Origin of the sequence: Caballeronia sp. EK (assembly GCF_014384845.1) — a bacterium.
GTDB classification, from domain to species: Bacteria; Pseudomonadota; Gammaproteobacteria; order Burkholderiales; family Burkholderiaceae; genus Caballeronia; species Caballeronia jiangsuensis.
This window is the reverse complement of the sequence record NZ_JACSUE010000016.1, coordinates 1-111,192: the sequence shown is the minus strand read 5'-3', so window position 1 is coordinate 111,192 and position 111,192 is coordinate 1. Positions and strand designations below refer to the sequence as shown.

111 protein-coding genes and 1 riboswitch (1 of these 112 only partly in view) are annotated in these 111,192 nt (G+C 63.7%); of the genes, 55 read left to right on the top strand and 56 right to left on the bottom strand.

Going from position 1 to position 111,192, the window contains the following annotated elements; genetic code table 11:
- The 5 genes from IAG25_RS33820 to IAG25_RS33800 form a co-directional block, all read right to left on the bottom strand.
- Positions 1–879, bottom strand: the 5' portion of a protein-coding gene (locus tag IAG25_RS33820) for a LacI family DNA-binding transcriptional regulator (RefSeq protein ID WP_035497401.1). Its footprint begins 141 nt before the window's first position; only the first 879 of its 1,020 coding nucleotides appear in the window; its start codon is at positions 877–879; its stop codon lies beyond the left edge, outside the window.
- Between the two features lie 204 nt (positions 880–1,083).
- Entirely contained in the window at positions 1,084–1,698 is a 615-nt protein-coding gene (locus IAG25_RS33815; RefSeq protein WP_187608765.1) for a class I SAM-dependent methyltransferase, read from the bottom strand.
- Positions 1,695–2,486, bottom strand: a complete 792-nt coding sequence (locus IAG25_RS33810; protein ID WP_187608764.1) for a PIG-L deacetylase family protein — start codon at positions 2,484–2,486, stop codon at positions 1,695–1,697. Before IAG25_RS33810 ends, IAG25_RS33815 begins: the two co-directional genes overlap by 4 nt.
- Positions 2,474–3,511 carry an acyl-CoA dehydrogenase gene (locus IAG25_RS33805; protein WP_187608763.1) on the bottom strand — a complete coding sequence of 346 codons (1,038 nt, stop codon included), beginning with the start codon at positions 3,509–3,511 and terminating at the stop codon, positions 2,474–2,476. The genes IAG25_RS33810 and IAG25_RS33805 overlap by 13 nt, the downstream gene beginning before the upstream one ends.
- A gap of 321 nt (positions 3,512–3,832) precedes the next feature.
- Complete coding sequence (locus IAG25_RS33800) at positions 3,833–4,852, bottom strand: bile acid:sodium symporter family protein (RefSeq protein ID WP_187608762.1); 1,020 nt, start codon at positions 4,850–4,852, stop codon at positions 3,833–3,835.
- A 513-nt stretch (positions 4,853–5,365) separates the two neighbouring features.
- Here IAG25_RS33800 and IAG25_RS33795 point away from each other — a divergent pair.
- A complete protein-coding gene (locus tag IAG25_RS33795) occupies positions 5,366–5,734 on the top strand; it encodes a hypothetical protein (protein ID WP_187608761.1) in 369 nt (122 codons plus the stop codon).
- 496 nt (positions 5,735–6,230) lie between these two features.
- Positions 6,231–7,343 carry a porin gene (locus tag IAG25_RS33790; RefSeq protein ID WP_187608760.1) on the top strand — a complete coding sequence of 371 codons (1,113 nt, stop codon included), beginning with the start codon at positions 6,231–6,233 and terminating at the stop codon, positions 7,341–7,343.
- A 70-nt stretch (positions 7,344–7,413) separates the two neighbouring features.
- Here the strand turns inward: IAG25_RS33790 and IAG25_RS33785 are convergent, their stop codons facing one another.
- Positions 7,414–8,376, bottom strand: a complete 963-nt coding sequence (locus IAG25_RS33785; RefSeq protein WP_187608759.1) for an NAD(P)H-dependent flavin oxidoreductase — start codon at positions 8,374–8,376, stop codon at positions 7,414–7,416.
- 245 nt (positions 8,377–8,621) lie between these two features.
- Between IAG25_RS33785 and IAG25_RS33780 the strand changes: the two genes are divergently transcribed.
- The gene (locus tag IAG25_RS33780) at positions 8,622–9,512 is read left to right on the top strand and encodes an alpha/beta fold hydrolase (RefSeq protein ID WP_187608758.1); all 891 of its coding nucleotides are present in this window, start codon (positions 8,622–8,624) and stop codon (positions 9,510–9,512) included.
- Positions 9,513–9,689: 177 nt separating this feature from the next.
- Here IAG25_RS33780 and IAG25_RS33775 read toward each other — a convergent pair whose 3' ends face one another.
- From IAG25_RS33775 to IAG25_RS33715, 13 genes are all read right to left on the bottom strand, one after another.
- Entirely contained in the window at positions 9,690–10,601 is a 912-nt protein-coding gene (locus tag IAG25_RS33775) for an MBL fold metallo-hydrolase (RefSeq protein ID WP_187608757.1), read from the bottom strand.
- The gene (locus tag IAG25_RS33770; protein ID WP_255504146.1) at positions 10,598–11,155 is read right to left on the bottom strand and encodes a DUF1289 domain-containing protein; all 558 of its coding nucleotides are present in this window, start codon (positions 11,153–11,155) and stop codon (positions 10,598–10,600) included. The genes IAG25_RS33775 and IAG25_RS33770 overlap by 4 nt, the downstream gene beginning before the upstream one ends.
- A 35-nt stretch (positions 11,156–11,190) precedes the next feature.
- The gene (locus IAG25_RS33765; RefSeq protein WP_187608755.1) at positions 11,191–11,688 is read right to left on the bottom strand and encodes a YbaK/EbsC family protein; all 498 of its coding nucleotides are present in this window, start codon (positions 11,686–11,688) and stop codon (positions 11,191–11,193) included.
- A gap of 12 nt (positions 11,689–11,700) precedes the next feature.
- On the bottom strand, positions 11,701–12,624 hold the full coding sequence (locus tag IAG25_RS33760; RefSeq protein ID WP_187608754.1) for a hydroxymethylglutaryl-CoA lyase: 924 nt from the start codon (positions 12,622–12,624) through the stop codon (positions 11,701–11,703).
- Positions 12,625–12,651: 27 nt separating this feature from the next.
- Positions 12,652–13,593: a 2-hydroxyacid dehydrogenase gene (locus tag IAG25_RS33755; RefSeq protein WP_187608753.1), complete on the bottom strand. Its 942-nt coding sequence runs from the start codon at positions 13,591–13,593 to the stop codon at positions 12,652–12,654.
- A complete protein-coding gene (gene bioB / locus IAG25_RS33750) occupies positions 13,590–14,639 on the bottom strand; it encodes a biotin synthase BioB (RefSeq protein ID WP_187608752.1) in 1,050 nt (349 codons plus the stop codon). The genes IAG25_RS33755 and bioB overlap by 4 nt, the downstream gene beginning before the upstream one ends.
- A 4-nt stretch (positions 14,640–14,643) precedes the next feature.
- Positions 14,644–15,345 carry a dethiobiotin synthase gene (gene bioD, locus IAG25_RS33745; RefSeq protein ID WP_187608751.1) on the bottom strand — a complete coding sequence of 234 codons (702 nt, stop codon included), beginning with the start codon at positions 15,343–15,345 and terminating at the stop codon, positions 14,644–14,646.
- The gene (gene bioF, locus IAG25_RS33740; RefSeq protein WP_187608750.1) at positions 15,342–16,532 is read right to left on the bottom strand and encodes an 8-amino-7-oxononanoate synthase; all 1,191 of its coding nucleotides are present in this window, start codon (positions 16,530–16,532) and stop codon (positions 15,342–15,344) included. Before bioF ends, bioD begins: the two co-directional genes overlap by 4 nt.
- Positions 16,529–17,836 (bottom strand): adenosylmethionine--8-amino-7-oxononanoate transaminase, encoded by a 1,308-nt coding sequence (locus IAG25_RS33735; RefSeq protein ID WP_187608749.1) that lies wholly within the window; start codon positions 17,834–17,836, stop codon positions 16,529–16,531. The genes bioF and IAG25_RS33735 overlap by 4 nt, the downstream gene beginning before the upstream one ends.
- 297 nt (positions 17,837–18,133) lie before the next feature.
- On the bottom strand, positions 18,134–19,390 hold the full coding sequence (locus IAG25_RS33730; RefSeq protein WP_187608748.1) for a dienelactone hydrolase family protein: 1,257 nt from the start codon (positions 19,388–19,390) through the stop codon (positions 18,134–18,136).
- Between the two features lie 325 nt (positions 19,391–19,715).
- Positions 19,716–20,135: a YchJ family protein gene (locus IAG25_RS33725; RefSeq protein ID WP_187608747.1), complete on the bottom strand. Its 420-nt coding sequence runs from the start codon at positions 20,133–20,135 to the stop codon at positions 19,716–19,718.
- Positions 20,132–20,740: a glutathione S-transferase family protein gene (locus IAG25_RS42160; RefSeq protein ID WP_187608746.1), complete on the bottom strand. Its 609-nt coding sequence runs from the start codon at positions 20,738–20,740 to the stop codon at positions 20,132–20,134. The genes IAG25_RS33725 and IAG25_RS42160 overlap by 4 nt, the downstream gene beginning before the upstream one ends.
- A gap of 13 nt (positions 20,741–20,753) precedes the next feature.
- Complete coding sequence (locus IAG25_RS33715) at positions 20,754–21,431, bottom strand: SDR family oxidoreductase (protein WP_187608745.1); 678 nt, start codon at positions 21,429–21,431, stop codon at positions 20,754–20,756.
- Positions 21,432–21,549: 118 nt separating this feature from the next.
- Between IAG25_RS33715 and ubiM the strand changes: the two genes are divergently transcribed.
- The 3 genes from ubiM (at position 21,550) to IAG25_RS33700 (ending at position 23,501) form a co-directional block, all read left to right on the top strand.
- On the top strand, positions 21,550–22,752 hold the full coding sequence (gene ubiM / locus IAG25_RS33710; protein WP_187608744.1) for a 5-demethoxyubiquinol-8 5-hydroxylase UbiM: 1,203 nt from the start codon (positions 21,550–21,552) through the stop codon (positions 22,750–22,752).
- Between the two features lie 103 nt (positions 22,753–22,855).
- Complete coding sequence (locus IAG25_RS33705) at positions 22,856–23,098, top strand: hypothetical protein (protein ID WP_187608743.1); 243 nt, start codon at positions 22,856–22,858, stop codon at positions 23,096–23,098.
- Positions 23,085–23,501 (top strand): type II toxin-antitoxin system VapC family toxin, encoded by a 417-nt coding sequence (locus IAG25_RS33700; protein ID WP_187608742.1) that lies wholly within the window; start codon positions 23,085–23,087, stop codon positions 23,499–23,501. Before IAG25_RS33705 ends, IAG25_RS33700 begins: the two co-directional genes overlap by 14 nt.
- 47 nt (positions 23,502–23,548) lie before the next feature.
- On the opposite strand, the gene IAG25_RS33695 is transcribed toward IAG25_RS33700, so the two are convergent.
- Genes IAG25_RS33695 through IAG25_RS33680 form a run of 4 tightly spaced genes read right to left on the bottom strand, consistent with a single transcriptional unit; the run spans position 23,549 to position 27,802 of the window.
- Positions 23,549–24,742, bottom strand: coding sequence for an acetyl-CoA C-acetyltransferase (locus tag IAG25_RS33695; RefSeq protein WP_187608741.1), 1,194 nt, complete (start codon positions 24,740–24,742; stop codon positions 23,549–23,551).
- Positions 24,735–25,517 carry a carbonate dehydratase gene (gene can / locus IAG25_RS33690; RefSeq protein WP_187608740.1) on the bottom strand — a complete coding sequence of 261 codons (783 nt, stop codon included), beginning with the start codon at positions 25,515–25,517 and terminating at the stop codon, positions 24,735–24,737. The genes IAG25_RS33695 and can overlap by 8 nt, the downstream gene beginning before the upstream one ends.
- A 27-nt stretch (positions 25,518–25,544) precedes the next feature.
- Positions 25,545–27,347, bottom strand: coding sequence for a bifunctional isocitrate dehydrogenase kinase/phosphatase (gene aceK, locus IAG25_RS33685; RefSeq protein ID WP_187608739.1), 1,803 nt, complete (start codon positions 27,345–27,347; stop codon positions 25,545–25,547).
- A 32-nt stretch (positions 27,348–27,379) separates the two neighbouring features.
- Positions 27,380–27,802, bottom strand: a complete 423-nt coding sequence (locus tag IAG25_RS33680; RefSeq protein ID WP_187608738.1) for a MerR family transcriptional regulator — start codon at positions 27,800–27,802, stop codon at positions 27,380–27,382.
- A gap of 105 nt (positions 27,803–27,907) precedes the next feature.
- Between IAG25_RS33680 and IAG25_RS33675 the strand changes: the two genes are divergently transcribed.
- Complete coding sequence (locus tag IAG25_RS33675) at positions 27,908–28,981, top strand: MBL fold metallo-hydrolase (RefSeq protein WP_187608737.1); 1,074 nt, start codon at positions 27,908–27,910, stop codon at positions 28,979–28,981.
- A 6-nt stretch (positions 28,982–28,987) separates the two neighbouring features.
- On the opposite strand, the gene IAG25_RS33670 is transcribed toward IAG25_RS33675, so the two are convergent.
- Positions 28,988–30,583, bottom strand: coding sequence for an ABC transporter substrate-binding protein (locus IAG25_RS33670; RefSeq protein ID WP_187608736.1), 1,596 nt, complete (start codon positions 30,581–30,583; stop codon positions 28,988–28,990).
- Positions 30,584–30,768: 185 nt separating this feature from the next.
- Positions 30,769–30,944, top strand: a riboswitch (yybP-ykoY riboswitch).
- A gap of 88 nt (positions 30,945–31,032) precedes the next feature.
- Here IAG25_RS33670 and IAG25_RS33665 point away from each other — a divergent pair.
- Positions 31,033–32,043: a sodium:calcium antiporter gene (locus IAG25_RS33665; protein WP_187608735.1), complete on the top strand. Its 1,011-nt coding sequence runs from the start codon at positions 31,033–31,035 to the stop codon at positions 32,041–32,043.
- Positions 32,044–32,072: 29 nt separating this feature from the next.
- Here IAG25_RS33665 and IAG25_RS33660 read toward each other — a convergent pair whose 3' ends face one another.
- Positions 32,073–32,312, bottom strand: a complete 240-nt coding sequence (locus IAG25_RS33660) for a hypothetical protein (RefSeq protein ID WP_187608734.1) — start codon at positions 32,310–32,312, stop codon at positions 32,073–32,075.
- Here IAG25_RS33660 and IAG25_RS33655 point away from each other — a divergent pair.
- On the top strand, positions 32,302–34,596 hold the full coding sequence (locus tag IAG25_RS33655) for a tetratricopeptide repeat protein (RefSeq protein WP_187608733.1): 2,295 nt from the start codon (positions 32,302–32,304) through the stop codon (positions 34,594–34,596). The genes IAG25_RS33660 and IAG25_RS33655 overlap by 11 nt on opposite strands.
- A 142-nt stretch (positions 34,597–34,738) precedes the next feature.
- Here IAG25_RS33655 and IAG25_RS33650 read toward each other — a convergent pair whose 3' ends face one another.
- The 7 genes from IAG25_RS33650 to IAG25_RS33620 all read right to left on the bottom strand — a co-directional run bounded on the left by IAG25_RS33650 (position 34,739) and on the right by IAG25_RS33620 (position 42,263).
- The gene (locus IAG25_RS33650) at positions 34,739–36,016 is read right to left on the bottom strand and encodes an ATP-grasp domain-containing protein (RefSeq protein WP_187608732.1); all 1,278 of its coding nucleotides are present in this window, start codon (positions 36,014–36,016) and stop codon (positions 34,739–34,741) included.
- A 63-nt stretch (positions 36,017–36,079) separates the two neighbouring features.
- Positions 36,080–37,063: a hypothetical protein gene (locus tag IAG25_RS33645; protein WP_187608731.1), complete on the bottom strand. Its 984-nt coding sequence runs from the start codon at positions 37,061–37,063 to the stop codon at positions 36,080–36,082.
- Entirely contained in the window at positions 37,060–37,758 is a 699-nt protein-coding gene (locus tag IAG25_RS33640; RefSeq protein ID WP_187608730.1) for a WbqC family protein, read from the bottom strand. The genes IAG25_RS33645 and IAG25_RS33640 overlap by 4 nt, the downstream gene beginning before the upstream one ends.
- A gap of 2 nt (positions 37,759–37,760) precedes the next feature.
- Positions 37,761–38,906, bottom strand: coding sequence for a dTDP-4-amino-4,6-dideoxy-D-glucose aminotransferase VioA (gene vioA / locus IAG25_RS33635; protein WP_187608729.1), 1,146 nt, complete (start codon positions 38,904–38,906; stop codon positions 37,761–37,763).
- A 207-nt stretch (positions 38,907–39,113) separates the two neighbouring features.
- Positions 39,114–39,413, bottom strand: a complete 300-nt coding sequence (locus IAG25_RS33630) for a flagellar protein FliT (protein WP_187608728.1) — start codon at positions 39,411–39,413, stop codon at positions 39,114–39,116.
- A 9-nt stretch (positions 39,414–39,422) separates the two neighbouring features.
- Complete coding sequence (gene fliD, locus IAG25_RS33625; protein WP_187608727.1) at positions 39,423–40,961, bottom strand: flagellar filament capping protein FliD; 1,539 nt, start codon at positions 40,959–40,961, stop codon at positions 39,423–39,425.
- 183 nt (positions 40,962–41,144) lie between these two features.
- Positions 41,145–42,263 carry a flagellin gene (locus IAG25_RS33620; protein ID WP_187608726.1) on the bottom strand — a complete coding sequence of 373 codons (1,119 nt, stop codon included), beginning with the start codon at positions 42,261–42,263 and terminating at the stop codon, positions 41,145–41,147.
- A gap of 243 nt (positions 42,264–42,506) precedes the next feature.
- Here IAG25_RS33620 and IAG25_RS33615 point away from each other — a divergent pair, with 243 nt between their 5' ends.
- Both IAG25_RS33615 and rpsU read left to right on the top strand, forming a co-directional pair.
- On the top strand, positions 42,507–43,457 hold the full coding sequence (locus IAG25_RS33615) for an aldo/keto reductase (protein ID WP_187608725.1): 951 nt from the start codon (positions 42,507–42,509) through the stop codon (positions 43,455–43,457).
- A gap of 347 nt (positions 43,458–43,804) precedes the next feature.
- Entirely contained in the window at positions 43,805–44,017 is a 213-nt protein-coding gene (rpsU, locus tag IAG25_RS33610; RefSeq protein ID WP_008351904.1) for a 30S ribosomal protein S21, read from the top strand.
- A 114-nt stretch (positions 44,018–44,131) separates the two neighbouring features.
- Here rpsU and IAG25_RS33605 read toward each other — a convergent pair whose 3' ends face one another.
- The 3 genes from IAG25_RS33605 to IAG25_RS33595 all read right to left on the bottom strand — a co-directional run bounded on the left by IAG25_RS33605 (position 44,132) and on the right by IAG25_RS33595 (position 45,992).
- Positions 44,132–44,509 (bottom strand): hypothetical protein, encoded by a 378-nt coding sequence (locus tag IAG25_RS33605; protein WP_238209560.1) that lies wholly within the window; start codon positions 44,507–44,509, stop codon positions 44,132–44,134.
- 16 nt (positions 44,510–44,525) lie between these two features.
- Positions 44,526–44,951, bottom strand: a complete 426-nt coding sequence (locus tag IAG25_RS33600; RefSeq protein ID WP_187608724.1) for a hypothetical protein — start codon at positions 44,949–44,951, stop codon at positions 44,526–44,528.
- A gap of 435 nt (positions 44,952–45,386) precedes the next feature.
- Complete coding sequence (locus IAG25_RS33595) at positions 45,387–45,992, bottom strand: DNA-3-methyladenine glycosylase I (protein WP_187608723.1); 606 nt, start codon at positions 45,990–45,992, stop codon at positions 45,387–45,389.
- A 114-nt stretch (positions 45,993–46,106) separates the two neighbouring features.
- Between IAG25_RS33595 and IAG25_RS33590 the strand changes: the two genes are divergently transcribed.
- Together IAG25_RS33590 and IAG25_RS33585 are read left to right on the top strand one after the other, a co-directional pair.
- Entirely contained in the window at positions 46,107–47,024 is a 918-nt protein-coding gene (locus IAG25_RS33590) for a BadF/BadG/BcrA/BcrD ATPase family protein (RefSeq protein WP_187608722.1), read from the top strand.
- Positions 47,025–47,057: 33 nt separating this feature from the next.
- Positions 47,058–47,897: a Cof-type HAD-IIB family hydrolase gene (locus IAG25_RS33585; RefSeq protein ID WP_187608721.1), complete on the top strand. Its 840-nt coding sequence runs from the start codon at positions 47,058–47,060 to the stop codon at positions 47,895–47,897.
- A gap of 47 nt (positions 47,898–47,944) precedes the next feature.
- On the opposite strand, the gene IAG25_RS33580 is transcribed toward IAG25_RS33585, so the two are convergent.
- The 3 genes from IAG25_RS33580 to IAG25_RS33570 form a co-directional block, all read right to left on the bottom strand.
- On the bottom strand, positions 47,945–48,232 hold the full coding sequence (locus IAG25_RS33580; RefSeq protein ID WP_035497450.1) for a hypothetical protein: 288 nt from the start codon (positions 48,230–48,232) through the stop codon (positions 47,945–47,947).
- Between the two features lie 328 nt (positions 48,233–48,560).
- Entirely contained in the window at positions 48,561–49,259 is a 699-nt protein-coding gene (aqpZ, locus tag IAG25_RS33575; RefSeq protein WP_035497452.1) for an aquaporin Z, read from the bottom strand.
- Positions 49,260–49,532: 273 nt separating this feature from the next.
- Entirely contained in the window at positions 49,533–50,597 is a 1,065-nt protein-coding gene (locus IAG25_RS33570; RefSeq protein WP_187608720.1) for a glycosyltransferase family 4 protein, read from the bottom strand.
- 658 nt (positions 50,598–51,255) lie between these two features.
- Between IAG25_RS33570 and flhD the strand changes: the two genes are divergently transcribed.
- The 15 genes from flhD to IAG25_RS33495 all read left to right on the top strand — a co-directional run bounded on the left by flhD (position 51,256) and on the right by IAG25_RS33495 (position 65,513).
- Complete coding sequence (flhD, locus tag IAG25_RS33565; protein WP_187608783.1) at positions 51,256–51,573, top strand: flagellar transcriptional regulator FlhD; 318 nt, start codon at positions 51,256–51,258, stop codon at positions 51,571–51,573.
- 18 nt (positions 51,574–51,591) lie between these two features.
- Positions 51,592–52,158: a flagellar transcriptional regulator FlhC gene (gene flhC / locus IAG25_RS33560; RefSeq protein ID WP_187608719.1), complete on the top strand. Its 567-nt coding sequence runs from the start codon at positions 51,592–51,594 to the stop codon at positions 52,156–52,158.
- A 140-nt stretch (positions 52,159–52,298) separates the two neighbouring features.
- Positions 52,299–53,159, top strand: a complete 861-nt coding sequence (gene motA, locus IAG25_RS33555; RefSeq protein WP_035497459.1) for a flagellar motor stator protein MotA — start codon at positions 52,299–52,301, stop codon at positions 53,157–53,159.
- 13 nt (positions 53,160–53,172) lie between these two features.
- Entirely contained in the window at positions 53,173–54,171 is a 999-nt protein-coding gene (gene motB / locus IAG25_RS33550) for a flagellar motor protein MotB (RefSeq protein ID WP_187608718.1), read from the top strand.
- Positions 54,172–54,238: 67 nt separating this feature from the next.
- Positions 54,239–54,616 (top strand): response regulator, encoded by a 378-nt coding sequence (locus IAG25_RS33545; RefSeq protein ID WP_035497461.1) that lies wholly within the window; start codon positions 54,239–54,241, stop codon positions 54,614–54,616.
- Positions 54,617–54,667: 51 nt separating this feature from the next.
- A complete protein-coding gene (gene cheA / locus IAG25_RS33540) occupies positions 54,668–56,947 on the top strand; it encodes a chemotaxis protein CheA (RefSeq protein WP_187608717.1) in 2,280 nt (759 codons plus the stop codon).
- Positions 56,948–56,964: 17 nt separating this feature from the next.
- Positions 56,965–57,483 (top strand): chemotaxis protein CheW, encoded by a 519-nt coding sequence (cheW, locus tag IAG25_RS33535; RefSeq protein ID WP_035497463.1) that lies wholly within the window; start codon positions 56,965–56,967, stop codon positions 57,481–57,483.
- 20 nt (positions 57,484–57,503) lie between these two features.
- Complete coding sequence (locus tag IAG25_RS33530) at positions 57,504–59,339, top strand: methyl-accepting chemotaxis protein (protein ID WP_187608716.1); 1,836 nt, start codon at positions 57,504–57,506, stop codon at positions 59,337–59,339.
- 158 nt (positions 59,340–59,497) lie between these two features.
- Positions 59,498–60,421 carry a CheR family methyltransferase gene (locus IAG25_RS33525; protein WP_187608715.1) on the top strand — a complete coding sequence of 308 codons (924 nt, stop codon included), beginning with the start codon at positions 59,498–59,500 and terminating at the stop codon, positions 60,419–60,421.
- Positions 60,418–61,152 (top strand): chemoreceptor glutamine deamidase CheD, encoded by a 735-nt coding sequence (gene cheD, locus IAG25_RS33520; RefSeq protein ID WP_035497467.1) that lies wholly within the window; start codon positions 60,418–60,420, stop codon positions 61,150–61,152. The genes IAG25_RS33525 and cheD overlap by 4 nt, the downstream gene beginning before the upstream one ends.
- On the top strand, positions 61,149–62,243 hold the full coding sequence (locus tag IAG25_RS33515; protein ID WP_187608714.1) for a protein-glutamate methylesterase/protein-glutamine glutaminase: 1,095 nt from the start codon (positions 61,149–61,151) through the stop codon (positions 62,241–62,243). The genes cheD and IAG25_RS33515 overlap by 4 nt, the downstream gene beginning before the upstream one ends.
- A 49-nt stretch (positions 62,244–62,292) precedes the next feature.
- Positions 62,293–62,688: a chemotaxis response regulator CheY gene (cheY, locus tag IAG25_RS33510; protein WP_187608782.1), complete on the top strand. Its 396-nt coding sequence runs from the start codon at positions 62,293–62,295 to the stop codon at positions 62,686–62,688.
- Positions 62,689–62,690: 2 nt separating this feature from the next.
- Complete coding sequence (gene cheZ / locus IAG25_RS33505) at positions 62,691–63,395, top strand: protein phosphatase CheZ (protein ID WP_187608713.1); 705 nt, start codon at positions 62,691–62,693, stop codon at positions 63,393–63,395.
- Between the two features lie 250 nt (positions 63,396–63,645).
- Positions 63,646–64,182, top strand: a complete 537-nt coding sequence (locus tag IAG25_RS33500; RefSeq protein WP_187608712.1) for a DUF2844 domain-containing protein — start codon at positions 63,646–63,648, stop codon at positions 64,180–64,182.
- 17 nt (positions 64,183–64,199) lie between these two features.
- Entirely contained in the window at positions 64,200–65,513 is a 1,314-nt protein-coding gene (locus IAG25_RS33495; protein WP_187608711.1) for a DUF3443 domain-containing protein, read from the top strand.
- A gap of 88 nt (positions 65,514–65,601) precedes the next feature.
- Here IAG25_RS33495 and IAG25_RS33490 read toward each other — a convergent pair whose 3' ends face one another.
- From IAG25_RS33490 to argS, 4 genes are all read right to left on the bottom strand, one after another.
- Positions 65,602–66,375, bottom strand: coding sequence for an SDR family oxidoreductase (locus IAG25_RS33490; protein ID WP_187608710.1), 774 nt, complete (start codon positions 66,373–66,375; stop codon positions 65,602–65,604).
- Positions 66,376–66,391: 16 nt separating this feature from the next.
- Positions 66,392–67,039 (bottom strand): thiol:disulfide interchange protein DsbA/DsbL, encoded by a 648-nt coding sequence (locus tag IAG25_RS33485; protein ID WP_187608709.1) that lies wholly within the window; start codon positions 67,037–67,039, stop codon positions 66,392–66,394.
- A 136-nt stretch (positions 67,040–67,175) separates the two neighbouring features.
- Entirely contained in the window at positions 67,176–67,925 is a 750-nt protein-coding gene (locus tag IAG25_RS33480; protein WP_035497475.1) for an SPOR domain-containing protein, read from the bottom strand.
- 136 nt (positions 67,926–68,061) lie between these two features.
- The gene (argS, locus tag IAG25_RS33475; protein WP_187608708.1) at positions 68,062–69,846 is read right to left on the bottom strand and encodes an arginine--tRNA ligase; all 1,785 of its coding nucleotides are present in this window, start codon (positions 69,844–69,846) and stop codon (positions 68,062–68,064) included.
- A 260-nt stretch (positions 69,847–70,106) separates the two neighbouring features.
- On the opposite strand from argS, the gene IAG25_RS33470 reads away from it, so the two are divergent.
- Positions 70,107–70,433, top strand: a complete 327-nt coding sequence (locus IAG25_RS33470; RefSeq protein WP_187608707.1) for a DUF1840 domain-containing protein — start codon at positions 70,107–70,109, stop codon at positions 70,431–70,433.
- Between the two features lie 105 nt (positions 70,434–70,538).
- Here IAG25_RS33470 and IAG25_RS33465 read toward each other — a convergent pair whose 3' ends face one another.
- The 7 genes from IAG25_RS33465 to IAG25_RS33435 form a co-directional block, all read right to left on the bottom strand.
- Complete coding sequence (locus IAG25_RS33465; protein ID WP_187608706.1) at positions 70,539–70,745, bottom strand: hypothetical protein; 207 nt, start codon at positions 70,743–70,745, stop codon at positions 70,539–70,541.
- 141 nt (positions 70,746–70,886) lie between these two features.
- Positions 70,887–73,628 carry a methionine synthase gene (gene metH / locus IAG25_RS33460; protein ID WP_309243995.1) on the bottom strand — a complete coding sequence of 914 codons (2,742 nt, stop codon included), beginning with the start codon at positions 73,626–73,628 and terminating at the stop codon, positions 70,887–70,889.
- 15 nt (positions 73,629–73,643) lie between these two features.
- Positions 73,644–74,705, bottom strand: a complete 1,062-nt coding sequence (locus IAG25_RS33455; RefSeq protein WP_187608704.1) for a homocysteine S-methyltransferase family protein — start codon at positions 74,703–74,705, stop codon at positions 73,644–73,646.
- Between the two features lie 221 nt (positions 74,706–74,926).
- Positions 74,927–75,184, bottom strand: coding sequence for a BTH_I0359 family protein (locus IAG25_RS33450; RefSeq protein WP_035497483.1), 258 nt, complete (start codon positions 75,182–75,184; stop codon positions 74,927–74,929).
- Between the two features lie 136 nt (positions 75,185–75,320).
- Positions 75,321–76,109 carry an alpha/beta fold hydrolase gene (locus tag IAG25_RS33445; RefSeq protein ID WP_187608703.1) on the bottom strand — a complete coding sequence of 263 codons (789 nt, stop codon included), beginning with the start codon at positions 76,107–76,109 and terminating at the stop codon, positions 75,321–75,323.
- A gap of 77 nt (positions 76,110–76,186) precedes the next feature.
- Positions 76,187–77,395 (bottom strand): DUF3108 domain-containing protein, encoded by a 1,209-nt coding sequence (locus IAG25_RS33440; protein ID WP_187608702.1) that lies wholly within the window; start codon positions 77,393–77,395, stop codon positions 76,187–76,189.
- Positions 77,396–77,489: 94 nt separating this feature from the next.
- A complete protein-coding gene (locus tag IAG25_RS33435; RefSeq protein ID WP_371880295.1) occupies positions 77,490–78,317 on the bottom strand; it encodes an IclR family transcriptional regulator in 828 nt (275 codons plus the stop codon).
- A gap of 83 nt (positions 78,318–78,400) precedes the next feature.
- Between IAG25_RS33435 and IAG25_RS33430 the strand changes: the two genes are divergently transcribed.
- From IAG25_RS33430 to rfaE2, 7 genes are all read left to right on the top strand, one after another.
- Positions 78,401–79,387, top strand: coding sequence for a fumarylacetoacetate hydrolase family protein (locus IAG25_RS33430; protein ID WP_035497487.1), 987 nt, complete (start codon positions 78,401–78,403; stop codon positions 79,385–79,387).
- A 97-nt stretch (positions 79,388–79,484) separates the two neighbouring features.
- Entirely contained in the window at positions 79,485–80,654 is a 1,170-nt protein-coding gene (locus IAG25_RS33425; RefSeq protein WP_187608700.1) for an ABC transporter substrate-binding protein, read from the top strand.
- Between the two features lie 19 nt (positions 80,655–80,673).
- A complete protein-coding gene (locus IAG25_RS33420) occupies positions 80,674–81,501 on the top strand; it encodes an enoyl-CoA hydratase/isomerase family protein (protein WP_035497923.1) in 828 nt (275 codons plus the stop codon).
- Between the two features lie 40 nt (positions 81,502–81,541).
- Positions 81,542–82,303 carry a PhaM family polyhydroxyalkanoate granule multifunctional regulatory protein gene (locus IAG25_RS33415; protein WP_187608699.1) on the top strand — a complete coding sequence of 254 codons (762 nt, stop codon included), beginning with the start codon at positions 81,542–81,544 and terminating at the stop codon, positions 82,301–82,303.
- A 246-nt stretch (positions 82,304–82,549) separates the two neighbouring features.
- The gene (locus IAG25_RS33410) at positions 82,550–83,551 is read left to right on the top strand and encodes a MerR family transcriptional regulator (RefSeq protein WP_187608698.1); all 1,002 of its coding nucleotides are present in this window, start codon (positions 82,550–82,552) and stop codon (positions 83,549–83,551) included.
- A gap of 384 nt (positions 83,552–83,935) precedes the next feature.
- Complete coding sequence (locus IAG25_RS33405) at positions 83,936–84,811, top strand: acyl-ACP desaturase (protein WP_035497492.1); 876 nt, start codon at positions 83,936–83,938, stop codon at positions 84,809–84,811.
- Positions 84,812–84,957: 146 nt separating this feature from the next.
- The gene (gene rfaE2, locus IAG25_RS33400) at positions 84,958–85,440 is read left to right on the top strand and encodes a D-glycero-beta-D-manno-heptose 1-phosphate adenylyltransferase (protein ID WP_187608697.1); all 483 of its coding nucleotides are present in this window, start codon (positions 84,958–84,960) and stop codon (positions 85,438–85,440) included.
- A gap of 15 nt (positions 85,441–85,455) precedes the next feature.
- On the opposite strand, the gene IAG25_RS33395 is transcribed toward rfaE2, so the two are convergent.
- From IAG25_RS33395 to IAG25_RS33385, 3 genes are read right to left on the bottom strand one after another with little or no spacing between them, the layout of a single operon-like run.
- The gene (locus IAG25_RS33395) at positions 85,456–85,695 is read right to left on the bottom strand and encodes a hypothetical protein (RefSeq protein ID WP_187608696.1); all 240 of its coding nucleotides are present in this window, start codon (positions 85,693–85,695) and stop codon (positions 85,456–85,458) included.
- Positions 85,696–85,724: 29 nt separating this feature from the next.
- Positions 85,725–86,537 (bottom strand): type III pantothenate kinase, encoded by an 813-nt coding sequence (locus IAG25_RS33390; protein ID WP_187608695.1) that lies wholly within the window; start codon positions 86,535–86,537, stop codon positions 85,725–85,727.
- Positions 86,534–87,421 carry a biotin--[acetyl-CoA-carboxylase] ligase gene (locus IAG25_RS33385; protein WP_035497496.1) on the bottom strand — a complete coding sequence of 296 codons (888 nt, stop codon included), beginning with the start codon at positions 87,419–87,421 and terminating at the stop codon, positions 86,534–86,536. Before IAG25_RS33385 ends, IAG25_RS33390 begins: the two co-directional genes overlap by 4 nt.
- A 171-nt stretch (positions 87,422–87,592) precedes the next feature.
- Between IAG25_RS33385 and IAG25_RS33380 the strand changes: the two genes are divergently transcribed.
- From IAG25_RS33380 to IAG25_RS33335, 10 genes are all read left to right on the top strand, one after another.
- Complete coding sequence (locus tag IAG25_RS33380; RefSeq protein ID WP_035497497.1) at positions 87,593–88,720, top strand: MlaE family ABC transporter permease; 1,128 nt, start codon at positions 87,593–87,595, stop codon at positions 88,718–88,720.
- A gap of 5 nt (positions 88,721–88,725) precedes the next feature.
- On the top strand, positions 88,726–89,604 hold the full coding sequence (locus IAG25_RS33375; RefSeq protein WP_035497499.1) for an ABC transporter ATP-binding protein: 879 nt from the start codon (positions 88,726–88,728) through the stop codon (positions 89,602–89,604).
- Positions 89,605–89,652: 48 nt separating this feature from the next.
- Entirely contained in the window at positions 89,653–90,612 is a 960-nt protein-coding gene (locus IAG25_RS33370; RefSeq protein ID WP_035497501.1) for an MlaD family protein, read from the top strand.
- Positions 90,613–90,625: 13 nt separating this feature from the next.
- Positions 90,626–91,252, top strand: a complete 627-nt coding sequence (locus IAG25_RS33365) for an ABC-type transport auxiliary lipoprotein family protein (protein ID WP_187608694.1) — start codon at positions 90,626–90,628, stop codon at positions 91,250–91,252.
- 49 nt (positions 91,253–91,301) lie between these two features.
- The gene (locus IAG25_RS33360) at positions 91,302–92,474 is read left to right on the top strand and encodes a VanZ family protein (protein WP_187608693.1); all 1,173 of its coding nucleotides are present in this window, start codon (positions 91,302–91,304) and stop codon (positions 92,472–92,474) included.
- Between the two features lie 343 nt (positions 92,475–92,817).
- Positions 92,818–93,147 (top strand): (2Fe-2S) ferredoxin domain-containing protein, encoded by a 330-nt coding sequence (locus IAG25_RS33355; RefSeq protein WP_035497506.1) that lies wholly within the window; start codon positions 92,818–92,820, stop codon positions 93,145–93,147.
- Between the two features lie 8 nt (positions 93,148–93,155).
- Positions 93,156–93,791, top strand: a complete 636-nt coding sequence (locus IAG25_RS33350; RefSeq protein WP_187608692.1) for an alpha/beta hydrolase — start codon at positions 93,156–93,158, stop codon at positions 93,789–93,791.
- Between the two features lie 413 nt (positions 93,792–94,204).
- Complete coding sequence (locus IAG25_RS33345) at positions 94,205–95,419, top strand: D-alanyl-D-alanine carboxypeptidase family protein (RefSeq protein ID WP_187608691.1); 1,215 nt, start codon at positions 94,205–94,207, stop codon at positions 95,417–95,419.
- A 47-nt stretch (positions 95,420–95,466) separates the two neighbouring features.
- Positions 95,467–96,378, top strand: coding sequence for a D-amino acid aminotransferase (locus IAG25_RS33340; RefSeq protein ID WP_187608690.1), 912 nt, complete (start codon positions 95,467–95,469; stop codon positions 96,376–96,378).
- A 23-nt stretch (positions 96,379–96,401) separates the two neighbouring features.
- On the top strand, positions 96,402–96,710 hold the full coding sequence (locus IAG25_RS33335) for a DUF493 family protein (protein WP_187608689.1): 309 nt from the start codon (positions 96,402–96,404) through the stop codon (positions 96,708–96,710).
- Here IAG25_RS33335 and IAG25_RS33330 read toward each other — a convergent pair.
- Positions 96,694–97,647: a transcriptional regulator GcvA gene (locus tag IAG25_RS33330; RefSeq protein ID WP_187608688.1), complete on the bottom strand. Its 954-nt coding sequence runs from the start codon at positions 97,645–97,647 to the stop codon at positions 96,694–96,696. The two genes, IAG25_RS33335 and IAG25_RS33330, sit on opposite strands and share 17 nt — an antisense overlap.
- Before the next feature lie 123 nt (positions 97,648–97,770).
- Between IAG25_RS33330 and IAG25_RS33325 the strand changes: the two genes are divergently transcribed.
- The 6 genes from IAG25_RS33325 to IAG25_RS33300 all read left to right on the top strand — a co-directional run bounded on the left by IAG25_RS33325 (position 97,771) and on the right by IAG25_RS33300 (position 105,053).
- Complete coding sequence (locus IAG25_RS33325) at positions 97,771–98,097, top strand: DUF2917 domain-containing protein (protein ID WP_035497927.1); 327 nt, start codon at positions 97,771–97,773, stop codon at positions 98,095–98,097.
- An 82-nt stretch (positions 98,098–98,179) separates the two neighbouring features.
- Positions 98,180–98,962, top strand: a complete 783-nt coding sequence (lipB, locus tag IAG25_RS33320) for a lipoyl(octanoyl) transferase LipB (protein ID WP_187608687.1) — start codon at positions 98,180–98,182, stop codon at positions 98,960–98,962.
- Complete coding sequence (lipA, locus tag IAG25_RS33315) at positions 98,959–99,960, top strand: lipoyl synthase (protein ID WP_187608686.1); 1,002 nt, start codon at positions 98,959–98,961, stop codon at positions 99,958–99,960. The genes lipB and lipA overlap by 4 nt, the downstream gene beginning before the upstream one ends.
- A 431-nt stretch (positions 99,961–100,391) precedes the next feature.
- Complete coding sequence (locus IAG25_RS33310; RefSeq protein WP_187608685.1) at positions 100,392–101,681, top strand: dicarboxylate/amino acid:cation symporter; 1,290 nt, start codon at positions 100,392–100,394, stop codon at positions 101,679–101,681.
- A gap of 13 nt (positions 101,682–101,694) precedes the next feature.
- Positions 101,695–103,689, top strand: a complete 1,995-nt coding sequence (locus IAG25_RS33305; RefSeq protein ID WP_222946762.1) for a sensor histidine kinase — start codon at positions 101,695–101,697, stop codon at positions 103,687–103,689.
- Positions 103,690–103,718: 29 nt separating this feature from the next.
- Complete coding sequence (locus tag IAG25_RS33300; protein ID WP_187608683.1) at positions 103,719–105,053, top strand: sigma-54-dependent transcriptional regulator; 1,335 nt, start codon at positions 103,719–103,721, stop codon at positions 105,051–105,053.
- Between the two features lie 58 nt (positions 105,054–105,111).
- Here IAG25_RS33300 and IAG25_RS33295 read toward each other — a convergent pair whose 3' ends face one another.
- On the bottom strand, positions 105,112–105,648 hold the full coding sequence (locus IAG25_RS33295; protein ID WP_187608682.1) for a peroxiredoxin family protein: 537 nt from the start codon (positions 105,646–105,648) through the stop codon (positions 105,112–105,114).
- 128 nt (positions 105,649–105,776) lie between these two features.
- Here IAG25_RS33295 and IAG25_RS33290 point away from each other — a divergent pair, with 128 nt between their 5' ends.
- Positions 105,777–106,403 carry a hypothetical protein gene (locus tag IAG25_RS33290; protein ID WP_187608781.1) on the top strand — a complete coding sequence of 209 codons (627 nt, stop codon included), beginning with the start codon at positions 105,777–105,779 and terminating at the stop codon, positions 106,401–106,403.
- Positions 106,404–106,782: 379 nt separating this feature from the next.
- Here the strand turns inward: IAG25_RS33290 and IAG25_RS33285 are convergent, their stop codons facing one another.
- Together IAG25_RS33285 and IAG25_RS33280 are read right to left on the bottom strand one after the other, a co-directional pair.
- Complete coding sequence (locus IAG25_RS33285; protein ID WP_187608681.1) at positions 106,783–108,327, bottom strand: YifB family Mg chelatase-like AAA ATPase; 1,545 nt, start codon at positions 108,325–108,327, stop codon at positions 106,783–106,785.
- An 89-nt stretch (positions 108,328–108,416) separates the two neighbouring features.
- The gene (locus IAG25_RS33280; RefSeq protein WP_187608680.1) at positions 108,417–108,683 is read right to left on the bottom strand and encodes an accessory factor UbiK family protein; all 267 of its coding nucleotides are present in this window, start codon (positions 108,681–108,683) and stop codon (positions 108,417–108,419) included.
- Positions 108,684–109,128: 445 nt separating this feature from the next.
- Here IAG25_RS33280 and IAG25_RS33275 point away from each other — a divergent pair, with 445 nt between their 5' ends.
- On the top strand, positions 109,129–109,467 hold the full coding sequence (locus tag IAG25_RS33275; protein ID WP_014190273.1) for a P-II family nitrogen regulator: 339 nt from the start codon (positions 109,129–109,131) through the stop codon (positions 109,465–109,467).
- A gap of 31 nt (positions 109,468–109,498) precedes the next feature.
- A complete protein-coding gene (locus IAG25_RS33270) occupies positions 109,499–110,974 on the top strand; it encodes an ammonium transporter (RefSeq protein ID WP_187608679.1) in 1,476 nt (491 codons plus the stop codon).
- Positions 110,975–111,192 lie beyond the last annotated feature (218 nt).

The window sequence follows — 111,192 nt, the reverse complement described above, 5'->3', positions numbered from 1 at the left end:
GTCGACGGTCACGGTCGAAAGCGGCGGTGTGCTTTGCGCGGCGGCCGGAATGTCGTCGAAACCGACGAACGCGACGTCATCCGGCACGCGCAGCCCGTGCGCAAGACAGACACGCATCGCGGCGAGGGCCGCTGCATCGTTATAGGCGAAAACCGCGTCGGGCAGGGGACTGGATTGCGCGCGGGCGTCGGCGATCAGGCGCTCCATCGCGTCGGCGGCGGCGAGATCGGCGGGCAGGCCCGGCTGAGTGACGATTTCGAGTGTCGGATCGAAAAGCTGCCCGGCATCGAAATATGCCTTGCGATAGCCGAGCGCGCGCTGCGCGATGCTGTAATGCGCGAGCGATCCTCCGATGAACGCGATACGCCGCCGTCCTTGCGCGAAAAGATGCTGCATGGCGAGCGACGCGCCTTTCACGTTGTCGATATTGACCGAGCGAAAGCCCGGCGCGCGCAAATCGATGAGCACGGTAGGCCGCGCGAGCGAATGCAGATGCGCGAGCAGTTCCGGCTCGACGAAGCCCGCGACCGCGATGGCGTCGGGCGCGTGCAGGCGCATCTGCTGCGCGAGATCCTGCGTCGGGCCAGCCGTGAGCACCGACGGCACGAGCCGCCGCTCGCGACACGCTTCCTCGAAGCCGTTCAGCACGTGCGAGAAAAAAGGGCTGACGGCGAAATTGTTGTGCTGCCGATGCAGCAGAAAGGTCACGCGACGAATGCGCGTGCGCAACTGTCCCGAGTCATAGCCGAGTTGCTGCGCGACTTCGACGACGCGCACGCGCGTCGCTTCGGACAGGCCCGGTTGATTCTTGAGCGCGCGCGACACCGTCCCGATCGAGACGCTTGCCGCACGCGCGACATCGCGAATGGTTGTGGCCATCGTGGTGTTCTCTGTCTCCGCCTGTTTTCGGCTATTCCTTCGGCCCACGCGATGTTTATTGCGCCTGACCGGTTCGCATGCTTTGGGCGATTGTATAGTAAAAAGGCTGGAAAAAACGCGCAGATCGGATTGGAGAAAACCAGTAGAGCCTTGTTGTATATGAGATTCCTTGCAATATGTTTGTTTAGTAAAAATCAGAAAACGCTATATCGATGCTTCCCGATCGTGGATCGAGCGCTTGTCGGGCGTCCACACGTCGAGGACCAGATCGTCGTCCCAGTAGTGGCAGAGCAGCGGCAGACTCATGCGGCCGCGCAACTTTGCGTGCACGTCGTCGCCGTGCTGCTCCCATCCTTCGATCGGCCGACGCCAATGACAGGCGACGACAGCGCCATCCCGCGACAGCGTCTGATGTATGTGCTCGACGATATGCCAAAGCTGCGGTTCGTCAAGGTAATAGCCGATCTCGCTGATCACGACGAGATCGAACTTGCCGCTTGGCCAGACATCGGGCAAGAGCATTTGCTGGACGGTTACGTTGGAACATTCCGCGACGCGTTGCCGCGTGAGCGCGACGGCGTCCTCGGCGATATCCGTGGCGACCAGTTCGTCGCAGCGCTGCGCCAGTAGGGCGGTCAGCTCGCCATTGCCGCAGCCGGGCTCGAATGCGCGCGCGTACCGCTCATGGGGAAGCGACGCGAGCATGAGCGCGCGCTTGCGCCGTTCATACCATCGATTTCTGATTTTCCAGGGATCGTCGTCGTGTCGATACAGGTTATCGAAGTACTGCTTAGTATTGTCGCTGGTGTTGTTGTTCATATGAGTACGACTTCGAATGGCCGAGTCAGCCGGGCCAGCACATGCTCGGGTAGCACTGGCGCCTGACCGGTCGTGGTATCGGGATCGAGTTGGCTCCGAAAAGCCTGCACGGCCCGAAGCTTCCGGGCATGCGTTGCGGTGTCGAGGACGATGCGGCGAGCACGGCTCCATGGCACGCGCGTATCGTCCGGCGACGCCCAGTGCCAGGTCCAGAGCGGCACTTCCACGCAGGGCAGATCGAGCGCTTGTGCCGCGGAATGAACGGCGCGCCCGGCCGCTTCGTGGTCGGGGTGACCATCATAGCGCCAAGTCGTGAAAACGATATCGCCGGGTTGAAGAAATTCGGATAGTGATCCTGACAAAATTTCTTCGATGCGACCCGGCGCGCCGTCCGGAAGTCCGAGCCTGACCACCTCCACTTGCCGCAGATGCAGCCGCTGAAGCGCCGTTCTCGTTTCCTGCGGACGCACGCGCGCGAGGCGTTCCGGCGGCCATTCGGTCGAATCCGGGTGACTCGCGGTGCCATCGGTGGCTGCCACGATGAGTATGCGGCGGCTGATTTCCGAGAGACGGGCGAGCAGCCCGCCGGTGCCGAGCACTTCGTCGTCGGGGTGTGGCGCAACTACGACAGCCCGTGCGCCGAGCGGCACCAGTTCGGCGGGATCGACCTCGGGCAGCGCGTTGAGACGCGCCCATCCTTGCCACGCGGCCTCGGGCGTGCCTTCGCCGGATATCGTGCGGTCGGCGGCCTGTTCGTCTGTCGGCGCTTGCGTGGTCACACTTGCCATGAAGTTAGTCCCTCCTCTATGACGCGCTCGGCGAGCGATGCTTCGTCGCGCTCGGCGTGGCTTTGTCGAATGAAAACCGGCAGATCGGCCATGAGTTGCGCGAAGTGCGCGTCGCGGCATAGCGGAGCTGCGCCCAGGGCACGGCCTGCGCGTGTCACGACGAGCGCCGCCGCGGTTTCCGCCGCGAGCCGTGCGCGCATTGTGGCCGCCATCGCGTCGGCGTGCGGCGACTGGTCGATGTACTCGGACGTCTCGCGCAGCAACGCGGCCGTGGCGCACAAGGTCGTATCGATGACGCCAAGGTGCGCGAGCTTGTGCGGACCGGCGCGATGCCTCGCGTCGCGCGCGACGAATGCGGCGATGCCGGCCGCGGCGCCAAACCAGCACGCGGCGATACCCGCGCCGCCGTGCCAGAAGCCCGGGCGCTCGACGTACGCTCGCGGAGAGCCGATACGAAGCGCGGGCACGCGTTCGAAGGACACATCGACGCTCGCGCTCGCCTGCATGCCGACCGCTTGCCAGCCAGAGTCTGTGATCCGCACGCGGTCGTGTCTCAGATCGACGGCGGCAAGCACCGGTTCGTCGCGTTCGTTCCATGCCGTCACGAGCGCATGCGTGACCGACGCCGCGCCGGAGCACCATGATTTCGTGCCCTGCAAGAGCACGGTCTGCGAATCGATGTCGCCCAGCGCCGATAGCCGCGCGTTCGGTGGCTCGGCCGCCCACACGGCCCACGCGCTGCCGTGATCCGGTTGCTCGGCACCGAGCTCGGCGAGGATCGCGAGCGCGTCTGTGTGACCTTCGTACAGCTTGACCAGCGACAGGTCGAACGCGGCTACCGCGCCGAGCGAGCGCCAGCGTTCGGACGTGTTCCCGTGACCCGGCAAGGGCAGTCGATCCAGGCCCTCGCTAATCAGCGCATGCAGCGCGTGACCGGCGTCTTTCGCGCTGCCGCGCTGGAACGGCATTTCGTCGAGGAAGGCGCGCAAGGCGGATGCCGTCGTGAGTTGTTCGACGTGATTCATCTTTCCTTCCGCCTTTGATGAGTGACGCGTGGTGTGCGCATGCTTGTCCTATGCCCGTTTCTGCACGTTGTTGAACAAGAGTGTGGCAAGGCACATGCCCGGACGCCATTCGGCCGAAAGGTGTAGGCCAAAGCGTCGGACGCCGGGCAACGCAGTTTCGAAGATCGATGCGAGAAGTCAGGCGTTTCGGCCTATGCCGTCCGGCCGAATCGACATCAACGTGCGGACGGGCTCAAATGACGCAAAGGCCGCGCAGGGCGGCCTTCGGAAAGGAGGGTAACGATGGCGAGGCAGACAACGCCGCCTGCGGTCAGGCTCGAGTCAACGGCGCGCGGGCGCAGCGACGTTCTTGTCCTTGCGCACCGGTTCGGGCGCCGTCTTGCGCGCACCCCAGCGCTGCGCGAGCACTGCGCACACCATGAGCTGGATCTGATGGAAGAGCATGAGCGGCAGCACCACCGCGCCCACCGCGTGCGACGCGAAGATCACCTTCGCCATCGGAATGCCGGAGGCGAGGCTCTTCTTCGAGCCGCAGAAGATGATCGTGATCTGGTCAGCGCGGGAAAAGCCGAGACGCTTCGCGGTGAAGGCCGTGATGAAAAGCGCGGCCGCCAGCAGCAGGATATTGACGGCAAGCAGGCCCGCGAGCGTCGAAAGCGAGATCGAATGCCAGATGCCTTCGTTCACGGCCTCGCTGAACGCCACGTACACGACGAGCAGGATAGAGCCCTGGTCGACGAACTTGAGCATCGCGCGGTGCCTGTCGATCCATTTTCCGATGGCTGGCCGCAACAATTGCCCGGCGATGAACGGCACGAGCAGTTGCAGCGTGATGTTGCCGACGGTGTGCCACGGCGAGCCGGTCGTCGCGCCGTGATTACTCACGACGAGCCCGACCAGCGCCGGCGTGATGAAAATGCCGAGCAGGCTCGACGCGGACGCGCTGCACACGGCAGCCGGCACGTTGCCTTTCGCCATCGACGTGAAGGCAATCGACGATTGCACCGTGGACGGCAGCGTGCAAAGAAAAAGGATGCCCGTGTAGAGCGCGGGCGTGACGAGCGGCATGAGCACCGGCTTGAGCACGAGGCCAAGCAGCGGGAAGAGTGCGAACGTGCTGAGCAGCACGACGAGATGCAGCCGCCAGTGCGTCGCGCCGGCGATGATCGCCTCGCGGGAAAGCTTCGCACCGTGCAGGAAGAACAACAAACCGATGGCGATATCGGTGATCCAGTTGAACGCCACCGCCGCGCTGCCGCGGCAGGGCAGGAAGCTGGCGACGATGACCGTGCCGATGAGCGCCAGCGTGAAGTTGTCGGGAAGGAGTTTGGGCCGTGCCATCAAAGGTTCTCGTGCCGGGACACCCCGGACGCGCTGCCCGGCGTATTCGTCGTCAAGTCAGTAAAAACCATGATTTTCGCTCGTGCCCGATTAAATTGGCAAATTCATTTACCAGATCGATTGATTCCCAATGCGCATGAAAGCAACAAAACCTCTGTGCGGACCGGGGTTCAGAGCGAGCAACATCCGGGCCGCGCACGCGTCGATTTCACGGCTTCCGCAACCGTCTGTCCAGCAAAAATTTCGTCACATGATTGGCGATCCGAAACAGTCGGCCAACACGAAAAAACTCTGACGTAACATGGTGTTACAACCATCGAGCAGGCCTAACACTTTTTGGCTCGACTGCCGCCACGGTGCGAAATAAATTGTTGGGTACACCGGTTGGCGGGTTTTTGCATTGCCTCGATGCAGCAACCCGGATGTTCCGACTACGGCCGGTTGTCCGCCTGAATCGGAAGCACCGCTTTCGACGCACGGACGGGAATATCGGTCGGAGCAGGCAGTTTCGACATGACGCTCACTGGCTTTCGCAAGACTACCCGGCTTTTCGCATCCGCTGCGCTCGGCGCGCTGGCGGTGGCGGGTTCGCTCGCGCTCGCGGGGCCGCGTGTCGAGTGGCTGTCGTCGGCGGTATTCAGCGATTCCGCCGCAAGCCGTCAGTCATTGCACTACACGCCGGTTTCCGCCAAAGACGGTCTCACGCCCGTGAGCGCCGAAGTGCGGCCCGGTCCGCGCGCCGATCAGGCAGTGCCCATGCGCGGCACAGGTTCCATTCGCGCCGACATCACGCGCTACAACGAAGAGCGCAGCCTGCCACGCCCGCCCGGGCGTCCGGCGGATGACGGCCGCACGCCGGCCAACGCGAACTATCGCAATTGAATCTTCGGTCCCGTCGCCAATAGCTGTCGTTCGTCAATGAACGCAAAACTATTGGCGCGTCTAGTTTCGCGACCAAGATGACGTAATCACGCCACACTCAGGCAGCGATTTTCTCCAAGACATTCCGATCTTTTTTCCGTGCACGGACAATGCGCCGTGCGCGGGGAAATGTCGTATTCCCGATATTTCGAATGGCTTTCGACGCTCCGACAGGCGCGCCGGTGCTCGCTCTGCAAAGCGTCGGGTTTTAAGAAAAATCAGCGCGCGCGTGCGATACGACGCGCTCCGCCGCATGCCCAGGCGGTCGGCATTATCCGAACCGCTATACCCGCAATAACCAGAAATATTTTTGACCGGAAAAATGGTCCGTAAAGATGGTGCCGCTCCACACGCGATGCCACTCTCGCCCACAAAACCGTCAAGCCGGTCAGACGAGGCGAGTGCAACGCTCCTCGCCCGCCAAGCTTTCAATTTTCGACAAAAGACAGGAGAGTTCATGAAGTCAACCGTCAACCGTGCGCCGAAGACTACGGTGAAAGCAACGGTCAAGGCCACCGCAGTCGCCGCAGCGATGCTCGGTCTATTCGCCGCGGGGGCGGCGCACGCGCAATCGAGCGTTTCGCTGTACGGGCAGGTCGACGAATGGGTCGGCGCTCAAAAGTTCCCGGGCGGCGATCGCGCTTGGAACGTCAGCGGCGGCGGCATGTCGACGTCGTACTGGGGCATGAAGGGTTCTGAAGATCTCGGCGGCGGCTACAAGGCCATCTTCACGTTGGAAAGCTTCTTCCGCGCCCAGAACGGCCAGTACGGACGCTTCCAGGGCGACACTTTCTTCGCGCGCAACTCGTATGTCGGCATTCAAGGTCCGATCGGCACGTTCACCGCTGGCCGCCTGACGACGCAACTCTTCGTCTCGACGATTCTGTTCAACCCGTTCGTCGATTCGTACGTCTTCTCGCCGATGGTCTACCACGTGTTCCTCGGCGCAGGCACGTTCCCGACGTATCGGACGGATCAGGGCGTGGTCGGCGATTCGGGCTGGAACAACTCGGTGCAATACACGTCGCCTGACTTCAACGGTCTGTCGGGCAGCGTGATGTACAGCTTCGGCAACACCGCCGGCGACGGCCGCTCGAAGAAGTACAGCGCGCAGTTCCTGTACTTCCACGGCCCGTTCGCGGCCACCGGCGTCTATCAGTACGTGAACTTCAACAACACGCCCGGCGACCTGACTTCGATCGACGGCTTCGCGACGCCCGGCTACAAGAGCCAGAGCGTCGGCCAGCTGGGTGCATCGTTCGACATGAAGTGGGTCAAGTTCTTCGCGCAGTACATGTACACGAAGAACGACTTCGAAGGCCCCGGCACGTTCCACGTCAACACCGGTCAGGGCGGCGTGACCGTTCCTCTCGGCCCGGGCACGGTGATGGCGTCCTACGCGTACTCGCGCAGCAACGGCGGCCTCGACCAGACGCACAAGAGCTGGGCGCTCGGCTACGACTACCCGCTGTCGAAGCGCACCGACGTCTACGCGGCGTACCTGAACGACAAGTACACGAGCCTGTCGTCGGGCGATACGTTCGGCGTCGGCATCCGCGCGAAGTTTTAAGCAGCGCACACGCCAAAACGAAAACACCGCGCTTCATGCGCGGTGTTTTTTTGCGGCTAGCGGAAAACGATCAGCCGATCGCGAGGCGCGTCTTCGCGTCGTCGTACTCGCGCTTCAGGCGCTGCACCAGCTCGGCGACGCTCGGCACGTCCTCCATCAGCCCGACGCCTTGCCCCGCGCCCCAGATCTCCTTCCATGCCTTCGCCTTGCTCGTGCCTTCGGCGAAATTCATCGCGTCCTTGTTGGACTCGGGCAGCGCGTCCGGGTCGAGCCCCGCATTGACGATGCTCTCGCGGATATAGTTGCCGTGCACGCCGGTGAAGAGATTCGTGTAGATGATGTCGGCGGCTTTCGCATCGACGATCGCGCGCTTGTACCCCTCCAGCGCGTGCGCCTCCTTCGTCGCGATGAAGCGCGTGCCCATGTAGGCGAGGTCCGCGCCCATTGCCTGCGCGGCGAGAATCGAGCCGCCGTTCGCGATCGCGCCCGAGAGCACGATCGGACCGTCGAACATGCGCCGCACTTCGCCGACAAGCGCGAACGGCGAAGTCGTGCCCGCGTGGCCGCCCGCGCCCGCGGCGACGAGAATGAGGCCGTCCACGCCGGCTTCGAGCGCTTTCTGCGCGTGTCGCAGATTGATGACGTCGTGCAGCACGATGCCGCCATACGAGTGCACCGCATCGATCATTTCTTTGACCGGCGCGCGCAGGCTCGTGATGAAAATCGGCACCTTGTGCTCGACGCACACGCGCACGTCCTGCTCCAGCCGCGCATTCGACTGATGAACGATCTGATTGACCGCGATCGGTCCGATGACCGCTTCGGGATTCGCCGCCTTGTGCTCCGCGAGCGAGGCCTGAATCTGCGTGAGCCATTCGTCGAGCAATTCGGCGGGGCGGGCGTTCAGCGCCGGAAACGAGCCGACGATCCCGGCCTTGCATTGCGCAAGCACGAGTTCCGGATAACTGACGATGAACATCGGTGAACCGACGACGGGCAATGTGAGGTGCTGCAAGACGGCGGGCAGGGCCATGGCGCGAATCTCCTGAGTGTGTCCGGGCAGCATTGAAAGCATTCTACGAACTGGCGCTCGTTTTCGGGGAAGCATGCGCACCGGACAAGCGAACGATCGTTCGATTATACGCGTGACATCGTTCGCGACATATTCGCCATTTCCCGAGGAAGTCTTCGGTTTCCGCGTTTGCGGGCCCTCCGGCGCCTCAGCAACCGTGCCCCCGCGCCTACAATGATCCGCAACGCCACGAACAAGAAAACATCATGTCTTTCAAAGACTACGAACCGTTTCGCGTCGATGCGGGGGGCGTCGAAATCGTTGGGATGAAAGGCGGTGACGGGCCGCCGCTGCTCCTCATGCACGGTCATCCGCAAACGCACGAGATCTGGCACAAGTGCGCCGGCGATCTCGCGAAGCACTTCACCCTGATCGCGACGGATTTGCGCGGCTACGGCGCGTCGGGGAAGCCGAAGAGCGACGCGCGTCACACGCCCTACTCGAAACGCGCGATGGCCGCCGATCAGGTCGCGGTGATGCGTCACTTCGGCTTCGAGCGCTTTCTCGTCTGCGCGCACGATCGGGGTGCGCGTGTCGCGCATCGCATGGCGATGGACTTTCCCGATGCCGTCGATCGTCTGATGCTGCTCGATATCGCGCCGACGCTCGCGATGTACGAAGCGACCGACCTCGCTTTCGCGACCGCGTACTTCCACTGGTTCTTCCTGATTCAGCCGTCGCCGTTGCCCGAGTTGCTCATCGGCGGCAATCCGAACGCGTATATCGATCGCGTGATGGGAAATCGCCATGCGGGACTTGCGCCGTTCGCGCCGCACGCTTTGCAGGCGTACCGCGACGCGCTCGCATCGCCCGGCGCGATCTTCGCGATGTGCGAGGACTATCGCGCATCGGCGAGCATCGATCTGGATCACGATCGCGCCGATCTCGAACGTGGATTGAAGCTCGCGTGTCCGCTGCGCGTGTTGTGGGGACAAGAAGGCGTGATCGAGCGATGCTTCGATGCGCTCGACGAATGGCGGCGCGTCGCGCGCGACGTGAGCGGCCGCGCGCTGCCGTGCGGGCACTACATTCCCGAGGAACAGCCCGACATGCTGCTCGCGGAAATGCTCGCCTTCTTCCAGGCGGATGCACCCTGAAACCCGTGCCGGTATTGGGTCTTACGCCGATTCAGGTGATCGTTAAAGTTTTGTAGGGAAAGCACCGATGCACGTGAAATAGTGGCGCGTTACGATACGTTGGACGTTGATCACGTCCATATGATTCTGCCGCTTGCCGTAGCTGACAAGCGGCTTTCTTTTGCGCGTCCGCTTTGATCAGGCCGCCGACACCATCGCGCCGTTCACATTCACCGAGCCGCCGCGTGCCAGTTCCCCGATGATCGTCTCGATGAGCCTCCGACGCTCGTTCGGCGGCGCAAGCGCATCTGCGGCGGCGCGCATCGCGCGGGCTTGCTCCGTCATCGCGAGCACGGAATCGATGGACATCGCGCGCACTTCCATCAGCTTGAAGACGATCAGCACCTTGAGCGCGTTCTTCGGATTGCGCGCGGGATCGGCTTGCAGGTAATCGAGCCGCGACGAAGCGGTATCGAGCGCGCGCGTGACATCGGTGAACGGCGCGCCGTGGCCGGGAATCACGATATCTACGTCGAGCGTCGAGATCAGTTCGAGCACCGCGCGCTCTTCCGCGAAACCGCTGTCGCCTTCGAGCTCGGGAAAGATCACGCCGAAGCCGTTTTCCCACAACGCGTCGGCGCTGATGAGCACGCGCTTCTCCGGGCAATGCAGCATGAGCGAATGCGGATCGTGGCCCGGCGCGCCGAGCACGTTCCAGTCGAGGCCGCCGAGCGCGAGCGTCGCGCCGTCTTCGATCGTGCCCGTGAAGCCGAAACGCTCGCAGCGCTGGCCGGTTGCGCGGAACGTCAGCGCTTCTTCGTCCCACGCGCGCACGGCGTGCGCCTCGCTCGCGGGAATCAGCGTGCGGCACGCGTAGGTTTCCTGAAGCAGCGCGTTGCCGCCGCAATGATCCGAATGCAGATGCGTATTGACGATCAGATCGAGCGTGCGCGCGCCGAGCTTCTGCTTCACGAGCGCGAGCGTCTGCGGCGCATGCGATGCATAGCCCGTATCGACGATCGCCGTGCCTTCGTCGCTCGTGAACAGCACATTGTTCGACGAGAGCCAGCCGCGCTCGAACACCGTCATGAATTCCGGAAGCGCCTTCACGCGCGCGGCTCCTTCGGCATCACGACGATGGTCGCCGTCGCCTTCATCACCGTCTCGCCGTGCTGATTGTGCGCGCCGCCTTCGAGCTTCACGAGATCGCCGCCGAGGCTCGCTTTCCACTTCGCTTCGGTGACGCGCCAGAACATCGTGAGCACGTCGTTCGCCTTCACCGCGCGCGTCAGCTTGATGCCGAACTCGAGGCCGAGCGGCTGCGCGTCGCGCGAGAAATGCGCGGCGAGCATCGCCATCAGATGCGCGCTCGGTTGCGTGCCGGATGCGATCAGCGAACCGAAGCGGCTCGCGCGCGCGTAGGCGTCGTCGTGATGCAGCGGATTGAGATCGTTGACGAGCGTCGCGAAGTGTTTGATCGAATCGGGCGGCAACGCGAGCGTCGCTTCGAACGATTCGCCGATCGTCACGACGCGCGCGCCCTGGCGGCGGCTTTCGACCCGCGCCAGCACGGCGCGCTTTTCGTCATCGTCGCAGGATGCCCACGCGGCTATCTCTTCGATGGTGCGCAGGCAACCATCGCAGAAGCCGGTCTCCGGATTCATGCGGCAGACATCGACGCACGGCGACGCCATGCCGGTCATGACTCGGCCGTCTCACGCAAGGCGACATCGACGGCCGGCGCGCCCGTCAGTTCGATCAGCTCCTGCGGCGACAAATTGAACACCGCGTGCGGATGTCCGGCCGCGGCCCAGAGACTGTCGAGCGCGAGCAGGTCTTCGTCGATCAGCGTGACCGGCTCGACCGCATGGCCGATCGGGCACACGCCGCCGATCGCATAGCCGGTCTTTTCGCGCACGAACTTCGCGTCCGCGCGCGCCAGTGCGCCGACGCGCGCCGCGACCTTCGCTTCGTCGACGCGATTCGCGCCGCTCGCGATCACGAGCACGGGCGCATCGTCTTCGCGGCGGCGAAAGAGGATCGACTTGGCGATCTGCGCGACCGCGCAGCCGAGACCCGCCGCGGCTTCGGCCGAGGTCTTTCCGGTTTCGGGCAGCATCACGACGTCGTGCGGATGGCCGCGTTCTTTCAACAAAAGCGCGACGCGGCGCGCGGAATCGGGTAATTGGTCGGTCATCGTGTTCCCTTTTTAGACGCAGGCAGCCGCGCCATCGCGTTTCTTCGTGAAGATTGCCTTGCCCGCGCGCGACGAACTCGGCTTGCCGATCGCGCGTGAAATGAAATCGCCGATATCGACGAGCTGATCGAGATCGACGCCCGTCTCGATACCGAGCCCGTTCATCAGATAGACGACGTCTTCCGTCGCGACATTGCCCGTCGCGCCCTTCGCATACGGACAGCCGCCGAGCCCCGCGACCGATGCGTGGAAGATTTCGATGCCTTCGAGCAGCGCCGCATAGATATTGCCGATGGCCTGGCCGTACGTGTCGTGAAAGTGCCCGGAAAGGCGCTCGCGCGGAAACACCTTCTGCGCCGCCGCGAGCACTTCGCGCGTGCGTTTCGGCGTGCCGACGCCGATGGTATCCGCGATGTCGATTTCATCGCAGCCGAGCGCCTTCATGCGCTCGACGACATCCACGACCGACTCGATGCTCACTTCGCCCTGATACGGGCAGCCGAGCGTGCACGAGATGCTGCCGCGCAGGCGCATGCCCGCGTCCTTCGCGGCTTTCGCGACCGGCTCGAAACGCGCGATGCTCTCCGCGATGCTGCAGTTGATGTTCTTCTGCGAGAACGCCTCGCTCGCTGCGCCGAAGATCACGATCTCGTCGGCCTTCGATTCGAGCGCGCCTTCGAAGCCGCGCATGTTCGGCGTCAGCACCGAGTAGATCGTGCCCGGACGGCGCTCGATGCCGGCCATCACGGCGGCGGCGTCGGCCATCTGCGGCACCCATTTGGGCGACACGAACGACGTCGATTCCACATTCACGATGCCCGCCCTCGCGAGCCGGTTCACGAGCTCGATCTTGGTTTCGGTCGGCACGAACTCCTTCTCGTTCTGCAGGCCGTCGCGCGGCCCGACTTCGACGATTTTCACTTTGGACGGAATCATGGCTGTCTCCCTTTATGTGCGATGCGTTCAGTATCCGCGCTTGAAATCGACGATGCCGCTGATCGGCTCGCCGCGCGCGAGCGCTTTGATCTTGCCGGCGATCTGCACGATGCTTTCGTCGCGCAGCGTTTCCGCCGAAATGTGCGGCGTGACCGACACGCGCGGATGCGTCCAGAACGGATGATCCTGCGGCAGCGGTTCCGTGTGGAAGACATCGAGCGTCGCGGCGGCGATCTGGCCGCTGTCGAGCGCGGCGAGCAGATCGGCATCGACGAGATGCGGCCCGCGCGCGACGTTCACGAGATACGCGCCGCGCGCGAGCCTGCCGAACGTGCGCGCGTTCAGAATGCCTTCGGTGTCCGGCGTATGCGGCAACAGGTTGATGAGCACCTTCACGCCGTCGAGGAAAGTGTCGAAGCGTTCCGGGCCCGCATGGACCTGCACGCCTTCGATCGTCTTCGGCGACCGGCTGTAGCCGCGCACCGGCACGCCGAGTTGCAGCAGTCCCTTCGCGACTTCACCGCCCAGCACGCCGAGCCCGAGCACGCCGACCGTGAACGATTCGCGCGCATGTTGCGGCAGCTTTTCCCAGCGGCCTGCGCGTTGCAGGGCGTCGTATTCATCGAAACGGCGCAGATAGCGCAGCACGCAGTAGGTCGCGTATTCGACCATCTGCTGCGCCATGCCGGTATCTTCCAGACGCACGAGCTTCGCGTTCGGCGGCAGTGTGCCGGGTTCGTTGCGTTCGACTTCGAGAATCGCGTCGACGCCCGCGCCGAGATTGAACACGGCCTGCAGATCGGGACGGTTCGCGAAGAGCTCGCGCGGCGCGCGCCAGACGATCGCGTAATCGGCGGGCGCGGTGTCGCCCGGCTCCCACACGCGCAGGTCGGCATCCGGCAACTCGCGTCTCAGGCCGCCGAGCCAGGCATCGAGATCGGCGCCCTTTTCGTAGAAGATGATTTTCATGCGTGGCCGTGTCCGCACGAGCGCTCCGCGCTTTCGACGCCGACGTTCTGCGCCGACTCCGCGCGCATGCCGAGACGCTCGATCAGCTTGCGGTCCGCTTCGGCTTGCGGGTTGCTCGTCGTCAGAAGCTGGTCGCCGTAGAAGATCGAATTCGCGCCAGCGGCGAAGCACAGCGCCTGCAGCGCTTCGTCCATCTGCTCGCGTCCGGCGGACAGACGCACCATCGCTTTGGGCATCGTGATGCGCGCGACCGCGATCGTGCGCACGAACTCGAACGGATCGAGCGCCTCGACGCCGGTGAGCGGCGTGCCCGCGACCTGCACGAGATTGTTGATCGGCACCGATTCCGGATACGGCTCCATGTTCGCGAGCTGCGAGATCAGCCCCGCGCGCTCGCGCCGCGATTCGCCCATGCCGACGATCCCGCCGCAGCACACGTTGATGCCCGCATCGCGCACGTGTTCGAGCGTGTCGAGACGATCCTGATACGTGCGCGTCGAGATGATCTGGCCGTAGAACTCGGGCGACGTATCGAGATTGTGGTTGTAGTAATCGAGACCGGCGTCGCGCAGTCCTTGCGCCTGATGCGCTTCCAGCATGCCGAGCGTTACGCAGGTTTCGAGGCCCATCGCCTTGACGCCGCGGATCATGTCCTTGATCGGCTCAAGATGACGATCCTTCGGATTGCGCCACGCCGCGCCCATGCAGAAGCGCGTCGCGCCGTTGGACTTGGCGGTTTCGGCGGCCTTCAGGACTTCGTCGACGTCCATCAGCTTTTCGGCCTTGAGGCCGGTGTCGTGATGCACCGACTGCGGACAGTACGCGCAATCTTCCTCGCAGCCGCCCGTCTTGATCGAGAGCAGCGTGGAAAGCTGCACCGCGTTCGGATCGAAATTTTCGCGATGCACGGTCTGCGCGCGGTAGAGCAGATCGTTGAACGGCAGGTCGTACAGCGCGACGACATCGGCGACGCGCCAGCGCTGCATCGGTTGCGGCGTGGTCGTGGCGGTCGTGGAAGTGGTCTCTGCGGCGGTTTGCTGTGTCATGAGGTCAATCCTTTCGATGAAGCTGGTCTGTCAGAAGGCCGATGTCGAGCGAATCGGCGGCGCGCCGTGCGTCGTTCGGCGCGAGATGCGGAATCACGCCGACGAGCGGCGCGTCGATGCGTTGCCTGAGAGTTGCGATATTTTCGTCCGGATACAGCATGTTCGGGTCGACGCGATTCGCGACCCAGCCCGCGAGCTTCAGTCCGCGCGACGCGATGGCTTCCACGGTCAAAAGCGCGTGACTGATGCAGCCGAGCCGCATGCCGACGACGAGCACTACCGGCAGATTCAGCGCGAGCGCGAGATCGGCGGTGTCGTGCGTGTCGTCCAGGGGCACGCGAAAGCCGCCGACGCCTTCCACCACGACGATATCCGCTTTCGTCATCGCATGGCGATGCGCGTCGACGATGCGTCCGATATCCAGCGCGATGCCTTCACGCGCGGCGGCGATATGCGGCGCGATCGGCTCGCGCATCATGAACGGCGTGCGGATGTCGTTCGGCAGCGCGACGTTCGCGGCGGCGTCGAGCTGGTCGGCGTCTTCGTTGTGCAGCACGCCGTCACGCTCGATGGCGCCCGACGCGATCGGCTTCATCGCGGCGGCGCGCAGGCCCGCGCGCGCGAAGCCGTGCAACAGCGCAGCGGAGACGAAGGTTTTGCCGATTTCCGTATCGGTTCCGGCGACGAATAACGATAAAGCAGTCATAGCGTGTTCAAAGCGTGATCGAGGCGCGCGAGATCGTCCTCGCTGTGCGCGGCGGAAAGCGAAATGCGCAGGCGCGACGTGCCTTGCGGAACGGTCGGCGGACGAATCGCGGGCACCCAGAGGCCGTGCTCGTCGAGCGCGGCGGCGATTTCCAGCGTTTCGTCATTGCCGCCGATCACGAGCGGCTGCACGGCGGTGTGCGAATCGACGGGCATCCAGCGCGTGCGTTTCAACATCGCGCGCGTGGTCTCGATGAGCGATGCGAGATGCGCGCGTCTTTGATCGCCTTCGTTGCCGCCGATGATCTTCACGCTCGCCGACACCGCATGCGCGACGGCCGGCGGCGACGCTGTCGTGAAGATATACGGACGCGCGCGCTGCACGAGCCATTCGACGACGGTTTCATCCGCCGCGACGAACGCGCCCGCTACGCCCGCCGCCTTGCCGAGCGTGCCGACATAGACGAGATGCGGCGAGCGCAGCGCGTAAGCGGCGAGTGCGCCGCGCCCTTGCGGACCGAGCACGCCGAAGCCGTGCGCATCGTCGACGACGAGCCACGCGCCGTACTTTTCCGCGAGTTCCACGAGACGCGCGAGCGGCGCGATATCGCCGTCCATGCTGAACACGGTGTCGGTGACGATGAGCTTCGTCGCGGCATCGTCGCGCGAGGCGTCGAGCATCGCGTCGAGCGCTTCCATGTCGGCGTGCGGATAGATCTGCGTCTCTGCGCGCGACAGCCTCACGCCGTCGATCAGCGATGCATGGTTCAGCGCATCGGAGAACACGATCGTGCCGCGCCCGGCCAGCGCGGTCACCACCGCGAGGTTCGCCATGTAGCCGGTGCTGAAGTACAGCGCGCGCGGGTTGTCGACAAAACCGCCCGAGAACGCGGCGAGATCGTCTTCGAGTTGCGCGTGCGCGCGCGAATGGCCGCCGAGCAGATGCGAGCCGCCGCTGCCCGCGCCGTACAGCGACGCGCCTTCCGCGAGCGCCGCGCGGATCGCTTCGTGCGCGGCGAGGCCGAGATAATCGTTGCTCGCGAACCCGACGATCTCGCGGCCATCGACCGTCATGTGCGCGGAGCACGCGCTGTCGATCGTCTTGCGGCGGCGTCGCAGGCCGCGCGCGTCGATATCGGCGAGACCTTGCTTCAGCGTTTCATACAGCGCTTGCGATGTGTTCGTCATGCGGCGTCTCCGCGAAGCGTGGCGTCGAGCGTGTCGCGTGTGCGTTGCGCGAGGAGCAGGAGTTCGTCGTCGGAGAGGATGTACGGCGGCATCATGTAGACCGTCGTGCCGATGGGGCGCATCAGCAGTTCGCGTTTCAACGCGTTGGCGAAGAAGCGGCGCGAGAACGTCTTGTAGTCGATATCGACATCGAACGCGAAGATCGTGCCGCGCTGGCGCAGATTGCGCACGCGCTCATGTTCGAGAAGCGGCTGCAACGCTTCGTGCAGCAACGCGGACTTGCGTCGGTTTTCCGCCAGCACGTTCGCGCGCTCGAACAGATCGAGCGTCGCCAGCGCGGCGCGGCACGCGAGCGGGTTGCCCGTGTACGAATGCGAATGCAGAAAGGCGCGGGTGATGTCGTCGTCGTAGAAGGCGGCGTAGATGTCGTCGCGCGTGAGGACGATCGAAAGCGGCAGATAGCCGCCGCTGATGCCCTTCGACAGGCAGATGAAATCCGGCCAGATGCCCGCCTGCTCGCACGCGAAAAAGGTGCCGGTGCGCCCGCAGCCGACCGCGATTTCATCGGCGATCAGATGCACGCCGAATTCGTCGCACAACGCGCGCAATTGCGTGAGATACGACGCGTCGTACATCGCCATGCCGGCCGCGCATTGCACGAGCGGCTCGACGATGACCGCCGCGAGCGTCGACGCGCGTTGCGCGAAAAGCGCGCGCATCGCAGCGATGGCTTCGTCGACGCCGACCGCCGCCGGCGACGCGATCACATGCGCGTGACGAATCAGCGGATCGTATGCGTCCTTGAAAATGGCGACGTCGGTGACGCCGAGCGCGCCGATCGTTTCGCCGTGATAGCTGTTCGCGAGGCACGCGAATTCGCGCTTCTCGCTTTTGTCCCGATTGCGCCAGAAGTGAAAACTCATCTTCAGCGCGATCTCGACCGCCGACGCGCCGTCGGACGCGAAGAACGCATGTCCGAGCGTGCGGCCGGTGAGCGCGGAAAGACGCTCGGCCAGTTCCACGGCGGGCGCGTGCGTGCAGCCCGCGAGCATCGCGTGTTCGAGCGTGTCGAGCTGATCCTTCAGCGCCTGGTTGATGTCGTCGTTCGCGTGTCCGAAGAGGTTCACCCACCACGAGCTGATTGCATCGAGATAGCGGTTGCCCTGCGGATCGTAGAGCCACGCGCCCTTGCCGCGCGCGATCGGCACGAGCGGCACGCGCTCGTGATGTTTCATCTGGGTGCACGGATGCCACACGGCGGAAAGCGAGCGGGCAACCCAGTCCTGATTGGCTTCTGTGTTCAAAAACGGCTCCCAGGCCCGCGCGCGCGGTGCGGACCGGATACGTCGGGCAAGCGCCTGGACGCTTGCGTTGCTGGGGAAACTGCGCGATTCAATTATCGCTAAAAGATAGCCAACCTTCCGTAATCGGAAGGTTTTTTGGCCATGCGCGCGCGCCCAACGGAAATGCGAAAACGCGCTATCGCGCGCAACTTCGTTCATTTCGAAGCGTTGTCGACGTTTTGGCGCGGAAGATGCGGGTTCGACAAAAGCGAACGCCGGCGCGAAGGCCGGCGTTCGAAGAAAGCGGGAAAGGCGTGTTCAGCGCGATGCGGTCTGCGTTTCAGCCGCCTGATCGTTCCAGACGACGCGATTGTTCACCGCATAGAGCCTGCACGGATCGGCGCTCTGCTTCTGGCAGCTCGCGATGGCGACGGCCATCGGATCGTCGCCGCCTTCGGCCCACGACCACGCGCCGGAATCCGACACGGCGAACGCGCGGCTCGAATACTGCGAGAGGAAGTTGCGATATCCGGCGCGACCGGTTTCATCGACGTACGGCACGGCCTGAACCGAATCGAGATCCGCGAAGTTGGTCGCCTTCGGCATGTCCGGCTCGGACACCTGATACTGCACGGCGGTCGGCATGCCGATCTGCGCGAGGAAGGCCTTCACGCGCGGCCACCAGATCTGCACGCCGTCGCGATCGCCGACGAGACGATGCGCGTCGTTCTTGTAGGTGCCGAAATCGACCATGTTCGCGCGCGCGCCGTGCGACGTGAAGGCGGTGTACATCTGCACGGAAAGGTCGCCTTGCCAGACCGAATCGTTGTCGCCGTAGAGCCACAGCGACGGCAGGCGCACGTTCTGGCCGTAATCGCCGAACGCGCTGACCAGATTCTTCTGCCAGCCCGTGCATTCGTCCTGGCGCAGGCCGCCCGAGAAGTTGATGAGGCCGCGCACGCCGGGCGCCGCGACCGCATCGCGCGCGCCGTAGGCGATGGTCGTCAGGCCGCCATGCGACGTGCCCGCGACGACGATACGCGTCTTGTCGATATACGACTGCTCGCTCATGTACGCGACGGTCGCCGCGACGTCCTGCGCCTGTGCGAAACCGTTCGCCTCGACGTCGCAGCCGTGGCCGGCGTACTCGCCGCCCGAGCCCGCGAAACCGCGGCGGTTCGGCACGACGACGACATAGCCGTGGCGCACGAATTCACGCGCGAGCGCGACCGGACGATTGCGCGGCTGCGCGTGCGAGTCGCCGGGCAGCTTGCCGTGATTGAAGACGATCATCGGGAACGGGCCGGCGCCGTCCGGCTTGAACACCGTGGTTTCGAGCGCGATGTCGGCTTCGGGAATTTCGATGACGGCTTCGTTCAGACCATTCGATACGGCGGGCAGGCCGGCGTCGAGCGAATCGGGAATGCGGGAAAGCGGCTGGCCGAATGCGGGCGCCTGGAGACCTTCGGATTGACGGACGCCGCCGATCGGTTCGGCGCGCACGGCGGACGTGACGAGTGACGTCGCGAGCGCGCACACCATGCTGCATCCGACCAACCAGGTTCTGATCGCCATCCGTGAACTCCGACTGCGCTTCCGATAAACGTTGATACGGCGTGCCCAACGCTTTTTGAAGTCACAAACCTACCGCGCTGCTCGTGATGAGCAGTATCGACTGCGGGTTCCGGGAGTCATGCCAGGAACAGGCATGACAATTGGCTTCAAAACGGGGCTTCGCTGCGAGTGCCCGGGCACGGAGATGACTGCGCCCTGACGTGAACAGAGATTAACCGTTCAAAATTGCACTGCACAATAAGTGCTACCCCGTAACTGTTTAATCTGAAAGGAAATTCTTAGGAAATTAATACCGTGCGCCACCTCATATTTCTTAAAGACATATTTACTTTTCTTTTATCTGACCATCGACGTAAATCCAGTTTCCGTCGCTGTTGCGCGTGAAGCGGCTGGCCTCGTGCAGCCGATGCGCGCGCCCGTCCACCTTGTAGCGCGCGACGAACTCCACTTCTTCGTGATCGGCGTCGATCGGCGTGTGACGTTTGATCTGCAGGCCGAGCCAGCGCGTGCCGCTGTCGGATGCGTCGAGATCGGGCGGGCAGGTGGATTCGGCCCATGTCGCACGAAGATAGGCCGTGTCGCCGCGCACGTACGCGGTGTAGCGCGAACGCATCAGTTCCATCGCGTTGGCGGGCTTTTCGCCGCCGTCGATGAATCGCCCGCAACACGCTTCGTAGCGCGGCGCGCGTGCATTCGGACGCTGGTCGGGCGCGGCGCCGCCGCAGGGACAATCCACCGGCTTCATTGATCGACGCCCGGCATTTCGACGTGCCGCGGCTGGCTGCGCACGCGTTCGAGCCACGCGCGGATCGCCGGATAGCGCGACAGGTCGACATTCGCTTCATCGGCGACGTGCGTGTAGGCATAAAGCGCGATATCTGCGACGCTGTAGCGCTCGCCAGCGAAATACGCGCGCGTGGCGAGATGCTGCTCCATCACGTCGAGCGCGCGATAGGAACCGGCGATTTTCTCGGGCAGGCGGGCATCGCCGGGATTCTTCTGAAACTGCAGGATGAAGCGCGCCACGGCGACGAACGGCTCATGGCTGTACTGCTCGAAGAACATCCATTGCAGCGCCTGCGCGCGTTCGAGGCGATCGGTCGGCATGAGCGGCGTGCCATCGGCGAGATAGCAGAGGATCGCGCCGGATTCGGAGAGCGTCGTGTTTTCGTCGATGACGAGCACCGGCACCTTGCCGTTCGGATTGAGGCGCTTGAACTCGTCGGTGCGGGTCGCGCCGTGCATCATGTCGACTTCATGCCACACGTAAGGCAGGCCGAGTTGTTCGAGGATGAGGCGAACCTTGTAGCAGTTGCCCGATGCGGAAACGCCGTGTACCTGATAAGTCACATTCCCTCCAGTTTCACCATTCGAGCTTCGTGCCGTCGTACTGCACGAAGGTTCCGTTGAACGCGTCGCGCATCGCGCCTGCTTCCGCGATCACCGCGCGCATGCCCGACACGCTGTGCGCGACGTCGATCGCCGCCGACGGTCCGCCCATCTCCGTGCGCACCCAGCCCGGATGCAGCGCGATGCACGCCGAATGACGCGATTCCAGCGACGCCACCTTCAACGCGGAATTCAGCGCGGCCTTGCTTGCGCGATACAGCCAGCCGGTCGTGCCGCTCGTCTCGCCGATGCTCCCCATCTTGCTCGACACGACCGCGAACACGCCGTTCGCGGCATCGGTGAGCGGCAGCAGCACGGGAATCAGCTGCATCGGGCCGCGCACGTTCGTGTGCATGACCTGATCGAAATCGTCTGCGCCGATGGTTTCGACGCCTTCCGTGCGCGGACCGTACACGCCCGACACGACGATCGCCACATCCAGCTTTTCCTCGTCCAGTTGCCACTCGAGCGCGGCGATCTGCTCGGGTTGCGTGACGTCGAGCGGGAAGGTTTGCGCGCCCATCGCGTCGAGCGCGGAGAGCGAGGATTTGTCGCGGGCCGTGGCGAGCACGCGCCAGCCATCGCGACAATATTCGCGCGCGAATTCGTGGCCGAGGCCGCGCGACGCACCGACGATCAATACCGTTTTCATGACCGACATGTTCCTTGTGTGGACGACCTTGCGACTATAGCGCGCGACCCGCTGTCGCTGCTCGTTCGTCAGCCGTTCGGCTATCGTTGTGCGCTTTAAGAAAACCAAGACCGGAAAGATGGTGCATACCGATATCGTGATCGTCGGCGCGGGGCCGGCGGGTTTGTGTCTGGCGAATGCGTTGAGCGGGGCGGGGTTGTCGATCGTGCTCGTCGAGCAGCAGAGCCACGACGCGCTGCGCGAGCCCGCGTTCGACGGACGCGAGATCGCGCTGACGCAGCAGTCCGTCGCGTTTCTGACGACGCTCGGCGTGTGGGGGCGCATCGATGCGCACGCGAAATCGCAGCTCGCGGATGCGCGCATCTTCAACGGGTCGTCGCCGTTCTCGCTGAAGATCGGCCATGCGCTCTCGGGGCATGCCGAGCTGGGCTGGCTCGTGTCGAATCATCTGATCCGGCGCGCGGCGTTCGACGCGTTCGAGCATCGCCGGGCGTCGGGCGCGGACATCCGCATCTTCGCGTCCGGGCGCGTGATCGATATCGATGCGGATGCCTGCGGTGCGCGCGTGCGGCTCGAAAGCGGCGAGACGATCGCGGCGCAACTCGTCGTCGCGGCGGACAGCCGCTTCTCGGCCACGCGGCGCATGGCGGGCATCGCCGCCGACATGCACGACTTCGGCAAGTCGATGCTGGTCTGCGGCATGACGCACGACGCGCCGCACAATCATGCGGCGTGGGAATGGTTCGGTCATCGGCAGACGCTCGCGCTGCTGCCGATGAATCCCGATCCGCAGACGAGCGCGCATCGGTCGTCGGTCGTGGTGACGCTCGACGCGCGCGACACTGAGCGATTGAGCGCGCTGGATCCCGATGCGTTCAATCGCGAGATCGAACGCCGTTTCGAGCGCAGGCTCGGGTCGATGACCTTGCGCACGACGCGGCATGTTTATCCGCTGGTGTCGGTGTATCCGAAGCGATTCGTGGCGAAGCGTTTCGCGACGGTCGGCGATGCGGCGGTCGGCATGCATCCGGTCACGGCGCACGGGTTCAATTTCGGGCTGGCCGGGATCGAGTTGCTTTCGCGGGCCATTTGCGATGCGCGTGCGGCGGGGCGCGATATCGCCGGCGATGCGCTGCTTGCGCGATACGAGCAAGAGCACCGGCGGGAGACGCGGCCGCTTTATCTGCTCACGCGATTGATCGCCGAGGTCTATACGCGCGACTCGTTGCCCGCGCGGATCGCGCGCGATGCGATGTTGCGCATCGGCGAAAGATTGACGCCGTTCAAGCGCGCAGTGGCGATGTCTCTGGCGGAGCGGTGAAGGGGTCGTTGCAGTAAATTCCTATATCGTTTGGATGACTAGGGATGCTTATTAAACAGGAGTAAAGTCTCGCTACTCGCAACGCTCAGACGAGGAGCAGACTATGTTCAAAATCATTCAGGGAACTTTACCGTCGAATATCGACGAGGAAGAGCTTCGGGAGATACAGGCGGATGCCGCCCGACGCATGAAGATCGAGGCGGAGGTGCGAAGGCAGATGGGCGAGCCGGACGATGACGATAACGCAGGCTTCATCAGAGCCCTCCTGAGTTTTCCGAAGATCGACTGCGACGACTCCATTTTCGATCGTCACGCCAGCAACGGAGATTCCGATGTTTCTGGCTGATACCAACGTCATCAGCGAAACCAGAAGAGAAGAACGCGCGAACGAAGGTGTTCGCGCGTTTTTTGAAGGCGCTGAACGGAGAAATCAGAGAGTCCTTCTTTCTGTCGTCACCGTCGGCGAGCTTCGACGTGGCGTCGATTCGCTTCGCTACAAGGGCGACATGCGGCAGGCTGAAAATGTGGAAGCGTGGCTGAAAGGCGTTCTTCACGCATATGACAAGAAGATCGTGCCGGTCAACAGGGCGATCGCGGAGGTGTGGGGACGTCTCCGCGCTCGGCATCCCGAGCCTGCCGTAGACAGGCTCATTGCAGCAACGGCGCTGGCTCACGGTTTGACGGTAGTCACGCGCAATGTCAGGGACTTCGAGCGCGTGGGAGTGAAAATGCTGAATCCCTTCGACTAGCAACCACGCCGGCCCCGGCGCGCAGCACCCGGACCGGCCCGCACGACTCAAACCAGTTCCACCCCCATCGCCGTCGCTTCGCCGCCGCCGATACACAAACTCGCGACGCCGCGCTTCAACCCGCGCGTCTTCAACGCGCCGAGCAAGGTCACCAGAATGCGCGCACCCGAAGCGCCGATCGGATGCCCGAGCGCACATGCACCGCCATTCACATTGACCTTGTCGTGAGGCAGATCGTGCTCGCGCATCGCGGCCATCGTCACGACGGCGAATGCTTCGTTGATCTCATACAGATCGACATCGCTGGCGCGCCAGCCGTTCTTCTCGAAGAGCTTCCTGATCGCACCGACCGGCGCAGTCGTGAACAACGCAGGTTCCTGCGCGAACGTGCTGTGCCCGACGACGCGCGCAATCGGCTTCACGCCGAGCCGCTTGGCCGTCGACTCGCGCATCATCATGAGCGCCGCCGCGCCGTCCGAAATCGATGACGAATTGGCGGCCGTCACCGTGCCGTCCTTGGCGAACGCGGGCTTGAGCGATGGAATCTTCTCGATGTTGGCCTTGAACGGCTGCTCATCGCGGTCGATCACGGTATCGCCCTTCCTGCCCTGCACGGTGACCGCCGCGATCTCCCACTTGAACGAGCCGTCTTCGTTCGCCCGTTTCGCGCGCCGCAACGATTCGACCGCGAACGCATCCTGCGACTCGCGCGAGAACGCATACGACGATGCGCATTGCTCCGCGAACGTGCCCATCAGGCGGCCCTTTTCGTAAGCGTCTTCGAGGCCGTCGAGGAACATGTGATCCAGCACCTGACCGTGGCCCATGCGCATGCCGCCGCGTGCCTTCGGCAAGAGATACGGCGCGTTCGTCATGCTTTCCATGCCGCCCGCGACGATCACGTCGACCGATCCGGCCAGCAGCATGTCATGCGCGAACATCGCGGCGCGCATGCCGGAGCCGCACATCTTGTTGATCGTCGTGCAGCCGGTCGACAACGGCAGCCCGCCGCCGAGCGCAGCCTGACGCGCGGGCGCCTGGCCTTGTCCGGCAGGCAGCACGCAACCCATGATCGCTTCGTCGATCTGCTCGGGTTTCACGCCCGCGCGCTCGACCGCTGCCCGGACTGCCGCGGCGCCGAGTTGCGGCGCGGTCAGCGAAGCGAAGTCGCCCTGAAACGCGGCCATCGGCGTGCGCGCCGCCGAGACGATGACGACGGGATCGGTTTGTGTCTCACTCATGTTTCAACTCCTTGATGACGCCTTGAATAACGGCGGGAATATCGCCCAGACGCGCCGCATCGGACGCGAGTACATCGTTCTCCGTGGAATGCGCGCCGCCGCGGCTCATTTCTGCAATGCCGGCGCGATACACCGGATCGATTTCGTCCGATGCGCTGATCATCATGCCCATGTTGCGCAAACGGCCATCGTGCACGCCGTAGGTCCAGCCATGCACGGTGAGTTCCTGCCCGCGCGCCCACGCATCGTTGACGACGGTCGTGCGGCACACGTTGATGGTCTGCTCGATCGTGTTCAGCTCGACGAGACGACGATGCCGCGCATCGCCCATCGGCCATTCGTCGAGCAGCGCGGCGTGCTTCTCGCGCACGTCTTCGACATGGCGCAGCCAGTTGTCCGCGAGACCGACGCGCCGCCCGACGAGCGCCGCGCCCACACCCGAGCAGCCGTAATGGCCGACAACCATGATGTGCTTCACCTTCAGCAGATCGACGGCGAACTGGATGACCGACAGACAGTTGAGATCCGAGTGCACGACCACGTTCGCGATGTTTCTGTGCACGAACACTTCGCCCGGCGGCAGGCCGATGATTTCGTTGGCGGGCACGCGCGAGTCCGCGCAGCCGATCCACAGATACTCGGGCGTCTGCTGATGCGCGAGACGCTTGAAGAAATCGGCGTCCTCGGCGAGCTTGCGCTGAACCCATTCCTGATTGTTCGCGAACAGGTGGGCCAGCGGAGTCGAGGATTCGTTGTTGTCGGGAGTGTGGTTCATATTCGATAGTCAAAGCGGGACGGCGCGTCAGGCGGCGCGCGCGTCCTGTCTACCGGACTTCTCGAAGCGCTCCGGATACCGGATGCTGAATCGGACGTCCCGGTCATAGGGAAAGAAATCGGCGAGCTCGCCGCGCTGCAGTTGTTCCTTGTAGCGCTGCCAGAGCGCGGGATCGAAAAAATCCGCGTGATGGCGCATGAAGGCCTCGCGCACGCGCGGATCGCCGAGCAGAAATGTGCCGTACGTTTCGGGAAAGATATCGTGCGGCCCGACGGTATACCACGGCTCGCCCGACAACTCGTCTTCCTCGTTGCGCGGCGGCGGCACGCGGCGCACGTTGCAATCGGTCAGATACTCGATTTCATCGTAATCGTAGAACACCACGCGACCGTGCCGCGTCACGCCGAAATTCTTGTACAGCATGTCGCCGGGGAAGATGTTGGCCTGGATCAGCTGCTTGATCGCATCGCCGTATTCCTTGATGCCGTGATCGATTTCGTCATCGCTTCCGTCTTTCAGGAAGAGATTCAGCGGCACCATGCGGCGTTCGATATACACGTGTCTGATGACGAGATTGTCGCCTTCGTACTCGATCATCGACGGCGCTTCCTTCTCCAGTTCGCGGATGAGCGCATCGTCGAGGCGCGCGACGGGCAGCGCGACGCTCGAATATTCGAGCGTATCGGCCATGCGGCCCAGGCGATCGTGACGCTTCACGAGCTGATACTTGTCCTGAATCTTCTGGCGCGTGGTTTCCTTCGGCGGCGGAAACGCGTCCTTGATGAGCTTGAACACGTAAGGAAAAGACGGCAGCGTGAAGACGATCATCACGAGCCCCTTGATGCCGGGCGCGACAATGAACTTGTCGCTCGAATGCGACAGGTGATGCAGCAAGTCGCGATAGAAATCGTTCTTGCCCTGCTTCTGCAAGCCGACCGACGTATAGATTTCGGCCTTCGGTTTGCGCGGCATGATCGTGCTCAGGAACTGCACGAACGCCGAGGGCACTTCCATGTCGACGAGAAAATACGAGTGCGAGAAGCTGAAGATGATGAGCACCTGCTCGCGCGAGAGCAACACGGTATCGAGCGCGAGCAGGCCGGGCGACGTGTGCCGGATCGCGATGGCGAAGGGCAGCAGCGCATCGCCGTTGATGACGCGCCCGACGATATACGCCGCCTTGTTCCGGAAGAACAGCGACGACAGCACGTGAATCTGAAAATTCGGCGCGGGCGTGAGATCGCCGAAGGCATCGCGCATCGCGTCCATCACGCACTGCACGTCGCGCGGCAAGTCCTCGAACGGCGGCTCGAGCTGAAAATTCGTGACGATGCGTTCGAGCGTCGCGGCGAGGCCGTCCTTCTGCGGGTAATACGCGCGATAGGTGGGCTTCGCGGCGGGTTCGTCGTTCTCGATATATTCGGTCGAGATCGCCGGCCGCACGAAGATGAAATCGTTGTTGAAGTACGAGCGATGCAGAATCTTGCAGCACACGGAATTGAAGAACGTCTCCGCGCATTCGGGCTGGCGGTGCGTCGTCAGCAAGCCGATGTAATGCAGCTTGATCTGCTGCCACACGTCGTCGTCGATGTTCTCGGCGTCGTATTCGTCTTCGAGCGACGTCACGCACTCCGCGACGCGATCGTCATACGACGCGATGCGGTTTCGCGCCAGTTGCTGCAACGCGAGCCATTCGCCGCGCTCGAAGAGACCCTTCGCGTCGATCGCGGCTTCGCGGAACACGCGGTAATGATGCTCGAAGCCTTCGAGTATCGTCTGCGCGACATCGAAGCCGATTTGCGACGAGAGCAGCTTGGGGAAATGATTCATGTCGACCCTTCGCTTCGCGTGTGGCGGTCACGTCATGCCGCTTTGGGCTTGCGTGCGCGCTTTTCCGTTCCCGCTGCGATCAGCGCGCGGCCTTGTTCCTCGTATGCGGCGAGTTCGGTGAGCGTCGTGTTCAGGTCTTCGAGCTGACGTTCGAGCACCTCGCGATGCGCCGCGATCGTATCGACGAAAGCTTGCAGTTGCGTGTTCGAGCCGGTGGGCGAGTCGTAGAGATCGAGCAGCGTGCGGATTTCCGAGAGCGTGAAGCCGAGCCGCTTGCCGCGCAGCGTGAGCTTGAGGCGCGTGCGGTCGCGCGGCGAATACACGCGCCGCAGGCCGTTCGAGCCTTCGCGCCTCGGCGCGAGCAGGCCTTGATCTTCGTAGAAGCGGATCGCGCGCGGCGTGATGTCGAATTCACGCGCCAGTTCGGTGATGGTGTAGTGCGTCGGCTGAGTCATCGCGGGCCGGCAGCGCAAATGCGCGCGCAACGTTAGAATGGATGTTTACGTTATCGTCAACTTCGCCAAATTGCAACGCGGCGCAAACCCGGAGGCACGCACCCAATGAACGCCCTCGAACACCAGCTCGATTATGTTTTCGCCGACGCACTGCCCGAATCGGGCGGCGTCAAGGAAGTGGCGCCGGGCGTGTTCTGGTTGCGCATGCCGTTGCCGTTCGCGCTCGATCACATCAATCTCTGGCTGCTGCGCGACGAAATCGACGGCGTGAAGGGCTGGACCGTCGTCGATTGCGGCATTTCGAGCGACACGATCCGCGCCAGCTGGGAGCGTGTGTTCGATTCCGTGCTGGATGGCCTGCCGGTGCTGCGGGTGATCGTCACGCATTGCCATCCGGACCATCTGGGGCTCGCCGACTGGATCTGCAACGGTGGCGACAAAAAACGCTGGAACGTGCGCCTGTGGATCTCGCTGGGCGAATACGCGATGGGCCGCGTGATGGCCGCGGGCGACGGTTCCAACGCAGGCGGCGAGCGCGCTGCGGCGCATTTCGCGGCGCACGGTCTGACCGACGAAGCCTCGCTCGATGCCTTGCGCAAGCGCGACAGCTATTACCCGACGCTCGTGCCGTCGATTCCCGCCGAATACCGGCGCATCCGCAACGGCGATGTCGTTCGTATCGGCACGCGCAACTGGGAAGTGGCGTCGGGCTACGGCCATTCGCCGGAGCACAGCGCGCTCTTCTGCGCGGCCGACAAGCTGCTCATTTCCGGCGACATGGTGTTGCCGCGCATCTCGACGAACGTATCCGTGTTCGCGGTCGAGCCGGAAGGCAATCCGCTCGCGCTGTATCTGGAATCGCTCGGCCGCTATGAAACGATGCCCGCCGATACGTTCGCGCTGCCGTCGCACGGCAAGCCGTTTCGCGGCGTGCAGACGCGCATCGGGCAATTGCGCGAGCATCATCGTGCGCGGCTGGCGGAAGTGCGCGAGGCGTGCGCTGCGAAACCGTGCAGCGCCGCCGATATCGTGCCGATCATGTTCAAGCGCAAGCTCGACATTCATCAGATGACATTCGCGCTCGGCGAAGCGCTCGCGCATCTGAACCTGCTCTGGCTCGATGGAACGTTGAAGCGTCAGACCGGCGATGATGGCGTGATCCGGTTCACGCCGGCCTGACATTATTTATTGCACCGAAACGCCGCCGAAGTTCACGCGCCCGAACGGGCTCACGTTATAGCCGCTGACATTCGCACGCGTGAGCGCGGCGGCGGTCGGATAGACGAGCGGAATCCACAGCGCCTGATCGTGGATGATCTTCTGCGCATCGACATACGCCTTCGTGCGCTGCGCGACATCGGCTGTCGATTTGCCGTCGGCGATGAGTTTGTCGAGCTGGCTGTCGCAATAGCGCGCGAAGTTGATGCCCGACTTCACCGCGTTGCAACTGAAGAGCGGCGACATGTAGTTGTCCGGGTCGCCGTTATCGCCGGCCCAGCCCATGAACAGCATGTCGTGCTGACCTTGTTTCGCTTCCTTGATCAGTTCGCCCCACTCGATCACTTTCACCTGCGCCTTCACGCCGATCTTCGCGAGGTCGGCTTGCAGCAGTTCGGCGCCGGCTTTCGGATTCGGATTCAGCACGCTGCCGTTCGGGCGCACCCAGATCGTCGTATCGAAACCGTTCGGGAAGCCCGCGTCGGCGAGCAGCTTCTTCGCATCGGCGGATGAATACTTGTACGCCGTGACGTTCTTGTCGTAGCTCCACGTATTCGGCGGATACGGATTCACCGCGGGCGTGGCCGTGTTGTCGAACACGGTCTTCATGTACGTCGTGCGATCGAAAGCCATGTTGATCGCCTGACGCACCTTCGGATTATCGAGCGGCTTCTTCTGCGTATTGAGCGCGACGAACGCCGTCATGAACGCGGGCGCCTCGCTTACTTTCAGCGACTTGTCCTTCTTCGCGTCGAGCACATCCTGCGGCTTCGGCGACAGCGCGATCTGGCATTCGCCCGCCTTGATCTTCTGCGCGCGCACGGACGCATCCGGCGTGATCGCGTAGATCAGGCGATCGATCTTCGGTTTCGAACCCCAGTACGCCGGATTGACGTCGTAGCGGATCACGGAATCCTTCGTATAGCTTTTCAGCACGAACGGCCCGGTGCCGATGGGCTTGCTATTCAGATCGTTTTGCTGGTTCGCCTTCAGCAGTTTGTCGGCGTACTCGGACGAGTAGATCGAGGCGAATCCCATCGTGAGGATCGGCACGAAGGTCGCGTTCGGCTCGTTGAGCTCGAATTTCACGGTGTGGTCATCGACTTTCGATACGGCCTTGATGAGCTTCACGAGGCCCATCGACTGCGCGTGCGGAAAGCCGCTCGCGCCCGCGACCTTGTGCCAGGGATTGCTGTCCGACAGCATGCGCTCGAATGTGAAGACGACGTCGTCGGCGGTGAGCGCTCGCGTGGGCTTGAAGTAGTCGGTCGTCTGAAACTGAACGTTCGGACGCAGATGGAAGGTGTAGGTCAGGCCGTCGCTGCTCACGTCCCACTTTTCCGCGAGCGAGGGCGCGACCTTCTTCGCGGCTTCGTCGTAGGAGACGAGCGTATTGAAGATGACATCCGCCGACGCATTGGTCGTCACGAGCGAATTGAATTGCACGACGTCGAAGCCATCCGGGCTCGATTCGGTGCAGACGGTGAGCGGCTTGGACAGCGCAAGCATCGGCGTGGCGAAGCATGCCACCGCGGCGGCTGCGGCAAATAATTTCAGGCGCATGAGATCTCCCGATCTTCATTTTTGTTCGTGGATGAGCATGGCGCGCACGCAGCAAGCGACGCGCCCGGCGCGGCTAGATTAGCGAATGCATCGTGTGCCGACAACGATTCGATCGGCATACGCATATTCATGACATTTCTCTGGCGCGCATGCGCGGCTTGCCCAAACCGGGCGCAGCAGGCTAAACTTGCGCCGTCTTTGGGGAGTAGCCTTCCTTCGTGAGCGAAGGAGAACGCGTCAACATCCTCGGCTCTGCTGCCGTGGCGCGTTCGACCGGAACGGTTTGGCGAGACCATCGATGCGCTATGTCGTTCTTGGTCGGACGGCGCGTGGCGCATCGTGGTTCGCTTGACGTCCGGCCGTGGAATCATCGTGTCCCCACAACTACAACATCCCTGTCTCTCGCGCACGCTTGCGCGCCTATCGCATGTTTCGATGCGAGGTGCCGCATGACGATGCTTTTCCTCGAACTCGCGTTGATGCTCGCGATCATTCTGGTCGCCTCGGAGCTTTTCACGAATGCGCTCGAACATCTCGGCGAACGGCTCGGCATTTCCGAAGGCGTGACCGGATCGCTATTCGCGGCGGTCGGCACGGCGTTGCCTGAGACGACGGTGCCTATCATTGCATTGCTCGGCGGTACATCGAGCCGTGCGGTCAATGAAGAGATCGGCGTCGGCGCGATTCTCGGCGCGCCGCTCATGCTCGCGACGCTTTCCACTTGCCTGATGACGGTCGCGATTCTCAAGTCGCGCGGCTTGCGTGGACGGATCACGCCGGAGCGCAGCGGCTTCACGCGCGATCTCAACTTCTTCCTGTGCGCGTTCCTGATCGCGTGCGCCGCGATGTTCGTGCCGCATCATGCGTGGGAGGTGCGTGCGCTGTTTGCGGCCGGGCTGGTCGGAGTCTATGTCGTCTATGTGATTTCGACGTTCAGGGCTTCGGCGAAGCTCGTCGAGGGCGGGCATGGAACGGAAGCGCCAGAGGCGTTGTTCGTGTCGCGTCTCGGTTTGAAGACGTCGCTCGGCACGATCATGCTGCAGTTTCTCGTCGGTATCGTGTTGCTCGTCGGCGGCGCGAAGGGATTCATTCACGGCGTCGAGGGCGTGTCTCACGCGCTGGGGATTTCGGCGCTGTTGCTGTCGCTCATCATCATTCCGATCGCCACGGAATTGCCCGAGAAAGTGAACAGCATCATGTGGGCGCGCAGAGGGAAGGACACGCTCGCGTTCGGCAACATCACCGGAGCGATGGTGTTTCAAGGGACGTTGCTGCCGGGAATCGGCATCATGTTGACGCCGTGGGAGCCGCGGGTCGAAGTGCTGACCGGCGTGCTGATCACGCTCGCGGCGGCGGCGTGGTTGCGGTTCAACGCGAAAGACAATGGCGTCGTGCTGTGGGCGCTGCTCGGGAACGGCGTGCTGTACGCGGCGTATCTCGCGTTGACGCTCGGGCGCTGAGAAATAAGAAATGCCCGCCGAAGCGGGCATCAAGAGCGAAGCAGCGCGCCGGACATCGGCGCGTTGTTCTTGTTGTTCTTGGAAGTGTTATCGGCGCGAGCGCGAAGAACTTTAGACACGCGCTGCATTATCTCTTCCGTCACGCCCAGGAGCGCGTCATTGCCGAAACTGGGGCAATTTTCCGCCTCATCTCCATGCTTTGAATGTGGGCCGCCGATCGGATAATCGCCCGATACAGTGAGGTAACCCAGGCAAACCATGAACAGCATCGATCTGCCGAGCGCGGAAGCCGCGACTCCCGACCAGCAATTCCAGCAGGATATCGCCGTCATTCTGGAAGCCGCGCGACAGCATCAGAAGAACGGCGAATTCGACGACGCGGAAAAGCTCTATCAGATGATCCTGGAAGCCGCGCCCGGACAGCCCGACACGAGCTTTCAACTCGGGACGCTTTACATCGAGACGGGACGGCCGTCGAAGGCACTGCCGCCTCTGGAAGCCTGCATCGGCTCGATGCCGCAGAACGTGCATTACTGGTTCGCCTACATCAACGCGCTGATTCAGGACAAGCAGGACAAGGCGGCATGGATCGCGTTCGAAATCGGTCAGAAACACGGCTTGAGCGGACCCATGGCCGAACTGCTGATTCAACGGATGACGGGATCGGCCATTTCCCCACCCGTGCCGGCCGTGCAACCGGCCATCGTCCCGGAATCGAAACCGAAGAAGTCCGCGATGAAGGGCGTGCGCCGTCCTTCGTCGCAGGATATCGCGCGCTTCACGGCGGCTTTCAACAAGGGCGATTTCAAGGACGCGGCCAGAATCGCGCGCATGCTGACGCAGCGTTATGCGCTGGACGGCGCGAGCTGGCGTTGCTTCGGCGTTGCACTCAATCGCGACGGTCAACATGGCGAGTCGGTCGCGCCTCTGAAAAAGGCGATCAAACTGATTCCCGAAGATATGCAGACTCGCGTGCTGCTCGCCGATACGCTCGTCGTGCTGCATCGGCACGCCGAGGCGGAAATCGAATGCCGGTCGATCATCGAAGCGCGGCCGGATCTGGCGGAAGCACACCGTCTTCTGGGCATCGCGCTGGCGGGCACCGGCCGCTTCGACGATGCCGCCGTGTCGTGCCGCCGTGCGATCGAACTCGCGCCCACTGCGCCCGCGACGCACGGCACGCTCGGCATGCTGATGCTCGAAGCAGGCAAGATGACCGAAGCGGCCGAGTCTCTGCGTCATGCAGTCGAACTCAATCCCGACGACGTCGCGTCTCACAGCAATCTTCTGTTCAGCCTGGTTCACCGCGTCGATATCGATCAGGCGACGCTCTTCATGGAACATCGCAAGTTCGCGGAGCGCCATGAGGGATCGATCGCCAGAATGCAACTGAGCGAGCATATCGATCGATCGCCGGACAAGAAGCTACGCATCGGTTTCGTGTCGGGCGACCTCTTCAATCACGCAGTCACGTCTTACGTGCTTCCCGTGTTGAAGAGCCTGGCCGAGACCCCGAGCCTGGAGATCTGGATCTACCAGAATCACACCATGGAGGATGGACACACGGAGCGCCTGCGAAGCTATGCGACGCAGTGGCGCCGCGTCGCCAGATTGTCCGATGATCAGCTCGCGCAGACCATTCGGGCCGACGGTATCGACATACTCGTCGATCTGTCGGGTCATACCGGCCGCCACCGCCTGCTGACCTTCGTGCGCAAGCCCGCGCCCGTGCAGGCGACCTGGATCGGCTATCCGGCGACGACCGGCCTCGTGGCAATGGATTATTGGCTCGGCGACCGCTTCGCCGCGCCTGTCGAGATGGCCTCCGCGCAATTCACCGAGAAGATCGTGCATTTGCCGGCTACGGCGCCGTTCACGCCCGCGGAGAATAGCCCGCCCATCAACATTCTGCCGGCGATGCATAACGGCTTTGTCACGTTCGGCAGCTTCAATCGCGTCAACAAGCTGCGCCCCGAGGTCATCGCGCTGTGGGCGAAAGTGATGCATGCCGTGCCTGGCTCGAAGATGCTCATCGGCGCCATGCGCAGAGGCGGCGACCAGGACGACGAAGCGCAGTTGACCGAGTGGTTCGGCGACGCTGGCATTTCGAAGGATCGGTTGACGTTCCGGCAACGGTCGACGATGGCGGTGTATTTGCAGCAGCATCATCAAGTCGATCTGTGTTTGGATGCGTTTCCGTACTCGGCTTCGACCACCACGCTCAATGCCCTCTGGATGGGCGTCCCGACTTTGACGATGGCCGGACGGTCTCCCGTTAGCCGGGCCGCGATGGGTTGGCTTTGTCAGGTGGGTCTGGACGATTTCGTCGCGCGCGACCAGGATGATTTCGTCCGCCTGGCGGTGTCTGTCGCAGCCGATCTTCCCGCGCTCAACGAGACCCGTCTGAACTTGCGGGATCGCTGCGGCAAGTCGGCTGCATTCAGACCGGAGGTCGTCGCCGAGGGCGTTTCGCGCGCATTCAGGATCATGTGGACGCGGTGGTGCCAGGGGCAACCTGCCGCGCATATCGACGATATCGTCGTCGATGCCTGAAGCGGGGCTCATAGAAAACGCGCCGTTGTGGCGCGTTTTTTTTCGCTCGACTCCGAATGCAAAAAGACTCGGCCGGGAATCCCGGCCGAGTCTTTTTTTCAGACGCTGAAACCGGCTCGCCTTACGGCGGCTGCGCAGGATTTCATCTCATCAGGAAGTCGACGGCATCCACATCGAGCACCGGGACCGCGCACGCTTTCGCCACCGCCAGCCGCTCGGGAAAATGGTTATCGATGAAGATCGAGCCAGGCGTCACATAGCTTGCCTTCGATTCGTCGTCGCGAAGCACGACGATGCGATCGAATATCGCGATGTCGATGCGCGCGCTGGCAAGCGTCTGCCCGACATCGTAGCGATGGCGCGTAAGCAGGACGATCTTCTTGCCCGCGGCAATCGACTGATAGAGAAACGCCATCGTTTGCGCAACGGCGAATCCGTCGATGATCAAGGTTTCGTCGAGATCGACGTACACGGTGTCGTATTCGCAGTCCAGTCGCGCGCGGGTGACGATGCAGCGTTCCACCAGCGCGACGTGAGGATTCGGCAGCGTCAGAAGATCGCGCTCCATGTAGTCCTGCACGGCCATGAGCGGCAGATTGATGCCTTTCGCTCGCTGCGCGACCATCGTTCCGGCGACGCGGCAGGACACTTCCAGAAGTTTCCATTGACCGCGCGCATCGGCCTTGATCTGAAAAAACCACGGACCGCGCATGCGAACGCGCGCATTGATCTCGCCCGCGATTCCGGCAATCTCCGGCGATGGCTCGATATGCCGCGAGCGCATCGCAATGCCGCCGCGCGTGCGCTCGCGCGTGCGAGGGCCGGTCCAGAGCAGACGGCCGCGGCGATCGGTGAAGCAGTCCACGGTCAGCTCTTCGCCGGGCAGATATTCGACGAGCACAGGCTCGCTCACCGCATCGAGCGCGAGTTGCGCCTCTTCGCGCGAGCGTACGAGCGTCACGCCTTGCGCGCCCTGGCCGAGATCCGGCTTGACGATGGCCGGCCACTCGGTCACTTCGTCGGGCGTGGCGAAAACTTTCGGCGCCCACGTCGTATCGGCGAAATGCGCGTAGGTGAGACTCTTGCGGCGCGTGAGGGCGGTGCTGTGGGCGTCGCCATTCACGATATAGGCGTTCCAGCGGTCCGTGCGCGCGGCCAGATATTCGATCACGGTATCGTGCGTCGCGAATACGACGTCGATGCCCAATTGGTCGATCAGCGTCGCGAATACGTCATCGAAGCGCGGGTCGCGAATATTTGGGAGATCGCCGAAGTAGCGTTCGAAAGCAAAGCGTCCGTGGTCGTCGACGCTCGATGCGCCGTACAGCTCGACGTGCACGGAATGTCGCAACGCTTGATGAATCTCGATGGCGTTCTCCGCGCCGCAGGGAAACACCAGAACCTTGATCTTTTTAGTCATGCTGACTGCGTTTCGTGAATGAGTTGTCGAGTCGCGGCTGGCTTCGCGCCGTCCGAGCGCATGTCATGCGAGTCGATCGAGCACGTGCGTCACGACCGGTTCGAGGTCCCTGGGCGTGAGTCGCTGATCGCAGGGAAGGAACAGCGCGGACGCGGGAATGCTGCGCTCGAAATCCGGCGCATCCTGCGATTGCGCGACATCGGGCCAGTACGTGGGCGTATAGATGCGCTGTCGTCGTAGTTCGTCGCGCAGTTCGGCGTGCTCGCCGAAAAGCGGGTAGCAGAGCGGAACCGCTCTGTCGGGGTCGAAGTGGAACGCGAAGCGATTGTGCGGCCGCAGCCGTTCGTGCAAGTACGTGAAATTGGCGATTCGCCGCGTCCGCACGGAATCGTAATCGACACTCGCGAGCATGCGCTGGGTCAACGCCGACATTCGCGCAGGCTCCTGATGCCGGAGACTTTCCTCGGCGGCCGCATACGCGGCATAGCCTGCTTCCGCATCTTCCGCGATGCGGCGCAGCAGATGGTCGCAGCGTCGAATCGAGCTCTCGTCGATGGTTTCGGGCGGTTCCACGCGCGCGTGCGTCACCAGATAGCCGCCGTCCGGCACGCCGACGAACTTGCGCGGCGAGTAGATCGTCGCCAGGCAGTCGCGGTGTGGAGCAAACAACGCCTGGGCGTTGTCGATGACGACGCTCTCGCGAGGAAAGCGACGAAGCACATCATCGACCTGATCGTCGCAAAGGCCGAAGTAATTCACATAGAGAAGCACTTCGCCCTGTCGAAGATCGACGGACGGTACCCGCATGTTTCGATCGATCGCATACCGCCTGATCGGAATGCCCGACTTGGCGAGCGGCTCCGTCATTGCGTCGCAGATGTACCAGGGCAGCCACACTGCCGTGGGACGCACGGCGCGCAGCAGCGCAAGAAACGCCGCGCGCGCCGACTGAAAATGCAACACGTCTTCATGGAGCGACGGTCGGGCGGGCGAAAGTTCCAGCTCGAAGTATCCGCCCATCGCGCGTGACGACAGGACCGCGCTCATCGGCTCGGCTCCGTCGAAAGCATGGCCCTGACGCGATCCGGACTGTTGAACATCAGCACATCGAGAATCGATAAACCGGGACGGAAGGCGTGCTCGAACTGAGCGTACGCGCTCAGATTCGGCTGGATGAAGGCCAGCTCGATATCGTTCGAGTGGAAGGTCGCTTCATCGTAAAGCGCGCGGCCGCCCGGCAGGTTGACGTACACCCGTGCTCGTTCCTTCGCGCAAATGTCGAGCACGCGGTCCGTGCTTTTCAGTTCCGCATTGCCGTATTGCGTCGAGGTGGCGACGAACTCCGTATCGATGTCGAGGTACTGGCAAACATCGACTACCGTTTGCGAGGCCAGCGTGGAGATATGGTCCGTCGGCGCCGATAGCGAACGCTCGACCAACGCGCTCACCCGCGCGTAATGAGGTGCCTTTGCATACGCGTGCCGAAGCGATTCGAGCATCTTGCGCAGCCAGACTTCGCGCGGCTGCATGGGCACGTCCCGGATCTTCGCGGAAGGGCTCGCGCCGGACAGCGGCACGGTGATGTAACGATCGCCCGCGCCGGCCAGCACGCGATTGCGATTGATCCAGCCGTTCTTGATGTAGTTGACGTCGTCGTAGAAAACGAAGCGGTCGACCGCGGCCACCAGTTGAAAATAGCCGATGTACGGAAAGAAATAAGGCTGCATGATTGCCAGCCTCATGATCAGCAACCCTTGATGATGTCGACGATCCTGCCAATATTCGCGTCGGACAGACCGGGATAGATCGGCAGACACAGCACGCTTGACGACGCCTGCGAAGCGACCGGCAAGTTGCCGCGATGCGCGGACGGCAGGCCGCGATACATCGGGAAGTCCGAGATCAGCGGATAGAAATAGCGGCGCACCATGATTTCGTGGTCGCGGAACTTCTGATAAAGCTCGTCGCGCGTCAGCGGAAATGCGGAGTCGACCAGAATCGGGAAATACGAAAAGTTGGCGGCGGTTTCGCCGGCGTCTTCGACGCACCGGATTCCCGGCACGCCGTCGAGCATGTCGCGATAGATCGCGTCGATTCTCTTGCGCGCCGCCAGAGCGCCATCGATATATTGCAGTTGCAGCAGGCCGAACGCGGCGTTCACTTCGCTCATCTTGCCGTTGATGCCCGGCGCGACGACCGTGACTTCATCCACGAAGCCGAAGTTCTTGAGATGGTCGATCCGCTGCTTCGTCTTCGCATCGGGACAGACGATCGCCCCGCCTTCGAACGTGTTGAACACCTTGGTCGCATGGAAGCTGAGCACGGACAGGTCGCCGTGCTGCAGCACGCTGCCGGCAGCCGTCTGCACGCCGAAGGCGTGCGCCGCGTCGTAAATCACCTTCAGGTTGTAGTTGTCGGCGATCTTCTGAATCGCCTCGACATCGCACGGGTGGCCGTAGCAATGCACCGGCATGATGGCGGTGGTCTGCGGCGTGATCGCTTCTTCGATCCGCTTCGGATCGAGATTCAGCGTCTTCGGATCGATATCGACGAAAACGGGCTTGATGCCGTTCCAGAGCAGCGAATGCGCGGTCGCGACGAACGAATACGGCGTGGTGATGACCTCGCCGGTGATCCGGTGCGCCTGCAACGCCGTGACCAGCGCGAGCGTGCCGTTCGCGAACAGCGACAGATATTTCACGCCGAGATAGTCGCACAGCGCCTTCTCCAGCTGCTGATGAAACGGCCCGCCATTGGTCAGCACCTTGCTCGACCAGATTTCCTCCAGATACGGAAGAAACTCGTTCAGCGGCGGCAGATGCGGCTGGGTGACGTAAAGACGCTCATCGACGAGTTCGGCGACGGATGCAAAGGGAAGACTGGCGGTCATGATGGATGGCTCACGCTTCTGTGATTAAACAGAATTATGAGACGCGTGGCCCGTGTCCAATGCGGCGATGTGGCGGCCAAACACCCGTCAATTCCGGGCATGCGCCGGGGGCGGGGTTCGATGAGGTCGACGGGGGATGCGTGCTGCTTCGGGGACGAGAGGGAATGCGAGCGAGCCGGGAGTGGCCCCGGCCCGGTCGAGAGAACGTCAGAATCGCGCGGCTTGCTGATATCGCCCGGCCGCTTGCGCACGCTCCATCGAGCGGCGATAACCGCTGGCGAGCATCGCATTGGCGGCCTGCGCGTGGCCCATCGTCGAATCGATGCTCGCCTGAATCTTGCGGATGACCATGAGCGCTTCGGCGGATTGCTCCGGACCGATCTGCATGACGAGCGGCGTGCGCGCCTGCGTGAGTTCCGCCGCTCGCGTCCAGTCCTGCTCGGCCACGGCCGCTTCGATCGCTTCGGTCAGCGCCCAGGCGCGCTGGATGACTTCCTGCTGTTCCATGAATGATCCTTACTTCGCGTTCGTGGCCATCGCGCCCGCGCTGTTGGTGCCGCCGAACAGTTGCGTCAGGTAGTTCGACTGCGTGGCCATTTGCGACATCAGCGTGTTCAGCGCGGTGAATTGCGTGTTGTACTGCGTGGTGAGCTGCTGCGTGTACGAAGTGAGCTGCGTCTGCTGATCGGCGATGCTCTTCAGGTCGGCATTCAGCGCCGTCGTGCGCGTGTCGATGAGACCGCCCGTCGCGAGATAACCCGTGAGGCTCGTGTTCAGTTGCGCGGCGACGCCGTCGGTCGTGTTGAAGAGCGACGCCACGGTGCCGGTGTTGTTGGTGAGCGCATCGGTGAGCGCGTCTTCGTCGGTCTGCAGCGTGCCGTCAGGCTGCAACGCAATGCCGATGGACGCGAGATTCACCTTGCTCGTGCCGCTGCCGATCGCCTTGCTGATCGTGCTGGAGATCGTGTTCTTGATCGCGTTCATCATCGAGTCGCCGAGCAGCGCGCCTTGCGAGCTGGCCGTCGAGTCGAACGACGTGAGCGATGCCGCCGTACTGATGAAGTTGTTGTACGCGGTGACGAAAGCGTCGATGGCGGTCTTCTGACCGCTCACGTCCTGGCCGATCGTCAGCGTCTGCGTCGTGCCGACCGAATCCGAGGTCAGCGTCATGTCGATGCCGGTAATCGAACCCTTGATCGTGTTCGACGCGCTCGACAACGCCGTGCCCGCCACCGTCAGATGCGCGTCCACGCCGGAGGTCGACTGCTTCCAGCCGTTCGCGCCGTCGATGATCGTATGTTCGGGGACTTCGATGGTGCTGTTGGGGTCGTTCGGATCGACATCCGTCGTCGTGGTCGACGACTTCACCGCGAGCTTCGTGATCGGCGAACCGGTCGAACTCGCGTCGGGCGCGACATCGACATTGATTGCATTGGCGAGTCCCGTCGACGCGGAGCGCAGCACGAGGTGCGCGCCATCCGTGCCGGTGACGATGGTCGCCGTGACGCCCGGATTGTCGGACGCGGAATTGATCGCGGACGCGATGCCCGAGAGCGTGTTGTTGCTGTCGTCGAGCGTGATCGTGCTCGACTTGTCGCCGACCTTGATCGTCATCGTGCCGCTGCCGAGCTTGTCGGTCGTCGAGAAGACGCCGGAAGTCAGCGATTGCGCCGACGCGATGTTCGTCACGTTGACGCCGTAGCTGCCCGCTACCGCGCCCTTGCCGGCCGTGGCGGTGAGGCCTTTGCCGCTCGCCGTCGCCGTGAAGGACGACAGGGTCGTGCCGTCGGCTAGCTTCGAGAGCGAGCTTTGCAGCAGGGACAGCACGGACTTGAGCGAGCCTACCGCGGTGAGCTGCGTGGTGTCGGCGGTCTTCTTGTTGTTGAGCGTGTCGGTCTGACCGGCGACCTTCGCATTGACGAGCGCCGAAACGAGCGAGTTCACATCCATCGTCGAATTCGTCGTACCACTGATGATCGACTGTGCTGCCTGCTGTACGGCGCTCGTCGGATCGACAGTGGTGCCCGATGTGGAGGTCGTGGCTACTGTGGTCATGTGTACTCCGTTCGTTGCGTGTGGCGTTCGTCTGGATTTGTGCGCAAACGCCGGGTTTTGCGCAAACGCGTACCGGGAGACGAGCTCCCGGTACGCTGACTTGCTTGTTTGCCGCGATGTTTCGTCTTGCCCGGCGCGCGTTCGACTGCATGCGCGCGCCGGCTACCGCATCGGCAATGTGGCTTAGCCGAGGAGCTTCAGCACTTGCTGCGGCATCGAGTTCGCTTGCGCCAGAACCGAAATACCAGCTTGTTGCAGCACTTGCGCCTTGCTCAGATTCGCCGTTTCCTGCGCGAAGTTCGCGTCCATGATCTGCGACTGGGCCGACGACAGGTTGGTCGCCTGCGAAGCCTGCGCCGACGACACCGACGCGAAGCGATTCTGGGTGGCGCCGAGGCTTGCCTGCAGCGTGTTGATGGTTGCGAGCGCGTTGTCGACCGAGTAGATCGCCGCTGCCGCACCGCCGCTCGCCGACACGTCGATGTCGTTGACCGCCGGAACCTTCGCAGCCGTCGTCAGGGACGTCAGTTCGGTGGCTTGCGTGCCCGTCGTCGGGACCGTGCCGCCGCTGAACGCGCCGGTGGCGAACGTGAAAGTGCCGCCGCTCGTCGAGCTGAACAGGTTGGAGCCGGTGAACGCCGCGCCGGTGTTGTCCGTGTAGGTGAAGCCGCCGCTGCCGTCAGCCGACACCGTCACCGACGTGACCGTCGCGCCGGTGGACGTGTACGCGCCGCTCGAATCGAGCGACAGGCCATCGATCTTGCCGAGGACAGCGCCCTTGGCCGGGGTGCCGATCGCGGTCGCCGAAACGTTCGCGCCCGACAGATCCACGGCAATGCTCTGGCCGACGTTCGCGCCGACCTGGAACGACAGGCTGCCGGCGGTGCCGTCGAGCAGGCTCTTGCCGTTGAACGTCGTTTGCGACGAAACACGGTTGATTTCGCTGATACGCTGCGTCACTTCCTGTTGCAGCGCGGCTTGGTCAGACGTCGAGAGCGAGCCGCTCGACGCTTGCACGGCCAGCTGACGAATACGTTGCAGGTTGTCGGCGATTTGCGACAGACCGCTGTTAGCCGTCTGGACGAGCGACACGCCGTCGTTGGCGTTCGACACGCCCTGGTTCAGACCGTTGATCTGCGCGGTCATGCGGGTGGCGATCGCGAGGCCTGCTGCGTCGTCCGCGCCGCTGTTGATGCGCTTGCCCGACGACAGACGGGTGATGGCCGAGGACAGTGCGCTTTGCGTGCTGTTCAGGTTCTGCTGGGCAACCAGCGAATTGATATTGCTATTGATACCGATCATTTTTGCTCTCCTGGGAGACTTTGTCTGGCTTTGGCTTTGGCACCGAGTGTTGCCTGGCGGTCCTGCGCTCGGTGATAGCCGGCCGCCTACTTGTGGTTATCGGGCCCCACGAAAAAAACTTAAGCCCTTCGCAAACGATTTGTGTAATGAATGCAGCCGTAAGCCTGCGAACGCTCGCCCAGCAAGGCGCCGGTTTCGCGCGTATGCTTTTCGGTCCGTTCTTTTTGCGCATTCGGAGCACACATGCAGACACGCAGCATCGGCACATCGGAACTGAAGATCGCGCCGCTCGTCTTCGGCGGCAACGTATTCGGCTGGACTGCCGACGAGCGCACGTCGTTCTCGATCCTCGACGCGTTCGTCGACCACGGCCTGAATTTCATCGACACCGCGGACGTCTATTCCGCCTGGGTCGAGGGGCATCAGGGCGGCGAATCGGAGACGATCATCGGCAAGTGGTTCAAGGAAAGCGGCAAGCGCCATCGGGTCGTGCTCGCGACAAAAGTCGGCAAGCTCGGCACGCGCGCCGGGCTTGCGGCGGCGAACATCGCGGCGGCCGTCGACGATTCGCTGCGGCGTCTCAAGACCGATTACATCGACGTCTACTTCTCGCATTACGACGACGAGAACACGCCGCTCGATCAGACGCTCGACGCGTATCAGAAGCTCATCAAGGCGGGGAAGGTGAGGGTGATCGGCGCGTCGAACTACACGGGCGAGCGGCTCGACACGGCGCTTGCGATCGCGAAGGAGTCGGGACTGCCGGCGTATCAGATCCTTCAGCCGGAATACAACCTCTACGATCGCGAAGGCTACGAAACCGGTCTGGAGCCGGTGGCGCAACAGCACAAGATCGCGGTCGTGCCGTACTACGGGCTCGCGAGCGGTTTCCTGTCGGGCAAGTACCGGTCGAAGGAAGACACGCGGCACAAGGCGCGCGGCTCGCGCGTCGAAAAATATCTGAACGCGCGCGGCTTCAGGATTCTCGATGCGCTCGACGAAGTCGCGAAGCGCAACGACACGACGCCCGCGACCGTCGCGCTCGCATGGATGATCGCGCGCCCGAGCGTGACGGCACCGATCGCCAGCGCCACGTCGGTCGGGCAGCTCGAAAACCTCGCTGCCGCGACGCGCCTGCAACTCGCCACCGACGACATCCAGCTCCTCGACGAAGCCAGCGCGTGGCAGAAATAAATCTGTTGCATCAATGGGTTGGACGGATCGGGGGAGTTGGCAGTGGTGCGGTGTTCTGGTAACATCGCGCCCGAATCGAGAAATGTGCCCGATTTCCTGCCTTCGCCGCTGAGAATGACAACGTCAACAAGCAGCGGCGAACGGCTCCGAAACGCGCGTTCGTGTGGTTCCTTCGAAAGCGCATGCCGCTTTGGCGGCTGAATCCCAACGATCTCTTTTCCGGCCTCCGTGGCCGCTTTGCTCGTGTCCGCCGCGCCATTTCATGTCCGGCGGACGATCGGAGTGCCGGGGCGCGGCAGCTCTATCGTCGCGCGCTTGAAAATACGTTTAGCAAACTCAGGATTTACATGACCACTATCGTCCTCAAAGAAAACGAGCCGTTCGATGTCGCGATTCGGCGTTTCCGCCGCACCATCGAGCGCAATGGCCTCATCGCCGAACTGCGCGAGCGCCAGTCGTACGAAAAGCCGACCACCGAGCGCAAGCGCAAGAAGGCCGCCGCTGTCGCGCGTCTGCGCAAGCGCCTGCGCAGCCAGATGCTGCCGAAGAAGATGCACTAAGCGTCTCTGGCCGGCGAGAATTTTCGGATTCTCGTCCGCATGGCAAAACGGCGGTGCGACCCGTATGGGCGCACCGCCGTTTTGTTTGTGCTTCGAACTACGATATTGCGCGTGTCACACGAACGCGTGACGCTTTCCGAGCGCGGCGAGCAGTTCCGGCCACTCGTCGATATCGGCGTAATCGTGCACTTCCTCGAGCTCGATCAGCAGATCGATGATGTTCGGATCGTAGGCATTCACGTTCGATGCGTAGAGCGCGCGCAACAGCCCGCCGTCCCGCGCATGCCGATAGTACGAAATGCCAACGCCTTCCAGCTCGGGCTCGTACAACTCGTCGCGCACGAGCGAGCCGATCGCGCACTTGCGGCCTTCCGGACTGCGGAGCCGGCACGAACCGTTGTCGTCCTCGGACACCGCGCGCTGCGTCAGCAAGTGCTCGCTGACGCGCTCGTAAATCTCCTTCGGGCTCAACATCGTAATGGGGCTCAACATCACAGCACCTGCAATATCACGCAGCCGTTTTGAGAAGTTCGGCGGACAGCCCGAACTGACGCGCGATCGACGTCAGACGCTCGCGCCACTCCCACTTGCCGAAGACGTCATGCACGTTCTGCAGACAGGAGAGCAATTCGACGGTATTGGGATCGAACACGTTGATGCGCGCACGAAGCAGCGCGCGCCTGAGCGCCGCGACGCCGACATCCATGTACGCCGGCACTTGCTCTGGCGGCTTCGCGATAAAGCGAATGGGCACGCCTTCCATCGCGGTGATGTAGTCGCGCGGCTTGATGAAGCTGCCGACAGGACAGCCGCCGCAGTATCCGCGATACGCGCCGCCGCCCTGCGGCAGCAAAGCCGCTTGCCCTTGCACAAAAAGATGCTGTACCGCGCCGTTGAAAATCTCCTGATGGGTCAGGAAGTTCAAGCTTTTCATGATCATCTCCCCTGCGCCCCTGCGCAGCGGCCGTGCGTTTGAGTTTTCGAGAAGCTGCACCTGCTTACCGGAGCGGCGGCGTCGTTGCGAATGTGGCAACCTGAATGAACGCTTCGCCGCTCGGACACTGCATCGAGCACGGCGGTTTCCCGGACTGGCTCGCGTCGGATTTCTACACTCAGTGAACGATCCGTACACCGTCAGTTATAACGGTTCGGTCCGGTAAAAAGGTGCGCCAGCGCACGCGAGGACGCCATTTTTACACGGCTCGTACGTTCGTGCAGTGCGGAAAACCCGGCAAAAAGCCTTGCAATTCGGGGCATTGCGCGTGCTTCACTGCAAAAAAATCGGCTTCTATAGGTGTTTACGCCAAGAGACGTATTTTGTACTCAGACGTGTTGCCAAAAAGCAAAAATTTCCCGCATACGAATATCTTCAGCGTGTGGATTTGGCGGCGGTCTTCCTTTTTGTCTTAGGTTTTTCTCGCGATATGCAACCGACGGCGTGATCGTTGACCAAACCGGTGGCCTGCATGAAGGCGTAGCAAATGGTCGTGCCGATGAACTTGCAGCCGTACTTCTTGAGCGCCTTGCTCAAGGCGTCGGATTCGGGCGTGGATGCCGGCGTGGGGTTCGCGGCATCGCGCGGCGTGTCGATGGTCTTGCCATCGACGAAAGACCAGACGAAGTCCGCGAACGAGCCGTGTTCCTGCTGGATCTGCTGCACGGCACGCGCATTGAGCACGGCCGACTCGATCTTCGCCCGGTTACGCACGACGCGCGCGTCCAGCACGATGCGCTCGATGTCCTTCTCGGTGAAGCGCGCCACCTTGTCGATGTCGAAGCCCGCGAAAAGCGTCCGATAACCCTCGCGCTTGGTGAGGATCGTCGACCAGGAGAGGCCGGCTTGCGCGCCTTCCAGAATCAGCATTTCGAACAGATGCTGGTCGTCGCGCGAAGGCACGCCCCATTCGTCGTCGTGGTACTGGATCATCGCGTCGGTCGTGGCCCAGGCGCAGCGGGTGTGGTCGGTGTCTGCCATTGCGAGTCCTCGTCGTTTTTTTGGATCGCGTCAGCATAGCCGAACGTCCGCGACGCGCCACCTCTGCCATTCGGCCAATTGGCGCGCGCCGTGGCCACCGGTAAGCTTGCGCCCATGACTACATTCTCGACATCGGAATTCAACGGCTTCCTGCTCGGCATCGACGGCGGCGGAAGCGGCACCCGCGTCGTCCTCGCGGACGCGCACGGCACCGAGCTCGCACGCGCGAATGGCGGACCGTCGGGACTCGGGCTCGGCGTCGAACGTGCGTGGCAGTCCATCGGCGATGCGTGCCGGCAAGCGTTCGACGCAGCCGCGCGGCCCTTCGACTGGCGCAACTGCGTGCTCGGCTGCGGTCTCGCGGGCGTGAACAACGCGGACTGGCTCGCGGCCTTCCACGCCTGCGCGCCGGACGTGCGCGCGTTGCGCTTGGAAAGCGACGCCTACACGACCGTGCTCGGCGCGCATGGCGGCGAATCCGGCGTGATCGTCGCGCTCGGCACGGGCAGCATCGCGGCGTCGCTGGACGAGGCAGGCGTTTGCCGCATCGCGGGCGGCTACGGCTTCCCGAGCGGCGACGAAGCCAGCGGCGCATGGCTCGGCCTGCGCGCGGTCGTTCATCTTCAACGCGTGCTCGACGGCCGCGCGACCGAGGACGCATGGTCGCGCGCGCTGCTCGCGCGCACCGGCGCGACGGATCGCGACAGCCTCGTCGTGTGGCTTTGCGCCGCGAACCAGACCGGTTACGCGACGCTCGCGCCGACCGTGTTCGAGTTCCACGATCATCCGGTCGCGGCGCGGCTGCTCAAGCGCGCGGCGCTCGAAATCGAGCGTCTGGTCGCGGCGCTCGATGCGGCGGGCGCGCTGCCCGTCGCGCTGTGCGGCGGACTTGCCGAGCCTTACGAGCCGTTCGTGCCGGACGTGTTGCGGGAACGGGTGCGGGCGCCGCGTGCGGATTCGGCAGCGGGCGCACTCGAACTGGCGCGGCGCGCGGCGTCCGCATTCGGGGCTGCCGGCAGCCCGGCGCGATAAAATAACGAGCTTTGCGGCACCACAAAGGCAGTCATGTACTCGGTCATCGCTACTGATCTCGACGGTACGCTTCTGAACAGCGACCACCAGCTGGACCCTTTCACCGCCGAAACCGTGCGCACGCTGGCGGCGCGCGGCGTGCCCATCGTCATCGCGACGGGCCGGCATTACCGTGACGTCGCCGGAATTCGCGATCTGCTCGGCGTCGACGCATATCTGATCACGTCGAACGGCGCGCGCGTGCATGCGCCCGGCGACGAGCGCATCTATTCGCGCGACCTCGATCCCGCCGCCGTTCGCCGTCTCGTGCAGCCGGAACTCGCGGGCGCGCACGGCCGCGTGATCGTCAATCTCTTCGCCGACGACGCGTGGCTAATCGACCGCCACGCGCCCGAGCTGCTGGTCTTTCACCAGGATTCCGGCTTCAAGTACGAGGTGATGGATCTGCGCGAGCATGACGGCGTGAACATCGCGAAAGTGCTGTATATCGGCGATCCGGCGGATCTGAAGGAAACCGCCGCGAATCTCGAGCGCGAATTCGGCGACTCGCTTTACGTCACGTATTCGCTGCCGGATTGTCTGGAAGTGATGACGTCCGACGTATCGAAAGGGCGCGCGCTGCGTTTCGTGCTGGAGCGTCTCGATGTCGATACCGCGCAGTGCGTCGCGTTCGGCGACAACATGAACGATATCGATCTGCTCGAAACCGCCGGGCATCCGTTCATGATGAACAACGCCAATCCGGACCTCATCAAGCGTCTGCCAGACGTGCCGCGCGTCGGGAACAACTTCGAAGCGGGTGTTGCGCATCAGTTGCGCAAGCTGTTCGGCATTCGCGACGAACTGGCGTCGCCCGGACAGACGCCCGACTGAGCGTCGGTCGCGACGGGCCGCCGGATTTGCCGGCAGCCCGTTTTCGCTTATCCGCGATGGCCCCAGTTGTTGCCGTAGCCGCCGTGGTTCCAGCCCGCGCGGTTATAGCGGCCGTAATCGTGGCCGTAGCCACCGTGCCAGCGCGGTTCCTCATGGCGATAGTAGGGCGCGCGATACGCAGGCGCCGCAGGACGCACGTACACCGGAGCCGGCGCCACATAAGCCGGCGCGCCGAGCGAAACGCCGATGTGCAGATCGCTGTGAGCCTGAGCCGCTCCGACAGCACCGATTGCAAGGCCGGTCGCGACGAGCATTTGGGTGACGATGCGCTTCATTGTCTTTCTCCTTTAAGGCGACGTGTGTCGCATGAGTTCAATGTAAGCGTCCGCCGTCTTACATGCTTCGAGGACTTGTTACGGTGTGCAAGGGCGGCGTAAGCGCGGTAGAAAGGGAAGCTGGGCGTGTGACATCGTTTGAAGCCTTGTCGGACGGCCCTTCCGCGCCTTGCTCTATGTGCAGGAAATTGGGTTCGCAACAATTCATAAGCATGCTGCGTAATTCGGCATTACATTTGTCGCGCGCTTTTAATCATTCGAATGCGCGGCGTAGCGTGAAAACAAAAACGGGCGCATGTCGCGCCCGTCCTTTATTTGCCGCCGACGCTTACTTCTGGCGCGTCAGAGCCGGATACAGCAGGCCCGCGAGAATCGCACCGACGATCGGCGCGATCCAGAACATCCACAGTTGATCGAGCGCCCAGCCGCCGACGAAGAACGCCTGGCTCGACGAGCGCGCCGGATTCACCGACGTATTGGTGACCGGAATCGAGATCAGGTGGATGAGCGTCAGGCACAGGCCGATCGCGAGCGGCGCGAAGCCTTTCGGCGCGCGGTCGTCGGTGGCCCCGAGGATCACGAACAGGAAGAAGAACGTCATCGCGACTTCGCAGACCAGCGCCGCCACCATCGAGAAATGACCCGGCGAGTGCTCGCCGAAGCCGTTCGCGGCGAATCCGCTCGACGTGAAGTCGAAGCTCGGGTTTCCCGTCGCGATCAGGTAGATGACCCATGCGCCGAGCGTCGCGCCGATAACCTGCGCGACGATGTACGGCACGAGATCGCGCACCGGGAAGCGGCCAGCCGTCGCGAGACCGATGCTCACAGCCGGATTCAGGTGGCAACCGGAAACGTGTCCGATGGCATAGGCCATCGTCAGCACCGTGAGACCGAACGCCAGCGCAACGCCAGCGAAGCCGATGCCGAGTTGAGGAAAGGCCGCGGCGAGCACGGCGCTTCCGCAGCCGCCCAGCACGAGCCAGAAAGTACCGAAAACTTCAGCGCCGAGACGCTTCGACAAATGCATGATCCTGCCTTAGTGAAAAATTGAAAAGCCATTGATTTAAAACAAGAACGCGTGACGCGCTCGCGGAGCGGAGTTTAAGCGCGGAGTCTTCGGCGAACTGTCAAAAATGGTGGATCGGCTCTCAATTCACGGGCATCGAAACGAAACTTCGGATTGTTCCCTATAGGGTGCGCAAAAAAGTGCGGAGCGCGCGAACGGCGGGCGCAAAAAAATACCGCCCGGCAAGCGGGCGGTATTCGATGCGACTTGAAAGTCAGGCGAGCGGTATGACTATTACCCCACCGCAACCTGGCGCAGCACCGGGCGCTTCGCGGCCTGGAGCATCGCGGTGTAGCTCTCGACGTAGTTCTGCGCCATCGTGTGCGCGCTGAAGCGGCGTTCGAACTGCGCGCGAATTTCCGTACGCGAGAGTTCATCGAGTCGTTGCAGCGCGCCGACCGCGCCTTGCACGTCCTCGCAGATGAAGCCCGTCACGCCGTGATCGATCACTTCCGGCACCGAACCGCGATTGAACGCGATCACCGGCGTGCCGCAGGCCATCGCCTCGATCATCACCAGGCCGAACGGCTCGTTCCAGTCGATCGGAAAAAGCAGTGCCTTCGCGCCCGACAGGAATTCCGGCTTCTGCGCCTCGTTGATCTCGCCGATGAACTCGACATGCGCCTGCGACAGCAGCGGCTCGATCGTCGACTTGAAGTATTCCTGGTCGACCTTATCCACCTTCGCGGCAATCTTCAGCGGCAGACCGCTTTGCGCCGCGATCTTGATGGCGAGATCGGCGCGCTTTTCCGGGCAAATGCGGCCCAGGAACGCGAGATATTCCGGCTTCTTGTGCGGCTGCGGCGTCAGCAGTTCGCTCGGCAGACCGTGATAAACGGTGTTCAGCCAGTTCGCCTGCGGTAGCGGGCTACGCTGATTGTCCGAGATCGAAATGACGTTCGCCTTCGTGAACGTGTTGAAGATCGGCTGCAGTTCCGGCAGATCGAGACGGCCGTGCAGCGTCGTCACGAAGGGCGTATCCATCTGGGTGAACAGCGGGAACGGCATGTAGTCGAGGTGGAAGTGCAGCACGTCGAACTCGTGCGCGCGCTGGCGGACGGTTTCGAGCAGCAGCATGTGCGGCGCGAGCGCATCGCGCACGGTCGGGTCGAGACGCAACGCACGCGGCCACACCGCGTCGAGCGTCGCCTTGGTTTGCGAATCGCCGCTTGCGAACAAGGTTACATCGTGGCCGAGCTCGACGAGCGCATCGGTCAGATAAGACACGACGCGTTCAGTGCCGCCGTAAAACTTCGGAGGAACTGCTTCGTGCAACGGTGCAATTTGTGCGATTCGCATAACGTGACTCTCCATGTAGGTGAGGCATTGCAGTCACGCTCCGGTCGAGCGCTCAACACATGCCATTCGGGCGGGCCGCGTGTGGTGTAGACGCCGCCCGAGATCGGCCCGGAGATGAAAAACATCGCGACCGGGTTATCCCTTACTGCCCATTATCGGGATCGAGAGCGGCATTTCACGTCATTTTTCAATCGCTTATCGTTGTTACAGCGCGAAACATGTGCTGTTACGAAGTCAGAAATTGCACCAAAAAAGTTGATGTAGACGGATTTGAAGCGTGGAACACGCCGCGGGGTTCTTATAAGCAATTTGCGGTCCTGCGCGCCGAACATTGCAGCTATTGATCGTCTGGCGCGGCCCGCAGCGAAAAGCGGAAGGCCAGCATTAAGTCAGACGAATAATTGCCGATAACTTATGTCTGCCGATCGGCAAGCGACGGGCGTGGGCGTGTAAGAAATATTCCTACACGAATCTTCGCGAAACTCCGTCGTTGCGTCGGAAGGTTTGTCCTACAGGCGCGGCCGCGGGCATCGGCGACAATCGAATCGAGACCAGACAACGCGCGCGGGGCCGCATTCGCCTGTCCTTTGCGAATTCGAGCAAACGTTCACCCGCCGGGCCTGACCAGCCAAGTATCGATTCGGGGAAAAACATGACGATCAGCAATACGAGTACGCTCGCGGAAATCCGCGAGGTGAATCTGTCGTACTTGCTCCTCGCACAGCGGCTCCTTCAGGAAGACCGCGTTTCGGCGATGTACCGCCTCGGGCTTTCCGCGCAGGTCGCGCAGGTGCTGACCTCGCTGACGCTCGCGCAGGCGGTGAAAGTGGCGTCGTCGAGCCATTTGCTGTGCCGCTTTCGTTTCGACGATCACACGCTCCTCTCGTCGCTCGCCGACAAGGACAAGAGCGCGGCGCTCGCGCACGCCCACGCGGCGATCCTGCTGGCCGACGGTCCCGTCGAGCAGATCGGCTGAACCGCGCGCGACACCCCGATGGCGACAAAAAGCGTGGTCGCGGAAGTCCGCGAAATCACCCTGGCTATTGAACTGATCGAACTGGGTGCGCGGCTGCAGTTGCTCGAAGCGGAAACGAGCCTCTCGCGTGACCGTCTCATCAAGCTCTACAAGGAGCTGAAGGGCGCGTCGCCGCCGAAGGGCATGCTGCCGTTCTCGACCGACTGGTTCATGACCTGGCAGCCGAACATTCACTCGTCGCTGTTTCACGCGATTTATCGCTTCGTCGATACGCACGGCGGCGTGAAGTCGACGATTCTGACGATCGTCAAGAGCTACCGCCTGTACCTCGAACATCTCGAGATGCACGGCGACGAGCCCGTGCTGTCGCTCACGCGCGCATGGACACTCGTGCGCTACTTCGATTCCGGCATGCTGCAGACCAACGCCTGCACGCGCTGCGGCGGGCGCTTCGTCGCGCACGCGTACGAACTGCGCGCGGGCTATGTCTGCGGCCTGTGCCAGCCGCCGTCGCGCGCGGGCAAGACGCGCAAGGCGATCGCATCGTCCGGCGCGACGGAACGCGCTCCAGGCATCGCGGCCTGACGCCGCACTTCCGGCACGGCCCGCTGCCACACGGGGTTTACCGTTTGCCGCCCCTGCGGATTTGCCCCCAAAGTTTTTCAGTCGAGTGCCGTAAACCACTTAACGGCGGTCTTACCGCATCAAAACGTGAGGACTCGACTGTGCTGATTTTCGTTGGATCGCTCGTGACATTGCTGTCCGTTTTCGGCGGTTACGCGCTCGAAGGCGGGCACCTTGGCGCGCTCATGCAGCCGGTCGAGATTCTGATGATCGCGGGCGCGGGCGTCGGCGCGTTCATCCTCGGCAACAACGTCAAGACCATCAAGGCGACCATTCAGGTTCTGCCGACGCTCTTCAAGGGCGCGAAGTACGACAAGAGCATGTACATGGAGCTGATGGGCCTGCTCTACGTGCTGCTCGCGAAGGCGCGCAAGGAAGGCACGCTCGCGCTCGAGGCGGATATCGAAGATCCGGCGAAGAGCCCGGTCTTCAGCCAGTACCCCAAGATTCTCGACGATCACCATATCGTCGAATTTCTGACGGACTATCTGCGCCTCATGGTCAGCGGCAACATGAACGCGTTCGAAATCGAAAGCCTCATGGACGAGGAAATCGAGACGCATCACGTCGAGGGCGAAGCGCCCGCGCACGCGCTGACCAAGGTCGGCGACGCGATGCCCGCGTTCGGCATCGTCGCGGCCGTGATGGGCGTCGTGCACACGATGGCCTCCGCCGATCAGCCGCCCGCGATTCTCGGCGAGATGATCGCGCAGGCGCTCGTCGGCACCTTCCTCGGCATTCTCCTTTCCTACGGTTTCATCGGGCCGCTCGCGAATGTCGCGGAACAGCGCGTCGCGGAGCAGACCAAGATGTTCCAGTGCATCAAGGTGACCATTCTCGCGAGCCTGAACGGCTACGCGCCCGCGATCGCGGTGGAGTTCGGCCGCAAGGTGCTGTTCTCGACGGAACGTCCGTCGTTCTCCGAACTGGAAGAACACGTGCGCCGGGTCAAGTCGAAGTGACCGGAGCACAGCGATGAGCAACGACAGCGAACGGCCCATCTTCATCAAGCGCATCGTCGCCGGCAAGAAGGGGCATCACGGCGGCGCGTGGAAGCTCGCCTACGCGGACTTCATGACCGCGATGATGGCGTTCTTCCTGCTGATGTGGCTGCTTTCGTCGACGTCGCCGGTGCAGCGGCGCGGCATCGCCGAGTACTTCAACATGCCGCTCAAGGCCGCGATGGTCGGCGGCAAGTCCGTCGGCATGGACAACAGCATTCTCATCGGCGGCGGCCGCGATATTTCCAGCAACGAAGCGGGCGCGGCGCGCAGGTCCGACGGCAGCACGCAGCTCGCGCAGCGCGCCTCGTCCAACAACGACGAAGAATTGCTCAAGGCCGCGCAAGGCGAGCTCGAACGGCGCGAGCAGGTGCGCCTGCATGATCTGCAGGTGAAGCTTATGGCCGCGATCGAGGCCAATCCGACGCTGCGCCAGTTCAAGCAGCAGATCCGCATCGAGTCGACGCAACAGGGCTTGCGCATCGAGATCGTCGATACGCAGAAGCGCCCGATGTTCGCGCTCTCCAGCAACGCCGTGCAGCCCTACATGCGCGACATCCTGCGCGAGATCGGCAAGACACTCAACGACGTGCCGAACCGCATCGTCGTGCAGGGACACACCGACGCCGTGAAGTACGCGGGCGGCGAGAAGGGTTACAGCAACTGGGAGCTGTCGGCGGACCGCGCGAACGCGTCGCGGCGCGAGCTGGTCGCGGGCGGCATGGACGAAGCGAAAGTGATGCGCGTGCTCGGGCTCGCGTCGACGCAGAACCTGAACAAGAAGGATCCGCTCGATCCGGAGAACCGGCGCATCAGCGTCATCGTGCTCAATCGCAAGACGGAAATGTCGATGCTGCGCGACGACGGCTCGCCGGGCGCGACGCTCGACAACGGCACGGACGCGCAAGGCGCGCCGACGACTGCGCTCGGCCAGCTTATTCCCGGCATCGCGGCCCGGCCCGCGGCGCAATGAGCAAATTGCTCGAAAAACAGGCTCAAGACTCGGCACGTTTCGACCGTCATCACGGCAAGAGACAAACATGATCAAAAACATTCTGGCAATCGACGATTCGGCCGCGATGCGGCAAATCCTCTCGGCGACGCTGGCGACGGCGGGTTACGAAGTGACCGTCGCGTCGGACGGCGACGAAGGGCTGGAGTGGGCGCTCGCGGAGCGCTTCGACCTGGTTCTGACCGACCAGCACATGCCGGGCAGAAGCGGACTCGATCTGATCGTGGCGCTGCGCGCGAACCACGCCTACCGGGCGACGCCGATCCTGGTCCTCACGACCGAAGGCGGCGAGCCCTTCAAGGACGCGGCGCGCTCGGCGGGCGCGACGGGCTGGATCGAAAAGCCGCTCGATCCGGACCTGCTGACCGAACTGGTCGCCGCGCTCTCGGAAGACACGCAGCACTGAAGCGAAAGCAAAAGACAACCCGCGCACCCACGCGCCGACGGTGACTCAAGCATGACACTCGACATTACCCAGTTCTATCAAACCTTCTTCGACGAAGCGGATGAACTGCTCGCGCAGATGGAGCAACTGCTGCTCGTTCTGGACATCGCGAATCCGGACCCGGAAGACCTCGCGGCGATCTTCCGCGCGGCGCACTCGATCAAGGGCGGCGCGGCCACGTTCGGCTTCACCGCGCTCACCGAGACGACGCACATCCTCGAATCGCTGCTCGACCGGGCGCGCAACAACGAGCTCGTCCTGCGCCGCGACATGATCGACACGTTTCTCGCGACCAAGGACGTGCTCTCGGATCAGCTCGCCGCCTATCGCGCGAGCACGGAGCCGGATGCAGCCGCGGCCGCCGCGATCTGCGCGAAGCTGGAGCGCCTGAAGAACGAGCAGGCCGAAGGCGGTCAGCCGAGCCAGATCGAGCCGCCCTCGCTGCCGGGCACGGAGAAGAACGCGGCGAAGCTGAACGTCGCGCCCGCCTATGAAGGCCCGAACGCGCCGCCCGCGCACGTGATCGCACAGGCGGCGGACGTGATCGAGGACGACGGCAACTGGGACGGCGCATTCGAACTCACCGATGGATCGACACATGCGGGAACCGCTGCCGATGCGACGCCGGGACACACCGGCGCGCTGGCGGCGGATGCAGGACCCCACCTGAAAATTACGCTACGGGGGGTGGGCGAGAAGGACCTGGCGACTCTGATCGAGGAGCTGGGGAATCTGGGAAGCATCGTCGGAGAAAAGAAGACGGACGCCGAGTATGTGGTTTGGCTCGACTCGGACGTCCCGGCCGACGATATCGTCGCCGTGTGCTGTTTCGTGATCGATGAAAAGCAGATCGCGATCGGCCGTGGCGACGCGGCGGCGCAATCCGCCGAAGCAGCGCCAGCAATACCGGCAGTGCAACCCACGCTACACGAAGAGCCGAAGCAATCGCAGGCGCATGCAGCGCCCGCATCCGCGGCTGGCAAGGAAGCAGTGAAAGAAGAATCGGCGGCGGCGGCGGGCTTGCAGGTCCCGTCCGCTGCCCAACCGACGAAATCCGCGGCGAGCGACGCCGACAAGAAGGCGCGGCCGCAAGCCGCAGCATCGGCGGAAGGCAGTTCGATTCGCGTCGGCGTGGAGAAGGTCGACCAGCTCATCAATCTGGTGGGCGAGCTCGTCATCACGCAGGCGATGCTCGCGGAAACCACGAGCACGTTCGATCCCGCTCTGCACGACCGTCTTTTCAACGGCATGGCGCAGCTGGAGCGCAACGCGCGCGACCTGCAAGAGGCCGTCATGTCCATCCGCATGATGCCGATGGACTACGTATTCAGCCGCTTCCCGCGCCTCGTGCGCGATATCGCCGGCAAGCTCGGCAAGGAAGTGGAACTCGTCACGTTCGGTCAGGCGACCGAGCTCGACAAGAGCCTGATCGAGCGCATCATCGATCCGCTCACGCACCTCGTGCGCAACTCGCTCGATCACGGCATCGAAACAGTGGAAGCGCGCCGCGCGGCGGGCAAGTCGACCACCGGCCAGCTCGTGCTGTCGGCGGCGCATCACGGCGGCAACATCGTGATCGAAGTGAGCGACGACGGCGCCGGCCTGCGCCGCGACAAGATTCTCGCGAAGGCGCAGAAGCAGGGCATGCAGGTTTCGGAATCGATGAGCGACGAGGAAGTCTGGCAACTGATCTTCATGCCGGGCTTCTCGACCGCCGAACAGGTGACCGATATTTCCGGCCGTGGCGTAGGCATGGACGTGGTGAAGCGCAACATCCAGTCGATGGGCGGCCATGTCGAAATCATGTCGCGCCAGGGCGCGGGCACGACGACGAAGATCGTGCTGCCGCTCACGCTCGCGATTCTCGACGGCATGTCGGTGAAGGTCGGCAACGAGATCTTCATTCTGCCGCTGAACTTCGTGATGGAGTCGCTGCAGCCGGTCGCGGAAGACATCTACACGGTCGCGAACGGCGAGCGCGTCGTGCGCGTGCGCGGTGAATATCTGCCGCTCGTCGCGCTGCATCGCGTGTTCGATGTCGAAGGCGCGCGTACCGAGCCGACGCAGGGCATCGTCACGATCATGCAGACGGAAGGACGCCGCTTCGCGATGCTGATCGACGAACTCGTCGGCCAGCAGCAGGTGGTCGTGAAGAACCTCGAAACCAATTACCGCAAGGTGCACGGCATTTCCGCCGCGACCATCCTGGGCGACGGTCGTGTCGCGCTGATCGTCGACGTGGCCGCGCTCAACCGCGAATCGCGCGCACAGCACGGCGCGCACTCTCACTAACAACGAAGGAGCCATTCATGGCAGACGTTCAAACGATTCATACCGCTGCGCCTTCGCGACGTGATGCGGGTCACGCCGAAGCGGCCGGACAGGAATTCCTCGTGTTCACGCTCGGCGCCGAGGAATACGGCATCGACATCCTGAAGGTGCAGGAAATTCGCGGCTACGACAACGTTACACGCATCGCCAATGCGCCCGCGTTCATCAAGGGCGTGATCAATCTGCGCGGCATCATCGTGCCGATCGTCGACATGCGCATCAAGTTCAATCTGGGCCGCGTCGAGTACGACAACCAGACCGTCGTGATCATCCTGAATGTGGCGCATCGCGTGGTCGGCATGGTGGTCGACGGCGTGTCGGACGTGCTCACGCTCGCGCAGGAGCAGGTCATGCCCGCGCCCGAATTCGGCGGCACGCTCGCGACGGAATATCTGACGGGTCTCGGCACGGTCGACGGCCGCATGCTGATTCTGATGGACATCGAAAAGCTCATGACGAGCCGCGAGATGGAGTTGATCGACTCCGTTGCCGCATAACGAGCGAAGAGAAAGAAGCCATGCTGAAGAAGTTGTCGATCCGCACGACGCTCACGCTCGTGGGCCTGCTGTTCACCGGATGCGCGGCGCTGATCGGCGCGCTCGCGCTCGCCGGACTCAATTCCGCCAATGCGTCGCTCTCGTCGCTCGCGCAGGAAGACCTGGTCGCGATGCGCGCGCTCTCGGAAACGTCGTCGTATCTGCTGCGCTCGCGCATCACGCTCGACCGCGTGCGCTCGCTCGCAGAAGCGGGCAGCACGGAAGAAGCGAAGAAGGCGATCGATCGAGGCCAGTATCTGCTCGACAAGAGCAATGAAAACTGGAAGGTCTATCTCGACACGCCGAAACCGACGCTGCCGAAGGAAACGTTCGACGCGCTCGTCGCCCAGCGCGACGCGCTCGTGAAGACCGGCGTGGAGCCGGAATTCGCCGCGATCCGCGCGAACGACATGGCCGCGTATCACGCGATCGCCGACACGAAGATCAGCCCGATGTTCGTCGCCTTCGATCAGGCCGTGACGGCGGCGGTGGCCTCGCATCAGGAGCACGCGGAGACGTCGCGCGCGAGCACGGCCTCGCATATCGCGGCGCTCAACATGACGATCGGCGCGGTGCTCGTGCTCGCGGTGCTGATGCTCATCGGCACGCGCATGGCGCTCTCCAGCCTGATCGTGAAGCCGATCAACGATGCCGTCGATCACTTCGACCGCATCTCGCGCGGCGATCTCACGCAGTCCGCGCATACGGACCGGACCAACGAAATCGGCCGCCTGTTCGCGGGCATCGAACGCATGCGCGGCAACCTGACGGCGATGGTCGGCTCGGTGCATCGCGGCGCGGAATCGATCGATGTCGGCGCGCATGAAATCGCGAGCGGCAACACGGATCTGTCGCAGCGCACGGAAGAGCAGGCGGCGTCGCTGCAGGAAACGGCGTCGAGCATGGAAGAGCTGACGAGCACCGTGAAGCAGAACGCCGACAACGCGCGCCAGGCGAGCCAGCTTGCGGTGAGCGCATCGGACATCGCGTCGCGGGGCGGCGAAGTCGTCGAGCAGGTCGTCGAGACGATGCACGCGATCGCGTCGAGCTCGAACAAGGTCGTCGACATCATCGGCGTGATCGAAGGCATCGCGTTCCAGACCAACATTCTCGCGTTGAACGCGGCCGTCGAAGCGGCGCGTGCAGGCGAGGAAGGACGCGGCTTCGCGGTGGTCGCGGGCGAAGTACGTTCGCTCGCGCAACGCAGCGCGGCGGCGGCGAAGGAAATCAAGGCATTGATCGGCGATTCGGCCGCGAAGGTCGACAGCGGCACGGAACTCGTCGCGCGCGCAGGGCAGACGATGGGCGAGATCGTGCAGGCGGTGCGCCGCGTGACGGACATCATGGGCGAGATCAGCGCGGCGTCGGAGGAGCAATCCGACGGCATCGAGCAGGTCAACCGCGCCGTCACGCAGATGGACAGCGTGACGCAGCAGAACGCGGCGCTCGTCGAGCAGGCGGCGGCTGCCGCGGCATCGCTCGAAGAACAGACGCGCCAACTGAAGGACGTGGTCGCGCAATGGCGTCTGGAAAGCGCGGCGCCGGTGCGCGCGAGCGCATCGACGGCAGCGGCGCGCATCAAGGCGTCGGCGCCGGCTGCGCGCATCGAGCCTTCTTCGGCTACGGTTGCGTCGAAAGCCGAAAAGCACGCGAAGTCCGCTCAGAACGCGAAAGTTGCGCCGGAAGCGGCCGTTATCAAGGAAGCAGGCAAGGCCGCGAGCAATCCGGCGGTCAAGCCGGCGAGCGCCGTGAAGCCCGCGCCCGCGCCGCGCGCCAAGGCGACGGTCGCAGCCGACGGCGACTGGGAAACCTTCTAACCGAATCCGGAAACGAACACGACCATGTGGGCATCGCGCATCACGATCGATAGCCGGCGTTTCATCGAAACGCACGGCATGCGCGAGTCCGCAGGGTCGAGCGCGAAGAACGCGCCACATCGGGCGCCGCTAAGGGTGTCAAGGAAGCACGAAACATCATGATGGCAACGCGCAACCCGCGTATCGACCTGGGCGCCAGTGTGCGCGGTCCGGAAGTCGAGCGCGATTTCGAATTCACGGCGGCGGACTTCGCCCGCATTCGCGAGCTGATTCATCGGCGCGCGGGCATCTCGCTGTCGGACCACAAACGCGACATGGCGTACAGCCGGCTCGCGCGCCGTCTGCGCGCCTGCGGCATCGATACGTTCAGGCAGTATCTCGATCGTCTCGAAACGAACGACGACAACGCCGAATGGGAAGCGTTCGTCAACGCGCTGACCACGAATCTCACGGCGTTCTTTCGCGAGTCGCATCACTTTCCGATTCTCGCGGAATTCGTGAAACGCCGGCAGCAGCCGTTCTCGGTGTGGTGCTCGGCGGCTTCCACCGGAGAAGAGCCGTATTCCATCGCGATGACGCTCGTCGAAGCGCTCGGCGAGCATGCGGCGCGCCAGTGCACGGTGTTCGCGAGCGACATCGACAGCCAGGTGCTCGCGAAGGCCGAAGCGGGCGTGTATTCGCTCGATCAGGTGAAGGCGTTGTCCGTCGAGCGTCTCAAGCGCTTCTTCCTGAAGGGCACGGGTTCGCACGCGGGTCTCGTGAAAGTGCGACCGGAACTGCGCGCGATGGTGAACTTCGGCCGCGTCAATCTGACGGACGCGCGCTACGACGTGAAAGGCCCGTTCGACGCGATCTTCTGCCGCAACGTGATGATCTACTTCGACAAGCCGACGCAAGGGCAGGTGCTCTCGCGCTTCGAGCCGCTGATGAAGCCGGGCGCGCTGTTGTTCGCGGGACATTCGGAGAACTTCACGTATGTGTCGCAGGCGTTCAGGCTGCGCGGCCAGACCGTGTACGAGCTGTCGCGCGACCTGAAGCAGACGGGCAAGCCGCAGCGTGCGCTCGCAGGGGAGGCGGCATGAGCGGACTGCCGATCGCGTCGAACCTCTATTTCGACAACCATTTCAAGAAGCCGGGCGTGAAGCTTCTGCCGAACGAGTTCTACATGACGAGCGAAGACATGGTGCTCGTCACCGTGCTCGGCTCGTGCGTGGCGGCGTGCATCAACGACCGCACGGCGGGCATCGGCGGAATGAATCACTTCATGCTGCCCGACGACGGCTCCGACGCGTCGCATGCATCGTCCGATTCGATGCGCTACGGCGCCTACGCGATGGAAGTGCTCATCAACGAACTCATCAAGCGCGGCGGCCGGCGCGAGCGTTTCGAAGCGAAGGTGTTCGGCGGCGGCGCGGTGCTCGCGGGCATGACGACCATCAACATCGGCGATCGCAATTCGGAGTTCGTGCGGCGCTATCTCGCGCTGGAGAAGATTCGCATCGTCGCCGAGGATTTGCAGGGCATGCATCCGCGCAAGGTCGCGTTCATGCCGCGCTCCGGACAGGTGATGGTCAAGAAGCTGAAGACCGCGCACGATCCGATCGTGGTCGAGCGCGAGCAGGCGCTCGTGCAGCGCTCGCCCGAAGAGCGCGCCGAGCGGCTCGCGAAGGCGCGTGCGCGTGTCGAGCTGTTTCAGTCGAACGCGACGGCCGCGAAGCCGCGCGCGGAATTGTTCACGACGAATGCGTCGAACGTGAAGCGCCCGCGCGTGGAACTGTTCACCTCGCGCATGAAGACCGTGGAGGAAGCATGACACTCAGCCACGCGCCGAAAATCAAGGTGCTGTGCGTCGACGATTCGGCGCTCGTGCGCAGCCTGATGACCGAGATCATCAACTCGCAGCCCGACATGCATGTGTGCGCAACCGCGCCCGACCCGCTCGTCGCGCGCGAACTGATCAAGCTGCATAACCCGGACGTGCTCACGCTCGACGTCGAAATGCCGCGCATGGACGGGCTCGACTTTCTGGAGAAGCTGATGCGCCTGCGACCGATGCCGGTCGTGATGGTGTCGTCGCTGACCGAGCGCGGCAATGAAATCACGCTGCGCGCGCTGGAACTCGGCGCGGTCGATTTCGTCACGAAGCCGAAAGTCGGCATTCGCGACGGCATGCTCGATTACGCCGAAAAGCTCGCCGACAAGGTGCGCGCCGCATCGCGTGCGCGCGTGAAGCAGGTGAGCCACGTCGCGCAGACGCAGACGCATGCAGCGCACAAGCCGGCGCCGCATTTCAACAACCCGCTCGTGTCGACGGAGAAGCTCGTGATCGTCGGCGCATCGACGGGCGGCACCGAAGCCATCCGCGAAGTGCTTGTGCCGCTGCCGCCCGATGCGCCCGCGGTGCTGATCGCGCAGCACATGCCGCCGGGCTTCACGAAGTCGTTCGCGCAGCGCCTGAACGGGCTGTGCCGCATCACCGTGAAGGAAGCGGAGCACGGCGAGCGCGTGCTGCCGGGCCACGCGTATATCGCGCCGGGCCACGCGCATCTGGTGCTCGCGCGCAGCGGCGCGAACTATGTCGCGCATCTGTCGGACGCGCCGCCGGTGAACCGGCATCGGCCATCGGTGGACGTGCTGTTCCGCTCGGCGGCGCAGCACGCGGGCAAGAACGCCATCGGCGTGATCCTGACCGGCATGGGCCGCGACGGCGCCGCCGGTCTGCTCGACATGCAGCAGGCGGGCGCGTACACGCTCGCGCAGGACGAAGCGAGTTGCGTGGTGTTCGGCATGCCGCGCGAAGCAATTGCAATGGGCGGCGCAAGCGAAGTCGCGCCGCTCTCTGAAATGAGCAGGCGCGTCATGGCGCGGCTTGCCTCGATGGGCGAACGCGTGCAGCGCGTCTGAACTTTTTGGATTGAGCGGCGCCGCCGCATGAGAACTCAAGGGAGTAATGATGGACAAGAACATGAAGATCCTCGTCGTCGACGATTTTCCGACGATGCGCCGTATCGTGCGTAACCTGCTCAAGGAGCTGGGCTACGGCAACGTCGACGAAGCCGAAGACGGCGCGGCCGGCCTCGCGCGCCTGCGCGGCGGCGGCTTCGACTTCGTGATCACCGACTGGAACATGCCGAACCTCGACGGCCTTTCGATGCTGCAGCAGATCCGCGCGGACGCGGCGCTCTCGCATCTGCCGGTGCTGATGGTGACGGCGGAGTCGAAGAAGGAAAACATTATCGCGGCGGCGCAAGCGGGCGCGAACGGTTATGTGGTGAAGCCCTTCACGGCCGCCACGCTCGACGAGAAGCTCACCAAGATTCTCGAGAAGATGGCCAAAGCCGGGAGCTGATCGTGAACGATCTGACCACTGAACTGGCAGCCGCGGTTGCCGAAGCTGAAGCCGATCCATCGAGCGACCGCATCCTCGCGCGCATCGGACAGCTCACGCGCACGCTGCGCGACTCGATGCGCGAGCTCGGCCTCGACAAGCAGGTCGAAGCCGCCGCGCAAGCCGTGCCCGACGCGCGCGACCGGTTGAAATATGTCGCGACGATGACCGAGCAGGCGGCGGAGCGCGCGCTCAACGCGATCGAGCTCGCGAAGCCGATGCAGGAAGCGATGCAGACGGAAGCGCAGTCGCTCGACGCGCGCTGGGCCAAATGGTACGACGCGCCGCTCGCGCAGGGCGAGGCGGGCGAGCTTCTCGCACAAACGCGCACGTTCCTGCAGAGCGTGCCGGAGCGGACCCAGGCGACCAACGCGCAGTTGCTGGAAATCATGCTCGCGCAGGATTTCCAGGATCTGACCGGGCAGGTGATCAAGAAGATTACGGACGTCGTGTATCTGATCGAGCAGCAATTGCTGGGTGTGCTGCTCGAAAACATCGCGCCGGAGCGGCGCGAGCAATTCGCGGCATCGGCGGCGGCGCTGATGTCGTCGGCGACCGGCAGTCCGGAAAGCCTGCTCAACGGGCCGCAGATCAAGCCGGAAGGGCGCAGCGACGTCGTGCAGGATCAATCGCAAGTGGACGATCTGCTCGCCAGCCTCGGCTTCTGAGGCGCTTTCAAATAATCGTCGTTTCGATGTACTCAGCGTTACAAAGAGACGCGGAGCGCATACCATTGCGCTCCGCGTTTTTTATTGTGTGCGCTTGCGAACGTTAGGACTATTCCTCGCGGCTGGCATACTGATGGTATTCGCGCCCGAAAAAACAGGGGCGAAATGCGGTGGCGCATCTGTCACTCAATCGTCAAGAGCCGGTCGCGAGCAGGGGCGCGCGGCCGATCGAAAACCGATAGGAGGCCCAGTGAAGGCACCGAAGCAATCCCGTCATGGGCATCTTGTAAGCGCGCTCGCGTTCGTCGCCGGCGCGTTGAGCGTGTGTACGGCGCCCGCCTACGCAGTGCTCGGCGGCGAGCCGATGAGCGCGCCGCAAGGCGCCGCTACGGCGTCCACGACAGCAGTCGCGCGGGCGGCGGTCGCGAGCGGCGCGTCGAGCGCATCGTCGACACCGGCAACATCGGCGTCGAACTACACCGTTCTCACGACCACGCTCGCGAGCGGAACGGTCATCAACGAATATTTGTCCGCGCAGGGTGTGGTGTTCGGCATCGCGTGGCACGGGCCGCGCGTGCCGGACCTCGCCAGTCTGCTCGGCAGCTATTTCCCGCAGTATCAGCAGGGCCTGAAGGCGCAGCGCGCCGCGCGTGGCGGCCGTGGGCAGGTAAGCGTGCAGGATTCCGGGCTCGTCGTGGAATCGGGCGGTCACATGGGCTCGTTCGCGGGCAGCGCGTATCTGCCGCAATCGTTGCCCGCCGGCGTATCCGCCAGCGATATCCAGTAAGCGACGGGAGACTCAGTATGCATCGAACGACACTCGGCCATCCCGCCCTCTCTTCATCCCGACGCGGCGGCTTCGCCCGCTGGCTCGGCGTGCTCTGTCTGTCCGTCATGCTCGCCGCCTGCGGCGGCGGCGGCGACAACAACTCCAGTTCCAGCAGCGGCGGCTCGTCGGGCGGCGGTTCCGGCGGCGGCTCGGGCGGCGGCAGCTCCGGCACCAGCAGCGCGAACGCGCAGCCGATCGCGCCCAACGGCACGAACGCGGTGCCGATCAACGTCAACACCGGCGTCGCGGGCTTCGTCAATATCCCGAATGTCTCCGTGACGGTGTGCGCGCCGGGCTCGTCGGTGTGTCAGCAGATCGACAACATTCAGGTCGATACGGCGTCGTTCGGTCTGCGCATTCTCGGATCGGCGGCGCAGTCCGTGCTCGGCAGCCTGCCCGTTTCGCAAGCATCGAACGGCGGCCAGCTCGCCGAATGTGCTGGCTTCGCCGACGGCTACACGTGGGGCACCGTGCGCACCGCCGACGTGAAGATGGGTACGGAAGTCGCGTCGAGGGTGCCGATCCAGATCATCGGCGACCTGAACGCGTCGGCGGCGCCGACTGGCGATAACGGCTGTCCGTCGGGCAACGACGAGAACACCACCGGCGACATCGGCGCGAACGGCATTCTCGGCATCGGCCCGCAGACATACGACTGCGGCAACGGATGCGTGAGCACGTCGCTCAACGCGATGTACTTCGCGTGCAGCAACGGCGCGAACTGTTCGCCGGTCGCCGTGCCGCTCGCGCAGCAGGTGACGAATCCCGTCACGAAGTTCGCGGTCAACAACAACGGCGTGATCGTGCAGTTGCCGCCGGTTCCGGATAACGGCGCGGTCAGTGCGACCGGCGTGCTGATATTCGGCATCGGCACGCAGAGCAACAACGCGGTAAGCGGCGTGACGAAGTACGGCACGGACCCGTACGGCGACCTGAACGGCACCTACAAGGGCAAGACATACAAAACGTTCTTCGACACGGGATCGAACGGCAATTTCTTCCAGGATAGTTTCCCGCAGTGCTCGGGTTCGACCGCGTTCTATTGTCCGAGCTCGCAGCAGTCGCTGTCGACGACCATCGTCGGCACCGAAGGCAACAGCGCCGTCGTGCCGTTCCTGCTCGCCAACGCAAGCACGCTGACCTCGGGCAAGAACAAGTTCGCGTTCAATAGCCTCGGTGGCCAGTTGAGCATGTCGAACTTCTTCGACTTCGGTCTGCCGTTCTTCTTCGGCCGGCATGTGTATGTCGGATACGAGTTGCCGAACAACCCGGCTTACGTTGCCTTCTGATGTGCCGATGACCTGACCGGAGATCGATTCCGGTCAGGCGATCCGCAAATGAAAAACCGGCTGCGTTTTTGCGCAGCCGGTTTTTTTGTCACTCGCTCGCGCGCGGTTTGCGTGGCGCGCGTTCGGCGAGTGCATCGTAGAGCCAGCGCGGGAGCGCGTGCATCAGCATGCCCGCGACGCGCATCTGCCAGGGAAAGGTCGCATAACGCACCTTGCGCTCGATGGCGTCGGCGGTTTTCGCGGCGAAGCGGTCGGCGTCCATGAGAAAGGGCATCCGATACGGATTGTGCGCGGTCATCTCCGAGCGGACGTAACCCGGCGCGATCGTGACGACGGCCACGCCGAGCGGCCGCATTTCGACGCGCAAGGCTTCCAGATACTTTGCCACCGCCGACTTCGACGCGCTGTACGCGCCGCCGCCCGGCAACCCGCGCACGCCCGCGACGCTCGCAATGCCGACGAGCGTGCCGCGCCGCGCGGATGTCATCGACGCGACGAAGGGCTCGAACGTCGCGACCATGCCGAAGTAGTTCACATCCATGACGGTGCGGAAGGTGTCGAGATCGCCGTGACCCGTCAGCGCGCCGCGGCTCATGCCCGCGTTCGCGATGACGATATCCGCCGGGCCATGCTCCGCGATGAAACGGCGCGCGGCATCGGCGAGCGCATCGGCGTCGCGCACGTCGGCGGGGTAGATCGAGATGGAGCTTTGAGGATGGCGGGCCGCGAAGGCCGCGAGGGAATCGGCGCGGCGGGCGACGAGGCCGAGCACGGCCCCGCGCTTCACATATTCCTCGGCCAGTGCGAGGCCGATGCCGCTCGATGCGCCGGTGATGAAGACCTTCAGGCGAACTGCAGTCATGCCGGCGCGAACGGGATTACAGCTTCTTGTCGCGGACTTGCTGGACGAGGAAGTCCATCACCTGCGTCGTGCCCGGCAGACTGTTGGTCATCGCCGGACCGGTTTCGTACTTGCCCTGCACGATGACCGTCGGCACGCCGTCGATCTTGTAGTCCTGCAGGAGCTTGGCGTCGCGCTGCACCGCGCTTTGCGTCGAGAACGAGTTATACGCGTCCATGTACTTCTTCGGATCGATGCCCTGCGTCTTGAGGAAGTCCGCCTGTGCCTGCGGCGTCAGCAGATAGTTCTTCTTCACGTGGATTTCGTTGAACACGGCCGGCGTGACCTTCTCGGCGACGCCGAGCGCGTCGAGCGCGTGATACATCTTCGAATGCGGGATGAAGTCGTCGCGGAAAGCCACCGGCACGCGCTTGAACACGACGTCCGGGCCTTGCTTCTTCGCCCATGCCTCGATGTACGGCTCGAACTCGTTGCAGTGCGGGCAGCCGTACCAGAAGAACTCGATGACCTCGACCTTGCCCGCGGGCGCCGCGACCGGCTGAGCCGCCTGCAGCACCGTGTAGTCCTTGCCGGCGGCGGGCGCGGCCATCGCCGAACTCGCGACGCTCATCGATGCGGCTGCGATGCCAAGGGAGAGAGCCAACGCGCTAAAGATTTTTTTCATGATTGAAGAGGGTACGCAATGGATACGCGACGGAAACAAAAGCAGGTTCGTCAGTGGGACATACGACGCTTAAACCACGCTTAAATGTCAAAGCGCTTGCGCGGCCGCCTTGCAGCCGCGCAGGCACTTTGTTGCGTTATTGCTTCGAGAAACGGATCACGGCGGTATCGACGCCCGCGTCGGACAGGCGCTGACGCGCGGTATTCATGTCCTCGAACTTCGCGAACGGTCCGATGCGCACACGATAGTACGTCACGCCGCCCGCATCGCGCTGCGTGACCTTCGATTCGAAGCCCTGGAAGCCGAGGCGTGCGCGCTGCTGCTCCGCGTCCGCCTGCGTCTTGTACGCGCCCACCTGCAGGAAATAGCCGGTGTTCGGCTCGCCGGGCGCGGGCGGTGTGGCTTTCGCCGTCGTGGGCGCCGAGCCGCCCTTCGGCGGCGTGGCAGTGGCGTTGCTCGTTGCGTTCGGCGCGGCTTCAGGCTTCTTCGCGGGCGTCGTGCTCGCGGTCTTCGGCGCGGATGCCGTCGTGCCCGAAGGCGGCACTTCGACGATCTGCGGCTCGTCGAGCATGCCCGACGACTGCGTCTGATTGTTGGTCTGACCCGGCGCGGTGTTCGGCGGCGTGGGCTGCGCGGCTTGCGGCACCGGCTGGCCCGGCGTCTTGCCTTGCAGCGGACGGTTCGGATCGTACGGCTGCGCGGCGGCGGGCGCGGAGTTGGCCTCCGACGGCGGCGCGACCTTCGCCACGAACGGCGTGGGCGCGCGCGTGATGTATAGCGCGACGATCACGGCGATCGCGAGGCCGACGATCAGGCCCAGCACGATGCCGATAAACGTTCCCCCGGTTTGCTTCGACTGCTTCGATGTGCGGCGTGGTTTTGCCATCGTATGAATCACCTGCGAGAAAGTCTTCTGGTTGGGCGACGATTATAGCCGTGGGTCAAGACACGCCTGCGCCAGGCTCCCGTCCGCGCACGCCGAAAACTCCTAATTTCGGCGTGTGCAACGGGGCAGCGGGCGATTACATCTTTTGAGGAGCGGAAACGCCGATGGTCGCGAGACCGTTTTCGAGGACCTGGCGTGTCGCCGCCAGCAGCGCGATGCGCGCGGTGCGTTCCTTCTCGTCGTCCACGAGCACGCGCTCCGCATTGTAGAACGAGTGAAATTCGCCAGCGAGGTCGCGCAGATAGAACGCGACCGCGTGCGGCGCGAGTTCCTCGGCGGCGTGGGCGAGCATCTCCGGGAACTCGGCGAGCTTGTTGAGCAGCGCCATCGCGCGATCGCTCGACAGCGGCGAGAGGTCGGCTTGCGCTGCCTTCGACACATCGCCCGCGTAGCGGTCCTTCCAGTCGTTCAGAATCGTGCAGATGCGCGCGTGCGCGTACTGCACGTAATACACCGGGTTTTCGTCGTTCTGCTTGAGCGCGAGGTCGATATCGAACACGAATTCGGTATCCGCCTTGCGCGAGATCAGGAAGAAACGCACGGCGTCGCGGCCGCGGCGGATCGTGTCTTCGTCGATCTGGTCGGGCGCGGTCTCGTGGCCCGGCGTGAGGCCGCCCGACCATTCGATCAGATCGCGCACTGTCACGTAGCTGCCCGCGCGCTTGGAAATCTTCACTTCCTGGCCGTCGCGCATGACGGTCACCATCTTGTGCAGCACGTAGTCGGGATAGCCCTTCGGAATGCCGACGCCGAGTCCTTGCAGGCCGGCGCGCACGCGCGCGATCGTGCCGTGATGGTCCGAGCCCTGGATGTTGATGACCTTCGTGTAGCCGCGCTCCCACTTGGTCACGTGATACGCGACGTCCGGCACGAAGTACGTGTACGTGCCGTCGGACTTCTTCATGACGCGGTCCTTGTCGTCGCCGTCGTCGGTGGTGCGCAGCCACAGCGCGCCGTCCTGCTCGTAGGTCTTGCCTGCATCGACGAGCGCCGCCACCGTCGTCTCGACGCGGCCTTCCTTGTACAGCGACGACTCCAGATAGAACTGGTCGAACTTCACGCCGAACGCGGTCAGATCCATGTCCTGTTCGTGACGCAGATACGCGACCGCGAAATGACGGATGGCGTCGATATCCTCGACGTCGCCTTTGCCCTTGACCGGCTCGCCGTCTTTCGCGGCGACCGTTTCGCCCGCCATGTAGTCGCGCGCGATGTCGGCGATGTACTCGCCGTTGTACGCGGCTTCCGGCCACTCGGCATCGCCCGGCTTGAGGCCGCGCGCGCGCAACTGAGTCGAGGCCGCGAGGTTGGCGATCTGCACGCCCGCGTCGTTGTAGTAGAACTCGCGATGGACGTCGTAGCCCTGCGTTCCGAGCAGGTTCGAGAGCGCATCGCCGAGCGCGGCCTGACGGCCGTGGCCGACGTGCAGCGGACCCGTCGGATTCGCCGACACGAACTCGACGAGCACGTGCCTGCCCGCGTCGCGCGTCGAGCGGCCGAAGCTTGCGCCGTCGCCCAGCACGGCCGGGATCACCGCTTGCTTCGCGGTGGCTGCAAGACGCAGATTGATGAAGCCGGGACCCGCCACTTCGGCGCTCTCGACGAGACCTTTCGCGGCCGGAAGGCCGAGCACCGCATCGACGATCTGCTGCGCGAGCTGGCGCGGATTCGCGCGCAGCGGCTTGGCGAGTTGCATCGCGACATTCGATGCCACGTCGCCGTGCGCCGCGACCTTCGGTCGTTCGAGGACGATCGAAGGCGTGACGAAGGCCGCTTCGCTGGCGCCTTGAGTGGCTTGCGCGACCTGCTGGACCGCGTCGGTGAGGAGCGTTTCGAGAGTGTGTTTGTGTGCGGGCAGCATGCTGAATGTGATCCAGTGGAGCGGGAGCTGACGCGGCGCTTACCGGCGTCTGCATCGACTCGGACGGGCGACTTTGCGGCGCGTCGGCCCCGGTATGTGATGTTCGCAGCCGAACAGAATCGGCTACCACATAAAGTGGGGATTTTAGCAGGTGCTAATATGTCGAATCAGGGTGTCGTCATGTTGTCAGGGAGACCGGCTCGTCTGCGCGTTTCGTTTGCAAACCGCCAATGACCCAACATAAACAAAAGGACCATGCCATGCTCATCACATTCAAAACCTCGGCCGCACCGGATGTCATGATGCTCGAAGACCTCGCGGAGTACTTGCTCGGCATCATCGGCAAGCAGCTCAACGAGCGCGGCGTCATCACCCACGAAGAACTGCCTTCGGCCATTCAGAAACTCGAATCCGCCATCGTCACCGACAAGAAAGTGCGCGCCGAGCACGACGGCCATTTCCACGAAGGCGAGGAAGGGCACGAGCCGCACGAGATTCCCATCGGACTCGCACAGCGCGCCTATCCGTTCCTGGACATGCTGCGCCTTGCGCAAAAGCACAACACGGACATTCTCTGGGGCGTCTGATTCGCGCTATTCGCAGCGCTCGCAAACAAAAAACCCGCATCGTCGCCGATGCGGGTTTTTTTCTTCCGATGAAACGTCTGACGGCTTCGGTCGCGGTGCTGCGAATTACTGCGACTGACCGCTTTCCGCGCCGGCGGGTTTCGCAGGCGTATGCGGCTTTTTCGGCTTCTTCGGCTTCTTCTTGTGCTCCGACTGCGGCGGCGAGTAGGAAGACGCCTGAGTGCTGCTCGCTTGCGCGAAAACAGCGGAGCTCGATGCTGCGAGCAAAGCCGCGGCGATCGCTACGGTTACGGCGGACGTCATCTTCTTCATGCGACTTTCTCCGTTGACGAAAGGATTGCGTGGGCCGTCGTGGCGACGGCCTTTCGCGCTGACAAGTCTACGGAAACCAAAATTTTCCCGCCGGTTCCGTGCATATTTCCGCCATCACGCGCGGCATATGTTGTCTCGCCTTCAGCGCTGCGGCGCGAGCGCGCGTTCGGCATCCGCGATCGACAGTGCCATGCGTTGGGCGTAGCTCGCGAGTTGATCGTCGCCGATCTTGCCCACCGAGAAGTACGTGCTGTCGGGATGCGCGATGTAGAAGCCCGACACACTCGCGGCCGGCAGCATTGCGAGCGATTCGGTCACGCTCATGCCGATTTCTTCCGCCTGAAGCACTTCGAACATATCGCGTTTCACGAGGTGATCCGGGCACGCCGGATAGCCCGGCGCAGGACGAATGCCGACGTACTTCTCCGCAATCATCGCGTCGTTGTCGAGTGTCTCGTTCGACGCATAGCCCCACAGTTCGCGGCGCACGCGCGCGTGCAGCGCTTCGGCGAACGCTTCCGCGAAACGGTCGGCCAGCGCCTTGAGCATGATCGCGCTGTAGTCGTCGTGATCGGCTTCGAACTGTTGTTCCTTTTTGTCGACGCCCAGGCCCGCCGTCACCGCGAAGAGGCCGATGTAGTCCTTCACGCCCGAGTCCTTCGGCGCGATGAAATCGGCGAGCGAGCGGTTCGGGCGCATCACGCCATCGACGACCGGACGCACGCTTTGCTGACGCAGATTGCGCCAGGTCATCGCGACGTGCGAGCGCGATTCGTCCGTGTAGATCTCGATGTCGTCGTCGTTCACGGTGTTCGCGGGCATCAGCATGATTACGCCGTTCGCGGTGAGCCAGCGGCCCTGAATCAGGCGCGAGAGCATCGACTTGCCGTCGGAGAACACGCGCCGCGCCGATTCGCCGACGATCTCGTCGTTGAGAATCGCCGGATACGGACCCGCGAGATCCCACGTCTGGAAGAACGGACCCCAGTCGATGTAGTTCGCCAGTTCCGCGAGGTCATAGTTCTTGAACATGCGCCGGCCGATGAAGGTCGGCTTCTTCGGCGTGTATGCGCTCCAGTCGATCTTCGTCTTGTTGGCGCGCGCCGCGTCGTACGTGACCATCGGCTGCGCTTTCCGGTTAGCGTGCTGCGTGCGGATGCGATCGTAGTCGCTCTTCAGGTCATCGAGATACTTTGCCGCGCCTTCGTCCGACAGCAGGCTCGACGCAACCGACACCGAACGCGACGCGTCCGGCACGTACACGACCGGCCCCTCGTAATGCGGGGCGATCTTCACGGCGGTATGCACGCGCGAAGTCGTCGCGCCGCCGATGAGCAACGGCGTCTGCTTGCCGCGGAAATAGTCGTCGCGCTGCATTTCCGATGCGACGTAAGCCATCTCTTCGAGACTCGGCGTGATGAGACCGGAAAGCCCGATGATGTCCGCGCCTTCTTCCTTCGCCTTCTGCAAGATGGTCGCGCAGGGCACCATCACGCCCATGTTGACTACTTCGAAGTTATTGCACTGGAGCACGACCGACACGATGTTCTTGCCGATATCGTGCACATCGCCCTTCACGGTCGCGATGACGATCTTGCCCTTCGGCCGCACGTCCGCGCCTGCATCGGCGAGCCGCTTCTTCTCTTCCTCGATGAACGGAATCAGATGCGCGACCGCCTGCTTCATCACGCGCGCCGATTTCACGACTTGCGGCAGGAACATCTTGCCGGCGCCGAACAGGTCGCCGACGATGTTCATGCCGTCCATCAGCGGCCCTTCGATCACGTTGATCGGACGTCCGCCGGCGGCGTCGATCTTCTGACGCACTTCCTCGGTATCCTCGACGATGAAATTCGTGATGCCATGCACGAGCGCGTGCGACAGACGCGCCTCGACCGGCTGATTGCGCCATTCGAGGTTCTCTTCCTTCTTCGCGGCGCCGGTCTTGAACTTGTCGGCGACTTCGAGCAGACGGTCCGTGCCGTCATCGCGGCGATTCAGCACGACGTCTTCGACTTTTTCGCGCAACTCGGCGTCGAGATCGGCATACACGCCGAGCTGCCCCGCGTTCACGATGCCCATGTCCATGCCCGCCTGGATCGCGTGATACAGGAACACGGTGTGAATGGCCTCGCGCACGGGATCGTTGCCGCGAAACGAGAACGACACGTTCGACACGCCGCCGCTCACCTTCGCGTGCGGCAGGTTCTGCTTGATCCAGCGCGTCGCGTTGATGAAATCGACGGCGTAGTTGTTGTGCTCTTCGATGCCCGTCGCGATCGCGAAGATGTTCGGGTCGAAGATGATGTCCTCGGGCTCGAAGCCCACTTCGTTCACGAGGATGTCGTAGGAGCGCTTGCAGATTTCGGTCTTGCGCTGGAACGTGTCCGCCTGGCCTTTTTCATCGAACGCCATCACGACCGATGCCGCGCCGTATCGGCGGATCAGCTTCGCGTGATGCCTGAACGCGTCCTCGCCTTCCTTGAGCGAGATCGAGTTGACGATCGCCTTGCCTTGCACGCACTTCAGGCCCGCTTCGATCACTTCCCATTTCGACGAGTCGATCATGATCGGCACGCGCGCGATGTCGGGTTCCGACGCGATCAGATTCAGAAAGCGCACCATCGCGGCTTTCGAATCGAGCATGGCTTCGTCCATGTTGATGTCGATGACCTGCGCGCCGTTCTCGACCTGCTGCCGCGCGACGGCGAGCGCTTCGTCGAACTGGCCGTTCAGGATCATGCGCGCGAACGCCTTCGAGCCGGTCACGTTCGTGCGCTCGCCGACGTTGATGAAAAGCGAGCCGTCGTTGACGTTGAACGGCTCGAGGCCGGAGAGACGCATCGTGTGATCGGTCATGGTGTCTTTGGTCTTTGATTCGATGTCAGGCGCGCTGTTTTACGCGACCTCGCGATACTGCGAGGGGAAGGCGCGCGGCTTCACTTGCGCGAGCGCCTTCGCGATTTCCGCGATGTGCTCCGGCGTCGTGCCGCAGCAGCCGCCCGCGATGTTCACGAGGCCCGCCGTCGCGAATTCCTTCAGCAATCCCGACGTGACGTCCGGTGTTTCGTCGAAGCCGGTGTCGCTCATCGGATTTGGCAGGCCCGCGTTCGGGTAGCAGGACACGTAGGTGTCGCAGAGTTTCGACAGTTCGGCGATGTACGGCCGCATCAGCGCCGCGCCGAGCGCGCAGTTCAGGCCGAAAGTGAGCGGCTTCGCGTGACGCAGCGAGTTCCAGAACGCTTCCACCGTTTGCCCGGACAGAATGCGGCCCGATGCATCGGTGACGGTGCCCGAAATCATGATGGGCAGGAGCTCGCCGGTATCGTCGAAGAGCTGATCGAGCGCGAACAAGGCGGCCTTCGCGTTCAGCGTGTCGAAGATCGTTTCGACGAGAAACAGGTCGCAGCCTGCGTCGAGCAGCGCCTTCGCCTGTTCGTAGTACGCCTCGCGCAGTTCGTCGAACGTGACGTTGCGCGCGCCCGGATCGTTCACGTCGGGCGAAATGCTCGCGGTCTTCGGCGTCGGTCCGATCGCGCCCGCGACGAAGCGCGGCTTGTCCGGTGTCGAATATTTGTCGCAGGCTTCGCGCGCGAGCTTCACCGACTCGATGTTCATCTCCGCGGCGAGGTCTTCCATGCCGTAATCGGCCTGCGCGACGCGCGTGGCGCCGAACGTGTTCGTTTCGAGAATGTCGGCGCCCGCCGCCAGATACTGCTCGTGAATCTCGCGGATGACCTGCGGCTGCGTGATCGACAGCAACTCGTTGTTGCCCTTGATGTCGCGGCCGTAGTCCTTGAAGCGCTCGCCGCGATACGCGGCTTCGTCCAGCTTGTAGCGCTGGATCATCGTGCCCATCGCGCCATCGAGGATCAGGATGCGTTTCTGCAGCAGCGCGGGCAGCGCAGCGCCGCGCGTGTAGGCGCGCGCGAGGGATTTCGGAAGGACGTTCTGGGTCATGACGGACGAGGCCTGCACCAAAGGTGAAATAGCCTGACATTGTAGCCGCAGCGCGGGGCGCTCGCCTTTGGCGGGCGGGCGCGCATGGCGTTCGATGCCGGCAAAAAAGAACCCCGCCATTGCGGGGCGGGGTCTTTGGGAAACGGCGAGTGTCGCCTGGGCCGCGGGTCCGCGCGGCGGCGGGCGCGAACGGCGACGAGCCGCCCGCGCGCGTGCATGCATCAGTGGAGCACGACGGGTTGATTCATCAAGATATCGAACTGTCCGAGGAACTCATCGACATCCTCTAGCGACGGCTCTTCCGAGATTAGCTGCTGCACGTGCTCGCGAAACTTCGCGGCCAGCGCGCCGTCGATGAAAATCTCCCGCTGCGTGTTCTTGTCGACGATCTCGTAACCGCCCGCCTTCATGGCGAGATGGTTGTCTTGCGGTGGAAATTCGACGACGCAATAGTTGGGGCTGTTGTAGATCATTTGCATGGCGACACTCCTTATTCCTCGTTTGCTCCGTGGCAATCCTGACGCTTAGTTGGAGCGACTGGGTTGGAATTCAAGGGGTGGCCTCGATGTGATGCCGGTTGTATCGAGGCTTTCTTCTGCAACAAAAACAGGAGAATCAGGGGGAATCGCGTAAAAAGGCCGCTAGTAATGCGGAAAAGCGTTGCGATTCCTCCACCGGTGAAAGGTGCGCCGCGTTGAGTAATTCGAATTGCGCGCCCGGCACCGTGTCTGCAACCACCCGAGAAGCAGCACGCGGCGTGCCAACATCGTGCTCGCCCGCGACGACCAGCGTGCGCTTCTTCACAGAGGCCAGTTTGTCTCGCGCATCGAAACGGCTGACCGCCTCCGCTGCGCGCGCGAACCCCTCGGCGGGTGTGCGCGCGATCGTATCCCCGATTTGCTCGACCACTTCGGGATGCGCCTTGCGGAATTCGGGCGTGAGCCAGCGTTCGAGCGTCGCTTCCACGATACTCGCTGTCCCGTGTTCGCGCACGGACGCTGCCCGTTGCGCGAATGTCGGACGCGCGTCCTCGGGAATAAAGGCCGGCGCGCCCACAACGGTCAGCGATTCCACTTTGTCCGCATGGTTGATCGCGAGCTTCTGCGCGACCATTCCGCCGATCGACAGCCCGACCACATGCGCCGACGGCGCGCCAAGCTTGTCGAGCAACTGCGCGAGATCGTCGGCGAGGTCGTCGATCGTGAACGAATCCGTCGACACCGCCGTTTCGCCGTGGCCGCGCAAGTCGTAGCGCAGGACGGTGAATTCATGGCGGAAGTAGCCGGCCATCTGATCCCAGACAGAGAGATCGCCGGCAAGCTGATGGACGAAGACGAGCCAGGGACCGCCGCCTTCGTTGTCGAGAACATAGCGTGTATCGATGCGATTGATCGTCAACTGCATATCGGCTCCGGAAAGACTGCGGTTTGCGATTGACTGCGCCTTCGTCGTGCCCGGTGTCACGGAGTGTGACGGCCGCGTTACGGTCTGTCCGACTCGGGCGTTTCGGGCGCAGCGGGCGCGGAATCCTCAGACGCATCTTGCGTGCCCGGCGTGACAGCTTGTCCTGTCGCCTGCGATGGCGGCGTGAGATTGCCGGCCCAGAGCAGTTCGATTTGCATGCCGTTCGGTTCGGTTTGCAGAATCCGCACGGGCAGCCAGCCGATCGACGGCGCGAGCCAGATGTCGAGCTTGCGGCGGTCGCCTTCCTTGCGCGGCAGGCGCGTGAAATGGCGCGCGGTCGTGAAGCCGCCGCGCGCCTGCACGGTTTCATCGCCGACGGTTTCGATCGGCCAGACTTCGTTGCTGTCGTTGTCCGCGACGCTGAATTGCCGCGTGACGCCCGGCTTGTACTTGTCCGGCGCGCCTCGCACGAGGCTCGCCAGTTGCATGACGACGCTGAAGCGGTCCTGGCCGCCGTCCGCGAGCGGCTGACTCTGCGGCGTCTTCGTGTAGACGATCTGCTTCGACTCGCGATTGAAGATGGCGATGTCGGCGGCGCGGCGGCCGCGCTGTTCGGAATACTGTTCGGGCGCTATGCCGAAGCCGTCGATATGACCCTTGCTCGAATACACATACGGACCGACGAAAGGCAACGGGATCGAAACGACCATTTCGTAATGCTGGCCGTCGTTGATCCAGTGGATCGTGCCGGTCTGGTTCATCACGCCGTTCACGAGCGTGTCGTAACGTAACTCGCCCGAGGGCGGAACACTGAACTTGTCGCCCGATGCGGCAGCGGATTGCGTCGCCGGCGCTGGCGCTTGTGTTTGCGGTTGCGTTTGTGCTGGCGCGGATGCCGCCACGCCCGACGCGGCGGCGGGCGCTTCCGGCTGCGGCGTCGCCGCGGTCAACGCCGGAGCGGGCGCGGGCGTCGCTTTCGTCGTGGGGGCGGGCGCGGCGGGCTTCGGGGGCGTCGGCACGGGAGCGGCCGGTGTGGGCGGCGTCGGCGCGGGCGGCGCGATCGGCTTGGGCGTCAGCAATTCCACTTGCACGGGCGGAGCCTCCGGCGGCGCGTTCGTCGGCTGCCGATTGTGTTCGATCCACCGCATCGCGCTCCAGTGCAGGCCCGCGACGATCAGCACGGCCAGCAGCCAGCGCGGCCAGCGTCGCGGCGGGGCGGATTCGGGAGTGGCATCGGGCGGCTCACCCGACGCGGGGCGAGGACGGCGGAACTGAAACAGTGGCATCGTGCGGGGGTGAAGGCGTGAGTTGCGGGTCAGGCGAAACGCATAAGACACGCGCGATGGAAGCGATGTTCCTCGTCCGTATCGACGAGCGCCGTCAACGCTCTCCGGCCTTGTACCCCAGTTCATACGACAACCCGCGCGCGCATTCGCGCAGAGCCGAATCGATTTCACCGTCCCAGCGCGTATCGAACGTACCTTCGTGACCGAGCGCGATGAGCCCCAGCGCCAGTTCGCCCGTCGAGTCGAAAACGGGCGTGCAGAACGCGTGGATCGTCGGCAGCAGCATGCCTTCGACGCGCGCCGCGCCATGCTCGCGCACTTCGGCGAGCAGCGGCTCGACATCGGCCATTGTCTGCTTCATGGCGGCGAGTTCGCGGTCGAGCATCGCCTGCGTCTTGCTGCGCGGGAGATACGCGGCGAAGAGCAGCCCTGTCGCGGACGAGAGGAGCGGCATCACGTCGCCCAGCTTGAGCGACGCCTTCGCCGGATGACTCGATTCCATCCAGTGCACGACCGTCGGCCCCTGATTGCCCCACACGGCGATGCCGACCGTCTGATCGAGCCGGTCGCGCATTTCCGCAAGCGCGATGCGCGCGAGCCTCACGCCATCGACGCGCGCGAGCCGCGCCAGCCCCATCTGCAACGCGAATCCGCCGAGCTCGTAGCGCCCCGACACCGGATCCTGCGACGCGACGCCGAGCCGCAAAAAACTCACGAGATAGCGATGCGCCTTCGCCGGGCTCATGCCGGCGCGCTGCGCGAGATCGCGCAGCATCATCGCGCGCGGCTCGTTGGTGAGCACATCGAGCAGCCGGAAGCCGACTTCGATCGACTGAATGCCGGAGCGCGTTTTTTCCTCGGCGGCGTCGCTGGCGTCGAGGTTGTCTTCGTCGTCGGGAAGAGCGGATTGGGTCGATTGCATGAAGCGCGAAAGCACAGCCAGGGGATTCACCATCGTAAAATAGATTTCCCTTAACGTCATCCCAAGTCACCCACAACCGCTCTATGAAACTTGCCACGCTGAAGGACGGCACGCGCGACGGCCAGCTGATCGTCGTTTCGCGCGATCTGCGCACGGCGGCCATCGCCGATGGAATCGTATCGACGCTGCAACGCGCGCTCGACGACTGGACCTTCTACGCGCCGCAACTCATGGACGTCTACGAAGCGCTGAACCTCGGCCGCGCGCGCAACACGTTCCAGTTCGATCCGAAGGCCTGCATGGCGCCGCTGCCGCGCGCGTTTCAGTGGGCGGACGGCTCGTCGTATGTGAATCACGTCGAACTCGTTCGAAAGGCGCGCAAAGCGGAAATGCCGCCCGAATTCTGGACCGATCCGCTGATGTACCAGGGCGGCAGCGACGACTTCATCGGCCCGACGGACGACATCGTGTGCGCGACGGAATCGTACGGCATCGACTTCGAGGCGGAAGTCGCCGTCATCACGTCCGATGTCCACATGGCCGCGATGCCCGACGAAGCGCTGCGCAGCGTGCGCTTGCTGATGCTCGTGAACGACGTGTCGCTGCGCAATCTCATTCCCGCCGAACTCGCGAAGGGCTTCGGCTTCTTCCAGAGCAAGCCCGCGACCGCGTTCTCGCCCGTCGCCGTCACGCCCGACGAACTCGGCGACGCGTGGCGCGAAGGCCGCGTGCATCGGCCGATGATCGTGCACTGGAACGGCAAGAAGGTCGGCCAGCCGGATTGCGGCACGGACATGGTGTTCCACTTCGGGCAACTGATCGCGCATGCCGCGAAGACGCGCAACCTGCGCGCGGGTTCGATCGTCGGCTCGGGCACGATCTCGAACAAGGACACGAAGCGCGGCTACTGCTGCATCGCCGAGAAGCGGTGTCTGGAGACCATCGAGCACGGCGCGCCGCAGACGGAGTTCATGAAATTCGGCGACAGCGTGAAGATCGAGATGTTCGACGAAGAGGGCAAGTCGATCTTCGGCGCGATCGATCAGGCGGTTGTCCAGCCGGAGCACTGAACGGGTTTCGCCCGATGCGGCATGCGCAAGGCTCGCCTTACACTTTGCCGGGCTGCTTCGCGCAGCAATAAAACGATCAAAAGAAAAGGAGACATCGATGGCGGCAGGCAAGTGGACATTTCTGGCGGGCGCGGTATTCACGCTCGCCGCGACGACAGCGGCTTTCGCGCAGACGGCGCAGCACGTGAAGATCGGGCTCGTGCTGTCGCTCACGGGACCGGCCGCGTCGCTCGGCATTCCCGCGCGCGACACCGTGGCGCTGCTGCCGAAGGAGATGGGCGGCAAGCCCGTCGATTACATCGTGCTCGACGATGCATCCGACACCACGCAAGCCGTTCAGTCGACGAAGAAGCTCATCAGCGAGGATCAGGTCGATGCGATCATCGGCTCGTCGATCACGCCGAACTCGCTCGCGATGATCGATGTCGTCGCGCAAGGGCAAACGCCGATGATCTCGCTCGCGTCGTCGTCGAAGATCATCGAGCCTGTCGACGACAAGCGCCGCTGGGTCTTCAAGACACCGCAAACCGATGCGATGATGGCCTCCGCGATCGCCGAGCACGCCAGCAATCACGGCGTGAAGACGCTCGCGTACATCGGTCAGGCGGACGCGCTCGGCGAGACCTTCTATGCCGAAGTCGCGAAGTTCGCGCAGCTGCACAAGATCGAAGTCGTCGCGAACGAACGCTTCAACCGCACCGATCCGAGCGTGACCGGGCAGATCCTCAAGATTCTCGCGGCAAAGCCGGATGCGGTGGTCGTCGGCGCGGCCGGCACGCCCGCCGCGTTGCCGCCGAAGACGCTCGCGCAACGTGGCTACAAGGGCAAGGTCTATCACAACCACGGCGTGGGCAACCGCGACTTCCTGCGCGTGTGCGGCGCGGACTGCAACGGCACGTTCCTGCCTGCTAGCCCGGTGCTCGTCGCCGCGCAGTTGCCCGACGATCATCCGGCCAAGCGCCTCGCGCTCGAATACATCAAACTGTACGAAGCGAAGCAGGGCGCGGGCACTGTATCCGCGTTCGGCTCGTATGCGTGGGACGCGGGCATGCTGCTCAATCGCGCCGTGCCGATCGCGATGAAGGCGGGCGCGCCCGGCACGCCGGCATTTCGCGCCGCGCTGCGCGACGCGCTCGAAGGCACGAAGAATTTTTCCGACACCAACGGGCAGGTCAACATGACGCCCAACGATCACATTGGCCTCGACCAGCGCGCGCGCGTGATGGTCGAGATCCGCGACGGCAAGTGGCTCTATCAGCCGCGCTAACTCTCGATTGAACCGGATCATGAGCGATCTCTCCCTCTACGCGAGCTACAAGTCGCTGGAGTTGCGGCGCCATCCGCACGGCGTGCTCGAAGTGGTGATGCCCGGCGCGGGCGCGAACAAGAGCAACCTCTCCACCGCCGACGCCAACATGCATCGCGAACTGGCGGATATCTGGCGCGACATCGACCGCGATCCCGATACGCGCGTCGCGCTGATCCGCGGCGAAGGCAAGGGCTTTTCGGCGGGCGGCGATCTCGGGCTCGTCGAGGAGATGGCGAACGACTTCGATGTGCGCGCGCGCGTATGGCGCGAGGCGCGCGATCTCGTCTATAACGTGATCAACTGCGGCAAGCCGATCGTCTCCGCGATGCACGGCCCCGCGGTCGGCGCGGGACTGGTCGCGGGCTTGCTCGCGGATATCTCGATCGCGACGAAGTCTGCGCGCATCATCGACGGGCACACGCGGCTCGGCGTCGCGGCGGGCGATCACGCGGCGATCGTGTGGCCGCTGCTGTGCGGCATGGCGAAGGCCAAGTACTATCTGCTGCTGTGCGAGCCGGTCAGCGGCGAGGAGGCGGAGCGCATCGGCCTCGTGTCGCTCGCCGTCGACGAGAACGAACTCATGCCGAAGGCGATCGAAGTGGCGAATCGTCTCGCGCAAGGCTCGCAAACCGCGATCCGCTGGACCAAGTACGCGCTGAACAACTGGCTGCGCTCGGCGGGGCCGACTTTCGATACCTCGCTCGCGCTCGAATTCATGGGTTTCGCGGGGCCGGACGTGCACGAAGGCATGCGTTCGCTGCGCGAGCGGCGCGCGCCGGACTTTCCGGGCGGCGCGCCGTTCTGAGCCACGCGGACCTCACACGCAAGAAAACAAGGAGAGTCGAATGACCGATAACGCCGGCGGCACGCCGCCCTACACGATTCCCGGTTTTCCCGGATTCGGCCAGGCCGACATGATGGGCAAGATGTGGGAGCTGATGCGCCTGAATCCATTCGCCGCCGCGATGCCGGGCGGCGGGCAGGGCATGGGTCCCTCTCTCTCGATGATGTCCGACATGCTCGCTCCGCTCACCAACATCGAAGAACTCGACAAGCGGGTGACGGACATGCGCGCTGTCGAGCACTGGCTGAAGCTCAATCTCAACATGCTGCAATCGGCGATTCAGGCGCTGGAAGTGCAGCGCGCGACGCTCGCGACGCTGCGTGCGTTCGGCGCGTATGCGCAGTCGTCGGTCGAGAGCGCGCAGGGCGCGGCGGCGGAAAACAAGAAGACCGTTGCCGCCGGCTGGCCGATGGGCGGCGCGGCCAAAGCGGACGCGCCGAAGCAGGAGCCCGCGCGTGAAGCGCCGGCAAGCGCGGCATCGGCTGAAGGCGAGGGCGCGGCAGGCGACGCCGCAACGCCGCCCGGCTTCGATCCGACCGGCTGGTGGAACGTGCTGCAATCGCAGTTCAATCAGCTCGCGCATCTCGCCATGCTCCAGCCGGGCATGACCGGCCCGCTCAACGCGATGGGCGGGGAAGGCGAGCAGCCCGCCGCTGATGAAACCGACGCCGGGCAGGCGGCGAACGACGCCACGGACAAGTCCGAGGCCGCCGCGAAGAAAGCGTCCGCGCGCAAGGCCGCGCCGCGCAAGAAACCCGTCTGATTTTTATGCCCGGCGGCGTGCAACGCGCCGTCGGGCACGCCCTTCGTTTCCTTCGATGCGTAAATTTGCATCGGACCGCGTCTCGCGTCATCCGCATCCACAGTGGTGCGGAAATGTATCTCAGCACCGACGTCCGTTTCGAATTTGTCTATGATGAAACATCGACGGCGTATAAATTTGTCCACCATGCGGGTCGGGCACGTAACCTGCATCGAGTGAAGCGCGTGTCTTCAATTCGATCTGTCTATGACAAATACATCAGAACAGGACTTCGACTCTGACTCGGCTTCCGATGGCGCCGAACTGCCGGAACCCGTCCCGCCGCGCGCTGCGCCGTCAGGCACCACGGGAATCGGCATTGGCGCGATCGCTCAGGAGATTGGTCTGACGAAGGACACACTGCGTGTCTGGGAGCGCCGATACGGCTTTCCGCAGCCGATGCGTTCGCCCGGCGGCGAGCGGCTCTATCCGCAGGAGCAGGTCACAAAGCTGCGGCTCGTGAAGCGGTTGCTCGACGCGGGCCACAGGCCGAGCAAAGTGCTTGGACAATCGATCGAGTTATTGCAGCAGTTAGCTGAGAGTTCGGGCGTCGGTCAGGACGCGCCGGATGCGGAGCTCGATCATCTGATCTCGTTGTTGCGCGCGAGCGCCTACGACGAGTTCCGCTTCGGGCTGCTCAAGCGCGCGACGCGCGACGGGCTAGAGCGTTTCGTGCTGGACGTGGCGGCGCCGCTGTCGGCGCGGGTCGGCAATGCGTGGGCGGCGGGCACGTTGCAGGTCTATCACGAACATTTGTTCAGCGAGGCGATCCAGTCCGCGATGCGCACGCTGATGCGCCCGCTCTCCGACGCCGTTCGTGGGCGCGGCGGCCGTCCGCGCGTGCTGCTCACGACGCTCTCGGGCGAAGGTCACGGCCTCGGCATCCTGATGGCCGAGGCGATGTTCACGCTCTCCGACTGCGATTGCGTCCAGCTCGGCCTGCAGACGCCGCTGCACGATATCGTCGATGCCGTGGCGGCGCATAAGGTCGATATCGTCGCGCTGTCGTTCACGGCGGTGCTGCCGGCGCAGTCCATCGCGAACGGCCTGACCGATCTGCGCAACCTGCTGCCCCCGCACGTGCGCATCTGGGTCGGTGGAAGCAGCCCCGCGCTGCGCCGCAAGTTCAACGACGGCGTGCATTACGTCGCAGGGTTGACCCCGATCGATGAAACTGTCGCGGATTGGCGCCAATCGGCCATGCTATGATGAAAAACGCTCGCTGCGGCGAGCATTGGCGCGGAATTCGCGTGGCATGCGCTTCGCTGTCATGTGAGTCCGTCATACTGCACGGCCGGCGCAGTTCCGGCGGCAGGATCGGCGCCATTCGACCATACCTCAGGCACAGGTTTCGCTCCTCACCCACGGTAGAACAAGACGCACAACAGCAACATTTGCACAAGGAAGTGCAGTGTTTTCGCGGCGCGACGCGTCGCCGCAGCGCCGAATTTGAGCGCTCGTTGTCGCTTTTAGTCTTAGGCCGACCGAATCCCGCGTAAAATTGAAAGCTTGGCTGCTTGCGTGCAGGTTTTCCGCGCGTCTCGGCCGAAGTCATTAGATATAACGTCGCATACGTGGCATCAGGGGTGGACAATGAACACCATGCTTTATCCGGAACTTTATAAATCGCTGGAATCCGTCCGCTGGGATATGGAGAAGGACATTCCCTGGGACAAATTCGATGCGTCCCTGCTCACCGACGAGCAGGCCAGGACGATCAAGATGAACGCGATCACCGAATGGTCCGCTCTTCCCGCAACCGAAATGTTCCTGCGTGACAACCACCATGACAGCGACTTCTCCGCTTTCATGAGCGTGTGGTTCTTCGAAGAACAGAAGCATTCGTTGGTGCTGATGGAATATCTGCGGCGCTTCAAGCCGGACATGGTCCCGAGCGAAGAGGAGCTGCACGCGGTGCGCTTCGAATTCGATCCGGCGCCGCCGCTCGAAACGCTGATGCTGCATTTCTGCGGCGAAATCCGTCTGAATCACTGGTATCGACGCGCGGCCGAGTGGCACACCGAACCAGTCATCAAGCACATCTACGAAACCATTTCGCGCGACGAAGCCCGTCACGGCGGCGCTTATCTGCGCTACATGAAGAAGGCGCTCGCGAATGCGGGCGACACCGCGCGCGCGGCGTTCGCGAAGATCGGCGTGCTGATGGCGTCGGCGCGCCGCACGGAAAAGCCGCTGCATCCGACCAACCTGCATGTGAATCAGGCGCTCTTCCCGCGCGACACCGTGCAGTCCCGCCTGCCCGATCCGGAATGGCTCGAACGCTGGCTGGACGACCAGATCCGCTTCGACGACAGCTGGGAGAAGAAGGTCGTCGAGCGCATTCTGCACAACCTGTCCATTCTGTTCGAGCGTTCGTTCGTGACCGCGCAGGAATTGAATCGCTATCGCAAGGAAGTGACGCTGCGTCTGCAAGCCGCGCCGGGCGGCGCGGCCGAGCAACCGGCCTGAGCGTTCAGTCCTTCACGCCTTGACGACGAAACGGCCCGCCGGGTAGAAACGGCGGGCCGTTTGCATTTCTGGCCTCATCGATTCGATTCGCGTCGAAAGCGCCGTGGCACAATGCGCGCTTTCAGCACATCGCAACGAGCGCCGACATGTCCGCCATTTTCGAACGCAAGATCATCACGCGCGAAGCGCTCGCCGCGCGCCGTCCGGCCCTTGCCGGTCCCGTCGTGTTTACCAACGGCGTCTTCGACATTCTCCACCGCGGTCACGTGACCTATCTCGCCGATGCGAAAGCGCTCGGCGCGACGCTCATGGTCGGCGTGAACAGCGATGCGTCCGTGCGCACGCTCGGCAAGGGCGACGATCGGCCGATCAATCGCGAAGACGATCGCATGGCGCTGCTCGCGGCGCTGGAAAGCGTCGACTGGGTCGTGAAGTTCGAGGAATCGACGCCGCTGGAGTTGATCGATGCGTTGCGTCCCGACGTGCTCGTGAAGGGCGGCGACTACGACATGGACAAGCTGGCCGAATCGGCGCTGGTGCGCGGCTGGGGCGGCAAGGCGCTCGCCATCGCGTTCGAGCACGATCGATCGACGACCGCGCTGCTCAAAAAGGTCCGCGCGCAGTCCTGATTCGCGCTCGCGGAATCACTGCCCGAGCGGCGCGGACTGCACGTTGGCGGCAGGCGCCGGTCCGCCGACGCGCGGCTGATCGAACGCTTCTTCGGGGCTCAGCGGTCGCGTAGCGAGCGCTTCGGGATGAACCTGCTGCAACAGATGATGCGGCTCGCGCGCGCCCGAGGCGGGGAGCGGGCCGAACATGCCGCGCATGACCGCGAACATCAGCAGGTTGCCGAGAATCAGAAGGGCGATCAGCCAGCGCAGCATTCTTTTGCTCCGTCCATCAATCGAATCGGTCAGTCAGACGACTGGCGCGCCGTCGCGTCGCGCGCGATGAGCGCGAGGCCGGACAGCACGAGGGAATCGTGTCGCGTATGTGGCACGTCGAGTGCCCCCGCGATTTCATTTGCCGCGCCGCCGCCGAGCACGAGCCGGACATCGGCGTGCCAGTCTGCTTTCAGGTCGCGCCACGCGCGCTCGATCAGCGCCGCCTGCGCGAGCAGGCATCCGGACGAGAGCGCGGCGGCGGTGTCGGTGGCGAAAAGACTGCGTGTCTGATTCAGCGCCTCGCGCGCCGATGCGGCGTCGAGCGTCGGCAACTGCGCGGTGTGGCTGCCGAGCGATTCCATCATCAGCGACCAGCCGGGCGCGATCAGGCCGCCGGTGAAGACGCCGTCGGCGCGCAATGCTTCGAGCGTCGTCGCCGTGCCGAAAGTCGCGACCAGCAGATGCTCGCCCGGATAGGCCGCCCGCGCGGCGATCATGCCGGCCCAGCGATCGCTGCCGAGGCGCGTCGGGTCGGCGTAGGTGTTGATCACGCCGCACTGCTCGGCACGCGCGCGCACGACGGTGCGCGGCAGCGTCGGCCAGCGCGCGTCGATCAGACGCTGGATGCGGTTCTGCACCGGCATGCCCGCGACGTTCGAAATCCAGGCGCTCGAAGGCGTGGGCAACCCGGACCAGGCATCGAGCGCGGCGTCATCGGCGGCGGTCGAATGATGCGCGTGCTCGAACGCGCCGTTCGACAGCGACGCGCCGGTTTCATCGACGAGCGACCACTTGATGCGGCTGTTGCCCGCATCGATGAGCAGATGCGGCGCTTCGCTCACGGACGCTCCCGCGCAAGGCGCAGCGTGAGTTCGCCGGTCGTGACCGTGCGCGGGCCCTCGGGCGCGTCGATCAGCAACTGGCCGCTTTCGTCGACACCCGATGCGATCCCGCGCGTCACTTCCATGCCTTGATCCATCAGCACGACTTCGCGTCCGGCCCACGCGTGCGCGTCGAGCCAGCGCTGGCGGAACGGCCGGAAGCCTTCGGTTTCGAAACGCGGCAGCGCCGCGTCGAGCGCGTTGAGGAGCGCGGCGAGGGTGTCGGTGAGATTGGCGTCGGGCCATGCGCGCGCCAGCGCCGCGGGCGTGGTGCCGGGCGCGGACGGCGTGGCCTGGCGGTTCGCATCGTCGACCTGAGCGGCCAGTTGCTCCGCGCCATGCAGATTCACACCGATGCCGATGACAACCGCCGTCGCGTTCGGCGTATTCCACGCGGTTTCGATCAGGATGCCGGCGAGCTTCCCGTCGTCGAGCAAGACGTCGTTCGGCCATTTCAGCGCGGGTCGCGCGGATGGCGAGAGCGGCAGATGCGCGAGCGCGTCGAGCACCGCGGTGCCGATGGCGAGACTCAGACCCGACAGCCCTTCGATCGGCCGCTTCAGCACGCAGCCGACCGACATCAACAGCGCATTGCCCGGTTCGGCGAGCCACGCGCGGCCGCGCCGTCCGCGCCCCGCGGTCTGCGAATACGCGACGCGGGCGAGCGGCGCGGGCGTGCTGCCGCGACGCGAGGCGCGCAACTGCTCCATCACGTCGGCGTTCGTCGAGCCCGTTTCGTCGACGATATCGATGGTCCAGTCGCGGGCGGGCCGCTCGGCGAGCGTCGCGAGCCGGGTTCGGTCGATGCGCCAGGGCGCGTCGGGGGCGAAGGGAGTTGAGTTCATGGCGGATATTGTAGCGGCGCAATGCCGGTTTTTCGCTTGCTGAAACCTCGCCTTGTAAGGTGTGGCGCCGATTTCGGACTTTCGCGGCGCGAGATCATCCCCTCGCCCCCGCGACACACTTCGCTACAATGTCCTCTCCCGTTTAACCGCGTCTCACCGCGCCATCGATCCTTGGACTTCGACACGCCGCCGCGCCTACGAGTGGAAGCCGGTCAGCAGGGCAAGGTGGTCCGGCTCTCGGGCCAGTGGACCGCGCTCGCGCTCGCCCGCGACCGCGCGAAGAGCGGCGTCACGCGGCGGCTGCGCGCCATCGGGCGCGAGGCGATCGGCCAGTGGGATCTGTTGTCGATCGAGCGGCTCGATCACGTCGGCGGTCAGGCGCTGTGGCGCGTGTGGGGCCGCAAGATGCCCGCGACCATCGCGCTGTCCGATACCCAGCGCGAAATCTTCGAGCGCGTCGCGCTGCTCGATGCCGAGCGCGAGGAACCCGAGCCTGTCGATCGCGTCGATCCCGTCACGCGCCTCGGCCAGCTCATCTTCGATTTCTTCGATCATCTCTACGGCGGCCTCGCGATGTTCGGCGCCTTCGTGCTCGATCTCGTCGGACTCGTGCGGCGTCCGCAGCGCATTCCGTGGACGGAAATCTCCGCCAACATCTATAGCGCCGGCGCGCAGGCGCTCGCGATCACCGCGCTCGTCGCGTTCCTGATCGGCATCGTGCTGAGCTATCTGTCGGCGCAGCAGTTGCAGGCGTTCGGCGCGAACCAGTACATCGTCAACATTCTCGGGCTTTCGGTGATCCGCGAGCTCGGACCGGTGCTCTCCGCGATTCTCGTCGCCGGGCGTTCGGGTTCCGCGATCACCGCGCAGATCGGCGTGATGCGCGTCACGGAAGAACTGGACGCGATGCAGGTCATGGGCATCCCGCACGGACTGCGGCTCGTGCTGCCGCGCGTGATCGCGCTCGGTATCGCGATGCCGCTGCTCGTCATGTGGACCAACATCATCGCGTTGACGGGCGGCGCGCTGGCGGCGAAGCTCGTGCTGTCGATCGACATGAACTTCTTCATCCGCTCGCTGCCGTCGGTCGTGCCGATCGCGAATCTGTGGATCGGGCTCGGCAAGGGCGTCGTGTTCGGCATGCTGATCGCGCTCGCCGCGTGCCATTTCGGTTTCCGCATCAAGGCGAATTCGCAGAGTCTCGGCGAAGGCACGACGACATCCGTCGTGACATCGATCACCATCGTGATTCTCGCGGACGCCGTGTTCGCGATCCTGTTTCAGAACGTCGGACTCTGACCGCCATGTCGACCACGCTCGCCACAGCCGTTCGCCATCAGCCGCCGCCCGTCATCGCGGAACCGGTGATCGAAGTGCGCGATCTCACCAAGCGCTACGGGCGCACGGTGATCCACGAGCACCTGAATCTGGATGTGCGGCGCGGCGAGATCGTCGCGCTGCTCGGCGGATCGGGCTCGGGCAAGACCACGCTCGTGCGGCAGATGCTCGGGCTGGAATCGCCGACATCGGGCACCATCCGCGTGCTCGGCGAGGAATGGGCGCAGATGGACGAGGAAACGGCGAAAATGCTGCGCACGCGCTCCGGCATGATGTTCCAGCAGGGCGCGCTGTTCTCGTCGCTGACCGTGTACGACAACATCGCGCAGCCGTTTCGCGAGCTCGGCAAGATTCCCGAGGACCTGATCCGCGAATTCGTGATGTTGAAGCTCGAGATGGTCGGGCTGTCGTGCAAGCATGCGAGCAAGATGCCGTCGGCGCTGTCGGGCGGGATGGTGAAGCGCGTGGGCATCGCGCGGGCGATCGCGCTGGAGCCCGAACTGCTCTTTCTCGACGAACCGACCGCCGGCCTCGATCCGAAGGCGTCGGACGAGTTCGTCGATCTGATCGCGACGCTGCATCGCGCGCTCGGGCTGACCGTCGTTCTCGTCACGCACGATCTCGATACGATGGTCGCGCTCTCGACGCGCGTCGCCGTGCTCGCGGAACGGCGCGTGCTCGTCGCGGCGCCGGTGGAGGAAGCGTGCGCGGTGGATCATCCGTTCATCCGCGAGTATTTTCTCGGACGGCGCGGGCGTCGCGCGCTGCAGGCGCTGCCGCCCGAGCGCCGCGCGAAACTGCCGCCGGCCGCGCTCGAGGACGCGCCGATCGCCGTCAACAAATAGCCGAACGACGCCTCACCGACGCCGCCGCGAAGTCAAAGGAACCTGCCGATGGAAAACAAATCACACGCGTTCTGGACCGGTCTCTTCACGATCGTCCTCGTGCTGGCCATCGCGTTCGCCGTGTTCTTCTTCAACGTGGATCGCACGGTGCGCGTGCCTTACGACCTGATCGCGCGGACCAACGTGACCGGTCTCTTCACGGACGCGGCCGTGCGTTATCGCGGCCTGGGCGTCGGCAAGGTGCAATCGATCCGCTTCGACAAGGAGCATCCCGGTCAGATCCGTATCCGCATTCTCGTCGACAAAAACGCGCCGATGACCCACTCGACCTTCGCGACGCTCGGTTTTCAGGGCGTGACGGGCATCGCGTTCGTGCAGCTCGACGACACCGGCAAGGACACCTCGCCGCTCGATTCGTCGCCGCAGCATGTCGCCGAAGTGCCGATGCGCGCCGGCCTCTTCGAACAGTTGCAGCAGCGCGGAGACGTGATCCTGAAGAAGTTCGAGCGCCTGTCCGAGGACGCCGACAAATTCCTTTCCGACGACGTGCGCGATCAGCTCATGGCCACGACGAAAAGCCTGCAGGGCGCGGCGGACAGCATCACGGCGCTCGCGGGTCAGGTCCAGCCCGCCGTGGCCCAGTTGCCGCAGACGCTCAAGCAGCTCAATACCACGCTCGCCTCGACCAACCAGTTCGTGCAGAACCTGAATCGTCCGGATGGTCCGTTCGTCGCCAATCTGAACAAGGCGGGCAAGGCTGCGGAGGAAGCGGGCGCGGCGCTCGCGGACATGAACGAGTCGCTGCGCTTCGTGACGGCGCGCGTCGGCTTCGAGGCGTTGCCGCGCTTCTATTCGTTCGGCGACGACGTGAGCGCGGCGGCGCGTTCGGTCGATCGCGCCGCCGACGCGTTCAGCACCAATCCGCGCAGCGTGCTCTTCGGCGCGCCGCAAAAGGAGCCGGGACCGGGCGAGCCGGGCTTCACGTGGCCCGCGAAAGCAGCGCATTGATCGAGAAAACGACATGGCAGACATCGACATGAAAGGAGCAGTCGCGGCGTTCGCGCTCGCTTGCGTCACGCTGCTCGCGGGTTGCGGATCGACGCCGACCGCGATGCCCAACGCGCATTACGACCTCGGCGCGCCGCCTGCCTTCGACGCAACGGCCAACAGCCTGCCGATGCCGCCGGTGAAGGTGCTCGCTGTGGGCGCGCCGCGCAGTCTGGAAACCGACTCGTTCGCGTATCGGCTGAGCTACGTCGATGCGCAGCGCACCGGCAACTATTCGGACAGCCACTGGACGATGCCGCCCGGGCAGCTTCTCACGCAGCGGCTGCGCGATGCGCTCGCGGCGCGCGGCCCGATCCTGTCGGGCGCCGATCCGGTGCGCGCCGTGCCGCTGCTCGAAGTCGAGCTGACGAGCTTCGAGCAGGTCTTCGACGCGCCCGAACAAAGCCACGGCCTCGTGTCCGTGCGCGCGACGCTCACGCAGCAAGGCCGCGTGATCGGCCAGCGCAGTTTCGCCGCGAGCGCGCCCGCGCCGAGCGCCGACGCATCCGGCGGCGCGCGGGCGCTCGCGGCCGCATCGGACGATGTGATCGCGCAACTTTCCGCGTGGCTCGCCGCGCAACCCCTTTCCGCTTCGCGATGACCTTCGGTCGTTCCACCATCCGCCCAGCACGGAGGCGTCCGGGCGGCTCATGACGATCAAGCAATGGCAGCGCCGCCCGTCGGCGTTTTCCCGGCAGGCGCTCGCCGCGTACGCGGTGCTGGTGGTCTACGGTTCGCTCTATCCTTTTTCCGGCTGGCGCTCGCTGGGCCTGAGCCCGCTCGCGTATCTCGCCGATCCGCTGCCGCGGTATCTGACCGTCTTCGATGTCGTCACGAACGTGCTCGGCTACATGCCGCTCGGTTCGCTGATCGTGCTCGCGCTCTATCCGCGTGTGCGAGGCACGCTCGCGGTGGGCGCGGCGCTCGTCGGTGGCGCGTTGCTGTCCGGCACGATGGAAGCCATCCAGACGTATCTGCCGACGCGCGTCGCCTCGAATCTCGATCTCGCCGCCAACGCGTTCGGCGCGCTGGTCGGCGGCGTGCTGATCGCGCCCGCGACGAGCGCGCTGCTCGACCGCGGCCTCCTGCGACGCATCCGCTTCACGTGGTTCGAGCGCGACGCGGCGTATGTCATCGGACTGTCGGCGCTGTGGCCGTTCGCGGCGATGTTCCCCGCGCCGTATCTCTTCGGCGGCGGCGACCTGCCGCGCGTGCTATGGGACGAGCTCGACCCGGCGATGCAGGACGCGATCCTCGCGTGGACGCCCGCCGCATGGGACGTCGAAAGCTGGCCGGACCGGATCGGCGCGCTGCTGCCCGACGACGCGTGGGAAGCGCTGATCACATCGACGAGCCTGTTCGCGGCGCTCGTACTCGTGACGCTCCTCACGCGCCATCGCGCGCCGCGTATCCGGCTGATGCTCGGCCTCGTCGCGATCACGCTCTTTGCGAAAGCGGGCGCGACGTTCCTGCAATCGCGCGCGGGCCTGACCTTCGACTGGGCGACGGACGGCGCGCTCGAAGGCATCGGCATCGCGATAACGGCGGGCGTGCTGTCGGTATCGCTGCCGCGCGGACTGCGAGCGGCGCTCGCGGGCGCGGCGCTCGTCGTTTCGCTCGCGATCGTCAATCTGCTGCCGGTGAATCCGTATTTCGACATCGTGCTCGCCGACTGGCGGCAGGGACGCTATCTGCATTTCAACGGACTCGCGCACTGGCTCGCGTGGGTATGGCCGTATGCGGCGCTCGGCTGGCTCGCGTCCGCGGCGGAGCGCGCGTGGCTCGCGCGGCGTCGCGCGCGCAAGGCGAACCGGCCGGTGTGACGCGGCGGGCATCAGGGTCTGTTCACATATAAAACGGCCATGCGTTGCCCCGTAAAGGGCCGATCGCAAGGAATGCGACGAAGCTAATACCGGGCGTATTCGCGAGGAGCATGACGCCGCGAGCGGCCCTTTACGGGGCAACCCCAAACTATAAATTTAATCCAGGGGAACGCCCGAAATCGGCCGCATTGCGGCGTCGCGCGTCGCTTGTTTGGGGCCGCCAAACGGCGCGACGCACGCCTTGCACTGCGGCCGATTTCGGGCGTTCGCATGGCCGTTTTATATGCGAACAGACCCTGACATCGCTCGCTATAATCGACCGACACTCTCATCGCCCACGCTCATGGATTCCTTCTACAAGTACCACGTGTTCTTTTGCCTGAACCAGCGCGATGCCGATGCGCCGCGTCCGAGCTGCGCGAACTGCAACGCGCAGGCCATGCAGGAGCACGCGAAAAAGCGCGTGAAGCAACTCGGCCTCGCGGGCGAAGGCAAGGTGCGCATCAACAAGGCCGGGTGTCTGGACCGCTGCGAACTCGGGCCGGTCGTGGTCGTTTATCCGGAAGGCACGTGGTACACGTACGTCGATGAAACCGACATCGACGAAATCGTGGAGTCGCATCTGGCCAACGGCAAGATCGTCGAACGTCTTCTCATCGATCAACCCGCATAACGGCAGCCATGAACGCGCAAACCGAAAAATTCCTGATCGACGGGCCGGTCGGCAAGATCGAATGTGCGCTCGATCGCACCGATGCCAATAGCCAGCCCGCGCGCGGCATCGCGCTCGTCGCGCATCCGCATCCGCTCTTCGGCGGCACCATGGACAACAAGGTCGCGCAGACGCTCGCGCGCACCATGGTCCAGCTCGGCTACGTGACGTATCGCTCGAATTTTCGCGGCGTCGGCGCGACGGCAGGCGAGCACGACAACGGCATCGGCGAGCAGGACGATCTGCTCGCGCTGATCGACCACATGCGCGCGCAACCCGGTCAGGCCGACGTGCCGATCGTGCTCGCGGGATTTTCATTCGGCACGTTCGTGCTGTCGCATGTCGCGAGGCGCATGCTCGAAGCGGGGAAGGAAATCGAGCGCATGGTGTTCGTCGGCACGGCGGCGAGCCGCTGGGAAGTCGCGCCCGTGCCCGACACCACGCTCGTGATTCACGGCGAAGTCGATGAAACCGTGCCGATTCAATCCGTCTACGACTGGGCGCGGCCGCAGGAATTGCCCGTCGTCGTGATTCCGGGCGGCGAGCACTTCTTTCACCGCAAGCTGCATATTCTCAAGCGCGTGATCGTCGACGCGTGGCGCTGAGCTTTTCGTCATCGGACGAGCGTCGCAAGGTGCCTGAAGGGCTTCGGGCGCGCATCGTTTCGTGACCGGCAAAAGCGTCTAGGCGCAGCCTGAAAAACGTTAAAACCCGCAGCAACAGCGCAGATTCGAAGGAAAACGGAAGCGGGCCGCGCGTATAATGGCGCAGAATTTTTTCGCTGTTTCCGGCCGTGCGATGCCGCCGAATTTCTCGCAGTCATCGAAACGCCGGCTTCCGAGAACCGTTTTCGCGTCCGTCTGTCGAACGAGCGCTCTTCGCCGCGGCGCCGCGCGTGCCGCTGTCCTGGCGATAAGCCCGATCAACAGCGACGGTCAGCCTGTTCAACCCGTGCTTCGCCGATCATCCGATCCCCGATCGTCCTCGTCGCAGCCTGCTTTTTCCGCCGATCGATCCTATGCGCTTTGTCCCTGCCGGCCTGTCTTTTCCTTCTGTTTCCATCGTTCATCGTCGCGCCATCAAAGCCGCACTCGTGCTGCCCGCCGTGCTGGCCGCCGCGAGCGCCTTCGCGCAAGTAGCGCCGCCCGAGGTGACCGCGCGCTCGTGGGTGCTCGTCGATGCCACCAGCAATCAGGTGCTCGCATCGGGCAATCCCGATGAGCGCGTCGAGCCTGCATCGCTCACGAAGCTGATGACCGCGTATCTCGTTTTCGATGCGCTGAAGGCGAAGAAGATCAACATGGATCAGACCGTCATGCCGAGCGAGGCCGTGCGCCGCGTGCGCACGGACGAGTCGCGCATGTTCATCGAGGCGAACAAGCCGGTCACCGTGCACGATCTCGTCTACGGCATGATCGTGCAGTCGGGCAACGACGCGGCCATCGCGCTCGCCGAGCTCGTCGGCGGCAGCGAAAGCAACTTCGTGCAGCTGATGAACGCGGCGGCGAAGCGCATCGGCATGAAGAACACGAATTTCGCCGATGTGAACGGCATGCCCGATCCGCAGCACTACACGACCGCCGGCGATCTCGCCGTGCTGTCCACGCGCCTCGTGCGCGACTTCCCCGAGTACTACAGCATCTTCTCGGTGAAGGAATTCACGTACAACAAGATCAAGCAGCCGAACCGCAACCGCCTGCTGTGGCTCGATCCGACCGTCGATGGCCTCAAGACCGGCCACACGAAGGCCGCGGGCTACTGCCTGATCGCGACCGCGAAGCGCTCGCTCGTCGGCGTGCCCGATGCGAGCCGCCGTCTCGTCGCCGTGATGATGGGCGAGCCGAAAGAGCACAACCGCGTGCAGGACAGCCTGAAGATGCTGAACTACGGCTACACCGCGTACGACGCGCTGCGCCTGTACAAGGCGAATCAGGTGATCGACTCGCCGCGCGTGTACAAGGGCGCCGCCGACAGCGTGCAGGCTGGCGTCATGACGGACCAGTACATCACCGTGCCGAAGGGTCTGGGCGAGAAGGTCAAGCCGACCGTCACGCACAACGACCTGCTCGTCGCGCCGATCAAGAAGGGCCAGCAGATCGGCTCCGTCAAGATGATGGCCGACGGCAAGGAAGTCGCGCAGTTCCCGCTCGTCGCGTTGCAGGACGTGCCGGAAGCGGGCATCTTCGGCCGCCTGTGGGATTCGGCGCTGCTCTGGTGGCAAAAGCGCAAGTAATCCAAGTAACCGAAGTTGAACGACAGGTTGAGAAAGGAGCGGTCCCGATGAGCCAAGCCGAAGTCTTCGATCCCACGGTTTATCTGAACGGCGAGTGGGGGCCGCTTTCCGAAGCGCGCATTCCCGTGCTCGATCGCGGGTTCATTTTCGGCGACGGCGTGTATGAAGTCGTGCCGCTCTACGCGCAAGCCGATGGCGCTCGCCTGCCGTTCCGGCTCAAACAGCATCTCGCGCGGCTGAATCGCAGTCTCGGCAAGATTCGCATCGACAATCCTTTCGACGATGCCGGCTGGCGCGCGTTGATCGATCGCGCCATCGGCGAAAACGCCGGTGCCGGCGACGCGCTCGTCTACATTCAGGTCACGCGCGGCGTCGCGAAGCGGCGCGGGCACGCATTTCCGGCGGGCATCACGCCGACCGTGTTCGTCATGCTCGGCCAGCTCGTGTTTCCGAGCGTGGCGGATCGTGCGCGCGGCGCGGTGGCCGTGACCGCCGAAGACAAGCGCTGGCTGCATTGCGACATCAAATCGGTATCGCTGCTCGGCAACGTGCTGATGGCGCAGCACGCCGCCGAAAACGACGCGCTCGAAGCCATCCAGTTGCGCGACGGCTTGCTTACCGAAGGTTCGTCCTCAAATGTGTGGATTGTGAAGGGCGGCACCTTGCTGGGCGCGCCGCGCGGACCGCGTATTCTCGAAGGCATCCGCTACGGGCTGATCGAGGAACTGGCGCGCGAGGCGGGCATCCCGTTCGAGGAGCGCGACATCACCGAAGCCGAATTGCGTTCGGCCGACGAAGTCATGATCAGCTCCGCGACCAAGGAAGTCATGCCGATCACCACGCTCGACGGAAAAAGCGTCGGCGACGGCCGGCCCGGTCCGATCTATGCTGCACTCTACGACGCCTACCAGCGGGCCAAGGCGCGCGAGTTCGCGGAAGAGGCCGCGCGAGCCAAATGAAGCGCGAAGTGAAGGAGAAAGCCATGACCGACAAGCAACAATCCACCGATCCGACCGATTCCGCCGCGCACAGCGCCGACGAGCTGTTCGACTTTCCCTGCGATTTCCCGATCAAGGTGATGGGCAAGACGCATCCGGAATTTCACGACACGATCGTCAGTCTGCTCAAGGAGTTCGACAAGGATTTCGACGCATCGCGTGTCGAGGCGCGTCCGTCTTCCGGCGGCAATTACACGGGGCTCACCTGCACCGTGCGCGCGCAGAATCGCCCGCATCTCGACGACATCTATCGCGCGCTCACCGGCCATCCAATGGTCAAGGTAGTGCTTTGATCTTGCCCGCCGGCGCGTCGCACACCGCCGGCGTGCGCTCGTAGAGCAGCCTGAACTGCTCGGCCTCCTCGAAAACCCATTCCCTGAATGCCTGCACACGCTTCGTCTGAAGCAGCGCCGCCGGGCACACGAAGTAGTACTTCCACGGGCTCGGGCCGTCGATATTGAACAGCCGCACGAGCCGTCCCGCACCGATTTCCTGCATCGAGAGCGAGCGGCGCACGAGCGCGATGCCCTGACCGTCGATGGCCGCCTGCAGAAGATTCGACGAATCCTCATACAGAACGCCGCGCCTGGGTTCCTCGATGTCGTTGAGCCCGGCCGCGTCGAACCACGGACGCCAACGCTCATCTTCCGAGCGCAATAGCGGCAGATTCGCGAGATCGCGCGGTGTCCGCGGCAACTCGCCGCCGCGAAAATTCGGCGCGCACGCGGGGAAGAACACCTCGTCGAGCAGTTCCTCCGAGTGCAGGCCCGCGTACTTGCCAAAACCGAAGCGGATCGCGACATCCACGTCGTCGCGGTTGAAATCGGTGAGCGCGTTCGTCGACAGCAATTCGAGATCGATTTCCGGATGCTTTTCAATGAACCGGCCCACGCGCGTCGTCAGCCACCGCGCCGAAAACGACGACAGCATCGAGACGATCAGCCGGCGGTCGCGATCCCCCGAACGGATGCGCCGCGTCGATTCAGCCAGTGCGACGAGCGCCGCGCGCACCTCCGCCGCGTATTGCCTGCCGCGGTCGGTGAGACGCACGCGTTTGCCGTCGCGTGCGAAGAGCGACACGCCGAGTTCGGCCTCCAGCGCGCGGATCTGATGACTGACCGCGCCGTGCGTGACGAAAAGCTCGTCGGCGGCGCGGGAAAAGCTCTCGTGTCGGGCGGCGGCTTCGAAGGCGCGCAGCGCGTTCAGGGCGGGAAGCTGTCGAAGGTCCATGTGGATTGTCGGCGTTGTCGTTGTCAATACAGCTCACATAGCAGTGAAAATTGATCGTTTTGCCTGATGCCTTGCCACGCCTAGGATTGTAGTCATCGAAACGTTCCCTTGGCGGAGTCGATCATGCGAGAAATATCAACAAGCGTCACCTTCGAAATCAAGCCCGGCGAAACCGTGCCGATGCGCATCGCGCGCGGTACGCGTCTCACAGTCCACGGCAGCGCCGTCTGGGCGACGCGCAGCAACGACATCGAAGATTACTGGCTCGTCCCCGGCGACAACCTCAAGTTGCGCGAACGCGAGCGGCTCTGGCTTTCCGTCGAAGGCGACCGTCCGGCTTATGTCGTTTTCACGATCCTGCCGCGCTGCGACGAACGTGCGATGCATTGGGTTTCGACCAGCATCGAGCGCCTCGCGCAGCGGTTCCGCGCCGGATGGCGCACCGTTTGAGCCAAGTATTCGGATTTGCCATCGAAGGCATGCGAATTCACCATCGGCGGGCATGGGGCTATTTCGGTAAACTACCGGCACCATGTCCGCCACACCGCTCGCAGTCCCACAAGAATTCGACGACGCGCCCGACACCGTGCTCAGTTCCGGTGAGTTTCCGGTCGCGTTGCGCTGGCGCGGCCTCGAGCCGTACGGCCAGAGCTTCGACGCGATGCGCGCCTTCACCGACGCCCGCACGCCCGAAACGCAGGACGAAATCTGGCTCGTCGAGCATCCGCCGGTCTTCACGCTCGGTCTCGCGGGCGATCCCGCACATCTTCTGCTCGCTCAAAGCGGCATTCCGCTCGTCAAGGTGGATCGCGGCGGACAAATCACGTATCACGGGCCGGGGCAGATCGTCGCTTATCTGCTGATCGATCTGCGTCGCCGAAAACTGATGGTGCGCGAGCTGGTGCGGCGCATCGAAGAGGCCGTGATCGAAACACTCGCGACGTATAATCTCGCGACCGACCGCAAGGCCGGCGCGCCGGGCATTTATGTGGCGCGGCCATCGGCGCGGCAGGCCGAACGAGGCGCGAACGTTCGTTCGCACGAGTTCCATGAAGGCGCGAAGATCGCCGCGCTCGGACTCAAGATTCGCAACGGCTGCAGCTATCACGGCGTGAGCCTCAATGTGAGCATGGACTTGCAGCCGTTCCTCGCAATCAACCCGTGCGGCTACGCGGGACTCGAAACGGTCGACATGGCGACGCTCGGCGTCGCGGCCGACTGGCGCGACGTAGCTCTCGTGCTCGCCGAACGGCTGGCACTTCAAATCGGCGGCCTCCCCGCAACTTCCGCCGCAACAACCGGATCGACCGAATGACTGACGCAACCGCAAACCTGGCCGGCGATACCGCCGCTTCTGCTTCGTCGCCCACCGCCTACGACGCCACTGCGAAGCAGAAGGCACAAGCGAAGACGTCGCGCATTCCGATCAAGGTCATCCCGATCGAGAAGCTGAAGAAGCCGGACTGGATCCGCGTGCGCACGGCAACGGGCAACTCGCGCTTCAACGAAATCAAGCACATCCTGCGCGAGCACAACCTGCATACGGTGTGCGAGGAAGCGAGCTGCCCGAACATCGGCGAATGCTTCGGCAAAGGCACGGCAACGTTCATGATCATGGGCGACAAGTGCACGCGCCGCTGCCCGTTCTGCGACGTCGGTCACGGCCGCCCCGATCCGCTCGACGCGGACGAACCGCTGAATCTCGCGCGCACCATCGGCGCGCTGAAGCTGAAGTACGTGGTGATCACGTCCGTCGATCGCGATGATCTGCGCGATGGCGGCGCGGGGCACTTCGTCGAGTGCATCAGGCAGGTTCGCGAGCATTCGCCGGAAACGCGCATCGAAATCCTGACGCCGGACTTCCGCGGCCGTCTGGATCGTGCGATCGGCATTCTGACCGCCGCGCCGCCCGACGTGATGAATCACAATCTCGAAACGGTGCCGCGTCTCTACAAGGAAGCGCGTCCGGGTTCGGACTATCACCATTCGCTGAAGCTTCTGAAGGACTTCAAGGCGCTGCATCCGGAAGTCGCGACGAAATCGGGCCTGATGGTCGGTCTGGGCGAAACGGAAGAAGAAATCCTTCAGGTGATGCGCGATCTGCGCGCGCACGATGTGGATATGCTGACGATCGGTCAATATCTGCAACCGTCGGAGCACCATCTGCCGGTCCGGGCTTATGTACATCCGGACACGTTCAAGATGTACGAGGAAGAGGCGTACAAGATGGGCTTCACGCACGCGGCCGTCGGCGCGATGGTGCGTTCGAGCTATCACGCGGATCTGCAGGCGCACGGCGCGGGCGTGGTTTGAGCGCTTTTGGCTCTGCCTGAAAAGAAAAACCCACGGACCACCGTGGGTTTTTTTATGATTGAACGAACGTTGCAGCCGTCCAGATCATCGGACACCCGTATTCCGGATTTCCAGAATCCCGGATTGCGCATGCTCATGCGTTAAGAAATACCCTAGAAAATCAACGGCTTAAAAAGAGTAAAGCCTGGCATCGCCCTTGCAATATAAACGGCACGGCCCATGAGCCGCCCATAAAAGTCAAGGAGACAAACAGATGAACCCTCTCGCATCCAAACGTCCCTGAGTCCGTCGACGAAGCGGCTTTTCGCTTACGCGGCGCGATTCGGCGTGCGCATCCCACAGATTCATCCGCGCACCCAGAAAGCTTCTCCACGTCCAAGCTCGCCGCTGGCTGTCCCTCCGCCAATCGCTTGTTATTGCCTGGAACCATCGTGAAAAAACCTATCCATAAAGTCCTGTACGTGCAGGTGATCGTGGCCATCATCATCGGCATCGCGCTCGGGCACTTCTATCCCGCTCTCGCCACCGACATGAAGCCGCTCGGCGACGCCTTCATCAAGCTCATCAAGATGGTGATCGGGCCGATCATCTTCTGTACCGTCGTCACCGGCATCGCGGGCATGGAAGACATGAAGAAGGTCGGGCGCGTCGGCGGCAAGGCGCTTCTGTACTTCGAAATCGTGTCGACGTTCGCGCTGATCCTCGGCCTCGCCGCGACGCACATCCTGAAGCCCGGCGTCGGCTTCAACGTCGATCCGGCCACGCTCGACCACAAGGCCGTCGACTCCTTCGCGACGAAGGCGCACGGCCAGAGCACGGTCGACTTCTTCATGCACATCATCCCGGACACGCTGGTGTCGGCGTTCGCGCAGGGCGAAATCCTCCAGATCCTGCTGATCGCGCTGCTGTTCGGCTCGGTGCTCGCGCACATCGGCGAGCGCGGCAAGGTCGTGACGAATTTCATCGAAGGGCTGTCGAGCATCCTGTTCGGCATGGTCGGCATCATCACGAAGCTCGCGCCGATCGGTGCGTTCGGCGCGATGGCGTTCACCATCGGCAAGTACGGCATCGGCTCGCTGCTGCCGATGCTCAAGCTCGTCGGCACGTTCTATCTGACGTCGATCATCTTCGTCGTCTTCGTGCTCGGCGCGATCGCGCGCATGGTCGGCTTCAGCATCCTGAAGTTCGTCGCGTACATCAAGGAAGAGATGCTGATCGTGCTCGGCACGTCGTCGTCGGAAGCGGCGCTCCCGCAACTGATGCTCAAGCTCGAAAAGCTCGGCTGCTCGCGCTCGGTCGTGGGTCTCGTCGTGCCGACCGGTTATTCGTTCAACCTCGACGGCACCAACATCTACATGACGATGGCCGTGCTGTTCATCGCCCAGGCAACCAACACCGATCTCACGTGGGGCCAGCAGTTGACGCTGCTCGCGGTTACGATGCTCACGTCGAAGGGCGCGAGCGGCGTGACCGGCGCGGGCTTCATCACGCTGGCGGCGACGCTCGCCGTCGTGCCGACCATTCCGCTCGCGGGCATGGTGCTGATTCTCGGCATCGACCGCTTCATGTCGGAATGCCGCGCGCTGACGAACATCGTCGGTAACGGCGTGGCGACCGTCGTCGTGTCGGCGTGGGAGAAGGAACTCGACCGCAGCAAGCTGAAGGCGGCGCTGTCACGCGAAGTCGACGTGACCGACCGCAACGAAGCCGAAACGGTCTGAGCGCGAGCTCATCATGAACGCGGCGAAGCCTCGATCCACGAGCGCTTCGCCGCGTTCGCTTGCCGGCTCGTTCTCGAAGCCTTATCCAGAAGGCGCGTATGCCACAATGACAGATCCTCACTCGCGGGATTCTGCTCACGTGACGCGTCGCATCCTCGTGTTTTTCGCGCTGTGCGCCGCGCTCGTGGCGTGCTGCGCGCTCACGTGGCATCTCGCGTGGCAAAGCGGCATCGATGAACTGAGGCTCAATGCCGCCGCGCGCGTCGATCGCACGACGAACACGCTCAAGAGCACGCTCGACCGCTACGAATATCTGCCGTATCTGCTGTCGCGGCATCCTGTCGTCCAGAACGCACTCGATCATCCCGATAAAGCCAACGTCGAGCGCGCGAACCGCTATCTCGAAGATCTCAACGCACGCGCGCATGCCACGGTTACGTATCTGATCCGCTCGAACGGCATCAGCGTCGCCGCAAGCAACTGGAACGCGGCGGACAGCTTTGTCGGCGTGGACTATAACTTCCGGCCGTATTTCATCGATGCGATGAAAGGCGGCGTTGGCCGGTTTTTCGGCATCGGGACGATCTCGATCGAACCGGGTTATTACATCTCGCAGCCGGTCTATCGCGAAGGCACGCGCGAGATCATCGGCGTCGCGGTGGTGAAGCTCAATCTCGAATGGCTGCAAGGCGCCGATGCGTCCGAGCCGCTCATCGTCACGGACGATCACGGTGTGATCTTTCTCTCGTCGGTGCCGGCGTGGAAATATCACACGGTGCGGCCGCTGCCGCAGAACATCGAGGCTTCGGTCTATGCGACGCGCCAGTACGCGCAGCAAGCCATCACGCCGCTGCCGATGACCGTCGTGAAGACGCTCGAAGGCGGCGCGCAGATCGTGCGTGTCGGCGGCGGGCGCAAGGCGCCGGCGTATCTCGCGACGCATCGTTCGATCGGCGAGCCCGACTGGCAACTGATCACGATGGCCGCGCTCGATCCCGTCGAAAGCGCCGCACAGAACGCGGTCATCGTCACGGCGCTCGTGTTCGTGTCGCTGTGCCTGCTCGCGTTCTATTGGCGCATGCGCCGCGCGCGCGTGCGCGAAATGATCCGCAGCCGCGAGTTGCTGCAGACCGCGTACGCCGAGTTGAATCAACGCGTCGCGGAGCGCACGGCGGATCTGTCCGAAGCGAACGCGCAACTGACGAAAGAGGTCAACGAGCGCACGCGCGCGGAGCAGGATTTGCGCGCCGCGCACGACGAGCTCATTCAGGCCAGCAAGCTCGCCGCGCTCGGGCAGATGGCGGCGGGCATCACGCACGAACTCAATCAGCCGCTCGCCGCGTTGCGCAGTTTCTCCGATAACACGCGCGTGCTGATCGATCGTGGCGATCAGGCAGCGGCGCGCGAGAATCTCGAAGCGATCGCATCGCTGACCGAGCGCATGGGCAACATCACGAATCAGTTGAAGCTCTTCGTCACGAAGGCGCGGCCGAAGAACGCGCGCGCGGACGTCGCGCGGGCATTGCGCCAAGTGTTCTCGATGCTGCGTCCGCGCATGAAGAATGTCGTCGTCGATATCGCGCCCGAACTTGTGGAAGGCAGCGCGCCCGTGTTCGTGCGTTGCGAGGATTTGCGGCTCGAACAGGTGTTCATCAACCTGATCGGCAACGCGCTGGATGCGGTCGCGTCGTGCGACAAGCCCCGCATCGTCATCGAACTGAATGTGCACGCGGACACGATCGAACTCGTCGTGCGCGACAACGGCCCCGGCATTCCCGCCGACGCGCTGCCGCGTCTTTTCGAGCCGTTCTTCACGACGAAGGAAATGGGGCAGGGCCTTGGCCTCGGGCTCGCGATTTCATCGGCGATCGCACGCGATTACGGCGGCACGCTGCTCGCGCGCAATCGCGAGGCGCCGATCGTCGCGGACGGACCCGAAGGCGGCACACAGGCCGACGCGGACGGATCGTACGGCGCAGAATTCGTACTGACGCTGCGCCGCGCGTAGCATCCGAAACATTGAATCGAGACAAGACAATGAGCACCGGTTTGCAGGTGATCTTCATCGAAGACGACGAACTCGTGCGCCGCGCGAGCGTGCAGACCCTGCAACTCGCGGGTTTCGACGTGACCGGCCACGGCAGCGTCGAATCCGCCGCGCGCGCGATCGACGCGAGTTTCCCCGGCGTGATCGTGAGCGACATCCGTTTGCCCGGCGCGAGCGGCCTCGATCTGCTCGCGCAATGTCGCGAGCGCGCGCCCGAAGTGCCGGTGATCCTCGTCACCGGCCACGGCGATATCTCGATGGCCGTGCAGGCCATGCGCGACGGCGCATATGACTTCATCGAAAAGCCGTTCGCGTCCGAGCGTTTGATCGAAGCGGTGCGCCGCGCGCTGGAGCGCAGATCGCTGGTGCTCGAAAACCAGGCGTTGCGGCGTGAGCTGGCTGGCCAAAGCCGCATCATCGGGCGCAGCCCGGCGATCGAGCAGGTGCGGCGGCTGATCGCGAATATCGCGCCGACGGATGCATCCGTGCTCATCAACGGCGATACGGGCGCGGGCAAGGAGCTGATCGCGCGCAGCCTGCACGAAATGTCGCCGCGTCGCGACAAGCCGTTTATCGCGGTGAATTGCGGCGCGTTGCCGGAGCAGATGTTCGAATCGGAGATGTTCGGCTACGAGGCGGGCGCGTTTACCGGCGCGCAGAAGCGGCGCGTCGGCAAGCTCGAACACGCGTCGGGCGGCACGCTTTTTCTCGATGAAATCGAGAGCATGCCGCTCTCGTTGCAAGTGAAACTGCTGCGCGTGTTGCAGGATGGCGTGCTGGAGCGGCTCGGCTCGAATCAGCCGGTGCGCGCGAATCTGCGCGTCGTCGCGGCCGCGAAGGGCGACATGAACGAACACGTCGCCGATGGCACGTTCCGCCGCGACCTGTTGTATCGGCTGAACGTGGTGACGATCACGCTGCCGCCGCTCAACGAACGCCGCGAAGACATCGTCCCGCTCTTCGAACATTTTCTGCTCGATGCAGCCGTGCGCTACGAGCGGCCCGCGCCGCTCATCACGGATCGTCAGCGCGCGGACTTGATGCAGCGCGACTGGCCAGGCAACGTGCGCGAGCTGCGCAACGCGGCGGATCGCATGGTGCTCGGCATTCTCGATGACGGCGGCGCGACCTCGCTCGATATCTCGACGCAATCGCTCAAGGAACGCACCGAGCAGTTCGAGCGCGCGGTGATCGCGGAAGCGCTGGAGCACTGCGGCGGCGCGGTCGCGGTGGCGGCGGACCGGCTGCAGCTCGGCAAGGCGACGCTGTACGAGAAGATCAAACGATATGGAATCGTCGTGAAAGGCGATTCGTCGGAGCGATAAAAAAGGCCCGCTGGTTGCAGCCAGCGGGCCTTTATCTTTCGTCTTGTGTCGAGCGTGTTTAAGCCGAACCCAGCGCCTTGTCGAGCAGTTGATCCAGCTCCGCGAACGTCGGCTCGCCGACATAGCGCTTCAGGATCTTGCCGTTCTTGTCGATGACGAAGGTCGTCGGCGTCAGTTGCACGTTGCCGAACTGCTTGGCGGCGCTGCCGTCGTCCATCGCGACCTTGAACGGCAGGTTGCGCGTCTGCGCGTAGTTGCTGACGTACATCGGCGCGTCGTAGTTCATCGCGACCGCGACGAATTCCAGGCCACGGCCCTTGAACTTGTTGTACGTGTCGATCATCTGCGGCATTTCCTTCATGCAGGTCTCGCAGCTCGTCGCCCAGAAGTTGACGAGATAGACCTTGCCCTTGAGATCGCCGGATGTGGAAATCTTCTGTCCCGAAAGCAGCGTGAAGGTCGCGTCCGGCACCTTTTGCTGGCCGCCGAAGGCGAAATACCCGGTACAGGCGATCACGCCCGCGACGAGCGCCATCACGATATAGCGCAGCGGGCTCTTGGCGCGCGTGGATGTGTGTTGCGTGGATTGGGACATGTCGAACCTCGTGTTGCTCTCCCGCAAACGGCGGACACTGCCGCGATGGAGACTGCTGCGTATTTTAGCGCCAATTTCGAGATGGCTTCATGACACGCCGATAAGCCCGGCATTGCAGCGCGATAATGATGGTTTTCACGCAGCGGTTCCTCATGAAACGAGTTTTCTCCGTGTTTCCGTCCCTCTTGCATCGCGCGACTGTGCGCTTTCTTCCGAACGTTGCTTCCACGAGCAAACTGGTGTGCGCATCTGTCGCATGCGGCGCGCTGCTCGCATGCACGCCTTCTTACGACTGGCGCACCGTGATGAACAACGACGATGGCTACGAAGTGACGTTGCCGGCAAAGCCGCGTTCGGATGAGCGCAAGATCGAAATCGCCGGCCAGCCGATGACGATGCGCATGCAAACCGCCGAAGCCGGCGATGCCGTGTTCGCGGTCGGCACGGTGGTGCTGCCGAGCGCCGATCCGCAATTGCAGCGCGCCACACTCGATTTCCTTCAGCAAGGGCTCGCGCGCAACGTCAACGCGCAGCCCGCCGCGCGCGCGACGCAGATCGAGCTCGCCGCTGGTGGGCGCGTGCTGGGAAGCGAGATGGAAGTGAAGGGCGAAGGCGGGGAGAGGCGCGAATCGCGGACGATCCAGGCGAGATTCGTCGCGCGCGGCGCGCATGTCTATCAACTGGCGATCGTGTCGGACAAAGCGCCGCCACGGGAGCAGGCGGATCAGTTCTTCACGTCCTTCAAACTCTTTTAGAGGAAGGCCTCGAAATTCTGCAGGTACTGATTTAAGAGTGCCTTAGTGCCGCGGAAAGAAGCTAAGTTCCTTCGTAAGTTTACGCGCTAATTCACGGATTCGTATGGACTTTTTCCGCTATCCACAATGTCTGTGGATAACATTGTGGAAAAGAGTGTGCGGTGGCGCGCAAAAGCCCAATTCATACGGTTTACCTTACTTTGCCTTTGTTCGTGGCAAGTTAAATAATTCAATAAAATCAATGGTCTGCAAAATCAACTGAAAACAGGGGTTTGATCGGATGAAAAAGTGCCCCGGATCGCCTCAGTGTGCATAAGTCAAGTCTTGACAAGCGCTTTTCCGCTAGCAGGGCGTGGGCCAGGGGCCGCCCGTGCTGGCATCACGCGACCGACAGCAGGCGCCGATACTGAACCGCTTCGGCGACATGCGACGCATCGGGCATATCGGCGCGGGCGAGATCGGCGATCGTCCGCACGACTTTGAGCACGCGGTAGTACGCCCGCGCCGACCAGCCGAAACGCTCGCCCGCTGCGCGCAGCAATGCTTCGCCCGCGGAATCGGGGCGGCAGACTTCGTCGGCTTCGCGGCCATCGAGATCGCGGTTGATCTTGCCCTGACGCTGCATCTGGATGTCGCGCGCTGCCGCGACACGCGCCGCGACACTGGCGCTCGGCTCGCCGCGCTCCACGACACGCGCCGACAATTCCGCGGGCGAAAGCGCCGGCAGTTCGATCTGAATATCGATGCGGTCCATCAGCGGACCCGACAATTTGCGCAGATAGCGCGCGGCGACATCGGGCGAGCAGCGGCAACGTCCGCTGGGATCGCCGCGCCAGCCGCACGGGCACGGGTTCATCGCGGCGACGAGCTGGCAGGCGGCCGGAAAGTCCGCCTGCTGCGCGGCGCGCGAAATCGTGATCTGCCCGACTTCGAGCGGCTCGCGCAGGGTTTCCAGCACCTTGCGATCGAATTCGGGAAACTCGTCGAGAAATAAAACCCCCAGATGCGCGAGCGTGATCTCGCCCGGCTGCGGCGGATTGCGCCCGCCGACGAGCGCCGCCGCGCTCGACGAGTGATGCGGCGCGCGAAATGGCCGCCGCCGCCACTGTTCGGGCGTGAAGCCGATCGAACTCGCCGAGAGGATTGCCGCAGAGGTGAGCGCTTCGTCATCGTTCATCGGCGGAAGCAGGCCCGGCAGGCGCGCGGCGAGCATCGATTTGCCCGCGCCGGGCGGCCCGACCATCAACAGATGATGTCCACCCGCCGCCGCTACTTCGAGTGCGCGGCGCGCAGCGGGATGGCCGATCACGTCGGCGAGATCGGCGGCTGGCGTACTTGTCGGGGAAAGCGGTGCGGCGTGAGTCGGTCTGAGCCGCGCATCGGGGACATCGTTCAGATGCGCGCAGAGCGTCGGCAAATCCGCCGCGCCGAAGACTTCGATGCCCGGCACCAGCGCCGCCTCCGCCGCGCTCGCGAGCGGCACGTAGATTTCCGGAATGCGCGTGTCCGGCGCGCGCATCGATGCGTAATGACGCGCCGCTCCGCAGACCATCGCGAAGGCGCCGCGCATCGGACGCAGCGCGCCGGTCAGCGACAGCTCGCCGGCGAACTCGCGATGCTCCAGCGATTGCGCCGGAATCTGGCCGCTCGCGGCGAGAATGCCGAGCGCGATCGGCAGATCGAAGCGACCGCTTTCCTTCGGCAGATCGGCGGGTGCGAGATTGACGGTGATTCTGCGGACGGGAAAGTCGAAGCCGCAGTTCTGAAGCGCGGCGCGCACGCGTTCGCGGCTTTCGCGGACTTCGAGATCGGGCAGTCCGACGATAGAAAACGACGGCAACCCGTTTGCGAGATGGACTTCGACGACAACTTCGGGCGCGCGCCCAGGAGCGGGCGCGCGGCTGCGTACCACGGCAAGCGACATGATTTCACCTGAAACGGCGCTTCAACCGCGCCGGCAATAAAACTGGAGACTCACGGCTCGCTAGCCGAGGTATGCGATAAGGCTGGCGCTCAGTCCTGCGCGGTGCTGGCGCTTCCGCCCGCGAGACGCTGCTCCAGCTGCGCGACGCGCTTCTCGAGTTCCTCCAGGCGTGCGCGCGTACGCACGAGCACTTGCGTCTGGGTGTCAAATTCCTCGCGCGTCACGAGATCCAGCTTCGAGAACCCCTGCGAGAGCATCGCCTTCATGTTTTTTTCGACGTCTTTCGCGGGCGAATTCTTGAAGAGATCGCTCATCTTCTGCTGCAGATCGTTGAAAACGTCGTTGGGCTGCTTCATCGTTTCTCCCTTCTTGCACTAAAAAAGTGCATTCATTGTTAGGTCAGTGCCCCGAATTATCGAATGTTCGATCTTGGTGCGTGCCGCCGAGTGTGCCGGCATGCCCGGAGCACCGTTGAGGCGCCGCGATTTTAGCGCTGCCGCTCACTCGCGTTGTCCGCCCATGCCCCTTTTTGCGGGACCTCGAGACCACTCTAGCAACGAACACACCCCGGCGCCAGCACGTGCGGCGCACGTTGGCCGTTCGGCATACCCCGCAACGGAAGGTTTCCGTAAACCGCCGGAATCCCCCATGAACACTCGCTTGGCATACGAGTTGCATAACTGGCGCGGACCTTTTCTGCACGCTTCTCTGAGCGGCCCGGCAGGGCAGACGTCGCGGTAGCACCCAGCGCATCCCGCTTTAGAAGGCATCGAAGGATCAGCACACCACAGCGAGGGACACATGAAGCTCATTACCGCAATCATCAAGCCGTTCAAGCTGGACGAAGCGCGTGAAGCGTTGTCGGCCATCGGCGTCTCGGGCATCACGGTGACCGAGGTGAAAGGCTTCGGCCGACAGAAAGGGCACACCGAGCTCTATCGGGGCGCGGAGTATGTCGTCGACTTCCTGCCAAAAGTGAAGATCGAGGCGGCCGTTTCGGACGACATCGTCGATCAGGCGATCGAAGCCGTCGAACGCGCCGCGCGCACGGGAAAGATCGGTGACGGAAAGATCTTCGTCACCGCGATTGAACAGGTCATTCGCATCCGCACCGGCGAGACCGGCGCCGACGCGCTCTAACAAGAAATTGGCGATAAGAGGAACCAGAAGAATGCGTAACTTTTTGATGTCACTGTTGGTGGCGGGCGCGCTGGTCGGCGCGAATGTCGGCACCGCTCTCGCCCAGGATGCGTCCGCTCCGGCCGCTGCCTCGGCACCCGCGTCGTCCGATACCGCCGCAAGTGCACCGGCCTCCGCCAACACGGCGATGGCGTCGTCCGCCGATGCCGCATCGGCTGCGGCGCCAGCATCGGGCGCATCCGATGCCGCGCCCGCCGCGCCGACAGAGCCGGTCATGGTCGATTCCTCCAAGATCAGCTCGGGCGACACCGCCTGGATGCTGACCTCGGTCGCCCTCGTGCTGTTCATGACGGTCCCCGGTCTCGCGCTCTTCTACGCGGGCATGGTGCGCAAGAAGAACGTGCTCGCCACGGCGATGCAGAGCTTCGCGATCTGCTGTCTCGTGACGATTCTCTGGACCGTCGTTGGCTACAGCATCGCGTTCACGCCGGGCGGCTCGTTCCTCGGCGGCTTCTCGCGCGTGTTCCTGCACGGCATGGCCTACATCAAGGGCGACAAGGCGACCACGCTTACCGTGAGCCACCTCGCCACGACCATTCCGGAGTCGGTCTACTTCGCGTTCCAGCTGACGTTCGCGATCATCACTCCGGCGCTCATCACCGGCGCATTTGCTGACCGCATGAAGTTCTCGGCGATGCTCGTGTTCATGGCGCTGTGGTCGCTGATCGTCTACTCGCCGGTCGCGCATATGGTCTGGGAACCGACCGGCTGGCTCGCAACGGCTGGCGTGCTCGACTTCGCGGGCGGCACGGTGGTTCACATCAACGCCGGTATCGCGGGCCTGATGTGCTGTCTGGTGCTCGGCAAGCGCGTCGGTTACGGCCGTGAAGTGATGGCCCCGCACAACCTCGTGCTCTCGCTGATCGGCGCATCGATGCTGTGGGTGGGCTGGTTCGGCTTCAACGCGGGTTCGGCAGTCGCGGCTGACGGCCGTGCCGGCTTCGCGATGCTCACGACGCAGATCGCCACGGCCTTCGCCGCTTTTGGCTGGATGTTCGCGGAGTGGATCACGAAGGGCAAGCCGTCGGTGCTCGGCATCATCTCGGGCGCGGTCGCGGGTCTGGTGGCGGTGACGCCGGCTTCGGGCTTCGTCGGCGTGACGGGCGCGATCGTGATCGGCATCGTCGCGGGCGTGGTCTGCTTCTGGTCGGCGACGTGGCTCAAGCACAAGTTCAACTACGACGATTCGCTCGACGCGTTCGGCGTGCACGGCGTGGGCGGGATCATCGGCGCGTTGCTGACGGGCGTGTTCGCGGTGAAGGACATCGGCGGTTTCGACGGCAGCGTGCTGGTGCAGGCGAAGGGCGTGCTCGTCACGCTGGTCTACAGCGGCGTCGTCAGCTTCGTGTTGCTGAAGATCATCGACATGACCATGGGTCTGCGCGTCACGGAAGAACAGGAACGCGAAGGTCTCGACGTCACGCTGCACGGCGAGCACGTCGAATAAGGCATTCGTCGCCAGGCGGACGTCGCGGGAGGACGTCCGTTTCGACGCAAAGAACGAGCGCAGCGACTTCGCCCGCCTTCATGGCGGGCATTTTTTTGGTGCGCCGAGCATGCACAACAGCTTGGGGGTGCGAGTCCCCTGTCCAACCTGATGGTGGTGAAGGACTAGCGAAACGCAAGGGCGTCGTCGTGAGGCGGGGTCTGAAGGAAGCGTGTAGC

What these genes read in the sequence shown, in the direction of transcription:
- IAG25_RS33715 (WP_187608745.1), bottom strand. Translation starts at nt 21,431, where the DNA reads ATGAAAACGGTATTGATCGTCGGTGCGTCGCGCGGCCTCGGCCACGAA.
- rpsU (WP_008351904.1), top strand. Translation starts at nt 43,805, where the DNA reads ATGACCACTATCGTCCTCAAAGAAAACGAGCCGTTCGATGTCGCGATT.
- can (WP_187608740.1), bottom strand. Translation starts at nt 25,517, where the DNA reads ATGAACCACACTCCCGACAACAACGAATCCTCGACTCCGCTGGCCCAC.
- lipB (WP_187608687.1), top strand. Translation starts at nt 98,180, where the DNA reads ATGTCCGCCACACCGCTCGCAGTCCCACAAGAATTCGACGACGCGCCC.
- IAG25_RS33395 (WP_187608696.1), bottom strand. Translation starts at nt 85,695, where the DNA reads ATGCTGCGCTGGCTGATCGCCCTTCTGATTCTCGGCAACCTGCTGATG.
- IAG25_RS33365 (WP_187608694.1), top strand. Translation starts at nt 90,626, where the DNA reads ATGGCAGACATCGACATGAAAGGAGCAGTCGCGGCGTTCGCGCTCGCT.
- IAG25_RS33695 (WP_187608741.1), bottom strand. Translation starts at nt 24,742, where the DNA reads ATGAGTGAGACACAAACCGATCCCGTCGTCATCGTCTCGGCGGCGCGC.
- IAG25_RS33415 (WP_187608699.1), top strand. Translation starts at nt 81,542, where the DNA reads ATGACCGATAACGCCGGCGGCACGCCGCCCTACACGATTCCCGGTTTT.
- IAG25_RS33600 (WP_187608724.1), bottom strand. Translation starts at nt 44,951, where the DNA reads ATGAAAAGCTTGAACTTCCTGACCCATCAGGAGATTTTCAACGGCGCG.
- IAG25_RS33425 (WP_187608700.1), top strand. Translation starts at nt 79,485, where the DNA reads ATGGCGGCAGGCAAGTGGACATTTCTGGCGGGCGCGGTATTCACGCTC.
- aqpZ (WP_035497452.1), bottom strand. Translation starts at nt 49,259, where the DNA reads ATGCATTTGTCGAAGCGTCTCGGCGCTGAAGTTTTCGGTACTTTCTGG.
- IAG25_RS33290 (WP_187608781.1), top strand. Translation starts at nt 105,777, where the DNA reads ATGGTTTTCACGCAGCGGTTCCTCATGAAACGAGTTTTCTCCGTGTTT.
- ubiM (WP_187608744.1), top strand. Translation starts at nt 21,550, where the DNA reads ATGGTGCATACCGATATCGTGATCGTCGGCGCGGGGCCGGCGGGTTTG.
- IAG25_RS33700 (WP_187608742.1), top strand. Translation starts at nt 23,085, where the DNA reads ATGTTTCTGGCTGATACCAACGTCATCAGCGAAACCAGAAGAGAAGAA.
- IAG25_RS33760 (WP_187608754.1), bottom strand. Translation starts at nt 12,624, where the DNA reads ATGATTCCGTCCAAAGTGAAAATCGTCGAAGTCGGGCCGCGCGACGGC.
- IAG25_RS33300 (WP_187608683.1), top strand. Translation starts at nt 103,719, where the DNA reads ATGAGCACCGGTTTGCAGGTGATCTTCATCGAAGACGACGAACTCGTG.
- IAG25_RS33680 (WP_187608738.1), bottom strand. Translation starts at nt 27,802, where the DNA reads ATGACTCAGCCGACGCACTACACCATCACCGAACTGGCGCGTGAATTC.
- IAG25_RS33435 (WP_371880295.1), bottom strand. Translation starts at nt 78,317, where the DNA reads ATGCAATCGACCCAATCCGCTCTTCCCGACGACGAAGACAACCTCGAC.
- IAG25_RS33675 (WP_187608737.1), top strand. Translation starts at nt 27,908, where the DNA reads ATGAACGCCCTCGAACACCAGCTCGATTATGTTTTCGCCGACGCACTG.
- IAG25_RS33495 (WP_187608711.1), top strand. Translation starts at nt 64,200, where the DNA reads ATGCATCGAACGACACTCGGCCATCCCGCCCTCTCTTCATCCCGACGC.
- IAG25_RS33590 (WP_187608722.1), top strand. Translation starts at nt 46,107, where the DNA reads ATGACTACATTCTCGACATCGGAATTCAACGGCTTCCTGCTCGGCATC.
- IAG25_RS33810 (WP_187608764.1), bottom strand. Translation starts at nt 2,486, where the DNA reads ATGGCAAGTGTGACCACGCAAGCGCCGACAGACGAACAGGCCGCCGAC.
- IAG25_RS33335 (WP_187608689.1), top strand. Translation starts at nt 96,402, where the DNA reads ATGACCGACAAGCAACAATCCACCGATCCGACCGATTCCGCCGCGCAC.
- IAG25_RS33345 (WP_187608691.1), top strand. Translation starts at nt 94,205, where the DNA reads ATGCGCTTTGTCCCTGCCGGCCTGTCTTTTCCTTCTGTTTCCATCGTT.
- IAG25_RS33615 (WP_187608725.1), top strand. Translation starts at nt 42,507, where the DNA reads ATGCAGACACGCAGCATCGGCACATCGGAACTGAAGATCGCGCCGCTC.
- IAG25_RS33305 (WP_222946762.1), top strand. Translation starts at nt 101,695, where the DNA reads ATGAACGCGGCGAAGCCTCGATCCACGAGCGCTTCGCCGCGTTCGCTT.
- IAG25_RS33755 (WP_187608753.1), bottom strand. Translation starts at nt 13,593, where the DNA reads ATGAAAATCATCTTCTACGAAAAGGGCGCCGATCTCGATGCCTGGCTC.
- IAG25_RS33725 (WP_187608747.1), bottom strand. Translation starts at nt 20,135, where the DNA reads ATGAAGCCGGTGGATTGTCCCTGCGGCGGCGCCGCGCCCGACCAGCGT.
- aceK (WP_187608739.1), bottom strand. Translation starts at nt 27,347, where the DNA reads ATGAATCATTTCCCCAAGCTGCTCTCGTCGCAAATCGGCTTCGATGTC.
- IAG25_RS33650 (WP_187608732.1), bottom strand. Translation starts at nt 36,016, where the DNA reads ATGACTAAAAAGATCAAGGTTCTGGTGTTTCCCTGCGGCGCGGAGAAC.
- IAG25_RS33485 (WP_187608709.1), bottom strand. Translation starts at nt 67,039, where the DNA reads ATGAAAAAAATCTTTAGCGCGTTGGCTCTCTCCCTTGGCATCGCAGCC.
- IAG25_RS33670 (WP_187608736.1), bottom strand. Translation starts at nt 30,583, where the DNA reads ATGCGCCTGAAATTATTTGCCGCAGCCGCCGCGGTGGCATGCTTCGCC.
- vioA (WP_187608729.1), bottom strand. Translation starts at nt 38,906, where the DNA reads ATGACCGCCAGTCTTCCCTTTGCATCCGTCGCCGAACTCGTCGATGAG.
- IAG25_RS33705 (WP_187608743.1), top strand. Translation starts at nt 22,856, where the DNA reads ATGTTCAAAATCATTCAGGGAACTTTACCGTCGAATATCGACGAGGAA.
- IAG25_RS33815 (WP_187608765.1), bottom strand. Translation starts at nt 1,698, where the DNA reads ATGAACAACAACACCAGCGACAATACTAAGCAGTACTTCGATAACCTG.
- cheA (WP_187608717.1), top strand. Translation starts at nt 54,668, where the DNA reads ATGACACTCGACATTACCCAGTTCTATCAAACCTTCTTCGACGAAGCG.
- IAG25_RS33285 (WP_187608681.1), bottom strand. Translation starts at nt 108,327, where the DNA reads ATGTCGCTTGCCGTGGTACGCAGCCGCGCGCCCGCTCCTGGGCGCGCG.
- lipA (WP_187608686.1), top strand. Translation starts at nt 98,959, where the DNA reads ATGACTGACGCAACCGCAAACCTGGCCGGCGATACCGCCGCTTCTGCT.
- IAG25_RS33455 (WP_187608704.1), bottom strand. Translation starts at nt 74,705, where the DNA reads ATGACCCAGAACGTCCTTCCGAAATCCCTCGCGCGCGCCTACACGCGC.
- IAG25_RS33730 (WP_187608748.1), bottom strand. Translation starts at nt 19,390, where the DNA reads ATGGCGATCAGAACCTGGTTGGTCGGATGCAGCATGGTGTGCGCGCTC.
- IAG25_RS33280 (WP_187608680.1), bottom strand. Translation starts at nt 108,683, where the DNA reads ATGAAGCAGCCCAACGACGTTTTCAACGATCTGCAGCAGAAGATGAGC.
- IAG25_RS33530 (WP_187608716.1), top strand. Translation starts at nt 57,504, where the DNA reads ATGCTGAAGAAGTTGTCGATCCGCACGACGCTCACGCTCGTGGGCCTG.
- IAG25_RS33330 (WP_187608688.1), bottom strand. Translation starts at nt 97,647, where the DNA reads ATGGACCTTCGACAGCTTCCCGCCCTGAACGCGCTGCGCGCCTTCGAA.
- flhC (WP_187608719.1), top strand. Translation starts at nt 51,592, where the DNA reads ATGGCGACAAAAAGCGTGGTCGCGGAAGTCCGCGAAATCACCCTGGCT.
- bioD (WP_187608751.1), bottom strand. Translation starts at nt 15,345, where the DNA reads ATGACTGCTTTATCGTTATTCGTCGCCGGAACCGATACGGAAATCGGC.
- bioF (WP_187608750.1), bottom strand. Translation starts at nt 16,532, where the DNA reads ATGACGAACACATCGCAAGCGCTGTATGAAACGCTGAAGCAAGGTCTC.
- IAG25_RS33790 (WP_187608760.1), top strand. Translation starts at nt 6,231, where the DNA reads ATGAAGTCAACCGTCAACCGTGCGCCGAAGACTACGGTGAAAGCAACG.
- IAG25_RS33440 (WP_187608702.1), bottom strand. Translation starts at nt 77,395, where the DNA reads ATGCCACTGTTTCAGTTCCGCCGTCCTCGCCCCGCGTCGGGTGAGCCG.
- IAG25_RS33360 (WP_187608693.1), top strand. Translation starts at nt 91,302, where the DNA reads ATGACGATCAAGCAATGGCAGCGCCGCCCGTCGGCGTTTTCCCGGCAG.
- IAG25_RS33370 (WP_035497501.1), top strand. Translation starts at nt 89,653, where the DNA reads ATGGAAAACAAATCACACGCGTTCTGGACCGGTCTCTTCACGATCGTC.
- IAG25_RS33430 (WP_035497487.1), top strand. Translation starts at nt 78,401, where the DNA reads ATGAAACTTGCCACGCTGAAGGACGGCACGCGCGACGGCCAGCTGATC.
- cheY (WP_187608782.1), top strand. Translation starts at nt 62,293, where the DNA reads ATGGACAAGAACATGAAGATCCTCGTCGTCGACGATTTTCCGACGATG.
- IAG25_RS33450 (WP_035497483.1), bottom strand. Translation starts at nt 75,184, where the DNA reads ATGCAAATGATCTACAACAGCCCCAACTATTGCGTCGTCGAATTTCCA.
- IAG25_RS33605 (WP_238209560.1), bottom strand. Translation starts at nt 44,509, where the DNA reads ATGTTGAGCCCCATTACGATGTTGAGCCCGAAGGAGATTTACGAGCGC.
- IAG25_RS33580 (WP_035497450.1), bottom strand. Translation starts at nt 48,232, where the DNA reads ATGAAGCGCATCGTCACCCAAATGCTCGTCGCGACCGGCCTTGCAATC.
- IAG25_RS33350 (WP_187608692.1), top strand. Translation starts at nt 93,156, where the DNA reads ATGAACGCGCAAACCGAAAAATTCCTGATCGACGGGCCGGTCGGCAAG.
- fliD (WP_187608727.1), bottom strand. Translation starts at nt 40,961, where the DNA reads ATGACCACAGTAGCCACGACCTCCACATCGGGCACCACTGTCGATCCG.
- IAG25_RS33385 (WP_035497496.1), bottom strand. Translation starts at nt 87,421, where the DNA reads ATGAACTCAACTCCCTTCGCCCCCGACGCGCCCTGGCGCATCGACCGA.
- IAG25_RS33595 (WP_187608723.1), bottom strand. Translation starts at nt 45,992, where the DNA reads ATGGCAGACACCGACCACACCCGCTGCGCCTGGGCCACGACCGACGCG.
- IAG25_RS33470 (WP_187608707.1), top strand. Translation starts at nt 70,107, where the DNA reads ATGCTCATCACATTCAAAACCTCGGCCGCACCGGATGTCATGATGCTC.
- IAG25_RS33765 (WP_187608755.1), bottom strand. Translation starts at nt 11,688, where the DNA reads ATGACCGACCAATTACCCGATTCCGCGCGCCGCGTCGCGCTTTTGTTG.
- IAG25_RS33655 (WP_187608733.1), top strand. Translation starts at nt 32,302, where the DNA reads ATGAACAGCATCGATCTGCCGAGCGCGGAAGCCGCGACTCCCGACCAG.
- IAG25_RS33620 (WP_187608726.1), bottom strand. Translation starts at nt 42,263, where the DNA reads ATGATCGGTATCAATAGCAATATCAATTCGCTGGTTGCCCAGCAGAAC.
- IAG25_RS33405 (WP_035497492.1), top strand. Translation starts at nt 83,936, where the DNA reads ATGAACACCATGCTTTATCCGGAACTTTATAAATCGCTGGAATCCGTC.
- IAG25_RS33780 (WP_187608758.1), top strand. Translation starts at nt 8,622, where the DNA reads ATGTCTTTCAAAGACTACGAACCGTTTCGCGTCGATGCGGGGGGCGTC.
- IAG25_RS33375 (WP_035497499.1), top strand. Translation starts at nt 88,726, where the DNA reads ATGTCGACCACGCTCGCCACAGCCGTTCGCCATCAGCCGCCGCCCGTC.
- IAG25_RS33490 (WP_187608710.1), bottom strand. Translation starts at nt 66,375, where the DNA reads ATGACTGCAGTTCGCCTGAAGGTCTTCATCACCGGCGCATCGAGCGGC.
- IAG25_RS33515 (WP_187608714.1), top strand. Translation starts at nt 61,149, where the DNA reads ATGACACTCAGCCACGCGCCGAAAATCAAGGTGCTGTGCGTCGACGAT.
- motB (WP_187608718.1), top strand. Translation starts at nt 53,173, where the DNA reads ATGAGCAACGACAGCGAACGGCCCATCTTCATCAAGCGCATCGTCGCC.
- bioB (WP_187608752.1), bottom strand. Translation starts at nt 14,639, where the DNA reads ATGACACAGCAAACCGCCGCAGAGACCACTTCCACGACCGCCACGACC.
- IAG25_RS33800 (WP_187608762.1), bottom strand. Translation starts at nt 4,852, where the DNA reads ATGGCACGGCCCAAACTCCTTCCCGACAACTTCACGCTGGCGCTCATC.
- IAG25_RS33525 (WP_187608715.1), top strand. Translation starts at nt 59,498, where the DNA reads ATGATGGCAACGCGCAACCCGCGTATCGACCTGGGCGCCAGTGTGCGC.
- IAG25_RS33805 (WP_187608763.1), bottom strand. Translation starts at nt 3,511, where the DNA reads ATGAATCACGTCGAACAACTCACGACGGCATCCGCCTTGCGCGCCTTC.
- rfaE2 (WP_187608697.1), top strand. Translation starts at nt 84,958, where the DNA reads ATGTCCGCCATTTTCGAACGCAAGATCATCACGCGCGAAGCGCTCGCC.
- cheD (WP_035497467.1), top strand. Translation starts at nt 60,418, where the DNA reads ATGAGCGGACTGCCGATCGCGTCGAACCTCTATTTCGACAACCATTTC.
- IAG25_RS33570 (WP_187608720.1), bottom strand. Translation starts at nt 50,597, where the DNA reads ATGCGAATCGCACAAATTGCACCGTTGCACGAAGCAGTTCCTCCGAAG.
- IAG25_RS33355 (WP_035497506.1), top strand. Translation starts at nt 92,818, where the DNA reads ATGGATTCCTTCTACAAGTACCACGTGTTCTTTTGCCTGAACCAGCGC.
- IAG25_RS33665 (WP_187608735.1), top strand. Translation starts at nt 31,033, where the DNA reads ATGACGATGCTTTTCCTCGAACTCGCGTTGATGCTCGCGATCATTCTG.
- IAG25_RS33270 (WP_187608679.1), top strand. Translation starts at nt 109,499, where the DNA reads ATGCGTAACTTTTTGATGTCACTGTTGGTGGCGGGCGCGCTGGTCGGC.
- IAG25_RS33770 (WP_255504146.1), bottom strand. Translation starts at nt 11,155, where the DNA reads ATGAATCCGGAGACCGGCTTCTGCGATGGTTGCCTGCGCACCATCGAA.
- IAG25_RS33295 (WP_187608682.1), bottom strand. Translation starts at nt 105,648, where the DNA reads ATGTCCCAATCCACGCAACACACATCCACGCGCGCCAAGAGCCCGCTG.
- IAG25_RS33420 (WP_035497923.1), top strand. Translation starts at nt 80,674, where the DNA reads ATGAGCGATCTCTCCCTCTACGCGAGCTACAAGTCGCTGGAGTTGCGG.
- IAG25_RS33410 (WP_187608698.1), top strand. Translation starts at nt 82,550, where the DNA reads ATGACAAATACATCAGAACAGGACTTCGACTCTGACTCGGCTTCCGAT.
- IAG25_RS33645 (WP_187608731.1), bottom strand. Translation starts at nt 37,063, where the DNA reads ATGAGCGCGGTCCTGTCGTCACGCGCGATGGGCGGATACTTCGAGCTG.
- cheW (WP_035497463.1), top strand. Translation starts at nt 56,965, where the DNA reads ATGGCAGACGTTCAAACGATTCATACCGCTGCGCCTTCGCGACGTGAT.
- IAG25_RS33640 (WP_187608730.1), bottom strand. Translation starts at nt 37,758, where the DNA reads ATGAGGCTGGCAATCATGCAGCCTTATTTCTTTCCGTACATCGGCTAT.
- IAG25_RS33585 (WP_187608721.1), top strand. Translation starts at nt 47,058, where the DNA reads ATGTACTCGGTCATCGCTACTGATCTCGACGGTACGCTTCTGAACAGC.
- IAG25_RS33660 (WP_187608734.1), bottom strand. Translation starts at nt 32,312, where the DNA reads ATGCTGTTCATGGTTTGCCTGGGTTACCTCACTGTATCGGGCGATTAT.
- IAG25_RS33480 (WP_035497475.1), bottom strand. Translation starts at nt 67,925, where the DNA reads ATGGCAAAACCACGCCGCACATCGAAGCAGTCGAAGCAAACCGGGGGA.
- IAG25_RS33340 (WP_187608690.1), top strand. Translation starts at nt 95,467, where the DNA reads ATGAGCCAAGCCGAAGTCTTCGATCCCACGGTTTATCTGAACGGCGAG.
- IAG25_RS33795 (WP_187608761.1), top strand. Translation starts at nt 5,366, where the DNA reads ATGACGCTCACTGGCTTTCGCAAGACTACCCGGCTTTTCGCATCCGCT.
- IAG25_RS33445 (WP_187608703.1), bottom strand. Translation starts at nt 76,109, where the DNA reads ATGCAGTTGACGATCAATCGCATCGATACACGCTATGTTCTCGACAAC.
- argS (WP_187608708.1), bottom strand. Translation starts at nt 69,846, where the DNA reads ATGCTGCCCGCACACAAACACACTCTCGAAACGCTCCTCACCGACGCG.
- IAG25_RS33275 (WP_014190273.1), top strand. Translation starts at nt 109,129, where the DNA reads ATGAAGCTCATTACCGCAATCATCAAGCCGTTCAAGCTGGACGAAGCG.
- IAG25_RS33545 (WP_035497461.1), top strand. Translation starts at nt 54,239, where the DNA reads ATGATCAAAAACATTCTGGCAATCGACGATTCGGCCGCGATGCGGCAA.
- IAG25_RS33325 (WP_035497927.1), top strand. Translation starts at nt 97,771, where the DNA reads ATGCGAGAAATATCAACAAGCGTCACCTTCGAAATCAAGCCCGGCGAA.
- IAG25_RS33630 (WP_187608728.1), bottom strand. Translation starts at nt 39,413, where the DNA reads ATGGAACAGCAGGAAGTCATCCAGCGCGCCTGGGCGCTGACCGAAGCG.
- IAG25_RS33785 (WP_187608759.1), bottom strand. Translation starts at nt 8,376, where the DNA reads ATGGCCCTGCCCGCCGTCTTGCAGCACCTCACATTGCCCGTCGTCGGT.
- IAG25_RS33465 (WP_187608706.1), bottom strand. Translation starts at nt 70,745, where the DNA reads ATGAAGAAGATGACGTCCGCCGTAACCGTAGCGATCGCCGCGGCTTTG.